Genomic DNA, 113,912 nt, shown 5'->3' on the forward strand with positions numbered 1-113,912 from the left:
GAAGCGCTGCGGGCTCATCTGGGCGCACTGGGGCCAGATGCCTTTCTGGAGATAGAAAACGTCACCTTACTTGATAGCAAGCGCCTGGATGACAACCACATCCAGGTGGCTCTGGCTTATCAGGTGCGCTTTACCGAAAACTTTCCCGACGCTGCTCGCGCCCTCGCTACGGGGCAACCAGACATGTTCGCCCGCTTTGGTTCAAGCCTTGGGGCCATGGCACTGAAGATGGAGTTTGGGGTGTTTCGAAAAGGAGACCTTCTGGAGCGCCAGGACAGTCTGCAACTGGTGCGAAACGACAAAGGCCAGTGGTTGTTGGCCTCGCCGGCATAAAAAAACCCGCCTCGGTGGCGGGTTTTTCTTAAAACGCCTATCAGAGGCGTTCTTTGATTGCAGCCGCAGTGGCGCTACCACCAAAACCATTGGCATCAGCCCAGGCGATAACGGTTTTACCGTCAGCCTCGGGAGCACCCAGGGTAGAGCCAGGCAACTGCTTGGCGATGAATTCACCGGCACCGTCGGCACCGGAGCTCATGGCAAAACGCAGCAGGCTCAAGCCGTTGCACTTAACACCGTCATAGATGTTACGCAGGCGGATGCCGGAATCGGACAGCTTAGAGCGCAGGCGGTTTTTGTCATTAGATGCCACGTAGTCACAAATACTGGCAACCAACTGCGCCGCGTCGGCCTTGGCGGGGGTGGGCTGATAGGTAAACGCCAACAAAAGCGCTACAGCACCCATTTTAACTGATTTCAACACGTCAACCACTCCTAACAGGCAAGCAAAGAAAAGCCCGCAAATGCTAACAATCTAGGCACTGCCCCTCAATCAGAAATAGGTCAAATGCCTGGTAATAAACGTTCAAAAGTGACAAAGGTCAAATTGTACTGATTATGTATATCGGCCAAAAAGTGGCTCTCCTGAACTTTTTTCCAGCAATTTTCTGCCTCCCAGTCGGGAAAACGGGTATCACCCTCGATGTCAGCATCAATAAAAGTCAGATAGAGCCGCTGCGCCACCGCCAAAGCTTGGCGATAGATCTGGCCACCGCCGATAACCATCACCTCATCTGCATCAGCGGCGGCTGCCAGGGCAGCGCCCAGGCTACTCACCACCTCCACACCCTGTGGGCTGAAATCGGCCTGGCGGCTTATCACCAAGTTACGGCGCCCAGGCAGGGGCCGGCCGATGCTCTCAAAGGTCTTGCGGCCCATGATCACCGGTTTACCCAGAGTCACTGCTTTAAAATGTTTGAGGTCGGCGGGCAGGTGCCAGGGCATGTCGTTGTCACGCCCAATCACGCGGTTGTTGGCCATGGCGGCCACCAGGGAGAGGATCATGGTGTTGCGCTCTTAAGCAAAAAAGCGAGCTTAACAAAAAGCCGTGCTATTAAGCACGGCTTCAAGGTTAACGTTCGTAGATGACTTCTACGTCGTAGTCGTCGTCATCCCAGTCGTCATCGTCCAGATCGTCGTCATCGTCATGCTGAGCCTCGGCGATGGCCTTCTCGTGGTAGTCGTCCCACTTGAAGTCGACGTTGACCTTGTCTTCCGGTTTTTCTTCTTCCGGCGGCAGGCTGTCGATAAAGGTCATCAGCTCGCGGGCCAGCTGTTCGGTACCCTCGCTGAGCACGGCGCAGATCTTGAAATGCGGCCCGTGGTAATCCAGGGCGTCGATGATTTCTTCGATACGCTCTTCCAGTTCGTCGGCTTCCAGCAAGTCGGTTTTGTTAAACACCAACCAGCGGGTCTTGGCCGCTACCTTGGGTGAGTACTTGTCCAGCTCGTCGATGATAACCAGCGCGTTTTCCACCGGATCGGAGCCGTCAAAGGGATTCACGTCGATAACGTGCAGCAAAATGCGGCAGCGTTCGAGGTGGCGCAGGAACTGAAAACCAAGGCCAGCACCGTCGGCAGCACCTTCGATAAGGCCGGGGATGTCGGCAATGACAAAGCTCTTACCAGGGAAGGGGCTGACCACCCCCAGGTTCGGCACTAGGGTGGTAAAGGGGTAATCGGCGACCTTGGGCTTGGCTTTGGACACCGAGCGAATGAGGCTCGATTTACCGGCATTGGGCAGCCCCAGCAGGCCCACATCGGCCAGCAGCAGCAATTCCAGCATCAGGTTACGCACTTCGCCCTTGGTACCGAGAGTACGTTGGCGTGGCGCCCGGTTGACCGAAGATTTAAAGCGGGTGTTACCCAGACCGTGGAAGCCGCCTTTGGCCACCATCAAACGCTGGCCATGTTTGGTGACTTCACCCACCACTTCGCCGGTGTCGTTGTCGCTGGCACGGGTACCCACTGGCACCTTGAGGACCAAATCCTTGCCACCTTTACCGGTACAGTTGGCCGCGCCACCGTTCTCGCCGCGTTCGGCTTTATGGAAGCGCTCGAAACGATAGTCGATCAAGGTATTGAGGTTGTCATCAGCCTCGATGTATACGTCACCGCCATCACCGCCATCGCCACCGTCAGGGCCGCCGTTGGGAATAAATTTCTCACGACGAAAACCGACAACGCCATTGCCGCCGTCTCCCGCCTCAACGCGGATCACGGCTTCATCTACGAATTTCATTGCGACTTTTCTCCTGCAGAGGCTTAAGCATAGGACGGCTCCAATAAAAAACCCCGCGCTGGGCGGGGCTTTCAAGTACAGCGGTCAGCTTATTCAGTGATGATGCTGACGTACTTGCGGTTTTTAGGACCTTTCACTTCGAATTTCACTTTGCCTTCGGCAGTAGCGAACAGAGTGTGGTCTTTACCGATGCCCACGTTGGTGCCAGCGTGGAATTTGGTGCCGCGTTGACGAACGATGATGTTGCCTGCCAGGACAGACTCACCGCCGTAGCGCTTTACACCCAGGCGTTTGCTTTCGGAATCACGACCGTTACGGGTAGAACCGGCTGCTTTTTTGTGTGCCATGGTAAGGTCTCCTTATTAGGCGCTGATGCCAGTGATTTTAATTTCAGTGAACCACTGACGGTGGCCCATCTGCTTGCGGTGGTGCTTACGACGACGGAACTTGACGATTTTGACTTTCTCGCCACGGCCGTGAGCAACCACTTCGGCAACCACTTTGCCACCGTCAACGTAGGGAGCACCTACTTTGACGTCGTCGCCGTTGGCGACCATCAGCACCTTGTCGAATTCGACAGTGGCGCCAGCTTCCAGATCCAGCTTCTCCAGACGAATCACTTCGCCTTCAGCTACACGGTGTTGCTTGCCACCGCTTTGGATAACCGCGTACATGGTTTTTCTCCGTTATTCTTCGCATCGGCCTGCAAGCGGATGCGCTATAAACCTGACAATAGGGCGCGTATTCTAAAGAAAAGCGTCCGATACAGCAACCCGATCATCCGTAAAAAAGTAGAAAAATTGCTCAACAGATTGAACCCGAACTGACTATGTCATGCGTCCGGGCTTTTAGTGTAAGATCACCGCATCTGACACACAATATAAGGGCCTGGCGGCCATCGTCTTTTTATATGGATCTCGCCCAAATTCGCCAACTCTGCGCCACTGATATGGACTCGGTCAACGAGACCATTCAACAACAGCTCAGTTCTGACGTGGCCCTCATCAACCAGCTCGGCTTTTACATCATCAATGCCGGAGGCAAGCGCCTTCGCCCCATGCTGACCGTCCTGGCAGCCAGGGCCTTGGGCTACGATGGCGACAAGCACGTGCGCCTGGCCACGCTGGTTGAGTTCATTCACACCTCTACTCTCTTGCATGACGACGTGGTGGATGAGTCCACCCTGCGCCGTGGCCGGGAAACGGCCAACGCCCTTTTTGGCAACCAGGCTTCGGTGCTGGTCGGCGACTTCCTCTATACCCGCGCCTTCCAGTTGATGGTGGCACTGGATTCGATGAAGGTGATGCAGGTACTGGCCGACGCCACCAATGTCATCGCCGAAGGGGAAGTGATGCAGCTGATGAACTGCAACGACCCTGAGACCACCGAAGCGCGCTACATGAAGGTCATCTACTCCAAGACCGCCAAGCTCTTCGAGGCAGCCACCGGTCTCTCTGCCGTGATAAGCGGCCAGCCAGAGCTCGAAGACGCCATGAGCGACTACGGCAAGTACCTGGGGACCGCCTTCCAGCTGATTGACGACCTGCTCGATTACGAAGCGGACGCCGACGAACTGGGTAAAAACCTGGGGGATGACCTGGCCGAGGGTAAGCCCACCCTGCCGCTGCTCCATGCCATGCATAACGGTAACGCCGAAGAGTCCGCCATGATCCGCCAAGCCATTGAGCAAGGCGATGGCCGCGACAAACTCGAACTGGTGCAAGGCTGCATGCGCCGTCTGGGCTCCCTCGACTACACCTACCAGCGCGCCCTGGAAGAATCGGACAAGGCGATCAGCGCCCTGGCCGCCATTCCCGACAGCCCCTACAAGGAAGCGCTGATTGGCCTGGCCAAGGTGGCGGTAGAACGCAAAAGCTAAATAGCTGCTAGAGAAAAAAGGCCCTTCGGGGCCTTTTTTTGTGGTTTGACGGCATTAAAAAAGGGAGCCAATGGCTCCCTTTTTTTGAATTCGTGCGGCTTATTTGCCGGTAACGAATTCTTCACCCAGGGTGATGTCACCTTTAAGGGTAGCCAGAGCGCTATCCAGAGCGCCTTGCTCGAAAGCAGACAGCTCACCGTAGCCCAGCACTTCTTCTACACCGTTTTTGCCCAGACGAACCGGCTGAGCGAAGAAACGGGCGTGCTCGGAGCCGCCTTCTACATAGGCGCACTCAACTACGTTGGCTTCGCCTTGCAGACCACGGATCAGCGACAGGCCAAAACGGGCAGCCGCTTGGCCCATAGACAGGGTAGCGGAGCCGCCACCGGCCTTGGCTTCAACCACTTCGGTACCGGCGTTTTGAATACGCTTGGTCATGGCAGCGGTTTCGTCAGCAGACAGTTCCAGGCCTTCTACTTGAGACAGCAGCGGCAGGATGGTCACGCCGGAGTGGCCACCAATGACATTGATGTGCACGTCGGCAGGGTTTTTACCCAGTTTTTCACCGATAAAGGTCTCGGCGCGGATAACGTCCAGGGTAGTCACACCGAACAGGCGCTTGGCATCGTAAACGCCTTTGGCTTTGAGCACTTCGGCAGCGATGGCAACAGTGGTGTTAACCGGGTTGGTGATGATACCAACCAACGCTTTGGGGCAGTTGTCGGCAATGGCTTCTACCAGAGCGCGAACGATGCCAGCGTTAACGTTGAAAAGATCGGAGCGGTCCATGCCAGGCTTACGAGGTACGCCGGCGGGGATCAGAACGACATCGGCGCCAGTCAGGGCGTCGGCCAGTTTTTCCTGCCCAAAGCCTTCGACCTTAACGGCGGTCGGAATGTGGCTCAGATCAACGGCAACACCGGGAACAACCGGGGCTACGTCATACAGTGCCAGTTCGGAACCGGCGGGCAGTTGGGTCTTGAGCAGCAAAGACAGGGCCTGACCGATACCACCGGCGGCGCCAAGTACGGCTACTTTCATCGCATTATCTCCCTTGTGTCTGACCTGTTCAGGTGTGGGCAGCACCTTAGCTCAACAAGGGTTAAAAAACAATTATGCCAAGCCAGTGGTTACGGCGCCAAAGAGGTCTGGGGCGGTAAACGTCAGTGAACTTGCAGGTAATGGGAAAGAATGTGATCGAGGGATTTATCTTCGCGCAACTTGGCAAGGGCCTTGTTGATGGCATCGAGCAAGGCATCGCTGCGCTCGCCCCGCGAAAGAGCAATACCCATGCCCCTGCCGAAGTAGCGAAGATCGCGGATAGGGCTACCCATTAAACGTAAGTCTTTGTTTGCAGGGTCAGAAAGCCAGGCATTGGCCACAGCCGCATCAACAAAAATGGCCGAGATCCGCCCTGCCCTCAGCTCGTTCAAGGCGCCATTGAGGTCGTCATAACTGGTCAGCTGCCACTGGCGCTGGTCAATCAGGTATTGCTGATGGCTGGAGCCATTTTGCACCCCGATATACCCCGACTTGGCGTAACGATCTGTTGCGTCTTTCAGGGTCACATAGACGGCGCTGTTACGGTAGTAGGGGTCTGAAAAGCGGATGCTATTGTCGTAGCGGGAGGAGATATCCAGGGCGGCGATCACCGCGTCCAGTTCGCCGTCTTCCAGTTCGTCCAGAAGGCTGTCGAAGGGGTGCTCAATAATGATGCAGGGACGCTGCAGCAACTCACATACGGCATGAGCAACATCAATATCGATACCTACCAACTGGCTGGCATCGTCCCTGTATTCGAAGGGTGGATAGGTTGCCTCGGTACCGAATACCAGCGGTCTGCCGGCGCCGGAAACCTCATCGGCTGCGGCCAGGCCCCAGGTGCAACAGTACAACAGGCCAAGCCAAACCGCCTTGCGCATCACCTTAAACAACCGCTCCCTACCTCAATATTGCCACCAAGACTGACAGCGAACGCCCATGTATGCAAGCTGCCAAAGCAGGCATCCCATGCTACCATGTCGTTTGTGCATGATTATGCAGACAAGCCAATGACTCAAAGCAACCAAGAAGCGCTGGTCAAATCCTTTAAACAACTTCTCAAGGAAGAACGTTGCGGCTCTCAAAGCGAGATTGTCTCTGCTTTGCAGGCTCAGGGATTCGACAACATCAGCCAATCCAAAGTATCCCGCATGTTGACCAAATTCGGCGCGGTGCGTACCCGCAATGCCCGCCAGGAAATGGTCTATTGCCTGCCCGCCGAGTTGGGGGTTCCCACCGCCAGCAGCCAGCTGAAAAACCTGGTTGTCGATATCGACCACAACGAGTCGATGATCGTTATCCAGACCAGCCCCGGCTCGGCCCAGCTGATCGCCAGGCTGTTGGACTCGTTCACCAAGGCCGACGGCATCATGGGCACCATAGCGGGCGATGACACCATCATGGTGATCCCCACCCGTATCAGCCATATTCGGGATACCCTGAAAATGATCAACGACCTGTTCAGGTAACCCTGACAGGTCGTAAGAAAAGGGCGCTCAGGCGCCCTTTTTGCTTATTTACTGATCTTGAACTCGGGGTAGGCTTCCATACCGCATTCGGCCATGTCCACACCCTCGTACTCTTCCTCTTCGCTGACCCGCAGGCCAATGATTTTCTTGAGGACGAACCAGACGATAAAGGATGTAACGAATACCCACAGGAAGATGCTCGCCGCACCGATCAGCTGCACCTTGAAGGTGGCTTCGGCGTTGCTCAGCGGCACCGCCAGCACACCCCAAATGCCCACGGTACCGTGCACGGAGATGGCACCCACCGGGTCGTCGACGCGCAGCTTGTCCAGGCCGATAACGGAGAACACCACCAGCACACCACCAATCACACCGATAACGGTAGCCAGCAGCGGGCTCGGGGCCAGAGGCTCGGCAGTAATGGCAACCAGGCCAGCCAAGGCACCGTTGATGGCCATGGTCAGATCCGCTTTACCGAACAGCAGCTTGGCAGTGATAAGCGCGGCCAGAAGGCCACCGGCAGCGGCCATATTGGTGTTTACGAATACCTTGGCCACAGCGTTGGCTTCTTCGACGTTGGAGACTTTCAGCTCCGAGCCACCGTTAAAGCCGAACCAGCCCAGCCACAGGATAAACATACCCAGGGTGGCCAGCGGCAGGTTGGAACCGGGAATGGCGTTAATCTCGCCGTTCTTGCCGTATTTGCCTTTACGGGCACCCAGCAGCAGCACACCAGCCAGGGCGGCAGAAGCGCCGGTCAAGTGCACCACGCCGGAACCGGCGAAGTCGGCAAAGCCCATGGCATCGAGGAAGCCGCCGCCCCACTTCCAGAAACCTTCAATGGGGTAGATAAAGCCGGTCAGCACCACGGAAAAAGCCAGGAACACCCACAGCTTCATCCGTTCGGCCACGGCGCCGGATACCACCGACATGGCGGTAGCCACAAACACCACCTGGAAGAAGAAGTCGGCCATGTGGGAGTAAACCGGGGCATCGTCGCCGCCCTTGAGTACCAGCTCCGCACTGTGGTCGCCACCGATAAGGAAGCTGATACCAGGCCAGAAGCTGTTAACCGCTTCGCCCGGATACATGATGTTGTAACCGCAGATCATGTACATCACGCAGGCAACAGCAAACAGCACGGCGTTTTTGGTCAGGATCTCGGTGGTATTTTTGGCGCGCACCAGCCCCGCTTCGAGCATGGCGAAACCGGCTGCCATCCACATCACGAAAGCGCCCGATACCAACAGGTAAAAGGTGTCGAGCGCGTAGGCTATTTGTACTGATGGTTGATCCATTATCCTCTCCTAAAAATTATTCTCGTTTGGGGGACGAGCTTAGATGGCGTCTTCGTCACGCTCTTCTGTGCGGATACGAACCACGGTTTCCAGGTCTTGCACCCAGATCTTACCGTCGCCCACCTTGCCGGTTTGGGCCGCCTTGAGGATGGCATCAATCACCAGATCGACCTGACTGGCCGTCACTAGGATGTCCAACTGCACCTTAGGCAGGAAATCAATACGGTATTCGGCGCCCCGGTACAGCTCGGTATGGCCGCGTTGGCGGCCGAAGCCGCGCACTTCGCTCACGGTGAGACCATGAACCCCGGCTTCAGTCAGGGCTTCACGGACGTCATCGAGTTTGAAGGGCTTGATAATGGCGGTGACCTTTTTCATCGCCTTTCCTCCTTGTTGACTTTGCTGGACTACTTCAAAGCCCGTGCCAACAGGAAAAGCGATTCAAGATCAATTAATTAGGAAAAAACGTACGGTGAGGGAGGAAATTAACGCACCAGCAGGGAACGCTAATGCACTAAAGTGGTGCAACAAAATCCAACCAAGCCTGTAACAACAGCAAGCCATCTTCCAGGCCGCAATGGCTGCTGGCATCGGCGTCATCCAGGGCCAAGTCAGGGTCTAGGTCCACTTCGTTGTGGTCCAGGCGGTGATGCAGCACGCTCAGCTCGCCCTGCTCGACAACCAACGCCCACTCATGCCCCTCAAAACGCAGATCCCGGCCTTGCTGAAGGCGGGCGATAAGAGTGCTGATCTTGGCCTTGTCAGTGCCCAGCTCGTCTTCAATAAAGCGGCCCATGGCCTCGAAGCCGTATTCCATTTGAATTTGATGGCGGCCATCAAAAGGGTTGAGTCTGAACTGGTATTCCATGGCGGCTCCCCGAATAAAGGAGGCACATTGTATTAGGCGCTCTGGCAGGCGCCAAGGATAATGCCGCTGGCGGCGTCCATCAGTACCTGATGGGTTTGCTCGGCATGGTCGCGGATATGCAGCCGATAATGGTAGTCATCCTCTACCTGCAGCAATTCTGCCGCTTTGATGCGAGCACCAGGAAAAGCGGCCAGCAGGTTGTCGTGCAATTCATCGAAGGGTTTGATGGTGCCGCTTGCCATAACGTCGAGTACATCTTCCGGTTGCATCTCGCGGGCAAAGAGGCTGGCCGAGGCCAAAATAAAGAGGGCGGGTAAGCTTTTGTACAGCTTCATTCAATCTCCTTTTTCTTACTAACGGTGTGTATTCTATCGTATTTCCCTATAAAAGTCCCGCCCCGCTTCTGAAACGGCCCGTTTCCGTTAAGCAAACAGTGGCGCCTGGCCATAAAAAAGCCCCGCTTGAGCGGGGCTTTTTATCATCACCGGCGCTTAGACAGCGGCTTGGATGATCACTTCGTCAGCCTTCTTGGTGTATTGCGCCAATTGGTCGAAGTTCAGGTAGCGGTAAGTGTCGGCCGCGGTGGCGTCCAGCTCACGGGCATACTGCAGGTATTCGGCCGGCGTCGGCAGTTTACCCAGGATGGCGGCAACAGCAGCCAGCTCGGCAGAGGCCAGGAACACATTGGCCCCTTTACCCAGACGGTTCGGGAAGTTCCGGGTAGAGGTGGACACCACAGTAGTGTTATCGCCTACCCGGGCCTGGTTACCCATACACAGGGAGCAACCGGGGATCTCGATGCGGGCACCGGAGCGGCCGAAGATGCTGTAGTAGCCTTCTTCGGTCAGCTGGTCGCGGTCCATTTTGGTGGGCGGCGCGATCCACAGGCGAGTTTCCAGTTGGCCGCTGAAGTTGTTCAGCAGTTTACCGGCGGCACGGAAGTGGCCGATGTTGGTCATACAGGAACCGATGAACACCTCGTCGATGCTCTCACCGGCAACGGTAGACAACAGACGGGCATCGTCCGGGTCGTTCGGCGCGCAGAGGATAGGCTCTTTGATGTCGGCCAGATCGATTTCGATGATCTCGGCGTATTCGGCGTCGGCATCGGCTTCCATCAGCTCGGGGTTGGCGATCCACTCTTCCATGGCGGTGATGCGGCGCTCGATGGTGCGGCGGTCACCGTAACCTTCGCTGATCATCCACTTGAGCATGACGATGTTGGAGTTCAGGTACTCGATGATCGGCTCTTTATCCAGCTTGATGGTACAGCCGGCAGCAGAACGCTCGGCGGTGGCATCAGCCAGTTCGAAGGCTTGTTCAACCTTCAGGGTCGGCAGACCTTCGATCTCCAGTACGCGGCCGGAGAAGGCGTTTTTCTTGCCTTGCTTCTCAACGGTCAGCAGGCCCTTCTGGATGGCGGCGTAAGGGATGGCATGCACCAAGTCGCGCAGGGTGATGCCAGGCTGCATTTCGCCTTTGAAGCGCACCAGCACAGACTCAGGCATATCCAGGGGCATAACGCCGGTAGCCGCGGCAAAAGCCACCAGGCCGGAGCCGGCCGGGAAGGAAATGCCGATGGGGAAACGGGTGTGGGAGTCACCGCCGGTGCCGACGGTGTCGGGCAGCAGCATGCGGTTCAGCCAGGAGTGGATAACACCGTCACCGGGGCGCAGGGACACGCCGCCACGGTTCATGATGAAGTCGGGCAGAGTGTGGTGGGTCTCGACGTCAACCGGCTTGGGATAAGCAGCGGTGTGGCAGAAGGACTGCATGGTGAGATCGGCACTAAAGCCCAGGCAGGCCAGGTCTTTGAGTTCGTCACGGGTCATGGGACCGGTGGTGTCCTGGGAGCCAACGGTGGTCATCTTCGGCTCGCAGTACTGACCGGGGCGCACGCCCTTAACGCCACAGGCTTTACCGACCATTTTCTGGGCCAGGGTGTAACCCTTGTTGGACTCTTGCACGGCAGCAGCGCGGCGGAATTCGGTGGAGTGACCCAGACCCAGGGCTTCGCGGGCCTTGTCGGTCAGGCCACGGCCGATGATCAGCGGAATACGGCCGCCGGCGCGCACTTCGTCCAGCAACACGTCGGTTTTCAGTTCGAACTGGGCCAGCACTTCGCCGCTGTCGTGGCGAACGATTTTGCCTTCATAGGGCAGGATGTCGATGACATCGCCCATCTCCAGTTTGGAGACGTCCACTTCGATGGGCAGAGCGCCGGCATCTTCCATGGTGTTGAAGAAGATCGGGGCAATCTTGCCGCCCAGGCAGACACCGCCAGCGCGCTTGTTGGGCACGTTGGGGATGTCGTCGCCCATGAACCACAGCACGGAGTTGGTGGCGGATTTACGGGAAGAACCGGTACCCACAACGTCACCCACGTAGGCCAGCGGGAAGCCTTTTTCTTTGAGCTTGTCGATGGTGGTGATGGGGCCGATTTCGCCGTCTTTATCCGGGTCGATGCCGGGACGCGCCATTTTCAGCATGGCCAGGGCGTGCAGCGGGATGTCGGGGCGTGACCAGGCGTCCTGGGCAGGAGACAGGTCGTCGGTGTTGGTTTCGCCAGGTACCTTGAATACGGTAACGGTGATCTTCTCGGCAACGCCGTTGCGGGCTTTGAACCACTCGGCTTCGGCCCAGGACTCAACCACTTTCTTGGCAACTGCGTTGCCGGCTTTCATTTTCTCAACCACATCGTGGAAGGCGTCGAACATCAGCAGGGTGTGGGACAGGGCCTCACCGGCGATGGCAGCCAGGGCGCTGTCGTCCAACAGGGCGATCAGCGGCTCGATGTTGTAGCCGCCCTGCATGGTGCCCAGCAGTTGGGTGGCTTTTTCTTTGGAGACAATAGGAGACTGAGCCTGGCCCTGGGCCACGGCAGCCAGGAAACCGGCTTTAACATAGGCGGCTTCGTCAACGCCTGGGGGAATGCGGTTTTCCAGCAGGTCCAGCAGGAAGGCTTCTTCGCCAGCTGGGGGATTTTTCAGGAGATCAACCAGTTGCGCGGTTTGCTCGGCGGAAAGGGGCTTGGGTACAACGCCTTGAGCGGCGCGTTCTTCAACATGCTTACGATAGGCTTCTAGCACGACTCGATCCTCTTGTGTAGCAGGCCAGACGAGGCCTACCGGTTTGTCTTTCGGGCCAGGCCCGTGGAGGTGCGGCGATTATAGCGATTTTGTGACCAGAATTGAATTTGCGAAAAATAAAAAACGCTGCCATTTGGCAGCGTTTTTCCACAACAAACTGTTGTGATCACTTCAAGTTCTGTTGCATCAGATTGTAGATGCGCTGGTACTCGTCCAGCCAGCTGGAAGGCTGACGGAAGCCGTGGTGCTCCACCGGATAGGGCGCCACGCTGAAATGATTGGTCTTATGCAGCTCAATCAGATGCTGAACCATTCGTACCGAATCCTGGAAGAACACGTTGTCATCAAGGATGCCGGACATGATCAGCAGTTGGCTCTGAAGGTTCTTGGCAAAGTAAATGGGCGAGCTGCGGTGATAGGCAATGGGGTCATTGCCGGGCAGGTTGAGGATATTGGCGGTGTAGGGCGCATTGTAGTTGGCCCAATCCGCCACCGGGCGCAGCGCCGCACCGGCCTTAAACAAATCAGGCGCGGTATAGAGGCTCATAAAGGTCAAAAAGCCGCCATAGGAGCCGCCGTAGGTGCCTACCCGGCTCTTGTCCACGCCGTACTTGCTGGCCATGTAGTTGACGCCGTCCTTGAGATCCTGCACCTCGGGGGTACCCATCTGGCGATAGATGGCGGTACGCCAGTCGCGGCCGTAGCCCTCGGAGGCGCGGTAATCCATGTCCATCACCACATAGCCCTGGCTGGCCAGCATGCTGTTGAACATGAACTCGCGGAAGTAATCGCTCCAGCCCATGTCCACTTCTTGCAGGTAGCCGGCGCCGTGGTTAAACACTACCGCCGGGTAATGCTTGGCAGGGTCGAAGTTCTTGGGCAGGTAAATCTTGGCGTAGATAGGCTGCTGAGTGTGGCTGGAAGGAATGGCCACAATCTTGGGCGCTATCCAGGGGCTGTCCTCAAAGGCCTTGCTGACGGTGTGGGTCAGCTGCTTGGGGGTACCGCCGCTGGTATTGAGGCTGTAAAGCTCCGGCGGGCTCAGCACCTTGGAGTGGGTCAGCACCAGCTCCTTGTTGTCCGGGCTTAGCACGAAATCGGTCATGCCGTTGAGGTCGGTCAGCGCGGTCTGGGTGTCGCTGGCCAAATCCAGCTTATACACCTCGTAGATGCCGGGGTGCTTGACGTTACCCTTGAAGTAGATGCTTTGCTCATCTGCGCTCAGCACCGGGTCATGCACTTCCCAGGCGCCGTGAGTCAGCTGCTTGGCTTTGCCGCCCCAGGGTTTGAGGTAGAGGTGGCTGTAACCAGACTCTTCAGACTGATACCAGAGGCTGTCGTTTTTCAGCCAGCCAAAATCGTTGAACTGATAGTTGACCCAGGCATCGTCGTGCAAGTGGTGCTGGGTGGTAAGGCCGCCGGTTTTCAGGTCGGCTGTGACCAGCCAGCGGTCTTTGTTGTCTTCGGCTTCCAACATCAACGCCAGTTTGCCGTCGTCGCTCCACTGGATGGGCAGTTGGTGGCCGCTCCAGTCTTCAATCAGGTGCACGGCGCGGGGGCCCTTGAAGGGCTCGACCTGGTAACCGGCCTTGCGGTTTTCTTCACGCACCTTGGCCAGGGGATCTTTGTCGATGCCGGGCAGATCGCTAAGGGCCAAATCTTTTTTGGCACGGGTTTTGAGGTCGATAACGGTGAATACCTGCGGGTTCGGCTTCCACTCGGCCACCCGCTGGCGCACCTGGCGTACTTCAATTTCACCGCTGCGGCCCAGGTAGTTGGGCATGATGTCCTTGTCGGCGCGCTCCGGGGTGTCGTTCTCGGTCACCACCACCAATTTGCTGCCGTCCTTGGACAGGCTCAACTCCACCAGACGGCGGCCTTCACCCAGGTAAAAGGGCTCGGGGTTGGCGGTGGGGTCGGCGGCTTGCAGCTTGTCTTCTTCCGCCAGCTGCGCTTTGGGATCTTGGTAGTACTTCTTGTCTACCCATTGCAGCAGTTTCTTCTGCTCGGTCTCCAGGTAGCCTTTGGCTTCCTTGAGTTTTTCCGGCTGTTTTTTCAGCTCGACGCTGGCCAGCATCCGCACCAGGCCGGAGGCCGGGTCGACAGTGTAGATGGCATTGCCGCGCTGAAAAGCGATGCGCCCGTCACTCAAAAACTGGGGATCGCTGTCGCTGTCACTGGTGCCGGTCAGCTGGCGTACCTGGCCCTGTTGCTGCAGGTAAAGGTTGCCTTGGTAGCTGTAGGCGTGGCGACCGTTTTGCCAGACACCACCATCGACGTGCTGGTAGCGGTCCTGGTCGGCAACCTTTGCCACCTTGCCGGCTTTGACCGTCATCAGATCATAGAGCTCGCTGCTTTCACGCTGCTGCCAGAAATACACCTGGCCGTCGGCGCCAACAAAGGGCTGCTGAGGGCTGCGAGCGATCCACTGGGGGTCGCTCATGATCTGTTCCAGGGTCGGGTGGCCGCTGGCATCACGCATGGTGGCCGGCGTCTGTACCTGGTAATCGGGCTTGGCCGCCGCGGCGGGGGTCTGGGTGCTGCTTTGGGTCGTAGCGCAGGCGCTCAGCACCACGGATAGCGCCAGGGGGATCAGGGCTTTTTTCATTTTTTACTCCCGGGAATGACAAGCAAACAGCCTCCCGAAGGAGGCTGTTTAACTTCAGCTGAAGGTACTTTGTACCACTTCTGCTTACCAGATCTTCACACGTTTATCGGGTGCGATGTACATCTTGTCGCCTTCTTTGACGTCAAACGCCTGGTAGAAGGCCGGCAGGTTGGCCACGGTACCGTTGGCGCGGTACTGGCTTGGGCTGTGGGGGTCGGTATTGAGACGCTTGCGCAGCTCCGCTTCGCGGTAGTTGCGGCGCCACACCTGGGCCCAACCGATAAAGAAGCGTTGGTCGCCGGTGAAGCCGTCCATCACCGGGGCTTCTTTGCCGTCCAGGCTCATGTGATAAGCCTTGTAGGCCATGGTCAGGCCACCCAGGTCACCGATGTTTTCACCCAGGGTGAAGCTGCCGTTAACGTGGGCATCGGGGTACGGGTAGTAGCTGGAGTACTGCGCAGCCAGCTGGCCGGTACGCTCTTTGAACTGCTTGAGATCTTCGGTAGTCCACCAGTTGCGCAGGTTGCCGTCGCCGTCGAAGTTGGCGCCGGAGTCGTCGAAGCCGTGGCCGATTTCGTGGCCGATAACGGCACCGATACCACCGTAGTTAACGGCGTCGTCGGCGTTCATATCGAAGAACGGCGGCTGCAGGATGGCGGCCGGGAACACGATTTCGTTGGCAACCGGGTTGTAGTAGGCGTTAACGGTTTGCGGCGTCATGCCCCACTCGCTGCGGTCAACCGGCTTGCTGAGTTTATCCAGCATGTCTTTGTATTCAAAGGCAGCATAACGGCGGTAGTTGCCGATCAGCTCGTCAGCCTTAATTTCCAGACCGTTGTAGGACTTCCACTTGTCGGGGTAGCCGATTTTGGGCGTGAACTTGGACAGTTTGACCAAAGCGGCCTTTTTGGTGTCTTCGCTCATCCAGTCCAGGTGCTTGATGGAGTCGCCATAGGCGGCCAGGATGTTGTTGACCAGCTTCTCCATGCGCACTTTGGCTTCAGGCTTGAAGTTGCGAGCCACGTACTCCTTGCCCACCATCATGCCCAGTACGTTGTCGGTGGCGTCTACCGCTTGCTTCCAACGGGGGGATTGCTCTTCGGTACCGGACAGCAGTTTGCCGTGGAAATCGAAGTGGCGGTCGGCAATTTTCTTGGGCAGCAGGTTGCCGTAGTTGTCGACCAGATGGAAGGCCATGTAGGACTTCCAAGTATCAACCGGTACCTTGCCAAACAGCTTGCCGAAATCTTCAAAGTAGGAAGGCTGGCCAACGATGAGGTCATGGGCAGCATCCAGGCCGGAGGCCTCGGCATACTGGTCGAAGTAGAAGGTTTTCAAGGTTTTGGCCAGGGTAGCGGCCGCTTCCTTGTTGTAGGTGGCGTTCGGGTCGCGGTTTTTCACCTTGTCCCACTGGGCCTTGGCCAGTTGGGTTTCCAGGGCCAGTACCGCCTTGGCACGCTGCTCGGTGTTGTCAAAACCGGCGTTGGCCAGTTGATCAGACACGTACTGCACGTAGGCGTCACGGATCTTCTGGTACTTGTCGGATTTATCCAGGTAGTAGTCGCGGTTGGGCAGGCCCAGGCCGGATTGGTCGACGTACGCGGCGTTTTTCAACGAATCCTTGGCGTCGGCATAGACATAAAAGCCAAATGGCAGGGTTACGCCTTGCAGAGCCAGAACACCCATTTCCTTGGACACGCCGGCGTGGCTGTCGAGATCGCGAATGGTGTTCAGATCGCCCTGAATGGGGCTAAGGCCCAGCTGCTCAATCAGATCGGTATTCATGTAGGACTTGTAGAAGTCGCCGATCTTCTGGTCGTTGGAGTCTTTGGCCGCGTTGGTTTTGGCCGCCGCTTCCTCGATGATGGTTTTCAGCGCCTGCTGGCTGTCGTCGTACAGTTTGGAGAAGGCGCCGTAGTTGGACTTGTCGGCAGGGATGGGGGTGTTTTTCAGCCAGGTGCCGTCGACGTAGTGGTAGAAGTCATCCTTAGGGGAAATACTTTTGTCGAAGTTGGCCAGCTCAATGCCGGAACTCAGGGCTTTTTGTTCTTTTACGGCAGGTGCCGGGGTAGCTGCAGTGTCGGTGGTCTGCTGGGCACAGGCAACCAGGCCCATGCCGAGGGCCACGGCCAGGGCCAGATGGCTCAGTTTGGTCATGTTCTAGTCCTTGTTTATTTTATTGACAACGGGCCATGTTACAAAGTGAAGACAGGTCCGCAAAGCCTCTCTTCTTTAGCAAATGTTTCAGCCCGCTTGCCGCTTGTTCCAGTCCAATAGCCAACGCTTCAGGTCAGACAGCTCCATGGGCTTGGCGTAGTAATAACCCTGTACCCTATAACAGCCCAGGGCCAGGCACAGATCCAACTGCTCTTCGGTTTCCACCCCCTCGGCCACCACTTTAAGGCCAAGGTTGCGGGCCAAATCCACCACCGAGCGGACGATAGCGGCGTCAGCTTCGCTTTCGGTAAGGTCGCGCACAAAGGACTTATCGACCTTAAGCTCGTTCACCGCAAACTGTTTGAGATAGGCCAGGGAAGAATAGCCGGTACCGAAGTCGTCCACCGCCACCGACACCCCCAAGGCCCGCAGAGCCGAGAGGTGCTCGCGGGCAGTACCCACTTCGCGCATCAGGGTAGACTCGGTGATCTCCAGGCACAAAAGATGCGGGGCAAGACCGGTTTCAGCCAGCATCAGCCTTACCTGGTCAACAAAGTCGGGCTGGCGAAAATGCGCCGCCGAGATGTTGGTATTGAGGGTCAGCGGCTTTTTCAGGCTGGTGTTGAGCTGGCTTATCCCCTGCAGGGCTTTTCTCAGCACCTGCTCGTCTAGGGCGGCAATCAAACCGCAGCTTTCGGCTACCTTGATGAAGGTGTCGGGGTTGACCAGCCCTTCTCGGGGGTGATGCCAGCGCACCAAGGCTTCCACCGCTACCACCAACTCCCCTTCCAGCACGTCCACCTGGGGCTGGTAGACCACAAAGAACTCGTCCCGCTCCAGGGCCAGGCGCAGATCGGACTCGAGCTGGATAAGCCGCATCGCCTCGATGTTGCGGGCATGGCTGTAGAACTGCATGTTGTTCCGGCCTTCGTCCTTGGCGTGGTACATGGCCATGTCGGCATTACGCAGCAGCGCCTCGGGCTGGTTGCCGTCGTCGGGAAACAGGCTGACCCCAATGCTGGTGGACAGGAAGAACTGACGACCATAAATATTAAACGGCATGGCCAGGGCTTCGAGCAACGACTCGCAAAGCGGCACTATCTGCTCTGGGCCGCTGATGTCTTGGATGATCACCACGAATTCATCGCCGCCCAGGCGTGCCACCGTGTCCTTCTCCCCCACCACTTCTTGCAGGCGGCTGGCAGCCTCAATCAGCAGGCCGTCCCCTACCCTGTGGCCGTAGGTGTCGTTGACCATTTTGAAACGGTCCAGATCCATAAACAGCAATGCTAGGCTGGACTCGTTGCCCTGGGCTTTTTCCAAGGCCTGGGTCAGGCGCTTCATAAAAAGGCCCCGGTTAGGGAGGCCGGTCAGCACGTCGTAATTGGCCAGGCGCCGCAGCTCAAACTCGGCGGACTTACGCTCGGTCATATCGGAGAACACCACCACAAAGTGGCTACTGGAGGAGGCGCTGTCATCCATGTGGGAGATGTTGAGCCAAAGGGCACAAAGGCTGCCGTCACGGCGGCGCAGGCTGCACTCGCCGGTCCAAGCGCCTTTTGCCAGCACCGCCTGCCACAGATCGGTGTCTAAAAATTCCTCGGACAACAACACACCCAGATCCCGGTCTTGCAACTGGGCTCTGTCAAAGCCGGAGATACGTTCCACCGCCGGATTAACCGACAATATGGCCTTGTCGCTGCTGAGAATGAGCACCCCTTCGGCCGTGTTCTCAAAGGCCCTGGCGTAGAGGTTTATCTCCCCTTCCAATTGCTTACGCTCAGTCACATCCTGGTAGATACCGGAAACCCGCAGCGCCCGGCCACGGCTGTCGATATCCACCACCCGGCCAACAGCGTGGATCCAGCGCCAGTGCTCGCCCAGCTTGAGCCGATGCTCGACGTCATAACGCAGGCTCTTGCCTTCAAGGTGTTCTTGCCAAAGCTTAGTGATGTGCTCCCAGTCGTCGATGTGAATGGGCATTTTGTCGAAGGGCACCACTAGCACGCCGGTTTCGGTTTCCGGCCGGGAGACTGTAAAGGCGTCTGCCGCCGCATCCCAAGTCCAGGTATTGACGTTGGCTCCCAGCATCGCCAGGCGCAGCTGATGCTCGGACTCGGCCACCAGGTTATAGGCCTTTTGCAGGTGTAAACGCTGGCGCCGACGCTGCTGGCCAAAAGCCAGGGCCAGCAAGATAACCAGCGCCGCCAGCAGGGCAAAAAAGCCATAGCTGCGGTACCAGGGCGTGGCCACTTCCAGGGTTAGCACTTCCGGGTCGTCACGCCAGCGCCCTTGCTCGGCATGCCAGATGCTGAGCTGATGCACGCCGTATTCAAGATTACCCAGCACAATGGGGGACTCGGAGGTGAGGTCAATAGCCCGGCTTTGCCCCGAAACCTGGTAGCGAAAATGTGGCAAGCGCTTGGAGGCATAGTTTTGCGAGCCAAGCTGAATGCTGAGCAAGCTTAAATCTGCCGGTAATTGCAGGGTTTTGACGGTATTCCACAGCAAAGTGGAATTGCCAGCTACTGTGCTGGCTTCCATGTACACCACACCGCTACGGGCATCATTTTGCCGATGCTTGAGGCTGTCCTTGGCAAAGGCAGCCACGCCGGAGGCGCTGCCAACCCAGAGGGTGCCGTCGTCGGTGATAAAACCGCCGCCTTCATTAAGTTCATCGTCCGGCAAGCCATCTTCTTCAAAAAAGGCGTCCACCTGCTGAGGCTGGGTATCGAGTTTTACCCGGGCCACCATATTCTGCAGCCCCACGTAAAGTCGGTTGTTGTGATGCACCAAGAAGTACACCGCTTGATTTGGCAGTTCCCAAAGGGTGTTCATTTGGGTCCACTTAGGTGCGGCTTGCTGCCACTCGTAACGCCAAACACCTTCCTTGCCGAACCCCACCAACAAGGAACCGTCATCCATGGCGTCAAGGGCATTGACCCGCCGCCCCGGCAGGTCGTCCACCGGCTGCCACTGGCCGTCTTTTTCATATAACAAGCCAGCGGCACCACCGGCCCAAGTCCGAGTCCCTTGACGGGCAAAGACCTTAACCGAGTCCAGGGGTTTGCCTTCAGCATTGCGGTTCCAGCCCTGCACCTTGCCGTCTTGAACGCTGAGTAGGCTGTCGGCACCGCCGATCAATAAACGGTTGTTTTCGGCACTCATCCCCAGGCAGGCTTGACCGTCCCAAAGGGTGCCTTGCAACGGCGAGGAAAACTGCGCGCTGGCCGGGTCAAACAAAAAAGTGCCGCCCAGGCCACACACGGCTATCTGCCCCTGGTAACCAATCACGTCATAAAAGCCGTCATTGGCCCCCATATTCTGAGGGTGAAATAGCTGATGTTGTTGGTCGATGCGCTCAAGGCCAGCATCGGTAGCCAACCAGAGTACCCCGTCCGGTTGACGATAGATGCTCCAGACAATATCCGAAGCCAATGCCGGCTCGGTCCGGCGACTGTATTGCTCAACTGGCTTGGTGGCTTTGGGAATAAGGGCCAAGACCCCTTCGCCCAACGCACCAGCCCAGACCAGGCCGTTGTGGTCGACAAGGATATGGTCCAAGCCTTCAACAGCCGCCTGATTGTGAATAACGTCGGAGAAATCGACCCGTTGCTCGCCTTGCCCAGACCAACGCTGAATACCGTAACGGCCGGTGAGGTAATAACTGCCCTGGCCGTCTTCGGCTATCTTGCGCACAAAGCCACTGAGCTTAGGCTGCAACTGCCAGCCGTTATCTCCCAACGTAGCAGTGAACAGGCCTTTGTCAGAGCTAAGCCACAACTGCCCTTGGCGATCGACATAGAGCGACTTGGGAGTGCCATAACGGCTTTTGGCAAGAGAAATAGCGCTAGTTGTGCCGCTTTGCGGGTCAAACGCCACCAGTTGGCGCACCGACAGCAGGTAAATAAAGCGGTTGTCACTGGCTAAAGAGCGCCAGCGATCACGCAGGGTAAAGCGGGGTTCAAGATGAATATCCCCCTGCTGCAAATAGGCCAGTTTGTCTGAGCCCAGTTGCATCCATAGGCGCTGCTGGCTTCGAGTAAAGGCATTGATACCACCGGGGTTGAGGAGCGGCTCTTCCTTGATACGGGCAAGGGTAGTCAGGCCCGCCGTCTCGGACCAATGCACCAGGGCATTGCTGGTACCGATATAGAAGCCGTCTTGATCCCTTATCAGGCTGTTGACCACTTGGTCGACGCCATCGGGCATGGGGATCAGCAGCGCCTTGGTCTGGGTCAGCCGAAACAAGCCATCCGAGGTGCCAGCCCACATGTCGCCCTGAGCATCTTCCAGCAACCCATTAACCCAGGCGTTGGGTAACCCTTCCTGAGCCGTCCATTGGCGGATCAATACATCATTGGCCGCAGCGGCAGCAACGCTACCACTGCATACCAAGAGCAATCCGAACAGCCATCGCCACATATCAAGGCCTGTTGAGGGCAAAAACACGCCGAAAGTTTACCACCGATTGTTAATGTACAGCAGAGACCAGTTAACACTGTGGCGCCGCCAAGCTCACAAAAAGGACATCAAAAATCGGTGCCCAAAGACAGGTAAAAACTGGACTCGTCCTCCGAGTTTTGCCCATAGGCAAGGAACAGCGGCCCCAGGGGGCTGTCGACCCCGGCGTAAATGCTGCCGGCCTTGATGAGGGCGTTGCCACGGAAGCTGACATCTTGCTTTTGCTCCCAGACATTTCCCGCTTCCAGGGTCATGCCAAGGTAAACCGGGCTTTTGAAAAAGCCGAAGTTGTTCTCGAAGACCCGATAGCTGTAATCCACCGAGGCAAAGCGCAGGTACTTGCCCGACACCGCCAGCCGCCCAAAACCCGACAGGTTGCGAAAGCCCCCCAGCTCAAAGGTGGTAAGGGGCTGGGTTTTGTCGTTTAAATAAGAGCCGGTACGAAGGTCAAAAGCCAGCGCATGGTTGCCGCTGGAAAAGGCCGGGTGCCAGCGCACCAGATAATAAGAGTTGGTGCTGCTATCCCCCAGCACGCGGTCTTCGGTGCGGCGCAGCTCTACCCTCCAGCGCTGGCCATGGCGTGGAAAATTACGGCTGTCGAGGGTGTCGTGCTCCCAAAGAAGAAAAGGTCCATGCTGCTGAAAATGCAGGTTGTTGGCGCCCAGTAGCGGCTGTAAGTAAAGCCCCAAATCATCTTCGATACTGCCGTCCACATAGCGCCAACCCAGTTGCAGGCGCGACCAGCGGCTGAAGTTGCTGCCAAGGGCCGCCTTGTAGGTGGTGGTGGTACGGTCAAATTCCAGCAGGTAGTTGATGTCTCCGTTTGCCAAATATTCGCGCAGCGGCATGCGTTGGTATTCGATATTGCCTTGGGCAAAAAAGTGCTGCTCGGCGTCAAATGGCCAATAAAGCTCGGTCATGGCACGCTGGGACTGGCCAATTTCCAACTCGTTATGCCACTCGGCACCAAAGCGTGACAGTTTGGTGCGGGTATAGGACATGCCCAGTTGGTAATCAGAGGCGTCGGTGAAATTATCCTCCAGCGCCAGCTTGAAGTTTAAGTAACCCGGCCCCCAGGAACGCTCATGGGTGCGCACGTGCAGCACCCTTTTACCGGCCTCGCTCTGAAGCTCAAAATCAATGCGCTCAAACAGTTCGGTGGCATAAAGGCGATTGATGCCCTTTTCGATGCGCTGCTCGTCGTAGCGCTGGCCGGCCCCAACGCCGAGTTGCTCCAGCAGCCAGCGCGAATCCAGATCGCTGGCCCCTTCAATCACCACCGCGTCAATAACCGGGTTTTGTGGCCCTTGTTGCAGGTCTTGCCGCCATTGCTTATATGCCGTTGGCGTTAAGGCATAAACGGAGACGTTGTCCAAGGCACTGGCCGCCGCTTTTTCGCCTTGTTCCATGGCCTTGCCCACCCCTTGAAAATCGAGCATGGAAATAGCGTCAAGGTCGGGTTTTATCAGCAGATCCCGGCCGCTTAGCAGCGCTTTTTGCCGGTCCATGTTGTCGCGTACCAAGAACCGCGACAGCTGGTCGAGAATGGCCAGAGCGGAATTGAGTTCGCCCCGGCCATGGAAGGGGGAGTTCACATCCACGGCGATAACGATATCGGCGCCCATGGCCTTGGCCACATCGACGGGCATGTTGTTGACCACACCGCCGTCCACCAGCATCAAACCGTCAATTTCTACCGGCTGCACTATGCCGGGCACCGCCATCGACGCCTGCATGGCCTGAGCCAGATTGCCGCGCTCAAGCACCACCACCTCTTTGGTCTCGATATTGGTGGCCACGCAGCGAAAAGGAATGGGCAGTGAGTCAAAACTTGCCAGGTCCGGCATGCCGCCAAGGCTCTGGCGGATAAGCCCCATCATGCCCTGGCCCTGCAGGAATCCTTTGGGGACCTTTATTTGGCCATTGTCACTGAGCCCCAGATTGAGGCCCAGCTGAAAGCGGTCGCGTTGCTCTTTTTTACGAAGGCTCTGGGCACTACGGGGAGGATCTTCCTGGTAGCCTTGGTTCCAGTCGAGGTTTTGCATTATTGCCGCTATCTCATCAGCGCTTTTCCCCGACGCATAAAGACCCCCAACAAAAGCCCCCATGGAGGTACCGGTGATGATATCCACCGGGATATGCCGCTCTTCGAGCGCTTTGAGTACCCCCACATGGGCCGCGCCCCTGGCGCCGCCGCCCGCCAATACCAGGGCGATGCGCGGCCGCGTTACGGGCGGCTCAGGATCATCATCCGGCAGGTCTGCGGTGGCAAAAAGCGGCACTAAGGCGAGAAGGAAAAGCAGGCGCTGCATTAAAAAATCCTTTTATTACCAGCGCCTAAGATTAGCCCTCGCGATGTAAAGTGCCAAGTCGCGCCACATCGCTAAGCCCCTGCGTCAGCTCAACGGCCAGCGCATCCAGCCATTGATAACGCTGGCGATACTGGCTGCGCTTTTTGCTGGCCACTTCTTCCAAGGGTTTGCGGGGCAAGGACACCGGCAAGGCCCAAAGGTTGGCGTCTATCGCTTCACCGCCACACTCGGCCCACAGCGCGTCGTAATCGGTCTTGACCTTACTTTTACGCTGGTAGCGGCGGCTGGAAAAAATGTGCCCCTGATTGGACACCGCCTGGATAAAGCGGCAGTGCCAGGCCTCAGCCACCATGCCCAACAAGGCCAATGCAAGCACCTTGGGGCGCACACCAAAGCAGTGACGGGTCAAAGCACGAATGTCGTCTTCATTAAAGGGGCTGTCTTTGCCCGGCCCTTGCAAACAACCGATAAAGAGCCCGGTTTGGCCTTGCTCGTTTTGAGTCAACGAGAAGGTCACCGAATAAAAACGCTCACCGTCCATGCGCATGACCAGGGTCAGCTCCCCTTCCCGCTGGAACTGGGGAATGTACTCAAGGCGCACTTCCACGCATCGCCCATCGGCACCGTCAAAGCGGCACAAGGTCAGGCCCCGTTCCAGATACAGTGCCAAGGCGGGCCGCGACCACAGTTGCATCAACAGCCAATAATGACGGGCCAACATGGTGTGGCGCTGCTGGGGGCTGAACTTGGCCATCAGGTAGGGCTTGAAGATCTTCTCCACCGCCCGGGCATGGCGGTGCAGCACCAATTGCAGGCCTGGAGGGCTAAACAGCGCCAAGGTGCGCTGATACAAGGTGCTGTAAAAGAGACTGCGGCCCATGAACAGCAAACGTTTTTTAAGTTGGTGGGCTGAACGGCCAGGGTAGATCTGCGCCGCCATAGACTGGCGACTGGGGAAATAAGGTGTGTACGGCATCACTCACACTCGCACTTAACTACGATTTTATCGTAATTTTAATTCGCCATGGATTTACCTTAGCTAAACGAATACACCGCTGATCGGATGATCCCGAGCCGGGCCCATCTCAGGGGAGCACTCTTGGCCTTCTGCGGGTATAATGCCGGCCCGCAACCGTTTTCCATGGCTAAAAACTGCTGGAGATCCTATGAAAGTCGCTATCGTGATGGGCTCACGCTCTGATTGGGAAACCATGAGAGGCGCCTCAGAAATGCTGGACCGCCTGGGTGTGCCCCACCATGTTGAAGTGGTATCTGCCCACCGCACCCCGGAAAAACTGGTTGATTTCGCGAAAGGCGCCCAAGACAAAGGCTTTCATGTGATCATCGGTGGCGCCGGTGGCGCTGCCCACCTGCCGGGTATGATTGCCTCCATGACCCCGCTGCCGGTACTGGGCGTACCGGTGCAAAGCAAGGCCTTATCCGGCCTCGACAGCCTGCTTTCTATCGTACAGATGCCCAAAGGCATCGCCGTTGGCACCTTGGCCATCGGTACCGCAGGTGCCGCCAACGCCGGGCTCTTGGCCGCGCAGATCGTCGCCCTGCACGACGCCAAAGTGGCGGCGCACCTGGATGATTTTCGTAAAGAACAAACCGAGGCGGTGCTGGCCAATCCAGACCCGAGGAAACCGGCATGAAAGGCCTGGTGATCGGCGCCGGCCAGCTTGGCGCCATGATGGGGGAAGTAGCCTGGCGCCTGGGCATTGAGCTGTGGCGCTACTGCCCTGACACCCACCGCTATTTCTTCGGCACCGAGATGGACGCCCGTGGCGATACCGGCCCCGTGGATTTTGACTGGGTGACCGCCGAGCGCGAGCTGCTGCCGCAGACCCCCTTTCACGGTGTGCTGCTGAATCTTGCCACCTACCAGTTGGTGAGCGACCGCCTGCCTCAGAAAAAGCTCTACGACCAGTTGGGCTTGCCCACCGCCCCTTGGGGCGAACTCAAAACCGGTGAGTCTGCCGACGCCTTGCTGGCCAAGCTGGGGACTCGCCTGGTGGTCAAAGCCCGCCAGGGCGGCTACGACGGCAAGGGCCAGTGGCGGGTCAGCGAGCCGGGTTTTGTATCCGAGGCTGATTGCATCGGTGAAGCCATGATCCCCTTTAGTCGGGAAGTGTCTATCGTCGGCGTGCGGGGCGCGGATGGCCGCAAACTGTTCTACCCGGTGGTAGAAAACGTCCACCAGGACGGCATCCTGGTTGAGACCCTGGCCCCGGCCCCCGAGGCAGGCAAATGGCAAGCAGAGGCAGAGCGTATTCTCGGCACCTTGATGGACCACCTGCAATACGTGGGCGTGATGGCGGTTGAGCTCTTTGATTGTGGCGACAAGCTGCTTATCAACGAGATGGCGCCCCGGGTACACAACTCCGGCCACTGGAGCCAGGACGGTGCCAACGTCTGCCAGTTCGAGCTGCATCTGCGCGCCGTGGCCGGCCTGCCGCTTCCTGAAAAACTGAGCTGGGTTCCCACCCGCATGGATAACCTGATTGGGGTGGCGCTGGACTACCAGTGGCTGGCCGGCAACGGCAAGGTCCATTGGTACAACAAGGAACCGAGGCCGGGCCGTAAGGTCGGCCATATCAACACCTTGCTTTGATAGAACGGCTGAGCCTCTTTTAGGCGCAAAAAGCCCCGGCGCGGTTCACCTGCCGGGGCTTTTTGTTAAGGGCGTCCCGGCCAGCTATTAATGCCTAGGCCCAGCCAATAAAAAAGCCGCCCATCGGGCGGCTTTTTCGCATCAACAAGAGGCTTATTTTTTCTTCTTGGCCTTGGGGTTCGGCAGGTCGGTGATGGACCCTTCGTACACTTCGGCAGCCAGACCCACAGACTCGTGCAGAGTCGGGTGAGCGTGGATGGTCAGCGCGATGTCTTCGGCGTCGCAGCCCATCTCGATGGCCAGGCCAATTTCGCCCAGCAGTTCGCCGGCGTTGCTACCGATAGTAGCGCCGCCGATGATGCGGTGGGTGTTCTTGTCGAAAATCAGCTTGGTCATGCCGTCAGAGGTATCAGAGGCGATGGCACGGCCGCTGGCGGCCCAGGGGAAGTTGGACACTTCGTACTCGATGCCTTTCTCTTTGGCTTCTTTCTCGGTCAGGCCAACCCAGGCCAGTTCCGGATCGGTATAGGCGATGGACGGAATGACTTTCGGGTCAAAGTAGTGCTTGAGGCCGGAGGCCACTTCGGCCGCTACGTGACCTTCGTGCACGGCTTTGTGGGCCAGCATCGGCTGACCAACGATGTCGCCGATGGCGAAGATGTTGGACACGTTGGTGCGCATTTGCTTGTCGACCGCGATAAAGCCGCGCTCATCAACGTTGACGCCAGCTTTGTCGGCGTCAATCAGCTTGCCGTTGGGGGTACGGCCGATAGCCACCAGCACGGCGTCGTAACGTACCGGTTCAGCCGGGGCGTTCTTGCCTTCCATGGTGACGTAGATGCCGTCTTCTTTGGCTTCTACGGCAGTCACCTTGGTTTCCAGCATCAGGTTCATTTTTTTGCTGATGCGCTTGGTGAAGATCTTGATGACGTCTTTGTCGGCAGCCGGTACCAGCTGGTCGAACATTTCAACCACGTCGATTTCAGAGCCCAGTGCTTTGTAGACGGTGCCCATTTCCAGGCCGATGATACCGCCGCCCATCACCAGCATTTTCTTGGGGATGAAGCGCAGTTCGAGGGCGCCGGTGCTGTCCCAGATCCGCTCGTCCTGCGGAATGAACGGCAGGTTGATGGGACGGGAACCGGCAGCAATGATGGCCTGCTCGAAGTTGATGGTGGTCTTGCCGCCTTCACCTTCGACTTCCAGGGTGTTGGCACCGGTGAATTTACCGAAGCCCTGCACCACTTTGACCTTACGCATTTTGGCCATGCCAGCCAGGCCGCCGGTCAGTTGGCCCAGCACCTTGTTCTTGTGCTCACGCAGCTTGTCCAGATCCACCTCGGGCTTGCCGAAGGTGACACCGTGGCTTTCCATGGTGCCCGCTTCGTCAATAACCTTGGCAACGTGCAGCAGGGCTTTGGAAGGAATACAGCCCACATTCAGACAGACACCGCCCAGGGTGCTGTAACGCTCAACGATGACGGTGTCCAGACCGAGATCGGCAGCACGGAAGGCCGCGGAGTAACCCCCCGGACCAGAACCCAGCACAACGACTTGTGCTTTGATTTCGTTGCTCATTGTTTACCTCGTTATTCTTTGCGCGGTGCCACTCCTGTAGGGCATCGCAAGTGTAACGCTATAAAAACGAGGGGGCAAAGCCCCCTCGTTGTTTACAGAATGATTTGACGCAGATCGCCAAGCAGACCAGACAGAGTGGTAATGAAGCGCGCACCGTCGGCGCCATCGATCACCCTGTGGTCATAAGACATGGCCAGCGGCGTCATCAGGCGAGGTTCGAATTCCTTACCGTTCCACTTGGGTTTGAAGTCGGCTTTGGACACACCCAGGATGGCCACATCCGGCGCGTTGACGATAGGCGTGAACTGGGTTCCGCCGATACCGCCGAGGCTGGAGATGGTGAAGCTGGAGCCCTGCATGTCGGCCGCGGTCAGTTTACCGGCGCGGGCCTTGGCAGAGATCTCACCCAGCTCTTTGGCCAGGTCGTAGATGCCCTTCTTGTTGACATCACGGACCACAGGCACCACCAGGCCATTGGGGGTGTCGACAGCGATACCGATGTGGACGAATTTCTTCATCACCAGGGTTTCGCCGTCATCACCGATGGAGCAGTTGAACTTGGGATGCAGCTCCAGGGCCTTGGCCACCGCTTTCATGATGAAAATAAGCGGCGAGATCTTGAAGCTTTCTTTCTGCTTGGCCAACAGGTCGTTCTGGCTCTTGCGGAAGGCTTCCAGTTCGGTGGTGTCGGCTTCGTCAAACTGGGTAACGTGGGGAATTTGTACCCAGTTACGGTGCAGGTTGGGGCCGGAGATCTTCTGGATGCGGCTCATCTTGACCACTTCCACTTCCCCGAACTTGCTCCAATCAACCTTGGGCCAATCGATCACCGACACATTGCCGCCACCGCTGCTGGCAGAGCCGCTGGCCTTGGGCCGGGCCAGCTCCGCTTTCACGAAGTTCTGCACGTCTTCTTTGAGAATACGGCTCTTGCGACCGGTGCCCTTTACCAGGGTCAGGTCGACACCGAATTCACGGGCCAAGCGGCGCACCGACGGGCTGGCATGCACCAGGCCGGAGGGCTCTTTGGCACCGGCAGAAGGATGATGCGGTACCGGCGGCGGCTTGGCAGCCTGAGCCGGGGCAGCGCTGGGTGCAGCAGCGGCAGGGGCAGCAGCTGCAGGAGCCGCGGCCGGGGCTGCGCCCTGGGTTTCAACGCGGACAATCAAGCTGCCTTCGTTGATGGCGTCACCGGTTTTCACCAAGACTTCTTTGACCACGCCGGCAAAGGGCGCCGGGACTTCCATGGCGGCTTTGTCGCCTTCCACGGAAATCAGGCCTTGCTCGGCTTCGACGCTGTCGCCAACCGCCACCAGCACTTCAACGACCTGCACTTCACCGCCGGCATCCGGCAGGGCAACGTCTTTGACTTCCTTGGCAGCAGGGGCCGCCGCCGGAGCGGGGGCCGCAGTCTGCTCGGCAGCAGGTGCCGCACTGGCAGCTGGTGCCGCAGCGCCGGTTTCAATGATGGCGACCAGAGCGCCTTCAGAGATCTTGTCGCCGGTTTTCACCTTCACTTCGACAATCTTGCCAGCCAGCGGGCTGGGCACTTCCATGGCGGCTTTGTCGCCTTCCACAGAGGCCAGGCCCTGGTCTACTTCCACCACGTCGCCCACAGCAACCAGCACTTCCACCACTTCCACTTCACCGCCAGCATCGGGCAGGTGAATTTCCTGGCGCTCGGTGGCACCGGAGGCAGCCGCAGGGGCGGCGGCCGGAGCAGGCGCTTGCGCCTTGGGCGCTTCTTGGGCAGCAGGGGCGGCTTCTTCTTTGGCAGGCGCAGCAGCGGCTGCGCCTACTTCGATGGTGCCGATTTTGTCACCGGTAGAGACCTTGTCGCCTTCTTTGACGGTCAGGCTCTTGATGGTGCCGGCAAAAGGCGCCGGCACGTCCATGGCAGCCTTGTCCCCTTCAACGGAGATAAGACCTTGTTCTTCTTCAACGCTGTCGCCCACGCTCACCAGGAGCTCGGTGACGTCCACCGCGTCGCTGCCGATGTCGGGCACGATCAGATCACGAGTCTCTGCCATTGCTCTTTTCCTTATGCGTACAGCGGGTTGACTTTGTCGGCATCGATACCGAAGCGCTTGATGGCTTCTGCCACCACTTTCTTCTCGACCTTACCGGCTTTGGCCAGTTCGTACAGGGCAGCAACCACCACGTAGTGGGCGTTGACCTCGAAGTGGCGGCGCAGGTTATCGCGGCTGTCGGAGCGGCCGAAACCGTCGGTGCCCAGCACCCGATAAGGGGCGGGTACAAAACCGCGGATCTGGTCGGCGTACAGCTTGACGTAGTCAGTGGCGGCAACAACCGGCACGTCCTTGGTCAGCACCGAGGCCACAAAGGGCACCTGCTCTTCGGCATCGGGATGCAGCATGTTGTGGCGCTCGGCGGCCAGGCCGTCACGGGCCAGCTCGTTGAAGCTGGTAACGGAGAACACGTCGGCGTCGACACCGTAGTCATTGGCCAGAATTTGGGCCGCTTCGCGAACCTGCAGCAGGATGGTGCCGGAGCCCATCAGCTGGATTTGCGCCTTGCCGCTGCCTTTGACGGTTTCGAGCTTGTAGATACCCTTGCGGATACCTTCCTCGGCACCTTGTGGCATGGCCGGCTGGTGATAGTTCTCGTTCATCACCGTCAGGTAGTAGAAGACGTTTTCCTGGTCGTTACCGTACATGCGGCGGATACCGTCTTGCACGATCACTGCCACTTCGTAGCCGTAGGTCGGGTCGTAAGTTACGCAGTTGGGAATAACGCCAGCCTGGATATGGCTGTGGCCGTCTTCGTGCTGCAGGCCTTCACCGTTCAGGGTGGTACGGCCGGCGGTGCCGCCAATCAGGAAGCCACGGGCTTGCTGGTCGCCAGCGGCCCAGGCCATGTCGCCCACGCGCTGGAAGCCGAACATGGAGTAGTAGACGTAGAAGGGGATCATCGGCTCGCCATTGGTGCTGTAGCTGGTGGCAGCAGCAACCCAGTCGGACATGGCGCCCAGTTCGTTGATCCCTTCCTGCAGTACCTGGCCTTTTTTGTCTTCTTTGTAGAAGGCAACCTGGTCGGCGTCCTGGGGAGTGTATTTCTGGCCTTCGCGGCTGTAGATACCCACCTGGCGGAACAGGCCTTCCATACCGAAGGTACGGGCCTCGTCAGGGATGATAGGCACGACACGGCTACCGATTTGCTTGTCTTTGAGCAAGGCGGTCAGCACACGAACAAAGGCCATGGTGGTGGAGATCTCGCGATCGCCACTGCCCTTGGTCACGGACTCAAAGGCATCGAGGCTCGGCACATCCATCTCGCCGTTGAAACGCACCTGACGCTTGGGCATAAAGCCATGCAGCTTGGCGCGGCGTTCCTTGAGGTATTTGACCTCGTCGGATTCTTCGCCCGGATGGTAGTAAGGCATCTCGGCCAGCTTGTCGTCGCTGATCGGAATATTGAAACGGTCACGGAAGTACTTGATGGCTTCCACGTCCATTTTCTTAACCTGGTGGGCAATGTTTTTGCCTTCACCGGCGTCACCCATGCCGTAACCTTTAACGGTTTTGGCGAGGATAACGGTGGGGCGGCCCTTGGTGTTTACGGCGCGATGGTAAGCGGCGTACACCTTGTAGGGGTCGTGGCCACCACGGTTGAGGCGCCAGATGTCGTCGTCAGACATGTTGGCCACCATTTCTTTGGTCTCTTCGTATTTGCCAAAGAAATTGTCGCGGGTGTACTTGCCACCTTTGGCCTTGCAGTTCTGGTATTCGCCGTCGACGGTTTCTTCCATCAGCTGCAGCAGCTTGCCGGAGGTATCACGGGCCAGCAAAGGATCCCAGTAACGGCCCCAGATCACCTTCAGCACTTCCCAGCCGGCGCCACGGAAGGTGCCTTCGAGTTCCTGAATGATCTTGGAGTTACCGCGAACCGGGCCGTCCAGGCGCTGCAGGTTGCAGTTGATGATGAAGGTCAGGTTGTCCAGCTTCTCACGGGCGGCCATGCCGATGGCGCCCAGGGCTTCCGGCTCGTCACACTCGCCGTCACCCAGGAAGCAGTAAACCCGCTGCTCGGAGCAATCTTTGATGCCACGGTCGGTCAGGTATTTAAGGAAACGTGCCTGGTAAATGGCGGCGATGGGGCCCAGACCCATGGAAACGGTGGGGAACTGCCAGTAATCCGGCATCAGTTTCGGGTGCGGGTAAGACGGCAGACCCTTGCCTTCCACTTCTTGGCGGAAGTTGTCCAGTTGCTCTTCGGTCAGGCGCCCTTCCAGGAAGGAGCGGGAATAGATACCGGGAGAGATGTGGCCCTGGAAGTAAATCAGGTCGCCGCCGTCTTTGTCATTGGGCGCACGGAAGAAGTGGTTGAAACCCACATCGTACAAGGTGGCGCTGGAGGCGAAAGAGGAAATGTGGCCGCCCAGTTCCAGGTTTTTCTTGGAGCCGCGCAGCACCATGGCCAGGGCGTTCCAGCGGATGATGGAGCGGATACGGCGTTCCATGCCCTGGTCACCCGGCATTTCCGGTTCCTGGCCAGCAGGAATGGTGTTGACGTAAGCGGTGGTGGCTTCGAAAGGCAGATGCGCGCCATTACGACGAGCCTGATCGGTCAGGGATTCCAGCAGGTAATGGGCGCGTTCAGCACCTTCTTCATCCATGACTGCCTGGAGCGCGTCCAGCCATTCACGGGTTTCCTGCGGGTCCACGTCATGCATAACCTTCTCTGACATGGCTTATTCCTTATCTTGCTCTGATTGTGATTAGAAAGTCGTCTGCGCTTAAAAACATAGACTAGCTTTTGCTGCGCGACGGTTTGCTTTGTAGTCGCCGAAGAGAGCGCTGCAAACGGCTCTGCTCCCGGCGGATGTCCAACAGGGTTTCTTCCAGGTAAGCCAGGTGCTGCTCACAGGCAACCCGGGCATCCTGGGGTTTGCCGGAGACAATACACTCCAGCAAATGCTTGCGATGCTGCCCTACCCGCTCCGGAGCGCTGGAGCGCTGATACAGCATTTCCAGGTTCAGTTGCACGTTTTGAATAAGCAGCGGCTTCATGACGCGGAACAGGTGCAGGATCACCACATTGTGGCTGGCCTGGGCGACCAGTTCGTGAAATCGGGTAATGGCTTTGGCTTCCAAGGGTACGTCGTCGGTGGCGTGGGCCTTTTCCACGTCGACGTAAGCGGCGCTGATTTCGGCAAAGTCGGTATCGGTACCGCGCAGCGCCGCGTAATAGGCCGCCATGGCTTCCAGGGCGTAACGGAACTCCAACAGATCCAGTTGCCCTTCGGGGTGGTGGGTCAGCATGTCAAACAGCGGATTGGCCATCTCGCCGTAAATATCCTGGCTGACATAGGTACCGCCACCCTGGCGACGCAACAGCAGGCCTTTGACTTCCAGTTTCTGGATAGCCTCACGCACCGAAGGACGGGATACATCGAACTGCACCGCCAGTTCGCGCTCCGGCGGCAGCTTCTGCCCAGGCGCCAGGGTGCCCTCGAGGATCAAGGTCTCCAGTTGTTCCTGTATGACGTCCGCAATGCGCGGTTGTCTAATCCGTTGGTAACCAGCCATGGTGTAAATTGGTATTACCAATAGCGCAATAAGTGCCCACACCTTAGCAGATGGAAATAACCCTGTCCATTAGACCGCAGTCGAAGCCAGCTTGGCTGAGTTGTTCAGTAAAGATGCCGGCTTAAATTGGTCAGACCAAAAATCCCAACAAGATAAGGGCCGCCACCACGCACAGGAAAAACAGCAGGTTGCGCTTGGCCAGGGCCACCATGTTCAGCACTGGCTTGTCACTGCAAGGTTCGGAGCAATCCACCTCTTCGGCAGCCAGGGCAACCTGGCCGAGGTAGTCTTCGTTGTCATTAGGGTGCTTGAGCAGCCCTTCTAGCCAACGGGGCATGGCCCGGGAGTAATGGCCGACAAAGGCAAATCCCAGAGCGGTAAAGCGTACCGGCAGCCAGTCCACTAATTTGATCAGGCGGCGCGCCTCGGGTTGCTCCTGGTTATGCCAGTAACGCAACAAACCGTAAGCCAGCACGGCGCCGGTACCGGCCAGCACATAAAAGAACAGCACGGCGCAATAATGGCGATAGTTGGCCCACAGCAGCGCCATCAAGGTGCGCTCCCGGCCGCTATAGGTGGCGGAGGTCAGAGGCTGTTCGATGCCTTGAGAGTAAAGGTCGGCCGCTTGCAAGTCGCCCCGGGAAAAGGCGTTGAGCATTTGCCGGTATTGTTGGCGAAGCTGGGTGCTGTTGAGCGCCGCCCACAGCAGCAATACCGTTAACGGCCAAGAGAGTACCCAGGGCAGCAGGTACAAGGCGCAATCCACTGCTATCGTGGCCAGTACCAGCCCCACCAGCAGCAAAGGCCATGGCAGGGACGGCGCCCTAGCGGCAGCCGGTAGTTTTGCCAGCCAGGTATCGAGCTGCCAGGCAGCGGGTAGCATCAACACCCTGTCCAGGGCCAGGATCAGCAACAGGGTTATCAGCATCATGCCGTCAGCTCCATCAAACGGTAGTAAGTCAGCCAATCAAACAGCGGACCCGGATCGGTTTTTCTAATAGGGGCTATGGTTTCATGGCCGGTGACCCGGTGAGGTCCGATGTCGGTATGGGTAAACAGCCAAGCGCTAAGGCGTGCCAGGGCCTGATATTGAGCCAAGGTAAAAGGCAGATGGTCAGCCCCTTCAAGCTCCACACCGACGCTGCTGTCGTTAAGGCGCTCACGGCCGGCAAACTGCGAAAGGCCAGCATGCCAGGCGCGCTGGCTTATGGCCACCAGTTGCCAGAGTGTGCCGTCTCGCTCGATAAAAAAGTGCGCCGATACCCTCACCCCTTCTAGCCGCGCCAGCCAGGGGTGAGCGCGGCAATCAAGGCTACCGTCAAAAAACGCCGGCACCAGGCCTTGGCCAAAGTGCTGGGGCGGCAGGCTGATATTGTGGATCACCAGCAGATCAGGCCTGAGGTTATCGGGCCTGTCATCACAATGGGGGCTGGGGTGGCGCTTGGCGCCGGGGTACCAATCGGTCACGAACAGCGGCTCCGTAAGAGTGTTGAAGCCACTGTAGCACAAGGATTTAACCGTTTGAAAAACAGGCTTTATTCGTAGTCGTCAGACTCGGAGGGAGCATCTTCTTCGGCTGGAATGGCACGCTCGCCAGAGGCCCACTCGCCCAAATCAATCAACTGACAACGTTTGGAGCAGAAGGGGCGAAAAGGGCTTTGCTCTGACCACTCGACATCTTTATTACAAATAGGACAACTGACAACCAACACTTATCTCCTACTGCCAGCTGCAATGACATAGCGTCATGGGCACATCTTCTGCAACCGGCGTTGCTTCACCATCATTTCCCAGGCTCATCAGCCGCACCGTGTAGCGGCCTCGGTGCCCGGACACACTAGGGTAAAGATCCGCTGGCAGGTCGGCAAGGTGCAGCAACACCAGGTTTTCGCAACTGGCTTGGAAAAAGCCATTACGGGCCACCACCGGCTCGGGGCGCCCCCCTTCCCTGACCAATTTCAGTAATAAAGAAAGGCCCCTGGCAAAAGGCTCCACCTTGTCGAGCCAGGCGGCCACATCGGCCTGGCGCACCACAGCGCTGCGTTGCTGCCAGCAAGCCAGCTGCGGCAAATCGAAGGGGGCGTCACCGCCGGCTACGGTGAACCGGGCACGAAGGGCCATCAGCAGAGGGTCGTCCCGCCAGCCGGGCGGTAGGCGCTGCTGGGTCAGCAGCCATTGCCTGTGGGTTTGCAACTCACGGCCCAGCTCGTTGAGCTGCTGGGCATCCACGCCGGGCATCTGCTCCCAGCGCTGCAGTTGCTCGATAGCCCGTTCCAGATCCTTGATGAGTTCGGCCTTCACGTCCCCTCTGTCCATCACGTCCAGCAAGTCGAACAGGGCAGTGAAAAATGGCCAATCGGCATTGTCCGCCGACTTAAACAAGCGGCGAAGCAAATAGTCGAGCCTCAGGTAGGCGCGGAATTTTTCTGAGAGGGGAAATTCGAACTGACAGTCCATGGCCCAAGCGTTGTTGATTTGTCCGCCTCAATCATAGCCTTTTTTGCGCGGCCTCCGACAGGTAGCGGCGATGTAAAAGCTGAACCTGGGCTTTCACTTGCTCAACATCGCCGCTGTTGTCGACAATATGGTCGGCATATTTCAGCCGTTCATCGCGCGGCATTTGCCGGGCCATGATGGCGTCGGCATCGGCGCGGCTGTCCCTGGCCAGCACCCGGCTACGCTGCTGATGCTCATGGGCATCCACCACCAGCACCCGGTCGCACTGGCGGTAGAGGTCGTTTTCAATCAGCAGCGGCACTACCCAGAGCACATAAGGGCTTTGAGCGGCAGCCAACTGCTGCGCCATTTTGCTGCGAATGAGCGGATGAAGGAGATCGTTTACCCATTGGCGAGCCTGCTCGGCGCCGAAGATCCGGCTGCGAAGGGCTGCTCTGTCGAGGCTGCCGTCAGCACTCAGAATATCGGCACCAAAATGCGCCACAAGGGCGGTAAGGCCGGGAGTGCCGGGCTCTACCACTTGCCGGGCGACGATATCGGCGTCCACCAAGGCGATGCCCTGCTCGGCAAAAAGGTCGGCAACGGTGCTTTTGCCTGAGCCGATACCGCCGGTAAGCCCAACCACGAACATCAGCTCAAATACCCCAAATACCAGCGATTAATGGCAGGCCCCCACATCAGAGCCACCCAACCAGCTGCCGCCAAAAAGGGGCCAAAAGGCATGGGCTGGCTGCCTTTTTTGCTGCGAAGGGCGCCATAAATACCCCAAAACAGGCCAAAGACCGAAGACAGCAAAATGATTTGCGGCAGCATCCAGGGGCCAAGCCAGGCGCCGAGGGCTGCGAGCAGTTTGAAGTCGCCATAGCCCATGCCTTCCTTGCCGGTCAGCAACTTAAAGACCCAATACACTGACCAAAGCGACAAATAACCCAGGGCAGCGCCGATGATGGCTTGCTCTGGGCTCACCAGGCCCCCCAAAAGGCTCACCAACAACCCGCCCCACATCAGCGGCAGGGTCAGGTTGTCAGGCAGCAACATGGTGTCGGCATCAATAAAGGTGAGGGTGAGCAGTATCCAGGTGAAAAGCAGCGCCGCCAGCATCAACACCGTGGCTCCGAAATGCCAGGCAACAGCGGCCGACATCAGCCCGGCAACCAACTCTACCAACGGATAACGCGCCGCAATGCTCACCTTGCAGTGCCGGCAGCGGCCGCGGAGCAGCAGCCAGCTAAAGAGCGGGATATTGTCGTACCAAGCAACAGGGGAGTGGCACTTGGGGCAGTGGCTACGGGGGACCATCAGGTTGAACGGCTGGCTATCATGGCTGTGGTCAAGGCCAAGTAGCTCGCGGCTTTCTTTTTTCCAGCGCCGCTCCAGCATCACCGGCAGCCGGTAAATCACCACGTTAAGAAAGCTGCCAACCAGCAGCCCGAAGATAAAAACAAAGACCGCCAGCCATAACGGCTCGCGGCCTAACAGATCAATCAACTGCATCAGGGATCAGCCCACTACTTGTCCCAACTGGAATATAGGCAGGTACATTGCCACGACCAGGCCGCCGATAATAGGGCCAAGGACGATCATAATGGCAGGTTCCAAGAGACTCATCAGGCCATCTACGGCGTCGTCCACTTCCCGCTCATAAACCTGAGCGACTTTAGACATCATCTCGTCGATAGAGCCGGACTCTTCACCGATCAGCACCATCTGGATGATCATCTCTGGAAACACCTGGGTGGTACGCATCGCCACGTTCATCTGCATGCCGGTTTCTACCTCGCGGCGCACCTTGAGCACCGCGTCGCGGTAAAGCGCATTACCCGAGGCGCCGGCGCTGGAGGCCAGACCATCAATCAGCGGCACACCAGCAGCGAAAGTAGTCGCCAGGGTACGGGCAAAACGGGCCAAAGCGGCCTTGTGCAAAATAGAACCAACGATAGGCAAGCGCAGGATAAATCTATCGGTTTTATCCCTGACGCTTTGCGACTTTCGATGGGCACTTCTAAAGCTGAATCCAGCAATAATCAACACGCCAACAATGATGTACCAGGAACTTTGTAAAGCATGAGAGATGGAGATCCACAGCCGGGTAAAGGCGGGCAGCTCGGCACCAAAGGAGTGGAAGATGTCTTCAAATTGCGGCACCACAAAAATCAGCAGTATCGCTGTAACCACAATAGCCACAAAAACGATGGCTGAAGGATAGAACAGCGCCTTTTTGATCTTGGCCTTCAGTTCTTCCTGTTTCTCTTTGTAGGTGGCGATACGGTCGAACATGGTTTCCATGGCGCCAGAGTGCTCACCGGCAGCCACCAGGTCGCGATATAGCGAATCAAAAAGCGTGGGGTACTTGGCCAAGGCTTCAGAGAGCAAGGTTCCCCCTTGCACGTCGCCGGAGATCTTGACCATCATCTCCCGCACCGCGTCTTTCTTGTAACCCTTGGCAATGATATCCAGAGACTGCACCAGAGGGACACCGGAGGCGAGCATGGTGGCCAGCTGACGGGTCACCGCAGCAATATCGGCGGCTTCGACCTTTTGGCCAAAAGAGAACAGGGACTTGGGTTTGCGTTTAACTTCTTTGGGGGTAATACCTTGGGCCCGCAGCTGGGCTTTGATTTCGTTAATCCTGGCCCCGGTCATCTCCCCTTGGACTTTCTCTCCACGACGGTTAAGGCCCTTCCAGGAAAAAATCTCCAGCTTCTGGGTTTCTACTTTTCTTTTGGTTGCCGTTGCTATTGCCATGGCGATTCCTTAGTAGCTGGTAACCCGGTTGACTTCGGCCAGGGAGGTGACTCCCTGCCTGGCTTTTTCCAGCCCGGATTGGCGCAAGTTTTTTATCCCCTCTCGCTGAGCCTGGGCGGCAATATCCAGCGAGTTCCCACCTTCCATAATGATTTTAGCCAGTGCCTCTGTCATGGGCATGGTCTCGTACACCCCAACCCGGCCCTTGTAACCACCGGTGCATTCGCTGCACCCTACCGGCCGATATAAGGTAAAGCCTTCTTCTATTTGCCGTGGTGAAAAGCCTTGGCGCAATAGCTCGTCTTTGGGCAGGTGCTCGGGTTGCTTGCACACAGGGCATAGGCGTCGGCCGAGCCGCTGGGCAATAACCAAGGTGACGCTGGAGGCAATGTTATAAGGCGGCACCCCCATATTGACCAGACGGGTCAGGGTTTCCGATGCCGAGTTGGTGTGCAGGGTAGAAAGCACCAAGTGGCCGGTCTGGGCCGCTTTGATGGAGATCTCTGCTGTTTCCAGGTCACGGATCTCCCCCACCATGATGATATCCGGGTCTTGGCGCAAAAAGGCCCGTAGCGCCGAGGCAAAGGTCATACCGGCTTTGGTATGGATTTGCACCTGGTTAACACCAGGCAGGTTAATTTCCACCGGGTCTTCGGCCGTCGAGATATTGCGCTCTTCGGTATTAAGAATATGAAGGCCAGTATAAAGCGACACGGTTTTACCCGAGCCTGTCGGCCCGGTAACCAAAATCATGCCCTGGGGTTTATGTAGTGCTTCAAGATAAAGGCGTTTTTGCTCAGGCTCGTATCCCAGCATATCGATACCCAGCTGCGTGGAGCTGGAATCGAGGATACGCATTACGATTTTCTCGCCCCATAGGGTTGGCAGGGTTGAGACCCGAAAATCGATGGCCTTTTTACGGGAAAGGCGCAACTTGATGCGGCCATCCTGGGGAATGCGGCGCTCGGCAATATCCAGCTTGGACATCACCTTAATACGGGCTGCCAATCGGTTGGCCACCGACACCGGCGGCGCGGCTACTTCATGGAGGATACCGTCTATGCGAAACCGCACCCGGTAGCTTTTCTCGTAAGGCTCAAAGTGCAGGTCTGACGCGCCTTTACGAATGGCATCCATCAACAACTTGTTGATGTAGATAACAATAGGGGCGTCGTCTTCCTTGCCAGTACCGATATCCTGGTCCCGGTCGCTTTCGTCATCTACCGCAAGGTCGGCCAGCTCTGCATCGTTAACGTCGCCAATATCCAGGGCCGAGCCGGTCTTCTCCAGCAGTTTATCAATAGCCTTGGCCAGCTCATCGGCATTAACCAGCACCGGCTCGGTAGGCAGGCGCAAGTTAAAGCGAAAATCTTCCAACGCCGACTGGTTGCTGGGGTCGGCGGTAGCAATAAAGATACGGTTCTGGCGCTTGAAAAGCGGCAATACAGCATGCTTTTGAATAAGCTGCTCATTCAAAAGGGTGCTGGGAATGGTGTCGAGGTCAAACTTGGTGAGGTCGAAAATCGGCAGGCCAAACTGCTCAGACAAGAACTTGGCAAAAGCTTCGGCGCTAAGCTCGGATTTTTTTAAAACATCAAATAGCGGTATCAGCCCAGAATGGTTCTCTTTGAGAAGTTCTTCGACTGTGGATTGGGTAATTTTGCCTCGTCTAAGCAGAAGAGCGAGGGTGCCTTTGGCAACAGGAAGGAATCCGGACATTAACAGTACTGATCAATTTAAGGGGCTGAGATACTGATCTCGAACCCCTTGTGAGATGGTTATCAGCAAAGAGAAGTGTCGCTGCAAGTTCCAGACCAATCAACTTTACCGTTGTTGTAGGTACCACTTAGGGTATAGGTCTCACCATTCAAGCCATTGGTAGTTACTGCCTTAGCTTGGATAGTAATCGGAGAACCAGCAGTTGTTGTGACAGTGTCTACATACTTAGTACCGTTACCACTGGTGATATCAGCAGGAATGCCACTTGTACCTGCAGCGCAACTAGCTGTACCGCCTTGCGTCTGGGCACAAATTTCGACTGCAGTTTTCACTGCACCAGTGGCAGCAACAACCTCAGAGAACTTGGCTTTTTTGGTATAGGTCTGATAGGCAGGCAGGGCGATAGCAGCCAGGATACCTACGATCGCCACCACGATCATCAGTTCGATCAAGGTAAAACCTTGTTGTTTCTTCATGGTAAATCCCCTCTTTTACATCTGTAATTTGTCACAAGCCCGCAAGCTGGGCTGAATCCATTATTAACGCGAGCAGGTCAAAACGCCAAGACGCATGTCAAAAAAATGTTGCACATGCGTGGCCAAGAACGCCGCAATTTCGGCACTTTTGTACAGGGGTCAGTATATTAGCAGCCAGGGCATTAGAAAAATCTGTAAGCAACAAAATGCTAAAGAGTCTTAACAGATGATGACACCGCCCCACACCTGTTCCTTGCAAGCGGCTTTTGCCAGCGCCTGGCAAGGGGTAGAATGGCCGCCACCCTGCCCTATTGCGCTAAAGTTTTTAACATGACATTTGCTCAGGATATTGCTCGCCAGGTACAAGCTGCTCTGGCTGAAGACTTAGGGGGCGAGGTTGTCGCCTCTGGTGACATTACCGCCCTGTTGGTACCGGCCGATGAGCAAAAATCGGCCAGGGTGATCACCCGCGAGGACATGGTGTTTTGCGGCAAAGCCTGGGTGCTGGAGACCTTCAAGGCGCTGGGCGGCGCGGTCACCATTACCTTTGAGGTGGAAGACGGCCAACAAGTGAGCGCCGGCAGCACCCTCTTCACTTTGCAAGGCCCGGCAAGAGCGCTGTTGACCGGCGAGCGTACCGCCCTTAATTTTGTGCAGCTGCTCTCCGCTACCGCCACCACCACCCATTTTTATGCCCAGAAGCTGGCTGGCAGCCACACCCAGTTGCTGGATACCCGCAAAACCATACCAGGGCTGCGGCTGGCACAAAAATACGCGGTAAAATGCGGCGGCGGGCAAAACCACCGCATCGGCCTTTTTGATGCCTTCCTTATCAAGGAAAACCATATCCTGGCGGCAGGCTCCATCGCCAACGCCATTGCCCAGGCGCATCAGATTGCCCCCGGCAAACCGGTGGAAGTGGAAGTGGAAAGTCTGACCGAACTGGACGAGGCGCTGGCGGCTGGGGCCGATATCGTGATGCTGGATAACTTCAGCTTCGAGCAGATGGCGGCAGCCGTCGCCAAGCGCAACAGCGAGCGCCCTGCCACCAAGCTGGAAGTGTCGGGTAACGTTACCGACGAGGCGCTAAGCCAAATCGCCGCCACCGGGGTGGATTTTGTTTCCAGCGGCGCTCTCACCAAACACGTACAGGCCATCGACCTGTCGATGCGTTTTATCTAACGCGATTTAAGGGGCAGTAAAAAGGCGACCAATGGGCCGCCTTTTTTCATCGCAGGATAAGCACCGGCACCTGGCAGCTTTGCAGCATGGTGGTGGTGGTTGAGCCCAGCAGAAACTGGCGAATGCGGCTGTGGCCATAAGCCCCCATCACCAACAAGCCAATGCCGTGCTGCTGCTGATAGGCGCAAAGCGCCTTGTCTACCTCGCCTTGCAGGATTTGCCCCTGGCACTGGTGGCCGGTTGCCTGCAGCTGCGCGCTGGCCCAGGCCAACTGGCTGCGGTTTGGCTCGTTGTCCTCGGCCACCATCACCAGGTGGCAAGGCAAACCGGCAAAGATAGGGCTTTGGGCTATCACTTCCACCATTTTGCGGCCGGTTGCAGAGCCGTCAAAAGCAATGAGCACAGCATCAGGCGCTACGAATTGCTCAGCCACTAAAAGCACTGGCTGGTGCAGCGCCCGCACTATGGCTTCAACATGAGCGCCCAGCAGATGCTCGCCCTTATCCTTGCCGCCTTTCTTGCCCAGCACCCAAACCCGGGTTTGCGCTTCCAGCTCTTTGAGACTTTGCACCACTTCACCGTGGCGCTGGCGGCTTTGGGCGCCCTCAAAGCCTTGTTCGGCCAGGCGCTTAACCTGCGCTTCGAGCATCAAGGCGCCCTGCTCCATGGCGAGCTTTGAGCGCTGCTCGTCAAGCTTGGCCATTTCGGTTATCAGCGCTTCCTGGGCACCAAGGCCGATGGCACCGCTGAAATCGCCACTGTGCAGGCCGTGGTGATGGTCAAGCACATGCAGCAGGGTCAGTGGCGCATCGAGGCGGTTTGCCAGCCAGGCGCCGCAATCAGCAACGGTAGTGGCATGTTGGGCGCCGTCAATACAGGCCATGATAGTGTTGGTCATGCTATTCATCCTTAGTGCCCCATCAGCTGTTCTACATCCTCAGCTTTATCATGTACGCCGAATTTGTCTACCAAAGTGGCACTGGCCTGGTTAAGGCCCACCACTTCGACACTGGCGCCGTCGCGGCGCAGCTTGAGTACCACTTTGTCGAGGGCGCCAACGGCGGTTTGATCCCAAAAATGGGCGCGGCTGACATCGATACGCACCTTGGCTACCGCTTCTTTGAAGTCAAAACGGCCAACAAAGCGATTAGCGGAAGCAAAAAACACCTGCCCTGTCACTTGGTACTCGGTAACGCCGTCTTCGGTGCGTACCCCCACATGCAGCACTCTTGCCACCTTGTTGGCAAAGAACAGGGCCGACAACAACACCCCCAGCAGCACCCCAACAGACAAGTCGCGGGTGAGCACCACCGCCACCACGGTGGCGATCATCACGATATTGGTGGTAAGCGGGGTTTTACGCATATCGCGGATAGAACCCCAGCTGAAGGTACCGATGGAGACCATGATCATCACCGCCACCAGCGCCGCCATGGGGATCTGGGCCACCCATTTATTGAGAAACACCACCAGGATCAGCAAAAACACGCCGGCCACCAGGGTAGAGAGGCGGTTGCGGCCACCGGATTTCACGTTGATCACCGACTGGCCAATCATGGCGCAGCCCGCCATGCCGCCAAAAAAGCCCGCCACGATATTGGCGATGCCCTGGCCACGGCACTCCATGTTCTTGTTGGAGTCGGTATCGGTGAAATCGTCCACTATGGTGGCGGTCATCATCGATTCCAGCAGGCCAACCACCGCCAGGCCCAGGGAATAAGGCGCGATAATGGCAAGGGTGTCGAGATTAAAGGGGATGTCCGGCAGCATGAATACCGGCAGGCTGTCGGGCAGTTCACCCATGTCGCCCACGGTATGAATATCAAGGCCCAGGTACATCGACACGGCGGTGAGCACCAGAATGCACACCAGCGGCGATGGAATGGCCTTGGTGACATAAGGGAACAGATAGATGATGCCAAGGCCGGCGGCGGTCATCACATACACCGGCCAGGTAACGTGGGTAAGCTCCGGCAGCTGGGCCATGAAGATAAGAATGGCCAGCGCGTTGACAAAGCCGGTCACCACCGCCCGTGACACAAAACGCATCAGTTCCCCCAGGCGCAGCCAACCGGCAATGATTTGAAAGACGCCGGTCAGTAAGGTGGCCGCCAGCAGGTATTGCAGGCCGTGGTCTTTTACCAGATCGGTCATCAACAGCGCCATAGCGCCGGTGGCCGCCGAGATCATGGCCGGCCGGCCACCTAAAAAGGCAATGACGGTGGCGATACAAAAAGACGCGTACAGGCCGACTTTAGGATCGACACCGGCGATGATGGAAAAGGCAATGGCCTCGGGAATGAGGGCTAAAGCCACCACCGAGCCGGAAAGAATGTCTTTGACGGGTTGCGAGAACCACTGCTGGCGCCAGCTCATGAGCAAGCTTCCTCTACTAAAACGGGAAGCGCGGCATTGTACAGATTTTGTCAGGCGGCGCCCACCGCCGCATGCCCCATTGGCGCCTTAAGCGAGCTGCTGCGCCAGCCAGGCTTTCAGTTGCCCCGCCGGCAGGGCGCCGCTGATACGCCCCTTCTCTTGGCCGCCAACGAACAGGATAAGGGTAGGAATGGAGCGGATGGCAAAACTGCCGCTGGCAGCGGGCGCTTGCATGGTATCAACCTTGGCAAAGCTCACCTTGCCGGCCAGCTCACGGGCGGTATCGGCAAACACCGGCGCCATCATCTTGCAGGGGCCGCACCAGTCGGCCCAAAAATCCACCAGTAGCGGCAGGCCATGGCGGGCAATACTTTGGCGCAGGTTGCCGTCGTCCAGAGTCAACAGGCTGCCATCAAGCAAAGCGCCCTTGCAGGCGCCGCATTTGGGGCCGTCCTTTAGGCGCGTATCATCAATACGGTTAAGGCGCAGGCAATGGGGGCAGACCAGTTCCATCAAGGTTCTCCAGTGTTATTGCAGGGCTTTCACGGCCTCGACTATGGGGCCGTTAGCATCGGGGAACTCCAGGGTGTCTAGATCTTTGATGGCCACCCATTGCCCTTCCTGGCCTTCAAGGCCGCGGGGCTGGCCCACGAAACCTCGCACCAGCCATACGTCCAGTTTCACAGCTTTGTCGCCGTAGTCGTGCTCCACCAGCAGCAACGGCTCGGCAGCCACCACGTTAATGCCAATCTCTTCGCTAAGCTCCCGGTCCAGGGCGTGCAGCAGGGTCTCACCCTCCTCCACCTTGCCACCGGGGAACTCCCACTTGCCGCCTTGGTGCTGGTGGCCCAGGCGCTTGGTTACAAAAATCTCGCCACGGCCGTTTTCAATGACACCTACGGCAACATGTACCTGTTTTTTCATTACATTGTCCTTAAAACCAAAGTGGCCCCGAAGGGCCACTTTTCTATTACACCAGCTTGCCGTGGCATTGCTTGAATTTTTTACCCGAGCCGCAGGGGCAAGGGTCGTTACGCCCGACCTTGGGGCCGTCACGCAGCACGGTGCTTGGCTCGCCGCTTTCGTCGGCTTCCTCAGCCAGGGCGCCGCTTTCGGCGTGCTGGTACTGGTGCGGTACGGCTTCGGCGCGGCGGCGCTGCTCTTCAACCGCTTCCACGTCTTCTTCGGCCTGCACCCGTACCTTGCAAAGAATGCTCACCACGTCGTGCTTGAGGCTTTCCAACATCTCGGTGAACAGCTCAAAGGCTTCGCGCTTGTATTCCTGCTTGGGGTTTTTCTGGGCGTAGCCGCGCAGATGAATACCCTGGCGCAGGTGGTCCATGGCGGCCAGGTGTTCTTTCCAGAGGCCGTCCAGGGTTTGCAGCATCACCGCCTTTTCAAAGTGGCGGATCACTTCCGGGCCAACGGCTTCTTCCTTGGCCTGGTAGGTGGCTTCTACCGCTTCATGGATGCGCTGGGTCAGGCCTTCTTCATCCAGTTTGTCGTCTTCGTCCAGCCACTGTTGCAGCGGCAGAGCAACCAGGAAGTCGCCACGCAGGCGCTCTTCGAGGCCGGAAACATCCCACATTTCCTCGAGGGACTGGGGCGGAATGTAGCTGCTGATGGTCTTGTCGATAACATCGCTGCGAATGGCGTCGATGGTGTCTTTGATGGAGTCGCTGTCCATGATCTCGTTGCGCTGCTCGTAGATCACGCGGCGCTGGTCGTTGGCTACGTCATCGTATTCCAGCAATTGCTTACGAATATCGAAGTTACGGCCTTCCACCTTGCGCTGGGCGTTCTCGATAGCGCGGTTGACCCAGGGGTGCTCGATGGCTTCGCCATGTTGCATCCCCAGACGTTTCATCATGTTGGTGACCCGGTCAGAGGCGAAGATGCGCATCAGGGCATCTTCCATGGACAGGTAGAAACGGCTGGAGCCCGGATCGCCCTGACGGCCTGAGCGGCCACGGAGCTGGTTGTCGATACGGCGCGACTCGTGACGCTCGGTACCGATGATGTGCAGGCCGCCGGCGTCCAGCACTTCTTGGTGGCGCAGCTTCCATTGGGCCTTGATATCGTCAATCTGGGCCTGGGTCGGCTCTTCAAGCTTGTCAATTTCAGACTGCCAGTTACCGCCGAGGATGATGTCGGTACCACGGCCGGCCATGTTGGTGGCGATGGTCACAGCGCCCGGCTGGCCAGCCTGCGCAACGATATCGGCTTCCATGGCGTGGAACTTGGCGTTCAGCACCTGGTGGGCAATACCGTCTTTTTTCAGAAGGCGCGACAAAAGCTCAGACGATTCGATAGAAATGGTGCCCACCAAAGTGGGGCGGCCTTTCTCGCGCTGGCTCTTGATGTCGTTGATGATGGCTTCGTATTTCTCTTCGGCAGACAAATACACCTGGTCGGGCATATCGTCACGCACCATTGGCCTGTTGGTGGGGATAACCACGGTTTCCAGGCGGTAGATGTGGTTGAATTCGAAGGCTTCGGTGTCGGCGGTACCGGTCATGCCGGACAGCTTGTCGTAAAGACGGAAGTAGTTCTGGAAGGTGATGGAAGCCAGAGTCTGGTTTTCGTTCTGGATGTTCACCCCTTCCTTGGCTTCCATGGCCTGGTGCAGGCCTTCGGACCAGCGGCGCCCCGGCATGGTACGGCCGGTGTGCTCGTCAACGATGACAATCTCGCCGTCGGCCACGATGTAATCCACGTCTTTATGGAACAGGTGATGGGCGCGCAGGGCAGCGTTGACGTGGTGCAGCAGGCTAATGGAGCCAGCGCCGAACAGGCTGTCTTCTTCGGCCAGCAGGCCCTTTTCTTTGAGGATATCTTCGATGTGCACCTGGCCGTGTTCGGTCAGATACAGCTGCTTGGCTTTTTCGTCGATGGTGAAGTCGCCGTCACCCATCTCGCCTTCTTTGTCTTCCTCGGCTTGGCGCTCAAGCTGCGGCACGATGGCGTTGATTTGGCGATACAGCTCGGAAGAGTCTTCGGCAGGGCCGGAGATAATAAGCGGAGTACGGGCCTCATCGATGAGGATGGAGTCCACCTCATCCACCACCGCAAAATACAGCTTGCGCTGTACCCGCTCGGCCGGACTGAACGCCATGTTGTCACGCAGGTAGTCAAAGCCGAATTCGTTGTTGGTGCCGTAAAGAATGTCCGCTTCATACGCGGTCTTCTTCTCCATGGCGCCAAGGCCGGGCACGTTGACACCGACGGTCAGGCCCAGAAATTCAAACAGCGGGGCGTTGGTGGCGGCGTCACGCTTGGCCAGGTAATCGTTGACGGTCACCACGTGCACGGGGCCTGCCAGGGCATTGAGATAAGCTGGCAGGGTCGCGGTCAGGGTCTTACCTTCACCGGTGCGCATCTCGGCAATCTTGCCGCTGTGCAGCACCATGCCGCCAATCATCTGTACGTCGAAGTGACGCATGCCAAACACCCGCTTGGAGGCTTCGCGCACGGTGGCAAAGGCTTCGGGCAGGATATCGTCCAGGGTGTCGCCCTTTTCCAGGCGACCGCGGAATTCTGCGGTTTTGGCGCCAAGGGCGGCGTCGTCCAGGGCCTCGAATTGAGGCTCAAGGGCATTGATTTGGGCCACGATCTTGCTGAGGCGTTTGATAGTGCGATCGTTGCGACTACCGATAATTTTGGTGAGCAGTTGTGTGAACATAATCCTGTCTTTTCTTGTACGTGGCCCGGTTAGGGTGCCGGCTATTATTCCTCAAAGCCCGTCCGGGCGATACACAAAATGCGCAGGGCAAAAAACGCGCAAGTGCCTCAATTTTCTGAGGCTGCCCAGAGCAAGCCGCATCCAGCCGGGGCACGCAGGGGAGCCATAACAAGGTCGCACCCAATGAACATGCTTATCTGCTCATATGGTGACAACAACCGGGACTTTCAAGGTGCATTGCGAAACCCTGGGGCACGGCGCCATTGCCGTCAGCACCCCCAGGCACCGATAATGAAGATCAACGTCCAGGCGAAGGCCTTAGTTATGTCCGACCACCCAAGCTCTCTTGAAAACCTGCTAAACCAGAGTCTGTCTGGTCTTGCCGAGCTGTCGAGAAAGGCATCTAAGCTCAGTGCACTGCAGCAAAGCTATCAGCAGCAGGTACCGGCTCACCTGGCCAATCACAGCCGGGTAGCCAACCTGCGCCAAGGTGTGCTGGTGATCGAAGTTGCCAGTGCAGCCTGGCTGAGCCAGCTGCGCATGCAAAGGTCTGCCTTATTAAGCCAGATGCGGCAAATTGACCCAAGCCTAACCAGCCTTGATCTGCGGATCAACCCAGGACTGGTGAAAGCTGTGGTAAATCCGCAGGTTCAAAGACCCAACAAACGGGAGATCAGTTCCCGCACCGCCGAACAATTGCGGGCATTGGCGGAAACCACAGACGGGAAATTGAGTGAGAGCCTGAAAAAACTGGCGGCGCTCAGTGAGCGCCGCCAGAACAACAAATAAAGACTGGAATCATCAGGCCAGGCTGAGGCCCGGCGACAGGTAGGAGATGGGAGAGGCGTCACCTTCGTCTTCGAAGGTCACCATGTCCCATGCCTGTTGATGGGCCAGGATCTCCCGCACCATCATGTTGTTAAGGGCGTGACCGGACTTATAGGAACGGAACTCGCCAATGATGGAATGGCCCGCCAGGTACAAATCCCCTACCGCATCCAGCAGCTTGTGCTTGACGAATTCGTCTTCGTAGCGCAGGCCTTCGGAGTTGAGAATTTTGTACTCGTCCAGTACCACGGCGTTTTCCATGGAGCCGCCCAATGCCAGGTTGTTGGCACGCAGGGTCTCGATGTCTTTCATAAAGCCGAAGGTACGGGCACGGCTGACTTCCTTGACGAAAGAGGTGCTGGAAAAATCCATCACCAGGCGCTGGTTGCGCCCTTCCATCGCCGGATGGTTGAAGTCGATGGCTACATCCATCTTGAATCCCTGATAGGGACGGAACTCGGCCCACTTGTCGCCCATTTCTACCCGGATCACGTCCTTGATACGGATAAATTTCTTGGCGGCATTCTGCTCCTCCACACCGGCAGATTGCAGGAGGAACACGAAAGGACTGGAGCTACCGTCCATGATCGGGATCTCAGGGGCATCGATTTCCACATAGAGGTTATCGATACCCAGTCCCGCCAGGGCGGCGCACAGATGCTCGATGGTCGCTACCTTGACGCCCTCTTCACCGTGCAAACAGGTGCAGAGCATGGTGTCTTGAACCAAACGGCCGTCGGCCGGGATCTCCACCACCGGGTCAAGGTCGACACGACGGAAGACGATACCCGTATTGACCGGCGCAGGCCGCAGGCATAGCGATACTTTATTACCGCTATGCAAGCCAACACCGATGGCGCGAATCGCGCTTTTCAAGGTACGTTGCCGAATCATCTGTGGCTAACCTCGCAAAGTCGGGCAGTCCCCCAAAGGGCCTACCTGGGTCAAAAGGGCCAATAATATATCACTATAACGCCCAAGTTATCAAAAACGGAACACCTAAAGCCCGGTAAACCATGCAAAAAGTATGGAATTTACCCTGGTTTTACAAACGCTTGGTGTCAGCGTCTTAATCAGCCTGGCGACGCAGGAAGGCCGGGATATCCAGATAATCCAGATCCGCCTGGCTCTTGCGCTTGGGCTGGGCTACTGCCGGCTCCTCGGCCTTGCGCAGCTCCGGTTGGGGCGCTACGGCAGGCTGGGCAGCAGGCATGCGGCCATGGGTACCGTCGCCACTGGGCTGCTGGTAAGTCGGGCGCGGCGGCTCAACCTGGGTTTTCTGCACCAGGGTGATCTCCGGCTTGCGCTCGCTGCCACCGATACCGGTCGCCACCACGGTAACCCGGATATCGTTTTCCATCTCGGGGTCGATGGTGGTACCCACCACCACAGTGGCGTGCTCGGAAGCAAAGCCCTGGACGGCGTTACCGACAGTCTCGAACTCTTCGATGGTCAGGTTCATGCCGGCAGTGATGTTAACCAGGATGCCGCGGGCACCGGCCAGGTCGACGTCTTCCAGAAGCGGGCTGGAAATGGCCAGCTCGGCCGCTTCCTGGGCACGGTCTTCGCCGCTGGCGATGCCACTGCCCATCATGGCTTTACCCATTTCGCTCATTACGGTGCGCACGTCGGCGAAGTCGACGTTGATCATGCCGGGGTGAGTAATGAGTTCGGCAATGCCTTTTACGGCGCCCAGCAGCACGTCGTTGGCGGATTTAAACGCCGCCAGCAGGCTAGTGGACTTGCCCAGCACTTTGAGCAGCTTCTCGTTGGGGATGGTGATCAACGAGTCAACGTGCTGCTCAAGCTGGTTAATACCCTCTTGGGCATAAGCCATGCGCTTTTTGCCTTCGAAGGGGAACGGCTTGGTGACCACGGCCACGGTCAGGATACCCAGCTCCTTGGCCACTTCTGCCACCACAGGGGCAGCGCCGGTACCAGTGCCGCCACCCATGCCAGCGGCGATAAAGACCATGTCGGCCCCTTCCAGCACTTCGCGGATCTGCTCGCGGTCTTCTTCAGCGCTCTGGCGGCCAACCTGGGGGTTGGCACCGGCACCCAGACCCTTGGTCACGTTGGCACCCAGTTGGATGGTGACGTGGGCGTTGGAGTTTTTCAGCGCCTGAGCGTCAGTGTTGGCGGCGATGAACTCGACGCCTTCTATGGTTTGTTCGACCATGTGCTGTACGGCGTTACCGCCGCCACCGCCCACGCCTATGACTTTAATTACGGCCTCGTCACTATGGCCATCGACAAATTCAAACATGATTCAGTCTCCAGTCTTCTGCCTGTATGTCCTTAAAAATGTCCCTTGAACCAGCTTTGCAGCTTGCTCCAAAGGCTACTGACCCCTTCCCCGACGGAAATCCGCTCCACCCGGCGCCCGGCACTGTCATCCTTGCCGTAGTGCAACAGGCCCATGGCGGTGGCGAAACGGGGATCGGCCACGTAGTCGTTTAGCCCTTTGACCGGCAGCGGCACACCGAGCCGCACCGGCATCTGGAAGATCTCTTCAGCGAACTGAATGGCGCCTTCCATCTGGGCCGTACCACCGGTCAACACGATACCGGCGGCAATTTGTTCTTCCAGGCCGCTCTTTCTGAGTTCTTCCTGAACCAGCTCAAAGAGCTCCTGATAACGGGGTTCCACCACTTCCGCCAGGGTATGGCGGCTCATGGTGCGTGAAGGCCGGCCACCCACGGACGGCACTTCGATATTCTCTTCTTTGCTCACCAAGTTTTTGATGGCGCAGGCATACCGGGTTTTGATCTCCTCGGCATGGCTAAGGGGGGTGCGGAAAATCTTGGCGATATCCGAGGTCACCTGGTTACCGGCCGCCGGAATGACGGCGGTGTGGCGAATGGCGCCGTTGGTGTAGACCGCCATGTCCATGGTGCCGGCGCCCATGTCCACTACGCACACCCCCAGTTCTTTTTCGTCGTCGGTGAGCACCGCGTAGCTCGACGCCAACGCCGAGAAGATCAATTGGTCAGCGCGCAGGTCGCAGCGCTCGACGCACTTGATGATGTTGCGGGCCATGTCGTTGGCGCAGGTCACCAGATGCACGCTGGAGGTCAGCCGTACACCGCTCATGCCGATAGGGCTCTTGATGCCCTCTTGGTAGTCGATGCCAAATTCCTGGGGCAGCACATGGAGAATGCGGCGCCCTTCGGGGATCTGCACCGACTTGGCGGTGTGAATAACGGCGTCCACGTCGTCCTGGGATACTTCGGCGTCGTTGATGGGCACCATGCCCGACTCGTTCTGGCAACGCACATGGCGGCCGGAAATCGCCAGGTAAACGGCGCTGACCTGGCAGTCGGCCATGACTTCGGCTTCGTCAACGGCGCGCTGCACCGATTGGGCCACGGAATCGAGATCGTTGACGCCACCCTTGTCCATGCCGCGAGAAGCGTGGTTGCCCACCCCCAGCACGTTGATGTCGCCGTCGGGCAATACTTCCCCAACCACGGCCACTATCTTGGAGGTGCCGATGTCGAGCCCAACGATGAGTTTTCTGTCCAGTGACTTGGTCATGGCGTCTCTTTCTTTTCCTCTTCCTTCCAGCCCACGGCAAAGCCGATGTCGTACCGCATGTCCAGGTAGGCTGGCTGCTTGTCGCTTCCCTGCAAGTAGGGGAAGCAATCGATAAAGCGTTGCACCCTTCGAAGGGTGTCTTCTCGGCCCAAGATGATCTTCAAACCACCCTTGAGCTGTAATTCCCAGCTGTTGCGGTCTGAAAGCCAGGCCGCCGTCAGCTGATAACCGTTGCCGCCGAGCAGGGTTTCCAGGCCCTTAAAGCCTTCCAGCTCGTCGACGCTGTTGCCGTCCTCGCCGTACAGCCGAGGCAGGCCGTTTTCTTTGTCTGTGGGCGCAGCGTTAAACACCTGGCCTTGGTCGTTCAGCAGGCCTCTGTCGTTCCACACCGCCACCGGCTTTTGCTCCACCAGGTACACCTGCAGCTTGCGAGGCCAGGCCTTGCGCACCGCCGCCTGATACACCCAGGGCATGGCTTCGAGACGCTTCTGTACATCGTTGACATCAACGGTAAAGAAGCTGCCCAGGGGCCGGGCCTTGAGCACCGCTCTGATGTCGTCGGCCGGGATGTGGGGGTGCGCCCCTTTCACCTCGATCTCCACGACCGGCAGCTGCCCCTCGTCTTTCATGGTTCCCCACAGGGCAAAACCGGCCCAGGTGAAACCCGCCATTACCAGGGCGAAAAACACCACCCCCAGCCAAAACCCCCAACCTCGCACCACCGGCCCTCGTTACCGGGCCGATGCCAGGATGCGGCACACCAGGGTAGAAAAATCCATACCGGTGGCCTTGGCTGCCTTGGGTACCAGGCTCTTTTCGGTCATGCCCGGCACTGTGTTCACTTCCAGCAATTGAAAATGGCCATGCTCGTCGAGCATGGCGTCCACCCGCCCCCAGCCCTCAGCGCCCACGGCGTGGAAGGCTTTCATGGACAAAACCTTAAGCGCATCCTCCTGCTCGGCCGGCAGGCCACAGGGGATGAGGTACTGGGTGGTGTTGGACTGGTATTTGGCTTGGTAGTCGTAAAAGCCATTGGGCGTTTTCATCTGAATAACCGGCAACGGCTGGTTATCGAGAATGCCCACGGTGAATTCGGGACCGTTGATCCAGCGCTCGACCAATACCACGTCGTCCAGCGCAACAGCCTCTGCGACAGCGTCCTTCAACTCGGCTACGGTGCTGGCTTTTTTCATGCCAAGACTGGAGCCTTCCCGAGACGGCTTGACCATCACCGGGCCGGTCATAATATCAGCGGCCAGGGTGTCATCCAACAGGCCTTTTTCAAGGATCCAAAAGTCGGCGGTAGGCAGCCCCAGGCTTTGCCAGATCTGCTTGGTGCGCACCTTGTCCATGGCCAGGGCCGAGCCCAGCACCCGGCTGCCGGTGTAGGGGATACCCAGCCATTCCAGGGCCCCTTGCACTGTGCCGTCTTCGCCGCCACGGCCATGCAGGGCGATAAAGACCTTGTCGAAACCTTCGCGGTGCAAATCTTCCAACGGGCGCTCGGCCGGGTCGAAAGCATGGGCGTCGATGCCGCCAGCAATCAAACCGCGCAGCACCGCTTCGCCGGACAACAACGAGATGGGGCGCTCGGCGGAGTTGCCGCCCAGCAGTACGGCGACCTTGCTCATGGCTGCACCTCCAGGCCAGCTTGGGCCAGGCCTCGGGCCAGGGAGCCGACGTTGCCGGCGCCTTGGGTTATCACCAAATCCCCTTCGTTCATCAGCTCATACAGGGCCTTGGGTACGTCGTCGAGGCTGGACACAAACACCGGTTCGAGCTGCGAGCGAGAGCGGATGGTGCGGCACAAGGAGCGGCTGTCGGCACCAGTGATAGGGGTTTCCCCGGCGCTGTAGACATCCAGCATCACCAGCACATCGACTTGGCTCAGCACTTCGGCAAAGTCTTCGTACAAGTCGCGGGTGCGGGTATAGCGGTGCGGCTGGAACACCATCACCAGGCGCTTGTCGGGCCAACCGGCACGGGCGGCCTTGATGGTGACATCCACTTCCGAAGGGTGGTGGCCGTAATCGTCCACCAGCATCACCTTGCCCTTGCTGGTCACAAACTCGCCGTAATGCTGGAAGCGCCGGCCGATACCCTGGAATTTCGCGAGGGCGGCCTGGATGGCGGCGTCGCTGATGCCAAGATCGGTAGCGATGGCAATGGCGGCCAGGGCGTTTTGGGCATTGTGGCGCCCAGGCAGGTTGAGGGTAACCTGCAGCGGCGCGTGGCCCTTGCGTTCGGCCACAAAGCGGCTTTGGTTGGCGCTTTGGGAAAAGTCGTGGCCACGCACATCGGCGTCGTCACTGAAACCGTAAGTGAGGTATTGGCGGCCAAGCTCAGGGGCGGCCAGATCCCGCACCACCGGGTCGTCGATACACAGCACCGCCAGGCCGTAGAACGGCAGGTTGTGCAGGAAGTCGACAAAGGTGGCCTTGAGCTTTTCAAAGTCGCCACCGTAGGTGTCCATGTGGTCTGGCTCGATGTTGGTCACTACAGACATCAAAGGCTGCAGGTGCAAAAACGAGGCGTCGGATTCGTCCGCTTCCGCCACCAGGTAGGAGCCGGTGCCCAGTTTGGCATTGGTGCCGTGGGAGTTGAGCAGGCCGCCAATCACGAAGGTCGGGTCCAGGCCGCCTTCAAACAGCAGGCTGGACACCAGACTGGTGGTGGTGGTTTTGCCGTGGGTACCGGCCACGGCAATGCCCTGGCGAAAACGCATCAGCTCGGCCAGCATTTCGGCGCGGCGCACCACCGGGATACGCCGGGCTCGGGCTTCCAGCACTTCCGGGTTGTCGCCCTTGATGGCGGTTGACACCACCACCACCGAGGCGCCGTCCACGTTACTGGCCTGATGCTGGGTCCAGATGGTGGCGCCCAAGCTCGCCAGACGCTCGGTCACGGCGTTGCGGCTCAAGTCTGAGCCGGTGATTTGATACCCTTCGCCCAGCAGGACTTCGGCGATCCCCCCCATGCCGGCACCACCGATGCCGACAAAGTGGATCCGCTCAACGCGGCGCATAGGGCCAGTTCTGGTCATAATCTGTCACTCTTTTCAAGGCCGGCCAGTTGCCGGCACACCGAAGCCACAGCTTCGGTTGCATCAGGTTTTGCCTGGCGGTGGGCAGCGGTGCCCATCTCCAGCAGTTGTTCCGGGTCGTGGTGCCATTCCTTGAGCAAGGAGCCAATGCGCTCGGCGTTGAACTCGCTTTGTGGCAATAAGATGGCGCCATGGTGTTCAGTCAGAAAACGGGCGTTCTGGGTCTGGTGGTCGTCCACCGCGCTTGGCAGCGGCACCAGAATGGACGGCAGGCCGACGGCGGCCAGCTCCGAGACCGTCAGCGCGCCGGCCCGGCACACCATCACATCGGCCCAGCCATAGGCAGAGGCCATGTCGTCAACAAAATCGGCCACCTGGGCCTCAAAGCCCAGTTGCTCATAGCGGGCCTGCACCTCGCTGCTGCGGCCCTTGCCGGTCTGGTGGAAGACATCCAACGGCACTCCGGCCTTGGCAAAGGCTTCGGGCAACACCTCGTTAAAGACCTGCGCCCCCAGGCTGCCGCCAATCACCAACACCCGCATCGGCCCTTGGTGGGCTTCACGCTTGATATGAAAGAGCCGCTCGCGAATGGGGTTCCCCACCACCTCGGCTCCGGCAAAGGCGCCGGGGAAAGCCTGCATTACTTTGCTGGCCACCTTGGCCAGATACCGGTTGGTAACACCGCTCACCGCGTTTTGTTCATGGAGCACCAGCGGAATGCCGCGCAGCTTGGCGGCAATGCCGCCGGGGCCGGAGGCAAAGCCGCCCATGCCCAGCACCACATCGGGCTGTAAACGGCCGAACAGCCGCCAGGCGTCAAACACCGCCTTGACCAGCTTGAAGGGGGTGACCAACAGCCGCTTCAGGCCGTTGCCCCGCACCCCTTGGATATTCACGAAATGCAGCGGAATGTCGTACTTGGGCACGATATCCGCTTCCATCCGGGTGGGGGTGCCCAGCCAGTCAATCAACCAGCCTTCCTTTTGCAGGTGCTGGGCAACCGCCAGGGCCGGGAAGATATGGCCGCCGGTACCGCCGGCCATCACCATCAAACGTTTCATGAGCGGCCTCCCCTGGCGTGGGTTTGGGCCAGCCGGCTTTCGTGGTCGATACGCACCAGCACCATCAGCGCGATGGTCATGATCCAAAGGCTGGAGCCGCCATAGGAAATAAGCGGCATGGTCAGTCCCTTGGTGGGGAAGGCGCCAGCCGCCACCCCGAGGTTAACGGCGGTTTGAAAGGCCACCCAGATGGCAATCGAATACGCGAAAAAGCCCTCGAAGAAGCGCTCGTTGGCCATGGCGTGGCGGCCAATCTTAAGGGCCCGCAGCACTATCCAGAAAATCACCGCCATCACCGCCAGCACCGCCACAAAGCCCAGCTCCTCGGCGACGATGGCCATGATGAAGTCGGTATGGGCTTCGGGCAGGTATTCCATCTTGAGGATGGAATTGCCCAGGCCCTGGCCGGTGAGGCCGCCGCGGCCAAAGGCCATCAGCGACTGGGTCAATTGGTAACCGGTGCCGAAGGGGTCGGCCCAGGGGTCGAGGAAGCCGGTGACCCGCTTCATCCGGTAGGGCTCGGTAATAACCAGCAGCACCAGCGCCGCCACCCCCATGACGATCATGGCGATAAACTGCCAGACCCGGGCGCCGGCCAAAAACAACAGGCCCAAGGTGGTGACCAACATCACCACCACGGTGCCAAGGTCGGGCTGGGCCAGCAGCATCAGCGCCATCAGGAAGAACACGCCCAGCGGTTTAACAAAACCGACAAAGTTCTCCCGCACTTCCTGGTGGCGGCGTACCAGATAGCCGGAGAGGTAGGCAAAGAGGAACAGCTTGGCTGGCTCTGCCGCCTGCACGTTGATGGGGCCAAGGCGGAACCAGCGGGTGGCGCCGTTGACGTTGTGGCCCACCACCAGCACCGCCAGCAGCAGGAACAAGGCCGCCAGCAGCAGGTAGCCGTTAAAACGGGCCCACACCGCAATCGGGGTCTGCAAGGTAATGATGGCAAGCACAACCGCCCCCACCACGAAGGTGCTTTCCTTGTAGATGATGTAGAACGGGTCGCCGGTGAGGCGGTTAGCTTCGGGCATGGACGCCGAGGCAATCATCACCCAACCGAAGGCCAGCAAGCCGAGGATCACCGCGATCAGGGGACGATCGTAGAGGGCAGTATCGGCCTCTTTGGTGAAGAAACGCTCACGCAGGCTGGCAAGGGCGATCATAAGGCCTCCACCAGTTCGCGAAAGCGCGCGCCCCGCGCTTCGAAGTTGGTAAATTGGTCGAGGCTGGCGCAGGCCGGCGACAACAACACCAGATCGCCGGGCTTGGCGAGGCTCGCAGCCAGCGGCAGGGCCTCATCCAGGGTTTCAACCCGGTGCGCGCCGGCTTTGAGGGCGGCAACCTTGTCACCGTCTTGGCCAAAGCAGATAAGGGCGCTCACCTTGCCCATCCTCGCCGCGAGGGGGCTGAGATCGGCGCCTTTGGCGTCGCCACCGGCCAGCAGGATGATGTTGCCGTCGATATCGGCAAAGCCGTCCAGGGCCGCTTCGAGGGAGCCAAGGTTGGTGGCTTTGGAGTCGTTGACGAACAGCACCCCGTCCTTCTCGGCCACCACTTCGCAGCGATGGGGCAGGCCCCGAAAACTCTTCAGGCTTTTGATCATGGCGCCAAGGGGAATGCCGGCCGCTTCGCCAAGAGCCAGGGCCGCCAGGGCGTTCATATGGTTGTGGCGGCCGATGATGCGCACCTCGGCGGTGGCCATCAGCGGCTCTTCGCCGCGCATCAGCATGCCACCGGCCAGGTGATAAAGCCCCTGGCTGCCAAAGCTCACCCCGCCCTGGGGCGGTGTGGTGGCGGCATCGTCGCTGTTGTAAATGCAGTGGCTGGCGCCCTGGTAGATGCGCTGCTTGGCGGCGCCATACTCGGCCATGGTGCGGTAGCGGTCGAGGTGGTCTGGGCTGAGGTTAAGAATGGTAGCGGCCACCGGCTTGAGGCTGGTGGTGGTTTCCAGCTGGAAGCTCGAGAGCTCCAGCACATAAAGCCTGGCGTCCACCGGCAGCGCCAGCACCGGCACGCCGATGTTGCCGCCCACCGCCACCCGCATACCGGCCTTGCTGGCCATGTCGCCGACCAGGCTGGTGACGGTGCTCTTGCCGTTGGAGCCGGTAATGGCCACCACCGGCGCTTTACAGTTGCGGGCAAAAAGCTCTACATCGCCGATGATCTCAAGGCCGCTTTTCACCAGCGCCGGGTGGTCTTTGGCAATACCGGGGCTTACCACCAGATACAGGCACTGAGCCAGCTCCAGCGGGTCCAGCGGCCCCAGGTGCACTTCCACTTCGTCGGGCAGCTCGGCCAAAATTGGCGGCGCCGGGCGGGTGTCAAAGGCGCGCACGGCAACGCCGCGCTCCATCAACCAGTTGATGGTAGCCAGACCGCTGATGCCAAGACCGACGACGCCAATCATTACCGCACCTTCAAGGTTGCAAGGCCGATGAGGACCAGAATGAGGGAGATTATCCAGAAGCGGACAATCACTCTCGGCTCAGGCCAGCCTTTGAGTTCGTAGTGGTGGTGGATGGGCGCCATGCGAAAGATCCGCCGGCCCCGCAGCTTGTAAGAGCCCACCTGCAAAATCACCGACAACGTCTCCATCACGAACACGCCGCCCATGATCACCAGCAAAATTTCCTGGCGCACCAGCACCGCGATGATGCCAAGGGTGCCGCCCAGCGCCAAAGAGCCCACATCGCCCATGAACACCTGGGCCGGGTAGGTGTTGAACCACAAAAAGCCAAGGCCCGCGCCCACCAGGGCGGTGCAGAGGATCACCAGCTCCGAGGCGTGGCGCACATAGGGAATGTGCAGGTACTCGGCGAATTTCACGTTGCCGGTGAGGTAGGCAATGAGCGCAAAGGCCGCCGCCACCATCACGGTAGGCATGATAGCCAGGCCATCGAGGCCGTCGGTAAGGTTGACCGCGTTGGAGGTGCCTACCATCACGAAGTAGGTCAGGATGATGTAAAAGAGCCCCAGCTGCGGCATCACATCCTTAAGGAAGGGCAGCACCAGTTGGGTTTCTTCGGGTTTGGCCTGCCAGTACAGGAACACTGCCACACCGATGGCCACCACCGATTGCCAGAAGTACTTCCAGCGGGCGATAAGGCCTTTAGGGTCCTTGCGCACCACCTTGCGGTAATCGTCCACAAAGCCGATGGCGCCGTAGGACAGCAGCACAAACAGCACCACCCACACGTAGGGGTTGGCGAGGTTTGCCCACAGCAGCCCGGATACCGACACCGACAGCAAAATCATCAGGCCGCCCATGGTGGGGGTACCGGATTTGGACAGGTGGCTTTGCGGGCCGTCGTCACGCACGGTTTGGCCCACTTGCAGCCGCACCAGCGCTTTGATCATCCGGGGGCCTATGTAGACCGACAGAATAAGTGCCGTCAGGGCGCTTAAAATGGCCCTGAAGGTCAGGTAAGAGAAAACGTTGAACCCGTTGATGTACTGGGTCAGGTACTCGGCCAGCCAGACTAGCATGCGGCCCCCTGTGGGGCAGCCAGTGGGCTTGCCGCAATCAATTGCACTACCAATTCCATACGCGAGCTACGCGCTCCCTTCACCAGAATGCTGACCTCGGCCGATTCGTCGGCCAATGCCAGAACGAGGCTGTTTACCAGCCCTTCTTTGTTATCAAAATGCCGGGCACCGAGACCGAAGGCGTCGGTGGCGGCCTGGCTGAGCACACCCAGGGTAAAGAGATTGTCCACCCCGGCGGCCTTGGCATAACGGCCAAGCTCGGCGTGGTAGTAACCGGCCTTTTCCCCCAGTTCGCCCAGATCCCCCAGCACCAGCACCCGGCGGCCGTCAAAGCCCACCAGGGTGTTGATGGCTGCTTTGACGGCGCCCACCGAGGCGTTGTAGGTGTCGTCAATCAACCGGCCACGCTGGCCGAGGGACTTGAAGATAAGGCGACCCGGTACCGGCTGGACCTGAGCCAGACCATCAGCAATCACCTCAAGCTCCACTCCCAGCGCCAAAGCACAGGCGGCGGCGGCCATGGCATTGGCCACGTTGTGGCGGCCAGGCAGCGGCATGGTAACGCTCAGGCGCTTTGGCCCCACACCAAGGGTGAAGCGGCTGCCGGCCTCAAGCTGGTCTTGAATGTCGGTGGCGGTAATGTCGGCGCCCTCGGCATAACCGAAGGTCAGCACTTTTTGGTCTTTGAGCTGAGCCAGCCATTGGGGGGCAAAATCATCGTCGAGGTTCACCACCGCCGTGCCGCCAGCCTTGATGCCGCCGTAAATCTCGCCCTTGGCCCGGGCAATGCCTTCGAGGGTGCCAAAACCGGCCAGGTGGGTCGGCGCCACGTTGTTGATCAGGGCTACGTCTGGCTCCACCAGGGAGACGGTGTAGGCAATTTCGCCCTGGTGATTGGCGCCCAGCTCGAAGACGCCATAGTCTTCGTCGCCGCGAAGGCGCAGCAGGGTCAGGGGCACACCGATGTCGTTGTTGAAATTGCCCTGGGTCGCCAGCACCCGGCCTTTATGAGCCAGGATGGCGGCCAGCATTTCCTTGACGGTGGTTTTACCGCAAGAGCCGGTCAGCGCTGCCGACAGCGGCGCCACCCTGGCTTTGAGGTAATGGCCCAGTTGGCCAAGGGCCAGGCGGGTGTCTTTGACCAGCAGCTGCGGCTGGTCGCTCTCGACCTGGCGGCTTACCAGCAATGCCGCCGCCTTGCTGGCGTTGGCGATAAAATCATGGGCATCAAAACGTTCGCCGATAAGGGCCACAAACAGCTCGCCGCCCTGCAACTGGCGGGTATCGGTACTAACCGCCTCAACGCTGATATCCTCGCCAAGCAATTGGGCATCAATGGCCTTGGCAATGTCGGATAACGTCATTTTCAGCATGAAGGCTCCTCGTCCAGCGCCCGCTGGACCTCTTCAATGTCGCTAAAGTGCAGGCGCTCGCCGTTGATCTCCTGGTAATCCTCATGGCCTTTGCCGGCGATGAGCACCACATCCAGGGGCGAGGCCTGAAAGATGGCATGGCGAATGGCTTCCCGACGGTCAGCCACCACCTGCATGGCGTCACCATAAGAGTTGCCTGCCAACATCTGCTGAATAATGTCCATTACCTTTTCACTGCGGGGGTTATCCGCGGTGATAACGCCAATATCGGCGCATTTTTCTACCGCTTGGGTCATCAAGGGGCGTTTGCCGGGGTCGCGGTCGCCGCCGCAACCAAAGACGCACCAGAGCTTGCCCTTGGTGTGGGGGCGAAGGGCGGTAAGCGCCGCTTCCAATGCATCGGGGGTGTGGGCGTAATCCACTACCACCTGCGGCCGGCCAGCCCGCTCGAAGGCCTGCATCCTGCCCAGCACCGGTTGAACACTGGTGGCGGCTGCGCACAGGGCTTTTAGGTCAAAGCCCAGGGCCAGGCCGCCGGCAATGGCGGCCAGCAAATTGGAGAGGTTGAAGATCCCCAGCAGCGGCGAGGCCAGCTCCGCTTCACCAAAGCTGCCTTTGACCTTGGCCCTGACGCCGCCAAGGTGCGGACGCACGTCGGTGACAAAGAGCACCTGGCTGGCCATGGCCGGGTCGATGGGCTCAAGGCTATAAGCGATGGTGTGCTGGCGGCCCTTGCGCTCGCGAAGCCAAGACTCGCCGATGGGGTCGTCGGCGTTGATCACCGAGGCGGTTAAAGTCGGCCAGTCAAACAGCTGAGCCTTGGCGGCGGCATAAGCCCCTAGCGTGCCGTGATAATCGAGATGGTCACGGCTCAAATTGGTAAAGATGGCCACTTTATAAGGCACAGCACTGACCCGCCCCTGGCTCAAGGCGTGGCTAGACACCTCCATGGCCGCCAGCTCGCAGCCACTGGCTTTGAGCCCGGCCAAGGTGCGGGCCACAGCGATGGCATCGGGGGTGGTGTTAAGGGCCGGAACCAGCTCGCCAAAACGTCCGGCGCCCAAGGTGCCAACAATACCGGCGTTGCTGCCCAGTTTGTCGCAAAGCTGCGCCAAGAGTTGGGAGGTGGTGGTTTTGCCGTTGGTGCCGGTAATGCCCACCGGCACGATTTGCGGCTCGCCGTAAAAGCGCCAAGCCAGGGCCGACAGGCTGCGCCTCAAGGCCGGGAAGGACACCACCGGCACGGCGCCGCGCATCTCGACGGCAAAATCGTCCGCCTCTTGCAGCACGGCGCTGGCGCCCTGCTCTAAGGCGTCGTCGATAAAGTGGCGGCCATCGACCTTATGGCCGGGAATGGCCACAAACAGGGTGCCGGCGCGCACCGCGCGTGAATCTAAGCACAGGGTGTCGACGGCGGCGTCAACAGGGGTATCGAACCAGGGCGCCAACAGGGCTTTTAGCTGCCAGTTAACCACGAGGCACCTCCTTGTCTACGGCTGCCACGCGCATATCGGGAGTGATGGCGTCGGGCATGACATTGAGCAGCGACAGGGCACCGCCCATCACCGCCGAAAACACCGGCGCGGCCACGTCGCCGCCGTAATACTGGTCGCCCTGGGGCTCGTTGATCATCACCACCACCGCCAGGCGCGGGTGGCTGGCCGGGGCAACGCCGGCAAAACTGGCCACATACTCGTTGCCGTAACCACCAGCCACCGCCTTACGGGCGGTACCGGTTTTACCGGCCACCTTGTAACCGGGCACTTGCGCTTTGGTAGCGGTGCCGCCGGGCTCCACCACCGACTCGAGCATGTGCAGCACGGCGCGGGCATTCTGGGGTTTCACTATTTGCTCGGGCGGCAGGTGCGGCAGGCCCTTGATGATGGTCAGCGGGTTACGCAGGCCGTAATTGCCCAAGGTGGCGTAAGCCCGGGCCAACTGGGCCGGGGTAACACTGATGGAGTAACCAAAGGCGAGGGTCGCCAGCTCAAACTCGGACCAACGGGGCCGGTCGTACTGGAAGAGACCGCTGGACTCGCCCACCAAATCGATACCGGTTTGCGAGCCGAAGCCAAATTTGGTGTAGGTACCCAGCAACTGCTCTTTGGAAATAGACAGCGCCAGCTTGGCGATGCCCATGTTTGAGGATTTTTGCAAGATGGTGTCGAGGCTTATTACCCCGAGGTTGCTGTGGTCCTGCACTCGCCGGCCCCCCAGGCGCATCCAGCCGGGGTTGGTGTCTACCTTGTCGTTGGGTTTGACGATACCGGCTTCCAGCGCCGCCATCATCGCTATGGGTTTGGCGGTAGAGCCCGGCTCAAAGACATCGGTGATGGACCTGTTACGCAGCTGGTAGGGTTTGACGTTGCTGCGGTTGTTAGGGTTGTAGGACGGCGCGTTAGCCATGGCCAGCACCTCGCCGGTGGCCACGTCAACCACCACCACCGAGCCGCTGGTGGCGTCGAAATAGTTAACCGCCTTTTTCAGCTCACGATAAGCCAGCGACTGAATACGCTGGTCTATGGTCAGCTGAATATTCTGGGGCTTCTCCGCCACCTGCAAGGTGCCGAGGGATTCCACCACCCGGCCCAGGCCGTCTTTACGCACCTTGCGCTTGCCGGGCTGGCCGGTCAGCAGATCGTCATAGGTGCGCTCGATACCCTCGAGGCCGTGGTCGTCGATATTGGTAAAGCCGATGATGTGAGCGTCCACTTCCCCGGTGGGGTAGTAACGCTTGGACTCGCGCTTAAGGCCGATGCCGGGGATCTTCAGCTCTTTAACGTAATGGGCCATGGCCGGGGTTACCTGGCGCTGCAGGTAGACAAAGCGGCGTTGGGGGTCGGAGCTTATCTTATCCATCAGCTCGGTGGCGTTGCTGCCCAGCACTTCGGCCAGGGCCTGCCAGCGGCGTTTGTCCTGCAGGCCGCCCTTTTCCAGCACTACCTTGGGGTCGGCGTAGATGGCGTCCACCGGCACCGACACCGCCAGCTCTTCGCCGTTACGGTCGGTGATAAGGCCACGAGGCACCTGGGTGGAGGTCACCCGCAGGGAGCGCATGTCACCCTGCTGGCGCAGGCGGTCCGGGGAGATCACCTGGATATAGGCAGCACGCACCACCAACGCCGCAAAAACGGCGCCCATCAGGCCGATGGCAAACAAGTGGCGCCAGTTAATGACGCCAGGCTTGATGCGGTTGCGAGCGTGTCTGCTCATTTGAGTTCAATCACCTTCTCGTCTTCGCGGGAAACCCGCTTCATGTTCAGGTCTTTTCGGGCAATGCGGTCAATACGGCTGTCTTCGCCGAGGGTGCCTTCTTCCAGGTTGAGGTGGCGCCACTCCACGTCGAGGTTCTCGCGTTCCACCATCAGCTTTTCCTTATTGGCCGTCAGCAGGCGGTTGCTCTGGGCCAGATAAACCACGGCAAAAGCCGAACCTATGACCAACAAAAAGAGCAAAAGCAGCCACTTGGACTGCCATAGTTCAGCGCCGATGATCCCAGCCAGCCGGGGCTGCCGCTCAGCCATAACTGGCCTCGGTACGCTCGGCTATGCGCAGCACCGAGCTGCGTGCCCTGGGGTTATGCTCGGTCTCGGCCTCGCTTGGGAAGACCGGCTTGCCAAGGGCCTTGAGCTTCATATGGTGCTTGAGCTGATCCTGGGTAACCGGCAGGCCGGGGGGCAGCTCCGGGCCTTTCTCCTGGGCGCGGATAAACTGTTTGACCAACCGGTCTTCGAGGCTGTGAAAGCTGATCACCGCCAGCCGGCCTTTAGGCGCCAGCACCTTGATGGCGCCGTCCAGGGCTTGTTTGACCTCATCCAGCTCGCTGTTGATGTAAATGCGAATGGCCTGGAAAGAGCGAGTGGCCGGGTGCTTGTGCTTTTCCTTGACCGGGGCGGCCTTGGCGATAAGGTCGGCCAGCTCGCTGGTGCGGCTAAGGGGCGCCACAGCACGGCGCTCGACGATGGCGCGGGCGATGCGCTTGGCAAAGCGCTCCTCACCGAAGGTTTTGAGCACAAAGGCAATGTCGTCGGCGCCAGCGCGGTTAAGCCAATCGGCAGCGCTTTCACCGGAGCTGGGGTCCATGCGCATGTCCAGCGGGCCGTCACGCATAAAGCTGAAACCGCGCTCGGCATCGTCCAGCTGTGGTGACGACACCCCTAAATCCAGCAAAAGACCATCGACCTTGCCGCTCAGGCCCAACTCGTCCAGGTAAGAGGCCAGCCCGGAGAAGGGCCCCTGCACTATGGCAAAGCGCGGGTCAGTAATGGTTTTAGCCTCGGCGATGGCGGCAGGGTCGCGATCGATAGACACCAGGCGACCATTGGCCCCCAGTTTTGCCAAAATAGCGCGCGAGTGGCCGCCACGGCCAAAGGTACCGTCCACGTACAGGCCGTCCGGCTTGATGGCCAGAGCCTCGATACTTTCGTTTAGCAGTACGCTGACGTGTTCGGTCACAGAGAAAAATCCTTCAAGGCGTCAGTCAGTTCCAACTCCTGGCTTACCGTCTCCATGTCGACGGCGATTTGGGTTTGCCAGGCGATATCCGACCAGATTTCAAATTTATTGAACTGCCCAACCAGCATGATTTTGCCTTCAAGGCCGGCATGGTTGCGCAATGGCCCGGTGAGCAACACCCGGCCCTGGTTATCCAGTTCCAATTCGGTAGCGTGGCCCAGCAACATCCGCTGGATACGACGCTCGGCAGGCTTCATGGAAGAAAGGCGGCTGAGTTTGCGCTCAATCACTTCCCATTCGGCCAGGGGATAGAGCAAGAGGCAGGGTTGGTGGATATCGATGGTGCAAACCAGCTGGCCATCACAGTCAGCAATAAGCTGATCGCGATACCGCTTGGGTATCGCGAGCCGCCCCTTGCTGTCTAGGCTGACTTCGCTTGCGCCACGAAACATCGTTCTTATTCCCTTGGGTTAGCAAATTAACCACAAATTCCCACAAATCCCCACGATGCCAAGTCTAGGGGGTCCCGTTCAACCTTGTCAAGGAAGCTAAAAGCCAGTTGTGACGCGGCCTGCAGCCAAATGAAAACAGCCCCCATGGCAGGGATTTAAAGGGCTGGAAAGGAATACTCTACCTGCCTGAAAAGACAGGGGAAAATGAACAAATCTCCAACATGGTGGCAAAAAGTGGGGGCGAACCACGAAGCCGAAGCACAGCTTCGGCGCTGGTTCGCGCGAGCCCCCAGGATGGGCGAGCCGGGCAGACCGCCAAGGATGGCAATCACACCAAGACCAATGGCACCCCCTTTAAACGACCCCATAAGCGGCCTTGGGGCGGCTGAGCGCCGGTACACAGGATGTACCGGCCGGGTGCCTCGCCAGGGATGGCTTCCAACCGATGGTTAAAGCCGATGACGCCCCAACAGGCAGCAGCGAAGTAAAGAAGACGCGCCTCAATGCTCAAACCCGAAAACCGAGCACGGCTTCACTCACCGCACCAAAACAAAAAAGCCGCCAAAATGGCGGCTTTTTTGCTCAAGAATCAAGTCCGCAGAGCCAGCCTGTAAGCCGGGTTCTGTCTTGAACGGTCATTCGTCTAGGCCAGCAATCGCTCACTGGCTCAAGCAACCTACCCGCCCCCTGCGCGGGCCACACTTAACGGGGGCCTATTTGGTCTTGCTCCGGGTGGAGTTTACCGTGCCACGAACTGTTGCCAGACGCGCGGTGCGCTCTTACCGCACCCTTTCACCCTTACCTGTGCACCGCTTTAACACGGGCCATCGGCGGTCTACTCTCTGCTGCACTTGTCGTCGGCTTGCGCCGCCCAGGCGTTACCTGGCACCCTGCCCTATGGAGCCCGGACTTTCCTCCCCCCACGATGTGGGCGGCAACCGTCCGGCCGACTCTGCGGACGCGCAGTATACCTGCACCGGGCTCAGCCCTCCAGCCCCAGGTTGTAAAGGGCATTCTTCTTTAGCTCAAATGCCTCGGCCACCAAGCTGGCCGCTTTCTTACGGGGCAGCTCTTCGGCCAGGGCCAAAAAAAGTTTTACCGCCGCCTTGGGCAGCTCTTCTTGCTTGGGCGCAGGCGCCACCATCAGTACCATTTCACCTTTTTGGCGGTTGCTGTCTTCGTTGAGCCAGGCCTGCAGCTCGGCAACGGGCGCGCCATGAATGGTTTCAAAGGTTTTAGTCAGCTCTTTGGCCAATACCACCTGGCGCTCGGGGCCGAACACCGTTTCCATGTCAGCCAGGGTATCGAGGATGCGCCGCGGCGCCTCATAAAACACCAGGGTGCGGGGCTCGTCGCTAAGGGCTTCGAGCTGGGTGAGCCGCGCGCTTTGTTTGGCCGGCAGAAAACCTTCAAAGGCAAACCGGTCGGTAGGCAGGCCTGAGGCCGACAACGCAGCAATAGCGGCGCAGGGGCCGGGCAGCGGTACCACCTTGATGCCCGCTGCCCGGCAAAGGCTTACCAGGGTATATCCCGGGTCGGAGATAAGGGGCGTACCGGCGTCAGACACCAGAGCAATGTCGCTGCCCGCTTCCAGTTTGCCAAGAATAAAGGCCGCTTTTTGCTTTTCGTTGTGGTCGTGCAGCGACTGGCTGGGAGTGCGAATGGAAAAGTGATGCAGCAACTGGCCGGTGTGGCGGGTATCTTCAGCGCAAATCAATGAAACATCAGCCAAAACGTTCAGTGCACGTTGGCTGATATCCCCCAGATTACCCAAGGGGGTCGGAACGATATACAAGGTGCCTTTGGCTTCATTCATGGGAGTGGGCCCTCTGTTTGTGTCGCTATGGCCCCTCGCATACACTAGGCACAGTTTCAGCGAGGACTTGACGGTAAATGACCAGGATTCTATCACGGAGCGCAGGACTGCTGTGTCTGGCGTTGCTCATGACCAGCTGCGCCACCACGTCGCAGCAGGATAATTGGACACAACGCCTGACCGGCCCGGTTTACCTCAAGGCCAGCGATTATCTCGACAAGGCCCGCCAGGCCGATGGCGATGCCAAACTGCTGTGGCAACTGCAAGCTGGCCGCGCCTACGCCCAAGCCTCCGATTGGGCCCGCACCGAGGATGTGCTAAAAGCCCTGCGTGGCCGTTTGGCCTCTCCTGAAGGCCAGGCCGCCTACCAATTGCTGGCCGCCGAGTCAGCCATGGCTCAGGAAAGCTACGATCAGGCCGGTGCCTTGCTAAAAGCGCCCCTGCCCGGGGATTTTGAAATTCAAAGGCTGCGTCTGTCCTCCAAGCTCGCCGAGCTGACCGGCGACACCACCGCCCAGCTCCAGGCCCTGGCCAAACTGGCCGCCACCACCAACGACACAGTGCTCAAAGCCCGTAGCGCCGACCGTATCTGGACATTGCTGCCCCAAGCCGACACCAACAAGCTGGGCGCCGACTGGGCACCCTGGCTGACCCTTCAAGAATTGGCCCGCGACAAACGCGGCCCGGCCCTTAAAAGCGCACTGGATGACTGGCGCCAGCTCTACGCCGGCTCCCTGCCCGCCCAGTACCTGCCAAAATCCATCGAGCAGTTGACCCAGGTCACCGATTACCAGCCCACCAAGGTGGCGCTGCTGCTGCCCCTGACCGGCAACTTTGCCGCCCAGGGCCAGGCCATTCGTGACGGCTTTGTCTCGGCCTGGGTAGAGAGCGGCCAAAGCGCCCAGTTGGTGGTGATTGACAGCGCCCAAAATGCCGTGGCCGCCTGGCAACAAGCCCAGGCCCAGGGCGCCGATATGCTGGTGGGCCCACTGCTGCGCCCACAGGTTGAAGCGTTGCAACAATCCGGCACCGTTAAAGTGCCCTGGCTGGCGCTAAACCGGGTGTATCGCCCCGGCTTTGCCGACGATTACTATTTTGCCCTCGCCCCCGAAGACGAAGCGGCCCAGGCCGCCGAAGAAGCGGTGGCCAGAAACGCCCGCCACCCGATGCTGCTGGGGCTCGACACCAGCACCAACAGCCGCCAGGCTCAGGCCTTTATCGACCGCTGGCGCCAGTACGGCCATAACGAGCCGGTGGACATGCGGCTGTTCTCCAATCGCCAGCAGCTGGAAGCCGGGATCCGCGACATGCTGCAAATAGACGACTCCAAAGCCCGCATTCGCCAGGTGGAGTCGGTACTGGGCCGCAGTGTGGTGGCCGAAGCCCGCTCCCGCCGCGACGTGGACTTCCTTTATCTTTTGGGTGACCGCGAAGAAGTAGGCCTGATGAAGGCTTTTATCGATGTCACCATCAGCCCCTTTGCCGACCCCATCGCCGCCTATACCTCTTCACGGGGCCACCCCGACCTGGAGAGCCCGGCCGGCCTTCGCGATTTTAATGGTCTGAGCTTTACTGAGATGCCCTACTTCGTGGCCCAGCAGGGCCCGGCCCTTGCCATGCGCGAGCTTCTCGGGCAACTGCGCCCGCAGTGGCCTTCGGCCTTGGAACGGCTGTTTGCCATGGGCTATGATGCCGCCCGGCTGCTGCCGCGCATGGCGGTGCTGCGGGTTGCAGGCACTGAGCCGGTGCAAGGCATTTCCGGCAGCATCGGTATCGACAGCAATGGCGTGATTTACCGCCGCCTCAAGTGGGTCAACATTAAAAACGGCACCACCCAGGTACAGGATCATGTTATTCCGCCTCTTCCCGAGCAAGACAGCCAAGGGCAGACATTTTGAGCAGGACGCCGAACGCTGGCTGATAAAACAAGGTCTTAGCGCCGTCGCCCGTAACGTGCGTTACCGCGGCGGCGAGCTGGATTTAGTGATGCGCGACGGCCCGCTCTGGGTGTTCGTGGAAGTAAAATACCGACAACAACAAGGGTTTGGCGGGGCGCACCATGCCATCAGCCAAGCCCAGCAACAGCGTCTTTGGCAAAGCGCCCGGCGCTACCTGGCACAGCAAGGCCTCAATGAATGGGACTGCCAGTGCCGATTTGACGTAATGATTTATCAAGGCAACCAGGCCCCGCTATGGATCAAAGGGGCCTTTGACGCCTAGCGGAGTCGTAATGCTGGACAGGATCAAAGACAGCTTCACCGAAAGCATCCAAACCAAAATCGTGGCCAGCGAGGCCTTACCCGAGGCCCTGGCGCAAGGTGCCATGATGCTGGTCAACTGCCTGTTGGCAGGCAACAAGATCCTCGCCTGCGGTAACGGCGGCAGCGCCCTGCAGGCCCAGCACTTCGTTAACCTGCTTATTCATCGCTTCGAAACCGAACGCCCCAGCCTGCCGGCTTTGGCCCTGGGCGCCGGCGCCGGCATGCTCACCGCCATCAGCAACGATGACAGTTTCGGTGAGGTGTTCAGCAAAGAAGTACGCGCCCTCGGCCAACCGGGGGATGTGCTGCTGGTCATCTCTACGTCAGGCAATTCCCGTAATCTCATAAAGACCATGGAAGCGGCCTTGTCCCGCGACATGACCATTCTCGCCCTGACCGGTATGGACGGCGGCGAGATGGCTGGACTGCTGGGACCAGGTGACGTGGAAGTGCGGGTACCCGGCTACCGCCCGGCCCGTACTCACGAGGTGCATCTGCTGGTGCTGCATGCCCTCTGTGACGCTATCGACTCCACCCTTTTTAGCCAGGAAGACTGAGCATGAAACCGACATTCGCAATCGCCAGCCTGATGGCCACCGTTCTGCTGCTGCAAGGCTGCGCCGCCGTCGTGGTGGCCGGCGCCGCCGGCACGGCTTCCGTTGCCAACGACAGACGCACCGTTGGCGCCTATATCGATGACGAGAGCATCGAGCTGAAGATAAGCGGCATCATCAGCACCGACGAAGAGCTTCGCAACCAGACCCACGTTAGCGCCGTGTCCATCAACGGCGACGTGCTGCTGGTTGGCCAAGTGCCAGGGGAAGCCATGCGCTCGCGCCTTATCGACGAAGTGCAGAAGATCCCCGGAGTACGTAAGGTCAATAACCAACTACGGTTGATGACCCCAACCCGCCTCTCCACCCGCACCCACGACACTTGGCTGACCTCGGTGGTCAAAGGCAAGCTAATTGCCTCCGACGTTGACGCCTCGGCCATCAAGGTGATCACCGAGAACTCCGAAGTGTTCCTGATGGGCCTCGTCAGCCACCAGGAAGGCGACACCGCCGCCGGTGTGGCCAGCAACGTCTCCGGGGTGACCCGGGTGGTCAAGGTGTTCCAATACCGCTAACGCGAACACCCCATAAAAAAACCGGCCCAAGGGCCGGTTTTTTATTTCACCACTTTCAAGAACGGGGCCTTGCGGCCCGGCTTGGGTGGCTCGGGGTCGTCCTCCGGGCCACTTTCTTCCAGGGCGATTTTGCCTTCACGAAGGGCTTCGTAATAAGGCTCGTCCTCAAAGACGGTGCCGGCACCGTTTTCACGGGCATAGATGGCCACCAACGCGGCCATGGGCGCAACGATGCGGCGCGGCACGCCACCAAAGCGGGCGCTGAACACCACATCGTCCTTGCCCAGGTTCAGGTTGCCGACGGCGCTGGGGCCGATGTTCAGCACGATCTGGCCATCACGGACATGCTCCTGGGGCACTTCCACACCGTCCTGGGTGGCATCTACCACCAGGTGCGGGGTGAGATCGTTTTCCAGCAACCACTCATAAAAGGCCCGCAGCAGGTGGGGCCGGTGAGGAGTCAGCAGGCGCTCAGGCGCCATGGCTGTATTCCCGCTCGGCGTCGGACAGGGACGCCTGGAAGGATTCACGCTCGAAAATACGCGCCATATAGGTGCGGATCTCTTTAGCGCCACGGCCACTGAGCTCGATACCCAGGTGGTTGAGGCGCCACAGTAGCGGGGCCAGTACGCAATCGACCAGGCCGAACTCTTCACTCAGGAAGTAAGGGGTGTCGGCAAAGAGCGGCGCCAGGGCCAGCAGGCCTTCGCGCAGTTCCTGGCGGGCTTCTGCGACCTTTTCACCTTTTTCGATACGGTCAGCCAGCACATACCAGTCACGCTGAATGCGGTACATGGTTTGGCGGGCGTTGCCACGCATCACAGGATAAACAGGCATCAGCGGCGGATGCGGGAAACGCTCGTCCAGATACTCGTTGATGATGTCGGCACGGTACAGGGTGACTTCACGGTCAACCAGTGTCGGCACGCTCACGTAGGGATTGAGCTCGACCAGATCTTCGGGTGGGTTGCTCAGGTCCACTTCAACGATGTCGTAAGTTACGCCTTTCTCGGCCAGTACGATACGGACCTGGTGGCTGTACATGTCAGAACCGCCACCGAAAAGAGTCATCACAGAGCGTTTGTTGGCTGCCAAAGCCATCTTAAGCCTCCAGAAAAAAACGCAAAAACAACAATGGAGGCCCCGGCCCCCATTGCTGTGGGAAAGTCCTTAGTGGACGTCACGCCAATACTCTTTCTTCAAGAGGTACGCGAGCACGAAGAAGATGGCCAGGAACACCAACACCTTCCAGCCGAGCTGTTCGGCCTGAGGTCGCATCGGTTCCCCGGTGTAAACGAGGAAGTTCACCAGGTCCAACACGGCCTTGTCGTACGCTTCTTCGCTCAATTCACCGGTACCGTCGGCCTTGATGCCGACGTATACCTGCTTTTCTTCACCGTCCACCAGACGGGTTTCGTAGGTCTTGCGTGGCACACCCTGCAAGGGTTGCAGGACATGTGGCATACCTACATCTTTGAACACCTCGTTGTTGACCCCAAAGGGACGGCTCTCGTCCTCATAGAAGGAGCGCAGGTAGGTGTAGATCCAATCTGCACCGCGCACCCGGGCTTCCAGGGTCAAATCGGGGGGTATTTTACCAAACCAGGCCGCCGCTTGCTCGACTGGCATCGCATTGCGTATATGATCGCCGATCTTGGCCCCGGTGAAAACGAGATTTTTCTCCATGAGGTCGTGGGGAATGCCTAAGTCGTCGGCGGTGCGCAGGTAACGCTGATACTGCATCTGGTGGCACCCCAGGCAGTAATTCATGTAAAGCCTTGCGCCCCGTTGCAAGGACGCCTTATCGCTCAAATCATACCTGGCCTTGTCTAAATGAACGCTGTGGCCGTCGGCGGCATGGCAGAGGCCTGGCAGGGTCCAGGCCAGTATCAGCAGCAATGTCCTTATCATGATGTGACCCTCTCGGGTACCGCCTTGGTTCGCTCGCTGCCGCTGTACAGCAGCAGCGCCAGGAAATAACCGAAGTACATCAGGCCGCACAGGCGGGCAAGGTAGGTGTAGAGGTCCGTTGCTGGCTGGGTGCCCAAGAACAGCAAGATACAGAAGGCCAGGGCGAACTGGCCCAGGTTCAATTTGTGCAGGGTGCTGCGGTAACGCACCGAGCGCACCTTGCAGCGGTCAAGCCAGGGCAACAAGAACAGGCAGGCAATGGCGCTGAACATGGCCAGCACCCCGAAGAGCTTGCTTGGGACAGCCCGCAAGATGGCGTAGAAAGGCGCGAAATACCACACCGGCGCGATGTGCTCGGGGGTTTGCAGCGGGTCAGCCGGCTGAAAGTTGGGAGGCTCTAGGAAGAAACCGCCCCCTTCAGGCATGAAGAACACCACGTAGGCAAAGATAAACAGGAACACTGCCACTCCCATCAGATCCTTGACGGTGTAGTAAGGATGAAAAGGGATGGCGTCCTTGGGCCAGCCGTTCTCGTCCTTGTGCTTTTTAATCTCGATGCCGTCAGGGTTGTTGGAACCCACTTCATGGAGGGCAACGATGTGCAGGAACACCAGCACCACCAGCACCAGCGGCAGAGCGATGACATGCAGCGCAAAAAAGCGGTTCAAGGTGGCGCCGCTCACCACGTAGTCGCCACGCAGCCACAGGGTGATGTCGTCTCCGACAAAGGGGATGGCCCCGAACAGCGAGATGATCACCTGGGCACCCCAGTAGGACATCTGCCCCCAGGGCAGTAGGTAGCCCATAAAAGCTTCGGCCATCAGCACCAGGAAAATGAGCATGCCAAACAGCCAGACCAGCTCCCGCGGCTTTTGGTAAGAGCCGTACAAGAGCCCCCGGAACATATGCAGGTAAATGACGATAAAAAAGGCCGAGGCACCGGTGGAGTGCATGTATTGCAGCAGCCAGCCGTAATCTACATCGCGGCGAATGTATTCCAGAGAGGCAAAGGCGCCTTCGGCGCTGGGGTTGTAATGCATGGTCAGCCAGATGCCGGTCAGCAACTGATTGACCAGTACCAGCAGGGCCAAAGAGCCGAAGAAGTACCAGATGTTGAAGTTTTTCGGTGCGGGATACCTGCCGACGTGTTTGTCCCAGGTCTTACTCAGGGGGATGCGTTCATCAAACCAGGCCAGTAGTCGGTTCATGCCTCGGCCTCCCCTTGGTTGAGCCCCACCAGGATGGTGCTGTCGTCCACATAATAATGAGGGGGCACCACCAGGTTCAGCGGCGCCGGGACGTTTTTAAAGACCCGCCCTGCCATGTCGTATTTGGAGCCGTGGCAGGGGCAGAAGAAGCCGTAATCGACGCCGGGCGCATGTTCAGCAAAATTGCCTTTGAGGTAGGTTGGCGAGCAACCAAGATGGGTGCAGATCCCCACCGTGACCAGCACTTGCGGCTTGATGGAGCGGTTGATGTTCTTGGCGTAACCGGGTTGCTGAGGCTCAATAGAGTCAGGGTCTTGCAGCTCGTCGTTAAGGCTTGGCAACTGCGCCAGCACCACGTCGCTGCGCTTGACCACCCAGACCGGCTTGCCGCGCCACTTCACCAACAGCAGCTGCCCGGTCTCGAGCTTGCCGATATCCACCGTGACCGGCGCCCCGGCGATGCGGGCTTTGGCACTGGGATTCCACGATGCCACGAAAGGGACGGCGGTAAACCCGGCCCCGACAGCACCCACCACAGCCGTGGTCCATGTCAGGAACCGCCGACGCCCTGTATCAACAGGCGCATTGCTCATCCATTCTTCTCCCCGTTCTGGAACCGGCCGCATTTGTTGTCATGGCTGCGGCTTATCTTGGCTCACAGATCCCCTGGCAGAAGCTACAGCATTTCTTGGCTCGGGCGACCTGGAAAAACGTTCAAGGTGCCCCAAAGCATAAAAAGAACCCCTAGAAAAAACAAGGACAAGGGTCGCAAGCTACTGGCGGCTGGGCATAAAAAAGCCCGGCATAAGCCGGGCTTTTGCATCTTGCCGATGAGGCCAGATTAACGCTTGGAGAACTGAGGACGACGGCGTGCTTTACGCAGACCGACTTTCTTACGTTCAACCTGACGAGCGTCACGGGTCACGAAGCCGGCTTTACGCAGGTTCGGACGCAGGGACTCATCGTACTCCATCAGAGCGCGGGTGATACCGTGGCGGATGGCGCCAGCTTGACCGGAGATACCACCGCCAGAAACGGTGATGTACAGGTCCAGCTTCTCGGACATCTCAACCAGCTCCAGCGGCTGACGAACTACCATGCGGGCAGTTTCGCGGCCGAAGTACTCTTCCAGAGTGCGCTTGTTGATGGTGATGGTGCCAGTGCCTTGCTTGATGAAGACACGAGCAGTGGAGCTTTTGCGACGGCCAGTGCCGTAGTATTGATTGTCTGCCATTTCTTCAATTCCGTATTAGATGTCGAGGACCTGAGGCTGTTGTGCAGTGTGCTTGTGTTCAGCACCGGCATAAACCTTCAGCTTACGGAACATGGCGCGACCAAGGGGACCACGCGGAAGCATGCCTTTAACAGCAGCTTCAATGATCATTTCCGGCTTCTTGGCTTGCAGCTTTTCGAAGCTGATGGACTTCAGACCACCCGGAAAACCGGAGTGAGCGTGATACATCTTGTCCTTAGATTTGGCACCAGTCACAACCACTTTCTCAGCGTTGATAACAACGATGTAATCACCGGTGTCAACGTGAGGAGTGTATTCAGGCTTGTGCTTGCCGCGCAGACGCGTGGCGATTTCAGTGGCGATGCGGCCCAAGGTTTTGCCTTCGGCGTCAACCACGTACCAGTCACGTTTTACGGTTTCTGGCTTAGCTACGAAAGTTTTCATCAAATCAACCCAAAATCGAATTGTTACATACCCGTGCGGGCTTTGTTGCCCGCACAATGTGCAAAAACCGGCCATGGTATCCCTTCGAATACTGGCTGGTGACATATGCGCTGCCCCTGTTGGGCAGGTTGTAACGTGGGGCTGCGCGGATTATACGCATGTCGCCCCACAAGGTCACGCCCAATTTTCGCCCATTTTTACGGTTTATGTGGCCGGGCGAGGTATTCCTTAGATTGCATTTCCTGCAGGCGAGACAGGCAACGCTGGAATTCAAAGGTCAGCCGTTCACCGGCGTAGAGGCTGAACATGTCTACTTCCGCCAGGATGATGAGCTTGACGCCGCGCTCGTAGAACTCGTCCACCATGGCGATAAAGCGCCGCGCCACGTCTTCCTGGTTGGCACTCATCTGAAACACGTCGCTCACCAGCACCGAGTGAAAAAGACGTGCCAGTTCCATGTAATCGGCCTGGCTGCGGGGACCATCACACAGAGCTTTGAAATCAATCAGCAACACCCCTTCAGCCTCAGCTAGCACGCAGATGGCCCGTCCTTCAATGGTGAGCTCGCGGGTTTGTTCATGGGGCTCGGTGGCCAGTTGCTTGAAATACTCACGAAGTTGGCTTCGGCCGGCATCGTCAGCTGGGTAATGGAACAGCCTGGCTTGCTCCAGGGTGCGAAGGCGGTAGTCGATACCAGAGTCGACGTTGACCACTTCGCAGTTTTCCTTGATGTGGGCAATGGCGGGCAAAAAGCGCGCCCGCTGCAGGCCGTTACGGTACAGCTCATCGGGCACGATATTGGAGGTGGCCACCAGCACGATCCCGCGCTTAAACAGGGCATCAAACAAGGTGCCCAGCAACATGGCGTCGGTGATATCGGAGACAAAAAACTCGTCAAAACAGATGATGTCGGTTTCGCCGGCGATCTTATCGGCCACCTTTTCTAACGGGTCGCTGACGCCCTTAAAGAGTTTTAGCTCCTGATGAACCCGGTGCATAAAGCGGTGAAAGTGCGCCCGCATCTTGCGTTCAGTGGGCAGGCATTCAAAAAAGGTATCCACCAAGTAGGTTTTACCGCGGCCCACCCCACCCCAGAAATACAGGCCTTTCACCGCCGCCTTGGCGCTAGCACTGCTCAATTTCTGGAAAAACTTTTTCAACCCTTTGGCCTGATCTTTGTCCCGGGCGCAGAAATCGTCATACAGGCGCTGCAGGTGCCGCACGGCATTTTCCTGCGCCTTGTCATGCATGAATTCAGGGCGGGCCAAATCCGCCTGATAGCGCTGCCAGGGAGTCATCGGATCAGGGTCTCATCAGGGTAAATTGAAGGCGGGCATGGTACCACGGACCCCAGCGAGCAGGTATATTGATCGCCAACAACATAAGGACAGGAGTGGCAGCGTCCATGATCATTAGTATCGCAATTGGTTTGGTTGTAGGCATCGTGATTGGCTTGATTATTGGCAGGCTGCGCGGCACTACCCCGGTAGGCGAAGACAAACTGCGCCAGCAACTGGAGCAAGCCCAGCTCGAACTGGAGCAGTACAAGGAAGAAGTGAAGGATTACTTCGAGGAAAGTGCCGAGATGATGAAACAGCTGGCCAAGGACTACGATCGCCTGGCCCGCCATGTCAGCAGTGGCGCCAGCAATCTGCTGAGCCTGGATGCCGACGTGATCTCCCTCAAATACACCGACGAAGAAGACGCCGATACCGCTCAAACTGAGCTTTTTGCCGAGCCGCCACGGGACTACTCCCATGAGCGCCATGGCCTCATCAAAAAATAATTCTGGAACTTTTTAACATTTCCCCGGGTCAGTGATTGAGCCAAGACTGAAACAGCCTTTGTATTTTTAGGAGATTCAGCACCAATGAAGTCACTCTCAATCCTTGTATCTGCTGCACTGCTGGGTTCAGCAAGCCTTGTCAGTCTTCCTGCCAGCGCCGCGCTGCCCAGCAGCGTCGCTGGAGAGGAAATGCCCAGCCTGGCTCCCATGCTGGAAAAGGTGACCCCTGCCGTGGTCAGCATCAACGTTGCCGGTACCCATATTTCCCGGCAGCGTATTCCCGATGCCTTCCGCTTTTTCTTCGGGCCCAATGCACCGCAGGAACAGACCCGCGAGCAGCCCTTTGAAGGGCTGGGCTCAGGGGTCATCATCGATGCCAAAAAAGGCTATGTGGTTACCAACAACCACGTCGTCGATGAGGCAGACAAGATTGAAGTTACCCTGACCGACGGGCGTACCTTCAAGGCCAAGAAGATTGGTGTCGACAAAGATGTAGACATCGCGCTGCTGCAAATCGATGCCAAGAACCTGACCCAAATCCAACTGGCCGACTCTGACAACCTGCGGGTGGGCGACTTCGCCGTTGCCATCGGGAACCCCCTGGGTCTGGGTCAAACCGTGACCTCCGGTATTGTCTCGGCCCTTGGTCGCAGCGACCTACAAGTGGAGAAGCTGGAAAACTTCATCCAGACCGACGCCGCCATCAACCGCGGTAACTCCGGTGGCGCCCTGGTTAACCTCAAAGGCCAGCTGATCGGTATCAACACCGCCATCATTGGCCCCAACGGCGGCAACATCGGCATCGGCTTTGCCATTCCGGTGAACATGATGAAAAACCTGGTCAACCAGATCATTGACCACGGTGAAGTTCGCCGCGGCTACCTGGGTATCATGGGTGGCGAGCTGACTAGCGAGCTGGCACAGGCCATGGGTTACCACTCCGGCCAGGGTGCCTTTGTGTCTCAGGTGCTGGAGAAATCCGCAGCCGATAAAGCTGGTATCAAAGCCGGTGACATCGTCACCAGCCTCAACGGCAAACCGGTTAAAAGCTTCGGTGAACTGCGCGCCAAGGTCGGAACCCTGGGCCAAGGCACCAAGATCACCCTGGGCATTATTCGCGACGGTAAAGAGAAAACCGTTACCGTAACTCTGCAGGGTCAAAGCGAAGCCAAGGAAACCACTGGTGAAGCGCTGATGCCACGTCTGGAAGGCGCTGATTTTGAAAACAGCAGCGACGGCGTCAAAGTCAGCAAGGTGGCAGACCGCTCGCCGGCAGCCTATACCGGTCTGCAAGAAGGCGACATCATCGTTGGCGTGAACCGCCAGCAGGTGAAAACCGTTAAGGACCTTAAAAAGATTGTTGAGGACAACAAAGATGGCGTGCTGGCGATCAATATCGTCCGCGGCCATTCCACACTGTTCTTGGTGATCCGCTGATAACCGCGTATAGCAGTGTAAAGGGGCCCGAGGGCCCCTTTTTGCTGTCTTTGAAAACCTGTTATGCTCAACCCTTTATTAACCACCTTCAAGGCAGCGGCAATGGCACGCCTTTTCAAAGATTTGGCTAGAGCCATCGTCCTGGGCCTGGTGTTGGCCTCAGTGGTACTGACCTTTTTCCCGCAGCTGCGAAAAGGCACAGAAGAAAACCAGAGCCTGTTCCGCAAGGAAGACAACTTCCCTCCGATACTGTCCTTCTCCACAGCCGTGCGCCGCGCCGCGCCAGCGGTGGTTAATATCTATTCGGTCAGTAACGTTGGCACCAACCTCGATGAGCAACGCGGCACCGTCAAAGGCTTGGGCTCGGGGGTGATCATGAGCCCCAAGGGCTACATCCTCACCAACGTGCACGTTATTGATAACGCAGACCAAATCGTGGTGGCCCTGCAGGACGGGCGCATCTCCTATGCCGAGTTGGTGGGCACAGATCCGTTGACCGACCTTGCCGTATTGCAGGTCGATTTGGACAACCTGCCGGTCATTCCCCAAGACACCCACAACCAGGCCCAGGTGGGCGACGTGGTGCTGGCTATCGGCAACCCCTACAACATCGGCCAGACCATCACCCAGGGTATTATCTCCGCCACCGGCCGCTCCGGCATGAGCTCCACCGGCTACCAGGACTTTTTGCAAACCGATGCCGCCATCAATGCCGGTAACTCTGGCGGCGCCTTGGTCAACAGCAACGGCGTGTTGGTGGGCATCAACACCGCCCTGTTCCACCTCTCTCAACGTATGGACGTCCCCGGTATCAGCTTTGCCATTCCCTATACCTTGGCGGCTAAGATAATGAAGGAGCTGGTGGAAAGCGGCCGGGTGATCCGCGGCTATTTTGGCGTTGTTTATCAGCAACCGAGAGTGCCCATCATGTCCCAGCCGCCACTGATCACTGCCGTCGATAAAGATTCGCCAGCCGATAAAGGCGGCATTCGTGCCGGCGACCTGATTGTCGGCATCAACGGCAAACCGGTTCGCAACGGCCTGGAAGCCAAAGACGTGGTGGCAGAAACCAAACCCGGCACCGAGATTGAAGTGACCGTGATGCGCCAACAAAAGCAGCTTAAGCTCAAGGTTACCGTTGGCGAGCGCCCTCCCGAGCCATCCTACTAAGGCAATAAAAAACCACCTCGCGTGAGGTGGTTTTAGGCACAAAAAAGGCACCTCGCGGTGCCTTTTGTTATTTGACGCGGCGGATATTGGCGCCCAGCATCGAGAACTTGTCTTCGATACATTCGTAGCCACGGTCAATGTGGTAAATGCGGTCCACCAAGGTTTCGCCCCCGGCCACCAGGCCGGCGATCACCAAGCTGGCAGAAGCGCGCAGATCCGTTGCCATGACCTCGGCGCCAGACAGGGTCTCTACGCCCCGCACCAGGGCGTTATTGCCGTCCAGGCTGATATCGGCGCCCATGCGGCTCAGTTCCGGCACATGCATAAAGCGGTTTTCAAAGATGGTTTCTTTAATCCGCGCGGCGCCCTGAGCCACGGCGTTAAGCACCGTAAACTGGGCCTGCATATCGGTGGGGAACGCCGGGTAAGGCGCGGTGGTTACATCCACAGCCTTGGGGCGGCGGCCCTGCATGTCGAGCTTGATCCAGTCCTCACCGGTTTCAACAACGGCGCCGGCTTCCTCCAATTTGACCAACACCGCTTCCAGAAGCGAAGGGTCGGTATGGGTACAGGTGACGCTGCCACGGGTCACGGCGGCAGCCACCAAGAAGGTACCGGTTTCGATACGGTCCGGCTGGACCCGGTAATTAACGCCGCTCAGGCGCTCGACGCCGTCAATCACCAGTTTGGAAGTACCCACGCCCTGGATCTTGGCGCCCATGGCGATAAGGCAGTTGGCCAAGTCCACCACTTCCGGTTCGCGGGCCGCGTTCTCAATCACGGTCCGCCCATCTGCCAGGGTAGCGGCCATCAGCAGGTTTTCGGTGCCGGTCACCGACACCGTATCCATCAGGATATGAGCGCCCTTGAGGCGGCCACCGGGCACGTCGGCCTTGATGTAACCGTGCTCCACGACGATGTCGGCGCCCATCAGCTCCAGGCCGTGGATGTGCAAGTTGACTGGGCGCGCGCCGATGGCGCAGCCGCCGGGCAGCGACACCTGCCCCTTGCCATGCTTGGCCACCAATGGCCCCAGGGCCAGGATGGAGGCGCGCATGGTGCGCACCAGCTCATAAGGCGCCACATGCTCGTTTACCGAGCGCGGATCCACCTCAACGGTCATGTTGTCACCCAAGGTGATATCGGCCCCCAGGCGCCCCAGCAGAGCGATGGTGGTGGTGACGTCGTTGAGATGAGGAATATTGGTCAGGGTGACGATATCGTCGGCCAGCAGGGTAGAGAACAGAATCGGCAAAGCCGCGTTCTTGGCGCCACTGATGGCAACGTTACCGGACAGCGCCTGGCCGCCGGTAATAAGCAGTTTATCCATGGGTAGCTTCTTACTGGCCCAGCATGAGCAGCTTTTTGTCGCGTGCCCAGTCGGCTGGTGTGTAGGTTTTAATGGAAACAGCGTGAACCACGTTGCTGGCGATAGCCTCGGTCAGGGGCCCGTAAACCAGCTGTTGGCGCTTCACCGGCCGCAAGCCTTCAAAGCAACTGCCTACGGCGATGATGTTGAAATGACTGCCTTCGCTTTTGACGATCACTTCGTCAAGGGACAGGCTGTCACGGAGTAATTGTTCGATCTCTTGATTGGTCATGCTTGCTCAATAGGCAGTATGGCGTCCAGATCGCCCAATTCTGCCAGCTTTTTGAGCCTTTCAGAAGCCCCACGGACCTGGGCAGCAGGATAACGTTCAGTTAGGGCCAGCAAAATGGCCAGCCCGGCGGTATCAACTTTATCCAGCGCTTCAACGCTAATGGTCTTAAGGCCGTCCCAGCTGCCCCGGCGCTTCCAAAGCGCCGGCACCGTGTTGCGATCCAAGGTGCCGGCCAGGGTCAGTACCGGCTGTTGCCATTGGATATCCAGGCTCATGCTGCCTTGTTCTCTTTCTTGGTCGTAATGTCGAGGCTGGACTTTTCCTTGAGTTCATCGGTCACGTAATCGATGCCCTTTTGGCGGATAAGCCCTTCCAGCTCGGCTTGTTTGGAGGCCAACAGGCTGATGCCTTCCGCCACCATGTCATAAACACCCCATTCGCCGGTTTTGTTGTTAAAACGCACTTTGAAGGTGATGTTGATATCGGGGCGGCCCGGTGCATAGATGCGGGCTTTCACCGAGGCGATTTTAGAGCTGTGGCTGTCGCCACCGTCACGCAAAAACTCTACCTGCTGGTTGTCGTACTGGGTAAAGGCCTGGGCGTAAGTCGTCACCAGATAGTTTTTGAACGCCGACACGAAACGGTCACGTTGATCCGAAGAGGTCTTGGGCAGGTTACGGCCAATCACCTTGTAAGAGGCATAGCGGTAATCCACGTAGGGCAGCAGATCTTCGCGAACAATATCCTTGAGCATGTTCGGGTTCTTTTGGATCTGCGCCTGTTGGGCCTTGAAATGGTTAAAGGCGATGGTCGCAGCCTGCTCGACCATGTTGTAGGGGTCCGTGCGGTCCACCTCCTGTGCCTGGGCAACGTTGGTAAGGCCCAGTATTACCACGGCTGCGGCAATGAAACGTTTAAACATGGAGGTCTCCTTAATCTTCATGGGACTTGCCAAACAGGAACTGGCCAATCAGTTCTTCAAGCACCAGGGCAGACTTGGTGTCTTCGATATAATCGCCGTTCTTCATCATCTCGACGCTGTCGTCCTTAAACCCAGGATGCAAGCCAATGTATTGCTCCCCCAATAAACCGGAGGTGAGAATGGCAGCAGAACTGGTTTCGGGAAATTTGTCGGTATATTCGCTGTCGATGGCCATGGTCACTACCGGAGTGAAGTCGGAAGCATCCAGCTTGATACCCTCGACCCGCCCCACCACAACGCCACCGACCTTGACCGGCGAGCGCGGCTTGAGGCCGCCGACGTTATCAAACTTGGCATACAGAGTGTAAGTCTTGCCGTTACCGGCCACGCCGCCATTGGCGACTTTCAGGGCCAGCACCAGCACGGCAGCGATGCCCAGCAGGATAAAAAAGCCAACCAACAATTCAATTTTGCGATTGTTCTGCATAATTAGTTTCCAAACATCAATGCCGTCAAAATAAAGTCCAGCCCCAGCACCGCCAGCGATGAGTGCACCACGGTTTGGGTGGTGGCCTTGCTGATCCCTTCCGAGTTGGGGGTCGCGTCATAACCGTTGAACACGGCGATCCAAGTCACCACCAGGGCAAACACCAGACTCTTGATAAAGCCGTTGAGGATGTCGTCAGAGATATCCACCGCCGACTGCATCACCGACCAATAGGTGCCGGCGTCTAGCCCCAGCCAGTTGACCCCGACAATCTTGCCGCCCCAGATACCGACGGTGCAGAAGATCGCCGAAAGTAGCGGCATGGCGATAACCCCGGCCCAGAACCGCGGCGCTATCACCCGTTTAAGCGGGTCAACGGCCATCATTTCCAGGCTGGAGAGCTGTTCGGTTGCCTTCATCAGGCCAATTTCGGCAGTCAGCGCCGAACCGGCTCGGCCGGCAAATAGCAGCGCGGTTACCACCGGGCCCAGCTCCCGCAAAATACTCAGCGCCACCATGGGCCCAAGGGAGGCTTCGGCGCCGTAATCCACCAGGATGGTGTAGCCCTGCAGGCCAAGCACCATACCGATAAAAAGACCGGAAACAATGATAATGAGCAGGGATTGCACCCCCACCACGTAAAGCTGTTTGACCAACAGGCCAAGGCTTTTCAGCCGTGGCCAGCAGGCCACGGCCGAGAGGATCATCAGCAGGGCGCGGCCCATGCCGGAGGTAAACGCCAGCCCGATACGGCCCAGGTTGGCAATGGCATCAAACATCGACAGCCTCTCCTTTCAAATCCTGCTGATAGTCAGGCGCCGGATAATGAAAACGCACCGGGCCGTCTGGCTCGCCGCGCAGAAATTGTTTGAGCTGGGGCGAATCGCTTTGGCGAAGCTGCTCGGGGGTGCCCTGGCCAATCACCTTGCGGTCTGCCACCACGTAGACGTAATCGGCGATGGACAACACCTCGTCCACATCGTGGGACACCACCACCGAGGTCAGCCCCAGGGCGTCATTGAGGCGGCGGATAAGGTTGACGATAACCCCCATGGAGATAGGGTCTTGGCCAGCAAAGGGCTCGTCGTACATGATCATGTCCGGGTCCAGAGCGATGGCCCGGGCCAGCGCGGCGCGGCGCGCCATACCGCCGGAAAGCTCCCCTGGCATCAAGCTGTGAGCACCGCGCAGCCCCACCGCTTCGAGCTTCATCAGCACCACTTTGCGGATCAGCGATTCGGGCAGCTCGGTGTGCTCGCGCAGCGGAAACGCAACGTTGTCGAACACCGTCATGTCGGTAAAAAGGGCGCCGCTCTGAAACAGCATGCTCATGCGTTTACGCAGATGAAACAGCTGGTTACGTGACAGGCTATGCACGTTCTGGCTATCAAAGAGGATTTGCCCCTGGTCAGGGCGCAGTTGCCCACCAATCAGGCGCAGCAAAGTGGTTTTACCGATACCGCTGGGCCCCATGATGGCCGTGACCTTGCCTACCGGAATGGTCAGGCTGATATCGTCGTAGATGACCCTGTCACCACGACGAAAGGTCATGTTTTTGATGTCCACAAGGGGGCGGTTGACGCTCATCAATGATGTCCTGAAATCCGTAGCGTGGGCATTTTAACAAGGGGTGAGGACGGCAAAGCAATGCCAATAAATGCAACAAAACGTTCTAAAAGAATAATGAGCAACAACTGAATTGCCAGTGAACCTCCCGTGGAATAAGGGCTGGAGGCCATTTCCACAGCACTGAATGCACGTTCATTTTTTTGTTGTGCCCTTAATCATGATGCCATTTGTTTGTCACAATCCGTCTTGGTGGGTTGCTTTTATCGCTATCGGCGGCCGCCTTTTTTATAATCGCGCCACCCAGCATCAAGGAGTGCCCCTGTGAAACCCGATTTTTCCCGCTTTGGCCGCCATGTTCTCGAAATCGAAAAAGAGGCGATCGAAGGGCTCTACCAGCACTTGGGCGACGACTTTGATCGGGCCTGCCAGCAATTATTCGACTGCAAAGGCAAGGTAATAGTGACAGGAATGGGGAAATCCGGTCACATCGGCAAAAAAATGGCCGCCACCCTGGCATCCACCGGCACCCCGGCCTTTTTTGTTCACCCAGGTGAAGCCTCCCATGGCGATCTGGGCATGATCACCGAGCAAGACGTGGTGGTGGCGCTATCCAATTCCGGGGAAACCCAAGAGGTCACCACCTTGCTGCCGGTACTTAAACGTATGGGTGTGCCGCTGATTGCCATGACCGGCAAACCCGGCTCCACCCTGGCGCGCCTGGCGGATGTGCACCTGAACGTGGCGGTAGCAAAGGAAGCCTGCCCCCTGAACCTGGCTCCTACCGCCTCAACTACCGCCGCTCTGGCCATGGGCGACGCAGTCGCGGTGGCGCTGCTTAACGCTCGTGGCTTTACCGCCGATGATTTCGCCCTGTCCCACCCTGGCGGTAGCCTGGGGAAACGCCTGCTGCTGCGCATAGAAGATGTGATGCACAGCGGCGACGAGGTGCCGATGGTTACCGAAGACTATCTGCTCAAGGACGCCTTGCTGGAGATGACCCAAAAGGGCCTGGGCATGACTGCCGTGGTGGACAAAGATGGCAAGTTGGCCGGGCTCTTTACCGACGGCGACCTGCGCCGGGTGCTGGATGCCGGCAAGGACGTGCGCACCGCCGTTATCAGCGAGGTGATGACCCGCGGCGGCATTACCGTCAACCCGCAGATGCTGGCCGCCGAGGCGCTGCACCTGATGGAAGAGCGTAAAATCAACGGCCTCTTTGTGGTGGACGGGAACCACAAGCCGGTAGGCGCACTCAATACTCAAGATCTCATGCGCGCAGGGGTACTCTGACCGATGCACAATACGCTTTACGGGCCTGTTGCCCCCGAAATCTGGGCCAGATTTGCGGCCGTCAAACTGCTGGTCTGCGATATTGACGGTGTTTTTTCCGACGGCCGCATCTACATGGGCAACAATGGAGAGGAGCTGAAAACCTTTCATACCCGTGACGGCTTCGGGATCAAGGCCCTACGTAGCGCCGGTATCGAAGTGGCGGTTATTACCGGCCGCAATAGCCGCATCGTCGAGAACAGGTTCAAGGCCCTTGGCGTACCGCACATCTACCAAGGGCAGGAGGATAAACGCATCGCCTTTAATGAGCTGCTGCAACAGCTGGCTTTAACCCCTGCCGAAGTCGCCTATATCGGTGACGACATTCCCGATTTGGCCCTTATCGAAGCCTGCGGCCTGGGCGTTGCCGTGGCCGATGCCCACCCCTTGGTGGCCGAAGCGGCAAATTATGTCACCCGCATCAAGGGTGGCGAAGGCGCGGTCCGCGAGCTTTGCGACCTGCTGCTGCAAAGCCAAGGCCACAGCTTGACGCCCAAGGGGGCCAGCCTGTGAGCCGCGCCTTTGTGTTTATCCTGCTGCTGTTTGCCGCCACCCTGGCGCTGGTGTTCTGGCCCGACGGCAAAGTGGAACAGACCACAGATAATCAAGCACTTAGAGCCGACCAGCCCGACGGCATCGCCGAAGATCTGCAGGTGCGCCAGTTTAATGAGAAGGGCCAGCTCAGCATGCAGGTCAACGCTCAATCCATGGCCCACTACGGCCTTCGCCAGGAGACCTGGCTGACCGAGCCGAAGTTCGAACTTTACGACCAGGACAAGCGCAGTCCCTGGCGGATCACCGCCGATAAGGCAAAAGTGACCGCTCAGCGGCTGGTTGACCTGCAAAACAATGTTATTATCCAGAGCATTATCAAAGATGCGCCGATAACGCGGGTAGATACGGATAATCTGGAACTGGATCTTGATTCCAAAACCATGAATACCGATGCCCCGGTGGTCATTGTCGGACCGGGATACACAACCAAAGGTGTGGGTCTGGATGCCATGCTGGACGGGCAGCAAGTCCGCCTCAAAAGTCAGGTTAGTACCGAATATGAACAGCTCAAAGATCATCAGTAGCGTCCTGCTCGCCCTGCTTCTGCCGTTGCAGGCCATGGCCTCGGACGGCGATTTCGGTGAGAAAATCGCCATTAGTTCCAGTAAGAACTATGCCGACGGCCTGAAGAAAATCATCGTCTATGAGCACGATGTAAAGATCACCCAAGGCTCCCTGACCATCACAGCCGATCGCTTAGAGGTAAATGCCTCCGGGCCTGAGCGTATCTTTACCGCCACCGGCAACCCGGTCACTTTCCGCCAGAAGCTCAACGATGGCACTTGGGTCAAGGCTCAGGCTAAAGAGATCCGCTACTACGACAACAAGCGGCTAGTGGTGATGACCGGCGCTGCGCAAATCGAGCAGAACGGCAGCCTGGCCAAGGGCGACACCATCAAGTACGACCTGGCCAACCAACGCCTGATGGCCACCGCCGACGATGAGCAAGGCCGAGTCACCACCATTTTCGAGCCCAGTAAAAACGCTGCGACGAACAACGAGCCCGATGCTATCCCGGCAATCCCCACCGAGCCTGAGCAGCAAGAAGACCCCAGCGAGCACAATAATGCCCAGGAGGGTCATTAATGGCGGTACTGAAGGCCGAGCACCTGGCCAAGAGTTATAAACGCCGCCAGGTGGTCAAGGACGTCAGCCTGACCGTCAACACCGGCCAAATCGTTGGCCTGTTGGGCCCCAACGGCGCCGGCAAGACCACCACCTTCTACATGGTGGTGGGCTTGGTACTGGCCGATAAGGGCCGCATCACCATAGACCAGCGCGACCTCTCCCTCGAGCCCATGCACGTTAGGGCTCGCGCCGGTATCGGCTACCTGCCCCAGGAAGCCAGTATCTTCAGAAAGCTCAGCGTGCACGACAACATCATGGCGGTGCTGGAGCGGCGCCAAGATCTCAACAAGATTGGCCGCGAAGACGCCCTGGAAGCACTGCTGGACGAGTTCCACATCAGCCACCTGCGCGACAGCCTGGGTGCCAGCCTCTCCGGTGGCGAGCGGCGCCGGGTGGAAATCGCCCGCGCCCTGGCGGCCGACCCGGCCTTTATCCTACTGGACGAGCCCTTTGCCGGGGTGGACCCCATTTCCGTTATCGACATCAAAAAGATCATCGAACACCTACGCGACCGCGGTCTTGGAGTGCTTATCACCGACCACAACGTGCGGGAAACCTTGTCGGTTTGTGAACATGCCTATATCGTCAGCCATGGAGAGCTGATCGCCAGTGGCTCACCCAAGGAGGTCCTGGCCAACAAGCAGGTCCGGGACGTCTATCTGGGCGAACAGTTCCAACTATAGTGACTACAGAGGTGGCGCCAGGTACGTCACCCGGAGGAATATCGCACCCGTGTTGAAGCCGAGCCTGCAATTACGCATAGGACAGCAACTGACCATGACGCCGCAGTTGCAACAGGCCATCCGCCTGCTGCAATTGTCGTCTTTGGAACTCCAGCAGGAAATTCAGGCCGCTCTGGATGCCAACCCTTTGCTCGAAGAAGGCCTCGATGACGATTTCGACGAGGCCCCCGGCCAATCGGCCGACGAACCGGCCGAAGAGCACGAGGCCGCCAGCCAAGACGATTTTGACGAGCCCCAGGGCGAGCCTGATACCTCTGATGTCATGGAAGAGCGCAAGCTCGACGAAGAGCTGCCTATGGACGCCAGTTGGGACGAGGTGTATTCCGCCAGCACCGGCGCCAGCAGCGGCGCGGTCAGCGTCGATGACGACAGCCTCTACCAGGGTGAAACCGTCGACGATATCCAGCAGCACCTGCTGTGGCAGATGCGTCTCACCCCTTTTAGCGATACCGACCAGGCCATTGCCGTTGCCATCATCGATGCCATCGACCCTGACGGTTACCTGCGCCAAAGCTGCGAGGAGATCCTTGAGAGCCTTGCCATCGAGGATTTGGAGTTGGACGAAGTGCAAGCGGTGCTAAAACGCATCCAGCATTTCGACCCTATCGGTGTTGCCGCCCGCGATCTCAAAGAATGCCTGCTTATCCAACTGGCCCAATTTGCCGCTCAGACCCCCTGGCTGACCGAGGCGCGTATTCTTATCACCGAACATATCGACTTGCTCGGCAACCGCGATTACCGCACCCTGATGCGGGTCACCAAGCTCAAGGAAGACGAACTGCGCGAAGCGCTGCGCCTTATCCAGGGATTGAACCCAAGGCCAGGCTCGGTGGTCTCAAGTGAAGAGCCCCAGTATGTGATCCCGGATCTGTCGGTGAACAAAAAAAGCGGCCGTTGGGTGGTAGAACTCAATCCCGACGCCATGCCGAGGGTGAAGATAAACCAGCAGTACGCGGCCATGAGCCGCCATGCCCGCAACCCGTCGGACAGCCAGTTTATTCGCTCCCACCTCCAGGAAGCCAAATGGTTCCTGAAGAGCCTGGAGTCACGGAACGAGACCCTGTTGAAAGTGGCCCGCTGCATAGTACAGTTTCAACAAGGGTTCTTTGAATATGGCGAGGAGTACATGAAACCCATGGTACTCAACGACATCGCCGAAGCCGTGGATATGCACGAGTCCACCATATCCCGGGTCACCACCCAGAAGTACTTGCACACGCCAAGAGGGATTTTCGAGCTCAAGTATTTCTTCTCCAGCCACGTCGCCACAGACGATGGCGGGGAATGTTCTTCCACCGCGATCCGCGCTTTTATCAAGAAGCTGGTTGCAGAGGAAAGCACCGTGAAGCCATTGAGCGACAGCAAAATGGTGGAGCTGTTGGCCGAGCAGGGCATACAGGTTGCCAGGCGCACCATCGCCAAATACCGCGAAGCGCTGAACATACCGCCCTCGAATCAACGCAAAAGCCTGTTATAGGGCTGGCATATAAGGATGAGACTATGCAAATCAATCTCACTGGCCACCATATCGAGATCACCGAACCGCTGCGCAACTATGTCTCCGACAAGTTCGCCAAGCTGGAGAGGCACTTTGACCACATCAGCAATGTCCATGTGGTGCTGAATGTGGAGAAAATTCGGCAGATAGCCGAAGCCAAATTACACGTCAGTGGTGGCGAGGTTCACGCCTCCAGCGAGCATGAAAACATGTATGCCGCCATTGATGGCTTGATCGACAAGCTCGATCGGCAGATCATTAAGCACAAAGAAAAGCTCAACCAACACTAAATGGATCTGAATAATCTGCTTCGCCCGGACGCCGTGGTCACCCTGGCTCCGGGCTTGTCTAAAAAAAGGGTACTGGAAGTGATTGGCGAAATCGCTGCTCGCCAGTGCCCCCAGATCAACGCCCATGCGGCCTTTGATGCCATGTTGGCCCGGGAACGCTTGGGCTCAACCGGCATTGGCAATGGTATTGCCCTGCCCCATGGCCGCATGCAGGACACCGACACCGTGGTAGCAGTGGTGGCCAGGCTCAGCCAGCCCATCGACTTTGACGCCATCGACAACCAGCCGGTCGACCTGCTGTTTGCGCTGTTGGTGCCGAGCGACCAGTGCCAAGCCCACCTGTCTACCCTGGCCGCCATCGCCAAGAGGCTCTCCGACAAGGACACCCTCAAACGGCTGCGCACCGCCAGCGACGACAGCGAGGTTTACCACATCCTTACCGGCACCGACGGCGCGGCCGCATGAACCTGGTTATCGTCAGCGGCACCTCGGGTGCAGGCAAGTCCGTTGCCCTCAAGGTACTTGAAGACCTGGGCTATTACTGCGTCGACAACCTGCCGCTGAACCTGCTGCCGGCCTTGCTGGAAACATTGAAAGAAGATGTGCGCAAGGTGGCGGTGAGCATTGATATCCGCAACCTGCCCGAGGCCGAAGAGGCACTGGCCCAGGAGCTGGACTGGCTACCGGACAACATCAACCGCACCGTGCTCTATCTCGATGCCGACCAGCAGGTGCTGCTGCGCCGCTTCTCCGAGACCCGCCGCCTGCATCCGTTGTCTCGCCACCAAAACCGCAGCCTGGAAGATGCCCTGGAGCTGGAACGCCGCCGCCTGATGCCGCTGGCAGACATTGCCGACCTTCGCATCGACACCTCGGATATTTCCATCCACCAGTTGGCCGACTTGGTGCGCGAGCGCATTTTGGGTAAAAAAGAAGGCCCCTTGATGCTGGTGTTCGAGTCCTTCGGCTTCAAACACGGCCTGCCCAAGGATGCCGACTACGTCTTTGACGTGCGCTTTTTACCCAATCCCCATTGGATCCCCGAGCTCAAGCCCCTGACCGGCAAAGACCAACCGGTGAAGGACTTCTTTGCCAGCGAAGTGGAAGTGGCGCGGGTGGTGATGCAGCTCGACAACCTCCTCGAAAGCTGGCTGCCGCAGCTGGAGCGCAACAACCGCGCTTATGTCACTGTGGCGGTGGGCTGCACCGGCGGCCAGCACCGCTCGGTGTTTATCGCCGAGCAGCTGGCGGAGCGCTTTGAAAGCCGGGGCCGGGACGTACAGCGCAAGCACCGGGACATGAAAGGCTGATGAGCCGCTTAAGCCGCACCCTTATCCTTAAAAACAAGCTGGGGCTTCATGCCCGAGCTGCCACCCAGCTGGTCAAACTCAGCCAGCAATTTGATGCCAGCATCCTCTTGGAAGCCAAGGGCCGCGAAGCCAACGCCGACTCAGTGCTGGGCCTGCTGCTGCTGGAAGGCCACCAGGGCCAACCGGTGACCCTGCACTGTGAAGGCCCCGATGCCGAGGCCGCCCTCAATGCCGCCAGCGCCCTTATCGACGCCGGTTTCGATGAAGAGCAATAACAGCTAAGCACTTCATTCTCATAAATAATTCACTTCAACTGAGTTACACTGTTTAGCAAGTCCCGCCTGGCAGATGGAACCCTATGGCCGAAGATAAGTCCCCGCCCGCCTTTGAACAGATCAGTACCCTGCTGGCCAGGGGAAAGTTCGTGCGCGCCCGGGAACTGCTTCACGCCATGGACCCGGCCGACGTCGCCCACCTTTTGGAATCCAGCCCCTCCAAGGCCCGTTTGTCGCTGTGGCAGCTGGTAGACCCGGATCAGGAAGGGGACATCCTCGACGAGCTGTCTGAAGACGTGCAGCGCGGCATCCTCAAATTGATGGATGCCGACAAGGTGGCTGCCGCCACCGAGGGCATGGAAACCGACGATCTGGCCTACGTGCTGCGCGGCCTGCCCGACGAGGTGTACCGCAAGGTACTTAAGGCCATGGACGCCCAAGACCGCTCCCGCTTAGAGCAGGTGCTGTCCTACGCCGACGACACCGCCGGCGCTATCATGAACACCGACACCATCACCCTGCGCCCAGATGTCACAGTCGACGTGGTGATGCGTTACCTGCGCCGCAAAGGCGAGCTGCCCAAGGGCACCGACAGCCTTTATGTGGTGAACAAGGCCGACAAACTGGTGGGCGAAGTGCCGCTGTCGGTGCTGGTTACCGCCAGCCCCACCGACAAGGTCAAAGAAGTGATGGACCACGAGCCGGAGCCGGTGCATTACAACATGCCCGAGACCGAGGTGGCCCAGCTCTTTGCCCGTTACGACTGGTACTCGGCGCCGGTGGTGGACGACGAAGGCCATCTTTTGGGCCGGATCACCGTCGATGACGTGGTAGACATCATCCGCGAAGACGCCAGCCACTCGATGATGAGCATGGCCGGTCTCGATGACGAAGAAGACACCTTCGCGCCGGTGCTCAAATCCACCCAAAAGCGCACCATCTGGCTGGGTATCAACCTGCTCACCGCCCTGGCAGCGGCGGCGGTATCCAACCTCTTTGAAGACACCCTGGCCAAGCTCGCCACCCTGGCGGTGCTGATGACCATAGTGCCGTCCATGGGTGGCATTGCTGGTTCGCAAACCCTGACTCTGGTTATTCGCGGCATGGCCCTTGGCCATATCGGCACCCAGAACTCGCGGTTCCTGTTTACCAAGGAAATGGCCATCGGGCTTTTGAACGGCCTTATTTGGGCAGGCCTTATCGCCCTTATTGTCGGGCTGTGGAAGCAGGATTGGGAGCTGTCGGGGATCATCGCCTTTGCCATGGGCATCAACCTCATTGCCGCCGCCGCAGCCGGGGTTACGGTGCCGCTGGTGATGAAGAAATTCAGTATCGACCCGGCCCTTGCCGGTGGCGTGGTGCTGACCACCGTCACCGATGTGGTGGGGCTCTTTGCCTTTCTGGGCTCGGCGACCCTGCTGATGACATAAAAAAGCCCGGCAATCGCCGGGCTTTTTTAATCGCCTGCCACCGTCATCCGGTCAATCAGCACCGAGCCGGTGTAAATGCCGCCCCGGCGCTCGGTGTCCGAACCGATGGCCTGCATCCCCATGAACATGTCCTTGAGGTTGCCGGCGATGGTGATTTCGGAGACGGGATACTGAATTTCGCCGTTCTCCACCCAAAAGCCACCGGCGCCACGGGAATAATCGCCGGTCACCATGTTGATGCCCTGGCCCATAAGCTCGGTGACGATAAGGCCGCGGCCCAAGCGTTTGACCATGGCGTCAAAATCGTCGCCGTTGCCTTTCACATACCAGTTGTGAATACCGCCGGCGTGGCCGGTGGTCTGCATGCCCAGACGCCGGCCCGAGTAGCTGGTCAGCAGGTAGGTCTGCAAGACCCCACTTTCGATGATGTTGCGCTTGACGGTGCGCACCCCTTCGCTGTCAAAGGGGGTGGAAGCGAGCGCCCCTTTGACGTGGGGATCTTCCAAAATTTCAACAAAATCAGGCAGGACTTGGTTGCCAAGGCTATCTAGCAAGAAGCTTGAGCGCCGGTACAAGCTGCCGCCGCTGATGGCAGACACCAAATGCCCCCACAGGCCGGTTGCTACATCGGCCTGGAACAATACTGGCACCTGCATGGTGCCAAGCTTCTTGGCGCCAAGGCGCGCCAGGGTGTTTTTGGCGGCGTTGCGGCCCACTTGGGCGGCGTCGTCCAGCTCGCCCAGGCGGCGAGCGATGGCGTAGTCGTAATCGCGCTCCATCTGCTCGCCTTCTTTGGCGATCACCACGCAAGAGAGACTATGGCGGCTAGACGGGTAGCTGCCAATCATGCCGTGGGTGTTGCCGTAGACCTTAAAGCCGGCGTGACTGGCAAAGCTGGCGCCATCGGAATTGACGATACGCGGGTCGCTGTCCAGGGCCGCTCTTTCGCAGCGCTGGGCCAGGGCAATGGCCTGTTCGGGGTCGATGTCTTGTGGGTGGTAGAGGTCGAGGTCGGGGTAGTCAAAGGCCAGGGTGTCGGCATCGGCCATGCCGTTGGCGTCGTCCTCGGAGGTGAGCTTGGCGATACGGTCGGCCGCTTCCACTGCTTCACGGATGGCCTCCACCCGCAAGTCGGAGGTAGAGGCAGAGCCTTTGGCCTTGCCGCGGTATACCGTGACCCCCAGCGCGCCGTCCTTGTTGAACTCGATGTTCTCCACTTCCCCAAGACGGGTAGAGACACTGAGCCCGGCTTGGCGGCTGATGGCCATTTCGGCGCCGCTGACGCCGATTTTCCTGGCATGTTCCAGGCCCTGGGCCACCAGGGCTTCGACCGCTTTCATATCCTGGATAATGTTGCTCACCGCAACCTCTACTGTTATCGGCTAATGCTGCCGAGCATAACACAGACAGGTAGCTACGGAGGCGCCGTGCAAACTGCTATCATAGGGGAAATTTGCCAATGCGCTTTATTCATGCAACCCAAAGACGACGACGAAGAAATCATTTACATCAGCAAGTCCGAGCTCAAACGCGAAGCCAACGAGGCCGCGGATCTGGGCAAGGAGCTGATGGAGCTCGCCCCCGCCCAACTGGACAAAATCCCCCTGGACGATGACCTGCGCGCCGCCATCACCCTGGCCAACAAAATACGCAACAAGCACGAAGGCTTTCGCCGCCAGCGCCAGTTTGTGGCCAAGCTGGTGCGCCAAGCCGACCCGGAGCCTATTATCGAGGCTCTGAATAAAATCAAGAACCTGCACGCCCAGGAGACGGTAAAGCTGCATCTGGCCGAGCAATGGCGCGAGCGCTTCATGAGCCAGGGTAACGACGCGGTACAGGCTTTTATCGACCAGTACCCTGGGATAGACATCCAGCGTCTTCGCCAGACGCTACGGCTGGCATTAAAAGAAAAGGCCGCCAACAAGCCGCCCAAGTACTACCGTGAGCTGTTCCAGATAGTCAAAGAACAAATCACCGACCAATAAGCCCCGCCAGCGGGGCTTTTTTATGGGGCCAGGTTGGCAATCTCGATGAGGTTCTGGTCTGGGTCGCGGATATAAACCGAGAGAATGGGGCCGGTGGCGCCGGTGCGGGGCACCGGGCCTTCTGCAATGGCAACGCCCTTGGCATTAAGCTCGGCCACCACCTCAGCAATCGAAGTGGTGGCGATAAAACACAGATCGCCGGCACCGGCAGTAGGGTTAAGGGCCTTGGGCTCGAACTCGCGGCCCACCTGGTGCAGGTTTATCTTCTGGTTGCCAAAAGCCAGCGCCTTTCGCCCCTGGCCAAAGGTCACCACCTCAAAGCCGAGAATGTCCTGATAAAAGGCGCAGCTGGCGTCGATGTCGGCCACGGTCAGTACTAGGTGGTCAAGATGGTCTATGTTCATGGCGTTGTCCTTACCATGTTGTGTCAATGGCGCCGCCATTTCGCCGCAAGGGCGGCGCGCTGGCAAGGCGATACTCTGTTACGCCGCCCCTGCTGTGCCTGCGGGGCGCAGTAAGATATAACAACAGGTTACCAAGACAGCCCCCCAAGCGGGGCCTTTTATCGGCCGCTTTCCAAGGAGGCAGTATGCGAAAAGCCGTTTTTTTATGGGCCAGTTTGGCCCTTGCCGCGCCGCTGGCCCAGGCCTGCAACCAAAACGTGGCGCCCGGCCAATCCATCCAGGCCGCCATTGATGCCCTGCCTAAGGACAACTCCCCCCAGACCCTGTGCTTACAAGCCGGCACCTACAACATCGACGGCCTGCTGCACATCGACCGCAGCAATATCACCCTGAGTGGCGCCGGCGACGCCAGCCATATATTGATGCGCGATGACGTAGAGCAGCCGGTACTGGTGATTGGTGACTACCAGCACCCCGAGCCCCAGGCCGCCATCCGCAATGTGGTGATTGAGAACCTCAAGCTGACCGGCAACCACAGCGCCAAGGAATTCATGCCGGCCCTGCCCTATTTGAGCAACAGCGTGGTGATTGTGCGCCGCGGCGAGCAAATCGTGTTTCGAAACCTCACCCTGGACCGCTGCCGCAGCGCCTGTTTGCTGACCGAGCGCCAAAGTAGCAATGTGCGCATCGAGCAAAACCGCATCACCGGCGCGATGTGGGACGGGGTATCCTTTAACAGCACTCGCTTTGTGGTGATGCGCGGCAATAGTGTCAGCCACAACGTGGCCGCCGCCATCACCGCCGAAAACTTAGAAGACAGCTACATCAGCAACAACCAACTAGTGGATAACGGCTCCCACGGCGCCTACCTGTCCAACTCCTATCGCAATGTCTTTGAAGACAACACCATCAACAACAACAAGCAGGCCGGCATTTACCTGACCTGTGCCATCCGCACCCGCAGCCCACTGATCTGCTGGGACAACTCCATGAGCGCGGACAACACCTTCAAAGACAACACCCTAAACGACAATACCTTCGGCTACGCCGTGGGGGTGGACAGCGCCGCCAATTGCGCCAAACCGGGCTTTAAAATCAACGTCTGGAAGGACAACCACAGCAACGGCCCCAACCAGCAATACCCGGCCCTTTTTGGCCGCTGCACCACCGCCGACCCAGAAAGTTAACCCCATGAAAAAGCCCGGCATCAGCCGGGCTTTTTTACAGCAGTTCTCTTATCGGCCTTTTTAATGAGCGCCGCAGCGCCCAAAGGCAACAAAAGGCCAGTACCGCCAGCAGTAGCACCAAGGTCAGCGCTACCACGTCCAGGCTGGCAAGGTCGGCGTTAAGGCTCAGGGCCAAACGGTCATTGAGGCGCCACACCAGGGCCGCCACTACCACAAAGGCCGCCATCGCTACCGCCAGCAATTCCAGGCTTAGCAGCCCCAGCAAATGGTGGAACCGGGCACCTACCGCCAACATCACCCCAAACTTGCGTTTACGCATCCGAAGCTGCGCTTCAAGCTGGTTATAGAGGCTTGAAATGCTCAGCAGGCTGACCAGCCCTCCTAGCACCATGGCCAGCAGCACCATGTTGTCCATAGCGACGTTGAGTTTGGCCAGCGCCTCTTTGACGCTGCCGGTGGGGGTCAGGGTCCACAGCTCACCGTTATCCTGGTTAAAGCGCTTGAGCTGCTGCACCAAAGCCGGCTCAACCTCCCGCTGCACGATAAAGCTCAGCGCGTCGGCCTTGTCGAGGTTATCGAGCAAGCCGTAGATCATCGGCTGGTGTTTATTGAGCACACCCAAATGCGGCAAGTCATCGATGATGCCATCAACATGAATCGCCTGGTTTTTCTCAAAACCCAGGGTGTCGCCCTTTTCCATGAAAAGGGTCTTGCCGATGCTGCTTTCATCCAAGGGCAAGCCCAGGATCTGCGCCGCCGAGGCGTTCAGCACCACGCCCTGACGATTAGGCTCGCCACCGGCCAGCATCTTGGCCTTGATAACGGAAAAGAAACTGCCCGACACCGCCAGGGTGTTGATGTTGGGGCTGTCCTTTTTAAAATCCGCTGCCGCGACGGCGGTTTTGGACGGAAAACTGATGGGCGACACAAAGCCGCCTTTGGTGATGGCAACGTCACCGCGCTCGGCCATCACCAGCAGCGACGGCACATTCAAGGGGTGAGCGGCATCGTTGCCGTCACTGGCGTCAAGCTTAAAGGTATCGAGCCCCACCCCGAACTGCTCTTGCTGGTGTACTTGCCACTGGGTATGGAGCATGGCAAAGGCCAGCAGCAGAGACAGTCCGGCAAAGCACAGCTGCGCCCCCAGGTTAAGGCGGCTCAGCTGGCGCTGGGCCGGGCTGGCATCCTGACTTTTACTGCGGCTGAACTGGCTTTTTCGCAATAGGGCCAGCAACGGCAGGCTGGTACTGATGGCAACGGCCGTGGCCGCCACCAAGGTGGCGACCACCAGCGCCAGCACCGTGGCACCAAAGCTCACCGGCAGCGGCCACAGTGCATGGGCATTGCTATAAAGCGCCAGGCCCGCCGCCGCTAGCCAGCCCAGCAGCAAGGCTGGCACCAACAGCGGCAACTGCTCTAAAAACACTTGCCGAGCCAGTTGCTGGGCGTTGGCGCCCACCGCAATGCGGGTAGCAAACTCCCCTTGGCGCCGCAAAAACTGGTTAATGCCGTGGCTTAACAGGTTCAGCACGTTGATAAGGCCGAACATCAGGCTCAGTACCAGGATCACCCACCACTGCTTGCGCATCTGGCTTTGCTCGCCAGGAGCAAAGTTCACCCCAGGCAGCACGTATTTCTTCATGTTGTCGAGGTTGGAGGAGAAGCTGACGTCTCCTTCCTGCTTTTGCGCGTCTTCATCATTAAGAAGACGCTGCAAATCGGCCGGCTCAAACCCGCTCTTTACCACCGCCACCCCGTAGTAGAACGGCACCTTGGCAACCAGCTGCTTTTTAATCAGAGCGATTTGCTCAGCCGGTAAGGTTGGAGGCAACCCTATCTCGAAAAACGCGGCCAGGTTATTGGCCGACACCCAGACCGCGCCACCGATTTTTTTATCGGCGGCGATGGCATCGGGAATGTAACCGGCAATGTGCAGCCCCTTGCCCGACGCTTTAGCGATAAGGGTTTTGCCCAGCAGGCTACCCTGCCCCCACTGGCGCTCAAAGGCGCGGCTGACATAAGCCTGGTTATCAAAGTCTGCCGCTTTTACGTCAATGCCTTGGATGCCAAGGGTGCTAAAGAAATCGGCGTCAACAAAGCCGATATCTTCTTTAAAACTCTTATCGTCGATGCGAAAAGCGCCGGGAGTCTGCCCGACTTTGACCATGTTGAGGATCCCCGGCGCCTTGGCTGCCTGGTCCAGCACTTCGCTGCCGACCCCCAGCAGGGTGTCCTTGGGGCTCTGAAGGCCGATGGTCACATACTGCGAACTGGTATTGGTCACCCACTGGGGCACGGCACTAAACAGTGACGGTGCGGTGGCCAGGTTGATACTGAGCAGCATGGCAAAAAGAGTAAAACCCACTAAGAGCAGCAGGTACTGGGCAAGGTGGGCTTTCCACTGGCGAAAGCCATAAGCGATTGCAAAAAACATGGCCGCTCCCTCAGTGCTCGGTGACTAATTCGCCGTCCTGAATGTGCAGGACCCGGGCGCATTTGTCCGCCAGCTTCTGGGAGTGGGTGACCAACAGAATGGTAACGCCTTCGCCGTTAAGCTGCTCGAAGAGGTTGAAGATGGCTTCTTCCGAGGCCGAGTCCAGGTTGCCGGTAGGCTCGTCGGCCAGCAGGATATCGGGTTTGGTGACCAGAGCCCTGGCAATGGCCACCCGTTGCTGCTGGCCACCGGAGAGCTGCTCGGGGTAGCTGTCGATTTTATCGCGTAGGCCAACCTGCTCAAGCACCTGTTGAGCCAGCACACGGTATTGGGATTTGGCCACCGCCTTGTTGTAACGCAGCGGCAGCACGATGTTCTCCATCACCGTCATGTCGTTGACCAAGTTGAAGTTTTGAAACACCCAACCGATGTTGCGGTTACGAAGGGCGGCCTTTTGAAAGGCAGAGAGCTGCCGGATCGGCTGGCCACAGAGGTGGTAGTCGCCATCGCTGGCTTCATCAAGCAGCCCCAAAATAGAAAGTAAGGTCGATTTACCACAGCCGGACTTACCGGTAATGGCCACAAACTCCCCTTCGTTGATGGCAAACGACAGCCCCTTGAGGGCTTGCACCGGCACCTTGTCGGCGTTGAATACCTTGCTAAGTCCCTTTACCGCCAGTAATGCTTCACTCATCTTTTGTCCTTAAGGTTGCCAGTCTTTGGGGTTGTTCATGACGACCTTGTCACCCACTGCAAACCCCTTGCTCACACTCAAAAAATCTCGCGATGCCCGGTTTACCGGCACTCTCGCCAATACCCACTCTCCCGAGGGCTTTTGTTTGTAGATGGCCAGCTCGTCGCCGTCCCGGTAATAAGGCGGGCGCGGCACCAGCAACTGGTCCTGCATCTTGTAAGTGGTAATAGTGCCGCGCACGTCCATATCGGAGCGGGCGCCCCCGGGCAGCGGCTCGTCAAAGCGCACATCCACCTGCACCTGGCCATTGCTGGCATTGGGGGCGACCCTAGTGACCAGAGCACTCACCTGGCTGCCATTGATATTGATAAGGGCGCTGTCGCCGGCCTTGACCTTGGCGGCGTCGCTGGTGCTGACCTGTAACTGGGCGATAAGGCTGTCCGGGTCGGCCACGATGCCAAGGCTGGTGCCCTGCTCTATCCAGGTGCCCAGCTCCACATTGGTGGCCAGGCTCTGAATACGGCCGTTAAGGCCAGGGCGAATAGCAAGGTAGGATTCGTTGAGTTTGGCGTTATCCAGCGCCTGCTGGGCCGATTGAGCCTTGATAGCGGCAGAGGCCAGCTTGGCCTGCTCGGCGGAAGCGGCAGCATCGAGGCGCTTTTTGGCCAGCTTCTCGGCCAGCACGGCTTTGTCGTAGGTGGCCTGGTATTGCATCAACTCCAGCTTGGAGATGATGTTGAGCTTGGCCAGTTTTTCCCTGGCCGTCAGCTGGGCCAACTGCGCCTTGGCATCGGACTGGTTAATCACATAGGTGTTTTGCAGCTCGAGGTGATTGTCGGCAATTTCCGCCTTGGTTTGTTGCAAGGCCGCCTCAGCATCTTTGAGGCTCAGTTCGGCTTTGCGCACTTCTTGATTGAGCTGCGGATTGGTAAGCACGACGATGACATCGTCTTTTTTGACCGGCTCACCGGCCAGCTTGATGATCTGGGTGACGGTGCCGGACACCTTGCTGACCACACTGCGGCGCACATCGGATTTTAACGTGCCATAAGCCGGGACTTGTTCGACAAAGTCCCCCCGCACCACGGTTTTAAAAACCAGGGCATTGTTTTTTTCGTGGAAGATGGCTCCGAAAGACGAGCGCAGGGATACAACAACGACAGCCAGCACCAACACGGCACCGATACCGCCAAGCAAAGTCCATTTTCTAAGAGAGGGGGCATCCTTGGGTATTTCCATTACACTTCATAACCCACTGTTATTACTAAAATTCACGTTAATACCTATACATTTTCATTACAAGGCGCCGTTTTTTGAAACACCTCGCATCCTCTGGATAATGCCTTGCCGCCGGGGCTGATAAATAGCTGTCCCTTTCAACAGCGGTCAATGGATGGGGTGGTGCACCTGTCAGTGATGGGCGCCATGCAGGCCGCATTCTTCATAGCGGTTCGGTCAGGTCGTTGAACAAGACATCAAAAAGAAAAAGCCCGGCATCAGCCGGGCTTTTTCGTTGAGAGGGCCTATTACTCGGTGCCGCCGACGGTGATGCCGTCGATCTTCAGGGTCGGTTGGCCAACCCCTACCGGCACCGACTGGCCGTCCTTGCCGCAGACGCCGACGCCGGGGTCGAGTTTGGCGTCGTTACCTATCATGGAGATCTTCTGCATCACGTCCGGACCCATGCCAATCAGGGTAGCGCCGCGGATGGGTCGGGTGACCTTGCCGTTCTCAATCAGATACGCCTCGGAGGCGGAGAACACGAATTTGCCGGAGGTGATATCCACCTGGCCGCCACCGAAGTTGGGGGCGTAGATGCCCTTCTCTACCGAGGCGATGATCTCCCCCGGCTCATGCTGGCCGCCCAGCATGTAGGTGTTGGTCATGCGCGGCATCGGCAGGTGGGCAAAGGACTCACGGCGGCCGTTGCCGGTGGGGGCAACCCCCATCAGGCGGGCGTTGTGCTTGTCTTGCATGTAGCCCTTGAGGATGCCGTCCTCGATAAGGATGTTTTCCTGGGTCGGGGTGCCTTCGTCGTCGATGGTCAAAGAGCCGCGGCGGTCCTTGATGGCGCCGTTGTCCACCACAGTCACGCCCTTGGCCGCCACCTGCTGGCCGATTCGGCCACTAAAGGCGGAGCTGCCCTTGCGGTTAAAGTCCCCTTCCAGGCCGTGGCCAACCGCTTCGTGCAACAATACGCCGGGCCAGCCGTTACCCAGCACCACCGTCATTTGGCCGGCTGGCGCCGGGGTAGCGTCGAGGTTGGTGAGCGCCATGCGCACCGCTTCGCGGGCATAACCCAGGGCGCGTTTTTCGCCGCCGTCGTTTTGCAGGAAGTAGTCGTAACCGAAGCGGCCACCGCCGCCACTGCCGCCCCGTTCGCGGCGGCCGTCTTTTTCCACCAGCACCGACACGTTAAAACGCACCAGCGGGCGGATATCGGCGGCCAGGGTGCCGTCAGAACCTGCCACCAGAATTTCTTCATAAACCCCGGCCATGGACACGATCACCTGAGTAACATGGCTGTCGAGCTTGCGGGCGAACAGATCCACTTCCCGCAGCAGCGCCAGCTTGTCCAACTGGCTGATGCTGTCCAGCGGGTTAAAGGCGCCGTACAGGCCCTTGGCCTGCACCGGGGTGGCAATCTTGATTTGCTGGTTGCCGCCACTGGCGGCAATGGAGCGGGCGGCGGTAGCGGCGTCTTTCAACGAGCCCAGCTCGATATCCTCGGCGTAGGCAAAACCGGTTTTCTCGCCGCTGATGGCCCGCACCCCGACACCGCGCTCGATGTTAAAGCTGCCGTCTTTGACGATGCCGTCTTCCAGCACCCAGGACTCATGGGCCGAGCCTTGGAAGTACAAGTCGGCATAATCCACCTGATGCTGGTGAATAAGCCCCAGGGTTTGTTCAAGGCGGGCCTGGTCGAGGCCAGCCGGCTCCAGCAGGCTGCCGGCAACAGTAGAGAAAAGGCTCATCACGACTCCTTGGGCGCTACGATGGCAAAGCGGCGATGCGTATCCAGTGGCATCCGCTCCCGTACCGCCTCGGTTAATTTGTGGTCAAGGCTGGCACTGATGCTGCCTTCCCCGAGTCCCAGCTCTTCCAATACCTGGCCCCAGGGGTCGACGATCATCGAGTGACCCCAGGTCTCGCGGCCATTGGCATGGACGCCGCCCTGGTTGGCGGCCACCAAGTAGCACTGGCCTTCAATGGCGCGGGCCCGACACAGCACTTCCCAGTGGGCTTCGCCGGTGCGGGCGGTAAAGGCGGCCGGCAGCACCAGTACATTCACTTGCTGCTGGCGATACCAGGCAAAGAGCTCGGCAAAGCGCACATCATAACAGACCGCCACCCCAACCCGGCCAAAGGGGGTGTCGATAACGGCAGGACCGGGGCCGCCAACAGTGGTGGCTGATTCTAAATAGGTGCCGGTGGCGTCGGCCACCTGCACGTCAAACATGTGCATCTTGTCGTAACGGGCCCGCACCTGGCCTTGGTCGTCAATCACCAGGCAGGCGGCGCCGAAGCGCTCCGGGTTACCACTGAGGATGGGGAAGGTACCGGTCACCATCCACACCCCGTATTTTTTACACAATGCCTTGAGGGCATCTTGGATGGGGCCGCTGCCAAAGGTCTCGGCTACTCCCAGTTGCTCCCGGTCCTTGCCGCCGAAATAGGCAAAGCATTCTGGCAACACCACCAGCCGGGTGGTGCGGGCCAGGTCGGCCAGCTGGCGCTCAACCATGGCCAGGTTGTCGGCGACATTGGGCACAGACACCATCTGCAGGGCGGTAACAATACTCATGAACGGGGCTCCTGGGGAGGATTGGGATTGCTGTTGACGAGGGTAGCAGGCTTTTCGCCGCTGCCGGCAGCGGCACTGCCTGCCGCCGGCGGCTGACCGCCTTCGGGCTCGCCATTGTTGCCATCGTCCGGGGGCTTGGGCAAGGGCACTGAGCCTTTGGAGCGGGACACCTCTTCGAGATGGGGGTTGTCGATAGTGCCAGTCAGGTTAAAGCGGATTTCGGTGACCACGTCGATCACCGGGCCAAAAATCTTGGTCAGGGCATACACCGCCACCCCGGTTACCGGGGTGACCGCAAAGGCGGCCAGCACCGGCAGATTGCCGGTGACATTGGGCTTGAAGCTGATGTCGTAGGCAAGATTGCGGTTAACCAGATCGGTCCAGCCGGTGGCGTTCATGTCCCCTACTACGCCGTCCATCTTGATCTGGTTGGAGCGCAGCACGCCTTTTTTGAGCTCGCCGGAGGCGGTGATGTTGTCAAAATAGAGGCCCTTGTCAAAAAGGTCCCGAAAATCCAGGGCCAGCTTTCGGCGCAGCGAGTCAAAGCTGAACACGGTGAGCAGCCGGGCGCCTTTGTCAGACACATCGGCCACGTAGCCCTGGCCCAGCTTGGCACTGACCTTGCCATCGACATTACCCAGCTCAAAATCCTGGGGGCCGCCCGGCCAGCTCATCTGCACCTCGCCTTTGGCCGGAGCGTCGCGCAGGCTTGATGCCATGCCCATGCTGTCGAGGTACTTGCCGATGTCGTCCACATCCAGTTGCAGATCCAAGTCGGTGTAGTTGCCCTTGGCCAGCCAAGTGCCGGAGCCGGAAATACTGCCGCCCGCGCTTTGCTGCTTAATCACGGGCAGCAGCAGGTCGTCGCCCTGGCCGCGCCCTTCTGCCGTCAGCTCGCCCAGTTTCACCCCTTGGATGGTGCAGCTGGTGCAATGGAACTTAAAGGGCGGAATGTCGGCGGGGCTGAGGCTGCTTGGCGCCTTTCGCTCTTGCCCGGCTTCCGGGGCAAGGGAGGCCAAGTCGACCCGGTCGAGGTTAATCAGCAGCGGGTCTATGCCCCAGCGGCTTGGCAGCCACAACGAGCCGTCCAGTTCCTTGCTGTTGATGCTGAGCTTCCAGGCATCGGTTTGGCGCTTAGCAAGGGCCGAGACGCTGTTCAGGGTATGGCCAAAACTCAGCACCTTCTGGGCGTTGAGCTGCACCTGGGTCAGCGGCGGCAGCAGGCCCTCGCCTTCACCGCCTTGGATGCGGGTCAGCACCTTCATCCAATCCTGCTGGTCGATAGCCGAAACCCCAACCCCAATGCGGCCCTGGCCGGGCGCCGGGTCCGGCAGCGGCGCGTAGCCCACCCCCAGTTCCCAGTTTTGCACCTTGCCGCGGGCAAAGAGGCTGCGGGCAATGGCCCTTTTACCCAGCGCCAGGTTGATCACCACACCGCTGTCGCCGCCGCTGGCATTGACCGTCAACGGCCAGGCCTCGTCGGCGGCCTTGTTGGCCGGGAAGGGATAAGGGCTGGCAATGCCTTTAAGATCGCTCTTGGCATTGATTTTCAAGTCAAAATCATTGGCTTTTATCAGCAAGTCCAGGCGCCCGGCCCAGCTGCTTTGGCCGGTCAGTTGCCACCAGGGTGCGGCAACTTTGGTGGTGTCAAAGCGGCCACCCAGATCCAGCCCCACCTTGTAGCCAAGCTTGTCGTCGCCCCCCTTGAGGGTGAGGCTCAGCGGCTGCTCATAAAGCTTGGCCTGCAGGCCGGTGGCGGCAATCTTGTCGTTGTCAAAACTGAGCTGGCCCTTGACGCCGGTGAGATTGAAGGCGTCCAGCACCCGCACTGTGTTGTCGGCAAAGTTCACCTGGCCCTTGGCTTCTACCTGCTCGGCGTCATCGAGGGGAATGGCGAGGCTCAGGTTGCCGGCCAGGGCACCACTGACCTCAAGCTTTCCAAGGGCGGCGCCCACCGAGTCGGCCAGCGGCGAGGCGTTCATCAAGGCCGCCACATCGGGGCCCTGGGTGTGGGTGTCGGCGTGGATGCCAAGCAGCGGCTGATGGCCGAGGTTGGGGATGTCGGCACTGAGATTGGTTACCGGCACCGCCAACAGCTGGCCCTTGTCGGCATAGATGTTCATGGCGGCATCGTTAAAACGGGCCGTGATATCGGGGCTATGGAGGGCCGGCCAGTGGCTGTCGAACAGCAAGTCGAGGTCGTGGATGCGGGCTTCGGCCAGGAAGGTGCCGCTGTTGTCGCCATAGGGGAAGTGGCCAAAGGCACCTTGCCACAGCACCACACCCTGGGCCTTGCCGCCTTTAAGGGCGCCATTTAAGTAGTCGGCCACCTGATGGGGCATGGCGGTGAGCGGCAGGTAATCCCCCACCTTGGCCACGTTAAGCTTGCTGACCTCGGCGGCCAGGGCCATGCCGGGCTCGGCCCCCAAATCCACTTTGCCCCGGGCAGTGACCGCCAGGTCTTCGGTGCCCAGCGCCAGGGCGCCGGTGCGAAGCTGCCAGCCGCCCTCATCTTTAAGGAGCCACAGGTCGCCCTTTAACTCACTCAAGGCAAAGGGCGCACGAAAATGCGGGCCAGGGTCAATCTCGACCTGACTGTCGTTAAAACGGGCCAGGCCCTTGTCACCCGCCCAGGACAGCTTGAGTTTGAGGTCTTTCACCCCAGGCAGCTCGTCCTTGGCGTCCCAGTTTAAATCGACACTGGCATCGCCGGAGAGCACGTAATCTTGGTTAGCCGCCAGATAGAGGTCACGGATATTGCCATTGGGCCTGGCCACCGCCAGCCAGTGCTTGAGCGGCGGCGGCAGGCCGCGCCAGAGGTTCAGCAGCGGCGTCAGCGGCGCCAGGTTCAGCTGCCGGGCGTAAAGGAGATGGTCGTGGCCCTGCTGGCGAAACTGCATGGGGCCTAAATCCCAGGGTTTGCCGTCGGTGCTGACATCAGCCTGGCGGCTGTCCAGTTGCCAGCCGCCCTGGGTGGCGTTGAAGGTCAGCACCCAGCTATCGACTTTGATGTCGTGGCGGTCAAAGCGCAGGCTGCTGTCGCGCAGCAGCATCTGGCCACCCACCACCCGGCCTTTTTCGAAATCCAGCCACAGCCGGGAGTTGACGGTGCCCCGCTGCACGGTGAGGTAATCGCCAAGGAAGGTGTTGACCCAAGGGTCCAGGTGCAGGTCCTGGGCGTCCACAAAAAGGCGCGCGTCGAGATCTTCGAGCCGCGACTCAAGGCCGTAAAGGTCGAGGATAAAGCGCACCTGCTGCTCGCCGTATTCGCGGATGCTGGCATAGCCCACCGCCTGGTGGCGATAACGCCCCCCGAACCACGACACCTTGCTTATCTCGACAGTCCTCGGGCCATAGCGCGACGGCAGTTCCAGTTGCGAGTGGGTGAGGCTGGCCTGGGTCAGTTGCTTGAGAAACAGCGCTTCAAGCTGGTGGCGGTTGATGGCGCTCTGGCTGGCATCATCATTCTTGGGCCAGCGCTTGAGTTTGAGGTTCAGGCCGTCGGCGTTCAAAAACGCCAGTTTTGGCTCCATGGTAAAGAGGCTTGCCCAAAAGCGCAGCCCCACCGACAGGGTCTTCACCTTGAGGTCGAGGTCGCCGCTGTCGTCGGTCAGGGTCAGGTCATTGAAGGTAAAGCTGGGGCCCAGGCCCTGCCAGTCGCCTTTGGCTTCGCCAATGGCCAGATGCAGGCCCATGCGGCTGTTGGCTTGTTCCACCAGCCAGGGGCGCACGTCGTCCAGGCGGTGCACCAGCAGCCGGGCGCCGGATACAAGCAGGGCCGCCACCAGCAACAATATTGCCAGCAACAACCACAACTTGCGGGCCAGCCAGCCCAACACCGCCTGCACTGCGGCCACTACATCATCACCACGTCGAACTGATCCTGGTTATACAACGGCTCGCCCTGGATTTTCACCTGCTTGCCCATAAAGACTTCCAGCTCGGCCAGGGCGTGGGATTCGTCGTCGGTGAGGGCTTCGGCCACCTGGGGCGAGGCATAGACCACGAACTTGTCGGCATCATAAGCCCGGTGCACCCGCAGGATCTCCCGAAGGATCTCGAAACAGACCGTCTCCACCGTCTTCACCCGGCCACGGCCATGGCAGGCCGGGCACTCGCCGCAGAGGATGTGCTCGAGGCTCTCGCGGGTGCGTTTGCGGGTCATCTCCACCAAGCCCAGGGCCGAAAAACCGTTGACCGAGGTCTTGGCGCGGTCTTTGAGCAGGGCGTGCTCCAGGCTTTGCAGCACCCGGCGGCGGTGGTCTTCATCGAGCATGTCGATAAAGTCGATGATGATGATGCCGCCGAGATTACGCAGCCGCAGCTGGCGGGCGATGGCCTGGGTTGCCTCAACGTTGGTGTTGAAGATGGTCTCTTCCAGGTTGCGCCGGCCCACAAAGGCACCGGTGTTGATGTCGATGGTGGTCATGGCCTCGGTCTGGTCGATGATGAGGTAGCCACCGGATTTGAGCTCTACCTTGCGGTCCAGCGCCCGCTGCACTTCGTTTTCCACATCGAACAAATCGAAGATGGGCCGCTCCCCAGAGTAATACTCCAAAACTTTGCAAAGTTCGGGGACAAATTCCTCGCAGAAGGTCATCAGGCTCTCGAAGGTGAGCTTGGAGTCGACCCGGATGCGGTCCAAATCGGTACCGACAAAGTCGCGCAAAATGCGGTGGGCCAGGCTCAGCTCTTCATAGAGCATGCTGCGGGTGGTGTGGCGGGCGCGGCGCTCCTCGATTTTCTTCCAGAGGCGGCGCAAAAAGGCGGCGTCTTCTTTAAATTCCCGCTCCCCTACCCCTTCGGCGGCGGTGCGGACGATAAAGCCGCCAGCGCCCTCACAAAACGGCTCCACCAGATCTTTAAGGCGGGCCCGCTCTTCTTCGTTCTCGATGCGCTGGGACACCCCCACATGGGTGGCGCCAGGCATAAACACCAGATAGCGGGACGGCAAGGTGATGTCGGTGGTAAGGCGCGCCCCTTTGGTGCCAAGGGGGTCTTTGACCACCTGCACCACGATGTCCTGGCCCTCGTGTACCAGCCGGGCGATATCGCCGGTCTGAAAGGGGCGCAGGTCTTCTTCGTCCAGGCCGCTGCCGGGAGGGATGATGTCGGAGGCGTGCAGGAAGGCGGCTTTATCCAGGCCAATGTCCACAAAGGCGGCCTGCATGCCCGGCAATACCCGGCTAACCCGGCCCTTGTAGATGTTGCCCACCAGGCCGCGTTTGGCCGCCCGTTCGATATGCAGTTCCTGCAAAATGCCCGTTTCCACCAGGGCCACCCGGGTTTCGGAGGGCGTAGTGTTGATCAGCAGCTCGGCACTCATTTGGTCTCCTTGCCCAGAAACTGGTTGAGCAGTCGCTCTGTCTCCATTAGCGGTAAGCCTACCACGGCAAAATAACTGCCAGACAAATGGCTGACAAAACGCCCACCCCGGCCTTGGATGCCATAACCACCGGCCTTGTCGGCCGGCTCGCCGCTTTGCCAGTAGGCGGCGATTTCTGGGTCGCTAAGGGGCTTGAAGGTCACGGCGCTGGTCACCACGTGGGAGAGGGTGCGGCGGCCGTCAGAAAAGGCGATGGCGGTGTGGATAAAATGGCTGCGCCCCGACATGGCCCGCATCATGCGCGCCGCGTCTTGCTCGTCTACAGGCTTGACCAGCAATTGTCCGTCCAGTTCCCCAACCGTGTCGGAGCCCAGTACCGGCAAAAGCTGAGGCGCCAGCGCCGCGCCGGCTTCGGCCTTGGCCCGGGCCAGCCGTTCCACCAGCGCCAGGGGCGACTCGCCGGGCATCGCCGACTCATCCACATCCACCGCCAGCACCTCGAAGGGCAGATCCAGCAAAGCCAGCAGCTGGCGCCGCCGCGGCGACGACGAGGCCAGGTAAAGCGCCGGGGCCGCCATGGTCAGCGGATCCTGAAGCGGCGACGCAGACGGCGCAGCAGCGGGAACAACCAGAACCACATGGCGGCGCTGGTCAGGGCCGGCCAGAAGTAGCGGCCGGTGATCACCACGTCGTTGGTGAGGTGCTCAACCCAGAACACCAGCAGCAGCTTGGCTGCCACCAGAATCACCACCACCCCGGCCTGTTGCCAGACCGGAAAATTGCGCACCCGCTGAAAGTTCATGGTGGCCACGTAGGTCACCAGGGTCAGGGCCAGAGCATGTACTCCAAGGGTGGAGCCGAGCATGATGTCGATCATCATGCCGCACAGCCAGGCGATACCCACGCTCACCCGGTGGGGCAGCGCCAGGGTCCAGTAAAAAATCACCAGCAGCACCCAGTCGGGGCGAAAGGCGTCGATACCCAGCGGCAGCGGCAAGATGGCCATCACCATGGCCACCAGCAACGACAAGGCAATCACCAGACTGCTCATGGCTGGTCTCCCTCAGGCTTGGCGGCATCGGCAACCGGAGCGCTTGGCGGCGCCGCAACCGGCGCCGGCTCTGCCTGGCCGGGCCAAATCAGCAGCAGGTAGCGAATGCGGTCAAGCTGGGCCAGGGGCTGGGCCAGCACCCGGGCAAAGGGTTTGCCTTCGTCCGAGAACACCGAGGTGACCTTGGCCACCGGGTAGCCTTCGGGGAAGCGGCCGCCAAGGCCGGAAGAGAGCAGCAAGTCGCCCACTTTGATGTCGGAGCGGTGCGGCACATGGCTCAGGCTCAGCTCGTCCAACTGGCCGGTACCGGCGGCGATGGCGCGAATACCGTTGCGGGCTACCCGCACCGGCACCGCGTGGGTGGCGTCGGTAATGAGCAGCACCCGGGCCGAGCTGGGCCCGACACTCACCACCTGGCCAATCAGGCCCTGGGCGTCCAAGACCGGCTGGCCTTCATAGACGCCGTCGCTGCGGCCACGGTTGATCATGATCTGCAGGCTGAAGGGGTCCGAGTCCACCGTCATTACCTCGGCCACCAGTTTGCGGGCGTCGGTGCGGGGCTGGGAGCCAAGCAAGGAGCGCAACTGGTTGTTCTCCTGCTCCAAAAAAGCCAGATGCTGCAGGCGCTCGGAGGTTTCCAGCAATTGTTCCTTGAGGGCGGCGTTTTCTTCCTTGAGGTGGCTGCGGCTGGTGAGCTCTTCAGAGCCCCAGCGCAGCAGCCGCGACGGGCCGTCCGCCAGGTACTGAACGGGGGTCACCAGCGAATTCAAGTAGAAACGGGCCGCATCGAAACGATGTTGCCAGTGGTCGAGAAAAATAATCACAAAGGACACCACCACCAACAGCAGCAACCGCCACTGCAGCGAAGGGCCTCTCGAAAAAATTGGCTTCATAAGCAAGAAGGGGCGCCCTTAGGCGCCCTGGTTCATTATTCTTCGCTGAAGATATCGCCGCCGTGGAGATCGATCATCTCCAAGGCCTTACCGCCACCGCGGGCCACACAGGTGAGCGGGTCGTCCGCGACCACCACCGGAATGCCGGTTTCTTCCATCAGTAGGCGATCCAAGTCTTTCAACAGTGCGCCACCGCCGGTGAGCACCATGCCGCGCTCGGAAATGTCAGAGGCCAGCTCCGGCGGGCACTGCTCCAGCGCCACCATCACCGCGCTGACAATGCCGGTCAGCGGCTCTTGCAGGGCTTCGAGGATCTCGTTGGTGTTGAGGGTAAAGCTGCGCGGTACCCCTTCGGCCAAGTTGCGGCCACGCACTTCGATTTCCACCATTTCGTCGCCCGGATAGGCCGCGCCAATCTCGTGCTTGATGCGCTCGGCGGTAGCTTCACCAATCAGCGAGCCGTAGTTGCGGCGCACGTAGTTGATGATGGCTTCGTCGAAACGGTCACCACCGATACGCACGGAAGAGCTGTACACCACGCCATTCAGGGAGATAACCGCCACTTCGGTGGTACCGCCACCGATGTCTACCACCATGGAGCCGGTGGCTTCGCTGACCGGCAGGCCGGCGCCGATGGCGGCAGCCATGGGCTCTTCAATCAAAAAGACTTCGCGGGCACCGGCGCTCATGGCCGATTCGCGGATGGCGCGGCGTTCCACCTGGGTGGCCCCTACCGGCACACAGACCAGCACCCGAGGGCTGGGCTTTAAGAAATTGTTCTCGTGCACCTGTTTGATGAAGTGCTGCAGCATCTTCTCGGTGACGTAGAAATCGGCGATCACGCCGTCTTTCATGGGGCGAATAGCCTTGATGTTACCCGGTGTACGGCCCAGCATTTGCTTGGCGGCATGACCCACTGCGGCAACAGACTTGGGGCCACCGGCGCGCTCCTGGCGAATGGCGACCACGGAGGGCTCGTTGAGGACAATGCCTTTGTCACGAACGTAAATCAGAGTGTTGGCGGTACCGAGATCGATGGAAAGATCGTTGGAAAAGAGACCACGGAGTTTTTTGAACATGAGGAAGGCCGATCCTGTCTTTGCGCAAACGGATGCTTTGTTAATCGGCTAACTTTACCAACCGCCTTGTTTATCCACAAGCAAGGCGGCGCCACCGTCAGCCGGTGATTCAGTTTTATTTGTTTTATTCAGATATCCAGGGGTTACTGCCTGTTATTCAGGCGGATTATTGCCCCAGATCTCCTGCCAGTAAATTTGCCGGTCATTACCATGGAAACGACCAAAATAGGCCGTTGCCTGAGGATTGCCGTTGCTGCTGCCATCCCAGGTGAATTTAAGCCAATCGGCAACCGCCGCTTCAATGCTGACCTGGCCGGCACTGCCGGGGGCGCTAAGCGCCAGCATCCCATAGGGACTGGTGCCCGCAGCTAAAGTTCCATTGCCGCCCATGGCGCTGGTCCCAAGGCCATGGGTGCCGGTGGGAAAACCCAGGTCGCCAAACGCGGTGGCGGTGCAGCTATCGTCGCTGTTGGCCACAAAATAGTTGCCGTTCCAGTACTGGGTGTGCAGCGAAATGGGCAGGTTTTCGTTCTCGGGACCACTAGCATCGTCCAGAACCGCCCGGCCATAACGCAGGGAGGCAATAGTACCCCACAGCGTGCCGCCGGTCAGGGCCATGTTTTGTGACGCCATTCGTGTTTGTCGGCCCCCGATGCGGTTAGCGGCGCTTTCCCCGTCGTTAAAGACCGCTCCCACCTGCACATCAGTAAAGGGGCCTTCGGGGGCGTTGCGGGCAAACCGGATGTCACTGTTGCTGAAATTGGCGGCCTGGCCCTGGTTCCAAAGGGGCGCCGGGCCGTTATCCACCAGCCTTGCCGATTGGTCGGCACTGGCAAACTCGCTCACATACCCCAGGCGACCCAAGGCAAAGGCGCCGCTGTAGTTGTAAGTGCGCTGGCCCTGCACGTTTTGGGCGGTCAAGGTGCCACTTAAGGTGAAAGGCTGGCCGATATAGGTGTAGGGATTGGCCGCGGCGCAGCTGCCGGTCAGCACCTGGCTGCTGAGCAGCACGGTGGCCGGTACAAACTTGCCGATGGGCTGGCTGCGAGAGCTGTTGATGCTGGTGCCAAAATAGCTGGGCGGCGCCGCGCTAAAAGAAAACACCCCCACTTCGCTGACCGACTGGCTGACCTCGGCCA

The 113,912-nt window shown here is 58.8% G+C and carries 108 protein-coding genes and 1 other RNA gene (2 of these 109 running past the window's edge); 27 read left to right on the forward strand and 82 right to left on the reverse strand.

The annotated features are described in order from the left end of the window. Positions 1-333, forward strand: partial view of a hypothetical protein gene (locus EDC28_RS02075; RefSeq protein WP_123420496.1) — the 3' portion only. It extends 78 nt beyond the left edge of the window; 333 of the gene's 411 nt are visible here — the last part of the coding sequence; its start codon lies off the left edge, out of view; its stop codon occupies positions 331-333. A 40-nt stretch (positions 334-373) separates the two neighbouring features. Here EDC28_RS02075 and EDC28_RS02080 read toward each other — a convergent pair whose 3' ends face one another. From EDC28_RS02080 to rplU, 5 genes are all read right to left on the reverse strand, one after another. Beyond that, the gene (locus EDC28_RS02080; protein ID WP_123420497.1) at positions 374-760 is read right to left on the reverse strand and encodes a DUF3718 domain-containing protein; all 387 of its coding nucleotides are present in this window, start codon (positions 758-760) and stop codon (positions 374-376) included. An 80-nt stretch (positions 761-840) separates the two neighbouring features. Beyond that, entirely contained in the window at positions 841-1,341 is a 501-nt protein-coding gene (folA, locus tag EDC28_RS02085) for a type 3 dihydrofolate reductase (RefSeq protein ID WP_170163999.1), read from the reverse strand. 67 nt (positions 1,342-1,408) lie between these two features. Continuing rightward, positions 1,409-2,578: an Obg family GTPase CgtA gene (gene cgtA / locus EDC28_RS02090; protein ID WP_123420498.1), complete on the reverse strand. Its 1,170-nt coding sequence runs from the start codon at positions 2,576-2,578 to the stop codon at positions 1,409-1,411. An 89-nt stretch (positions 2,579-2,667) separates the two neighbouring features. Next, positions 2,668-2,925, reverse strand: a complete 258-nt coding sequence (rpmA, locus tag EDC28_RS02095; RefSeq protein WP_050659142.1) for a 50S ribosomal protein L27 — start codon at positions 2,923-2,925, stop codon at positions 2,668-2,670. Between the two features lie 15 nt (positions 2,926-2,940). Continuing rightward, on the reverse strand, positions 2,941-3,252 hold the full coding sequence (gene rplU / locus EDC28_RS02100; protein WP_050659141.1) for a 50S ribosomal protein L21: 312 nt from the start codon (positions 3,250-3,252) through the stop codon (positions 2,941-2,943). A 236-nt stretch (positions 3,253-3,488) separates the two neighbouring features. On the opposite strand from rplU, the gene ispB reads away from it, so the two are divergent. After that, on the forward strand, positions 3,489-4,457 hold the full coding sequence (gene ispB, locus EDC28_RS02105; RefSeq protein WP_050659140.1) for an octaprenyl diphosphate synthase: 969 nt from the start codon (positions 3,489-3,491) through the stop codon (positions 4,455-4,457). A gap of 99 nt (positions 4,458-4,556) precedes the next feature. On the opposite strand, the gene mdh is transcribed toward ispB, so the two are convergent. Next, positions 4,557-5,498 (reverse strand): malate dehydrogenase, encoded by a 942-nt coding sequence (gene mdh / locus EDC28_RS02110; RefSeq protein WP_050659139.1) that lies wholly within the window; start codon positions 5,496-5,498, stop codon positions 4,557-4,559. Between the two features lie 122 nt (positions 5,499-5,620). Further along, complete coding sequence (locus tag EDC28_RS02115) at positions 5,621-6,379, reverse strand: transporter substrate-binding domain-containing protein (RefSeq protein WP_148049782.1); 759 nt, start codon at positions 6,377-6,379, stop codon at positions 5,621-5,623. A 129-nt stretch (positions 6,380-6,508) separates the two neighbouring features. Between EDC28_RS02115 and argR the strand changes: the two genes are divergently transcribed. After that, a complete protein-coding gene (gene argR / locus EDC28_RS02120; protein ID WP_050659181.1) occupies positions 6,509-6,967 on the forward strand; it encodes a transcriptional regulator ArgR in 459 nt (152 codons plus the stop codon). Between the two features lie 44 nt (positions 6,968-7,011). Here the strand turns inward: argR and EDC28_RS02125 are convergent, their stop codons facing one another. From EDC28_RS02125 to EDC28_RS02170, 10 genes are all read right to left on the reverse strand, one after another. After that, on the reverse strand, positions 7,012-8,265 hold the full coding sequence (locus EDC28_RS02125) for an ammonium transporter (protein ID WP_050659137.1): 1,254 nt from the start codon (positions 8,263-8,265) through the stop codon (positions 7,012-7,014). 39 nt (positions 8,266-8,304) lie between these two features. After that, positions 8,305-8,643, reverse strand: a complete 339-nt coding sequence (locus tag EDC28_RS02130; protein ID WP_050659136.1) for a P-II family nitrogen regulator — start codon at positions 8,641-8,643, stop codon at positions 8,305-8,307. A 136-nt stretch (positions 8,644-8,779) separates the two neighbouring features. After that, positions 8,780-9,133, reverse strand: coding sequence for a YacL family protein (locus EDC28_RS02135; RefSeq protein ID WP_123420500.1), 354 nt, complete (start codon positions 9,131-9,133; stop codon positions 8,780-8,782). Between the two features lie 32 nt (positions 9,134-9,165). Then, positions 9,166-9,468 (reverse strand): hypothetical protein, encoded by a 303-nt coding sequence (locus EDC28_RS02140; protein WP_050659134.1) that lies wholly within the window; start codon positions 9,466-9,468, stop codon positions 9,166-9,168. 156 nt (positions 9,469-9,624) lie between these two features. Then, positions 9,625-12,222, reverse strand: a complete 2,598-nt coding sequence (acnB, locus tag EDC28_RS02145) for a bifunctional aconitate hydratase 2/2-methylisocitrate dehydratase (protein WP_123420501.1) — start codon at positions 12,220-12,222, stop codon at positions 9,625-9,627. Between the two features lie 166 nt (positions 12,223-12,388). Further along, positions 12,389-14,830: a S9 family peptidase gene (locus EDC28_RS02150; RefSeq protein WP_123420502.1), complete on the reverse strand. Its 2,442-nt coding sequence runs from the start codon at positions 14,828-14,830 to the stop codon at positions 12,389-12,391. A gap of 84 nt (positions 14,831-14,914) precedes the next feature. Next, positions 14,915-16,987, reverse strand: a complete 2,073-nt coding sequence (locus EDC28_RS02155) for a M13 family metallopeptidase (protein ID WP_123420503.1) — start codon at positions 16,985-16,987, stop codon at positions 14,915-14,917. Positions 16,988-17,074: 87 nt separating this feature from the next. Beyond that, positions 17,075-21,412, reverse strand: coding sequence for an EAL domain-containing protein (locus EDC28_RS02160; protein WP_123420504.1), 4,338 nt, complete (start codon positions 21,410-21,412; stop codon positions 17,075-17,077). Positions 21,413-21,519: 107 nt separating this feature from the next. Beyond that, positions 21,520-23,763 (reverse strand): patatin-like phospholipase family protein, encoded by a 2,244-nt coding sequence (locus EDC28_RS02165; RefSeq protein ID WP_123420505.1) that lies wholly within the window; start codon positions 23,761-23,763, stop codon positions 21,520-21,522. A gap of 31 nt (positions 23,764-23,794) precedes the next feature. Next, positions 23,795-24,739, reverse strand: coding sequence for a VirK/YbjX family protein (locus EDC28_RS02170; RefSeq protein WP_123420506.1), 945 nt, complete (start codon positions 24,737-24,739; stop codon positions 23,795-23,797). Positions 24,740-24,881: 142 nt separating this feature from the next. On the opposite strand from EDC28_RS02170, the gene purE reads away from it, so the two are divergent. Continuing rightward, positions 24,882-25,418: a 5-(carboxyamino)imidazole ribonucleotide mutase gene (gene purE, locus EDC28_RS02175; protein WP_336391480.1), complete on the forward strand. Its 537-nt coding sequence runs from the start codon at positions 24,882-24,884 to the stop codon at positions 25,416-25,418. Further along, a complete protein-coding gene (locus EDC28_RS02180) occupies positions 25,415-26,377 on the forward strand; it encodes an ATP-grasp domain-containing protein (protein WP_123420508.1) in 963 nt (320 codons plus the stop codon). The genes purE and EDC28_RS02180 overlap by 4 nt, the downstream gene beginning before the upstream one ends. Before the next feature lie 153 nt (positions 26,378-26,530). Here EDC28_RS02180 and lpdA read toward each other — a convergent pair whose 3' ends face one another. The 13 genes from lpdA to EDC28_RS02245 all read right to left on the reverse strand — a co-directional run bounded on the left by lpdA (position 26,531) and on the right by EDC28_RS02245 (position 40,901). Further along, entirely contained in the window at positions 26,531-27,955 is a 1,425-nt protein-coding gene (gene lpdA / locus EDC28_RS02185) for a dihydrolipoyl dehydrogenase (RefSeq protein WP_123420509.1), read from the reverse strand. A 92-nt stretch (positions 27,956-28,047) separates the two neighbouring features. Continuing rightward, complete coding sequence (aceF, locus tag EDC28_RS02190) at positions 28,048-29,985, reverse strand: pyruvate dehydrogenase complex dihydrolipoyllysine-residue acetyltransferase (RefSeq protein ID WP_123420510.1); 1,938 nt, start codon at positions 29,983-29,985, stop codon at positions 28,048-28,050. 11 nt (positions 29,986-29,996) lie between these two features. Continuing rightward, a complete protein-coding gene (aceE, locus tag EDC28_RS02195) occupies positions 29,997-32,663 on the reverse strand; it encodes a pyruvate dehydrogenase (acetyl-transferring), homodimeric type (RefSeq protein WP_050659123.1) in 2,667 nt (888 codons plus the stop codon). A 61-nt stretch (positions 32,664-32,724) separates the two neighbouring features. Continuing rightward, entirely contained in the window at positions 32,725-33,504 is a 780-nt protein-coding gene (pdhR, locus tag EDC28_RS02200) for a pyruvate dehydrogenase complex transcriptional repressor PdhR (RefSeq protein ID WP_050659122.1), read from the reverse strand. Positions 33,505-33,634: 130 nt separating this feature from the next. Continuing rightward, the gene (gene ampE / locus EDC28_RS02205; RefSeq protein ID WP_123420511.1) at positions 33,635-34,435 is read right to left on the reverse strand and encodes a regulatory signaling modulator protein AmpE; all 801 of its coding nucleotides are present in this window, start codon (positions 34,433-34,435) and stop codon (positions 33,635-33,637) included. Then, a complete protein-coding gene (gene ampD, locus EDC28_RS02210; RefSeq protein WP_244946525.1) occupies positions 34,432-34,971 on the reverse strand; it encodes a 1,6-anhydro-N-acetylmuramyl-L-alanine amidase AmpD in 540 nt (179 codons plus the stop codon). Before ampD ends, ampE begins: the two co-directional genes overlap by 4 nt. Before the next feature lie 68 nt (positions 34,972-35,039). Then, positions 35,040-35,216 carry a DNA gyrase inhibitor YacG gene (yacG, locus tag EDC28_RS02215; RefSeq protein ID WP_244946526.1) on the reverse strand — a complete coding sequence of 59 codons (177 nt, stop codon included), beginning with the start codon at positions 35,214-35,216 and terminating at the stop codon, positions 35,040-35,042. A gap of 7 nt (positions 35,217-35,223) precedes the next feature. Further along, positions 35,224-35,961, reverse strand: coding sequence for a cell division protein ZapD (gene zapD, locus EDC28_RS02220; protein WP_123420512.1), 738 nt, complete (start codon positions 35,959-35,961; stop codon positions 35,224-35,226). Between the two features lie 31 nt (positions 35,962-35,992). Continuing rightward, positions 35,993-36,595, reverse strand: a complete 603-nt coding sequence (coaE, locus tag EDC28_RS02225; protein WP_123420513.1) for a dephospho-CoA kinase — start codon at positions 36,593-36,595, stop codon at positions 35,993-35,995. After that, complete coding sequence (locus EDC28_RS02230; protein WP_123420514.1) at positions 36,592-37,455, reverse strand: prepilin peptidase; 864 nt, start codon at positions 37,453-37,455, stop codon at positions 36,592-36,594. Before EDC28_RS02230 ends, coaE begins: the two co-directional genes overlap by 4 nt. Positions 37,456-37,461: 6 nt before the next feature. Next, positions 37,462-38,706, reverse strand: a complete 1,245-nt coding sequence (locus EDC28_RS02235) for a type II secretion system F family protein (protein ID WP_123420515.1) — start codon at positions 38,704-38,706, stop codon at positions 37,462-37,464. Between the two features lie 9 nt (positions 38,707-38,715). Next, the gene (gene pilB, locus EDC28_RS02240; RefSeq protein WP_123420516.1) at positions 38,716-40,425 is read right to left on the reverse strand and encodes a type IV-A pilus assembly ATPase PilB; all 1,710 of its coding nucleotides are present in this window, start codon (positions 40,423-40,425) and stop codon (positions 38,716-38,718) included. Positions 40,426-40,487: 62 nt separating this feature from the next. Further along, entirely contained in the window at positions 40,488-40,901 is a 414-nt protein-coding gene (locus EDC28_RS02245) for a pilin (protein ID WP_123420517.1), read from the reverse strand. A 330-nt stretch (positions 40,902-41,231) separates the two neighbouring features. Here EDC28_RS02245 and nadC point away from each other — a divergent pair, with 330 nt between their 5' ends. Continuing rightward, entirely contained in the window at positions 41,232-42,083 is an 852-nt protein-coding gene (gene nadC / locus EDC28_RS02250) for a carboxylating nicotinate-nucleotide diphosphorylase (RefSeq protein ID WP_123420590.1), read from the forward strand. 46 nt (positions 42,084-42,129) lie between these two features. Here nadC and EDC28_RS02255 read toward each other — a convergent pair whose 3' ends face one another. From EDC28_RS02255 to secA, 5 genes are all read right to left on the reverse strand, one after another. After that, complete coding sequence (locus EDC28_RS02255) at positions 42,130-42,981, reverse strand: universal stress protein (protein ID WP_050659115.1); 852 nt, start codon at positions 42,979-42,981, stop codon at positions 42,130-42,132. An 11-nt stretch (positions 42,982-42,992) separates the two neighbouring features. Next, a complete protein-coding gene (locus EDC28_RS02260) occupies positions 42,993-44,459 on the reverse strand; it encodes a SulP family inorganic anion transporter (RefSeq protein ID WP_123420518.1) in 1,467 nt (488 codons plus the stop codon). A gap of 87 nt (positions 44,460-44,546) precedes the next feature. After that, complete coding sequence (gene trxC, locus EDC28_RS02265; protein WP_050659113.1) at positions 44,547-44,972, reverse strand: thioredoxin TrxC; 426 nt, start codon at positions 44,970-44,972, stop codon at positions 44,547-44,549. A 15-nt stretch (positions 44,973-44,987) separates the two neighbouring features. Next, on the reverse strand, positions 44,988-45,383 hold the full coding sequence (gene mutT, locus EDC28_RS02270) for an 8-oxo-dGTP diphosphatase MutT (RefSeq protein WP_050659112.1): 396 nt from the start codon (positions 45,381-45,383) through the stop codon (positions 44,988-44,990). Positions 45,384-45,429: 46 nt separating this feature from the next. After that, positions 45,430-48,141 carry a preprotein translocase subunit SecA gene (gene secA, locus EDC28_RS02275; RefSeq protein WP_123420519.1) on the reverse strand — a complete coding sequence of 904 codons (2,712 nt, stop codon included), beginning with the start codon at positions 48,139-48,141 and terminating at the stop codon, positions 45,430-45,432. A 183-nt stretch (positions 48,142-48,324) separates the two neighbouring features. On the opposite strand from secA, the gene EDC28_RS02280 reads away from it, so the two are divergent. Beyond that, positions 48,325-48,930: a DUF721 domain-containing protein gene (locus EDC28_RS02280; RefSeq protein WP_170164000.1), complete on the forward strand. Its 606-nt coding sequence runs from the start codon at positions 48,325-48,327 to the stop codon at positions 48,928-48,930. Positions 48,931-48,942: 12 nt separating this feature from the next. On the opposite strand, the gene lpxC is transcribed toward EDC28_RS02280, so the two are convergent. The 18 genes from lpxC to rsmI form a co-directional block, all read right to left on the reverse strand. Then, positions 48,943-49,863, reverse strand: a complete 921-nt coding sequence (gene lpxC, locus EDC28_RS02285) for a UDP-3-O-acyl-N-acetylglucosamine deacetylase (RefSeq protein WP_123420521.1) — start codon at positions 49,861-49,863, stop codon at positions 48,943-48,945. 175 nt (positions 49,864-50,038) lie between these two features. After that, on the reverse strand, positions 50,039-51,235 hold the full coding sequence (gene ftsZ / locus EDC28_RS02290; protein ID WP_050659108.1) for a cell division protein FtsZ: 1,197 nt from the start codon (positions 51,233-51,235) through the stop codon (positions 50,039-50,041). Between the two features lie 32 nt (positions 51,236-51,267). Next, entirely contained in the window at positions 51,268-52,506 is a 1,239-nt protein-coding gene (ftsA, locus tag EDC28_RS02295) for a cell division protein FtsA (protein WP_050659107.1), read from the reverse strand. Beyond that, positions 52,503-53,228: a cell division protein FtsQ/DivIB gene (locus EDC28_RS02300; RefSeq protein ID WP_123420522.1), complete on the reverse strand. Its 726-nt coding sequence runs from the start codon at positions 53,226-53,228 to the stop codon at positions 52,503-52,505. Before EDC28_RS02300 ends, ftsA begins: the two co-directional genes overlap by 4 nt. A gap of 9 nt (positions 53,229-53,237) precedes the next feature. Beyond that, positions 53,238-54,137, reverse strand: a complete 900-nt coding sequence (locus EDC28_RS02305; RefSeq protein ID WP_123420523.1) for a D-alanine--D-alanine ligase — start codon at positions 54,135-54,137, stop codon at positions 53,238-53,240. Next, the gene (gene murC / locus EDC28_RS02310) at positions 54,134-55,549 is read right to left on the reverse strand and encodes a UDP-N-acetylmuramate--L-alanine ligase (RefSeq protein WP_170164001.1); all 1,416 of its coding nucleotides are present in this window, start codon (positions 55,547-55,549) and stop codon (positions 54,134-54,136) included. Before murC ends, EDC28_RS02305 begins: the two co-directional genes overlap by 4 nt. Continuing rightward, positions 55,546-56,610, reverse strand: a complete 1,065-nt coding sequence (murG, locus tag EDC28_RS02315) for an undecaprenyldiphospho-muramoylpentapeptide beta-N-acetylglucosaminyltransferase (protein WP_050659103.1) — start codon at positions 56,608-56,610, stop codon at positions 55,546-55,548. The genes murC and murG overlap by 4 nt, the downstream gene beginning before the upstream one ends. Beyond that, the gene (gene ftsW / locus EDC28_RS02320; RefSeq protein ID WP_123420525.1) at positions 56,607-57,779 is read right to left on the reverse strand and encodes a cell division protein FtsW; all 1,173 of its coding nucleotides are present in this window, start codon (positions 57,777-57,779) and stop codon (positions 56,607-56,609) included. Before ftsW ends, murG begins: the two co-directional genes overlap by 4 nt. Then, complete coding sequence (gene murD, locus EDC28_RS02325; RefSeq protein WP_050659101.1) at positions 57,776-59,023, reverse strand: UDP-N-acetylmuramoyl-L-alanine--D-glutamate ligase; 1,248 nt, start codon at positions 59,021-59,023, stop codon at positions 57,776-57,778. The genes ftsW and murD overlap by 4 nt, the downstream gene beginning before the upstream one ends. Continuing rightward, positions 59,023-60,102, reverse strand: a complete 1,080-nt coding sequence (mraY, locus tag EDC28_RS02330; protein WP_123420526.1) for a phospho-N-acetylmuramoyl-pentapeptide-transferase — start codon at positions 60,100-60,102, stop codon at positions 59,023-59,025. The genes murD and mraY overlap by 1 nt, the downstream gene beginning before the upstream one ends. Further along, positions 60,096-61,475 carry a UDP-N-acetylmuramoyl-tripeptide--D-alanyl-D-alanine ligase gene (locus tag EDC28_RS02335; protein ID WP_123420527.1) on the reverse strand — a complete coding sequence of 460 codons (1,380 nt, stop codon included), beginning with the start codon at positions 61,473-61,475 and terminating at the stop codon, positions 60,096-60,098. Before EDC28_RS02335 ends, mraY begins: the two co-directional genes overlap by 7 nt. Then, on the reverse strand, positions 61,469-62,950 hold the full coding sequence (gene murE / locus EDC28_RS02340) for a UDP-N-acetylmuramoyl-L-alanyl-D-glutamate--2,6-diaminopimelate ligase (protein ID WP_123420528.1): 1,482 nt from the start codon (positions 62,948-62,950) through the stop codon (positions 61,469-61,471). Before murE ends, EDC28_RS02335 begins: the two co-directional genes overlap by 7 nt. Continuing rightward, on the reverse strand, positions 62,943-64,688 hold the full coding sequence (locus EDC28_RS02345; protein ID WP_050659098.1) for a penicillin-binding transpeptidase domain-containing protein: 1,746 nt from the start codon (positions 64,686-64,688) through the stop codon (positions 62,943-62,945). Before EDC28_RS02345 ends, murE begins: the two co-directional genes overlap by 8 nt. Next, complete coding sequence (gene ftsL / locus EDC28_RS02350) at positions 64,685-64,999, reverse strand: cell division protein FtsL (RefSeq protein WP_050659097.1); 315 nt, start codon at positions 64,997-64,999, stop codon at positions 64,685-64,687. The genes EDC28_RS02345 and ftsL overlap by 4 nt, the downstream gene beginning before the upstream one ends. Further along, positions 64,992-65,930, reverse strand: coding sequence for a 16S rRNA (cytosine(1402)-N(4))-methyltransferase RsmH (gene rsmH / locus EDC28_RS02355; RefSeq protein WP_123420529.1), 939 nt, complete (start codon positions 65,928-65,930; stop codon positions 64,992-64,994). The genes ftsL and rsmH overlap by 8 nt, the downstream gene beginning before the upstream one ends. Continuing rightward, positions 65,927-66,382, reverse strand: coding sequence for a division/cell wall cluster transcriptional repressor MraZ (gene mraZ, locus EDC28_RS02360; RefSeq protein WP_050659095.1), 456 nt, complete (start codon positions 66,380-66,382; stop codon positions 65,927-65,929). The genes rsmH and mraZ overlap by 4 nt, the downstream gene beginning before the upstream one ends. A gap of 595 nt (positions 66,383-66,977) precedes the next feature. Further along, positions 66,978-67,336, reverse strand: an RNA gene (gene rnpB, locus EDC28_RS02365) — RNase P RNA component class A. A 28-nt stretch (positions 67,337-67,364) separates the two neighbouring features. Further along, the gene (rsmI, locus tag EDC28_RS02370) at positions 67,365-68,198 is read right to left on the reverse strand and encodes a 16S rRNA (cytidine(1402)-2'-O)-methyltransferase (RefSeq protein WP_050659094.1); all 834 of its coding nucleotides are present in this window, start codon (positions 68,196-68,198) and stop codon (positions 67,365-67,367) included. A gap of 128 nt (positions 68,199-68,326) precedes the next feature. Between rsmI and EDC28_RS02375 the strand changes: the two genes are divergently transcribed. The 4 genes from EDC28_RS02375 to dolP are packed head-to-tail and all read left to right on the forward strand — an operon-like array spanning position 68,327 to position 71,588. After that, the gene (locus tag EDC28_RS02375; protein ID WP_170164002.1) at positions 68,327-70,096 is read left to right on the forward strand and encodes a penicillin-binding protein activator; all 1,770 of its coding nucleotides are present in this window, start codon (positions 68,327-68,329) and stop codon (positions 70,094-70,096) included. Further along, positions 70,047-70,418: a YraN family protein gene (locus EDC28_RS02380; RefSeq protein ID WP_050659092.1), complete on the forward strand. Its 372-nt coding sequence runs from the start codon at positions 70,047-70,049 to the stop codon at positions 70,416-70,418. Before EDC28_RS02375 ends, EDC28_RS02380 begins: the two co-directional genes overlap by 50 nt. Before the next feature lie 10 nt (positions 70,419-70,428). Continuing rightward, the gene (locus tag EDC28_RS02385; RefSeq protein WP_050659091.1) at positions 70,429-71,016 is read left to right on the forward strand and encodes a D-sedoheptulose-7-phosphate isomerase; all 588 of its coding nucleotides are present in this window, start codon (positions 70,429-70,431) and stop codon (positions 71,014-71,016) included. A 2-nt stretch (positions 71,017-71,018) separates the two neighbouring features. Continuing rightward, positions 71,019-71,588: a division/outer membrane stress-associated lipid-binding lipoprotein gene (gene dolP / locus EDC28_RS02390; protein ID WP_050659090.1), complete on the forward strand. Its 570-nt coding sequence runs from the start codon at positions 71,019-71,021 to the stop codon at positions 71,586-71,588. 41 nt (positions 71,589-71,629) lie between these two features. Here dolP and EDC28_RS02395 read toward each other — a convergent pair whose 3' ends face one another. The 8 genes from EDC28_RS02395 to zapE all read right to left on the reverse strand — a co-directional run bounded on the left by EDC28_RS02395 (position 71,630) and on the right by zapE (position 77,683). After that, positions 71,630-72,070 (reverse strand): ClpXP protease specificity-enhancing factor, encoded by a 441-nt coding sequence (locus EDC28_RS02395; RefSeq protein ID WP_050659089.1) that lies wholly within the window; start codon positions 72,068-72,070, stop codon positions 71,630-71,632. Beyond that, positions 72,060-72,689: a stringent starvation protein SspA gene (sspA, locus tag EDC28_RS02400; RefSeq protein ID WP_050659088.1), complete on the reverse strand. Its 630-nt coding sequence runs from the start codon at positions 72,687-72,689 to the stop codon at positions 72,060-72,062. The genes EDC28_RS02395 and sspA overlap by 11 nt, the downstream gene beginning before the upstream one ends. 69 nt (positions 72,690-72,758) lie before the next feature. Next, complete coding sequence (locus tag EDC28_RS02405) at positions 72,759-73,499, reverse strand: cytochrome c1 (RefSeq protein WP_336391483.1); 741 nt, start codon at positions 73,497-73,499, stop codon at positions 72,759-72,761. Next, the gene (locus EDC28_RS02410; protein ID WP_123420531.1) at positions 73,496-74,707 is read right to left on the reverse strand and encodes a cytochrome b; all 1,212 of its coding nucleotides are present in this window, start codon (positions 74,705-74,707) and stop codon (positions 73,496-73,498) included. Before EDC28_RS02410 ends, EDC28_RS02405 begins: the two co-directional genes overlap by 4 nt. Continuing rightward, positions 74,704-75,333, reverse strand: coding sequence for a ubiquinol-cytochrome c reductase iron-sulfur subunit (petA, locus tag EDC28_RS02415; RefSeq protein WP_336391484.1), 630 nt, complete (start codon positions 75,331-75,333; stop codon positions 74,704-74,706). The genes EDC28_RS02410 and petA overlap by 4 nt, the downstream gene beginning before the upstream one ends. A gap of 215 nt (positions 75,334-75,548) precedes the next feature. Beyond that, positions 75,549-75,941: a 30S ribosomal protein S9 gene (rpsI, locus tag EDC28_RS02420; protein WP_050659085.1), complete on the reverse strand. Its 393-nt coding sequence runs from the start codon at positions 75,939-75,941 to the stop codon at positions 75,549-75,551. A gap of 15 nt (positions 75,942-75,956) precedes the next feature. Beyond that, positions 75,957-76,385: a 50S ribosomal protein L13 gene (rplM, locus tag EDC28_RS02425; RefSeq protein ID WP_050659176.1), complete on the reverse strand. Its 429-nt coding sequence runs from the start codon at positions 76,383-76,385 to the stop codon at positions 75,957-75,959. A gap of 197 nt (positions 76,386-76,582) precedes the next feature. Next, positions 76,583-77,683 carry a cell division protein ZapE gene (zapE, locus tag EDC28_RS02430; RefSeq protein WP_123420533.1) on the reverse strand — a complete coding sequence of 367 codons (1,101 nt, stop codon included), beginning with the start codon at positions 77,681-77,683 and terminating at the stop codon, positions 76,583-76,585. Positions 77,684-77,790: 107 nt separating this feature from the next. On the opposite strand from zapE, the gene EDC28_RS02435 reads away from it, so the two are divergent. From EDC28_RS02435 to degS, 3 genes are all read left to right on the forward strand, one after another. Continuing rightward, entirely contained in the window at positions 77,791-78,171 is a 381-nt protein-coding gene (locus tag EDC28_RS02435; protein ID WP_050659083.1) for a Z-ring associated ZapG family protein, read from the forward strand. Between the two features lie 84 nt (positions 78,172-78,255). Continuing rightward, the gene (locus EDC28_RS02440) at positions 78,256-79,608 is read left to right on the forward strand and encodes a Do family serine endopeptidase (protein WP_050659082.1); all 1,353 of its coding nucleotides are present in this window, start codon (positions 78,256-78,258) and stop codon (positions 79,606-79,608) included. Between the two features lie 102 nt (positions 79,609-79,710). Next, positions 79,711-80,778 (forward strand): outer membrane-stress sensor serine endopeptidase DegS, encoded by a 1,068-nt coding sequence (gene degS / locus EDC28_RS02445; RefSeq protein ID WP_050659081.1) that lies wholly within the window; start codon positions 79,711-79,713, stop codon positions 80,776-80,778. 67 nt (positions 80,779-80,845) lie between these two features. Here degS and murA read toward each other — a convergent pair whose 3' ends face one another. The 7 genes from murA to mlaF are packed head-to-tail and all read right to left on the reverse strand — an operon-like array spanning position 80,846 to position 85,375. Further along, the gene (gene murA / locus EDC28_RS02450; RefSeq protein ID WP_050659080.1) at positions 80,846-82,108 is read right to left on the reverse strand and encodes a UDP-N-acetylglucosamine 1-carboxyvinyltransferase; all 1,263 of its coding nucleotides are present in this window, start codon (positions 82,106-82,108) and stop codon (positions 80,846-80,848) included. A 10-nt stretch (positions 82,109-82,118) separates the two neighbouring features. Further along, positions 82,119-82,379 carry a BolA family protein gene (locus EDC28_RS02455; RefSeq protein ID WP_050659079.1) on the reverse strand — a complete coding sequence of 87 codons (261 nt, stop codon included), beginning with the start codon at positions 82,377-82,379 and terminating at the stop codon, positions 82,119-82,121. Continuing rightward, entirely contained in the window at positions 82,376-82,654 is a 279-nt protein-coding gene (locus EDC28_RS02460; RefSeq protein WP_050659078.1) for an STAS domain-containing protein, read from the reverse strand. The genes EDC28_RS02455 and EDC28_RS02460 overlap by 4 nt, the downstream gene beginning before the upstream one ends. Beyond that, on the reverse strand, positions 82,651-83,301 hold the full coding sequence (locus tag EDC28_RS02465; protein ID WP_123420534.1) for an MlaC/ttg2D family ABC transporter substrate-binding protein: 651 nt from the start codon (positions 83,299-83,301) through the stop codon (positions 82,651-82,653). The genes EDC28_RS02460 and EDC28_RS02465 overlap by 4 nt, the downstream gene beginning before the upstream one ends. 10 nt (positions 83,302-83,311) lie before the next feature. After that, complete coding sequence (mlaD, locus tag EDC28_RS02470; protein WP_050659076.1) at positions 83,312-83,788, reverse strand: outer membrane lipid asymmetry maintenance protein MlaD; 477 nt, start codon at positions 83,786-83,788, stop codon at positions 83,312-83,314. A gap of 2 nt (positions 83,789-83,790) precedes the next feature. After that, on the reverse strand, positions 83,791-84,567 hold the full coding sequence (gene mlaE, locus EDC28_RS02475) for a lipid asymmetry maintenance ABC transporter permease subunit MlaE (RefSeq protein ID WP_050659075.1): 777 nt from the start codon (positions 84,565-84,567) through the stop codon (positions 83,791-83,793). Continuing rightward, positions 84,560-85,375 carry a phospholipid ABC transporter ATP-binding protein MlaF gene (mlaF, locus tag EDC28_RS02480; protein WP_050659074.1) on the reverse strand — a complete coding sequence of 272 codons (816 nt, stop codon included), beginning with the start codon at positions 85,373-85,375 and terminating at the stop codon, positions 84,560-84,562. Before mlaF ends, mlaE begins: the two co-directional genes overlap by 8 nt. 303 nt (positions 85,376-85,678) lie before the next feature. On the opposite strand from mlaF, the gene EDC28_RS02485 reads away from it, so the two are divergent. The 11 genes from EDC28_RS02485 (at position 85,679) to mgtE (ending at position 93,915) form a co-directional block, all read left to right on the forward strand. Beyond that, on the forward strand, positions 85,679-86,647 hold the full coding sequence (locus EDC28_RS02485; RefSeq protein WP_123420535.1) for a KpsF/GutQ family sugar-phosphate isomerase: 969 nt from the start codon (positions 85,679-85,681) through the stop codon (positions 86,645-86,647). Between the two features lie 3 nt (positions 86,648-86,650). Continuing rightward, positions 86,651-87,199, forward strand: a complete 549-nt coding sequence (gene kdsC, locus EDC28_RS02490) for a 3-deoxy-manno-octulosonate-8-phosphatase KdsC (RefSeq protein ID WP_123420536.1) — start codon at positions 86,651-86,653, stop codon at positions 87,197-87,199. After that, the gene (gene lptC, locus EDC28_RS02495; RefSeq protein WP_170164003.1) at positions 87,196-87,765 is read left to right on the forward strand and encodes an LPS export ABC transporter periplasmic protein LptC; all 570 of its coding nucleotides are present in this window, start codon (positions 87,196-87,198) and stop codon (positions 87,763-87,765) included. The genes kdsC and lptC overlap by 4 nt, the downstream gene beginning before the upstream one ends. Beyond that, positions 87,740-88,327 carry a lipopolysaccharide transport periplasmic protein LptA gene (lptA, locus tag EDC28_RS02500; RefSeq protein ID WP_050659070.1) on the forward strand — a complete coding sequence of 196 codons (588 nt, stop codon included), beginning with the start codon at positions 87,740-87,742 and terminating at the stop codon, positions 88,325-88,327. The genes lptC and lptA overlap by 26 nt, the downstream gene beginning before the upstream one ends. Next, positions 88,327-89,052, forward strand: a complete 726-nt coding sequence (lptB, locus tag EDC28_RS02505) for an LPS export ABC transporter ATP-binding protein (RefSeq protein WP_050659069.1) — start codon at positions 88,327-88,329, stop codon at positions 89,050-89,052. Before lptA ends, lptB begins: the two co-directional genes overlap by 1 nt. A 52-nt stretch (positions 89,053-89,104) precedes the next feature. Continuing rightward, complete coding sequence (locus EDC28_RS02510; protein ID WP_123420592.1) at positions 89,105-90,589, forward strand: RNA polymerase factor sigma-54; 1,485 nt, start codon at positions 89,105-89,107, stop codon at positions 90,587-90,589. Positions 90,590-90,612: 23 nt separating this feature from the next. Beyond that, positions 90,613-90,900: a ribosome hibernation promoting factor gene (hpf, locus tag EDC28_RS02515; RefSeq protein WP_050659068.1), complete on the forward strand. Its 288-nt coding sequence runs from the start codon at positions 90,613-90,615 to the stop codon at positions 90,898-90,900. Beyond that, the gene (ptsN, locus tag EDC28_RS02520) at positions 90,901-91,365 is read left to right on the forward strand and encodes a PTS IIA-like nitrogen regulatory protein PtsN (RefSeq protein WP_050659067.1); all 465 of its coding nucleotides are present in this window, start codon (positions 90,901-90,903) and stop codon (positions 91,363-91,365) included. It abuts the gene before it with no gap. After that, positions 91,362-92,210 carry an RNase adapter RapZ gene (gene rapZ, locus EDC28_RS02525; RefSeq protein ID WP_050659066.1) on the forward strand — a complete coding sequence of 283 codons (849 nt, stop codon included), beginning with the start codon at positions 91,362-91,364 and terminating at the stop codon, positions 92,208-92,210. Before ptsN ends, rapZ begins: the two co-directional genes overlap by 4 nt. Next, on the forward strand, positions 92,210-92,485 hold the full coding sequence (locus EDC28_RS02530) for an HPr family phosphocarrier protein (RefSeq protein WP_050659065.1): 276 nt from the start codon (positions 92,210-92,212) through the stop codon (positions 92,483-92,485). Before rapZ ends, EDC28_RS02530 begins: the two co-directional genes overlap by 1 nt. Before the next feature lie 83 nt (positions 92,486-92,568). Then, complete coding sequence (gene mgtE, locus EDC28_RS02535) at positions 92,569-93,915, forward strand: magnesium transporter (protein ID WP_123420537.1); 1,347 nt, start codon at positions 92,569-92,571, stop codon at positions 93,913-93,915. A 26-nt stretch (positions 93,916-93,941) separates the two neighbouring features. On the opposite strand, the gene pmbA is transcribed toward mgtE, so the two are convergent. Further along, positions 93,942-95,276 (reverse strand): metalloprotease PmbA, encoded by a 1,335-nt coding sequence (gene pmbA, locus EDC28_RS02540; protein ID WP_123420538.1) that lies wholly within the window; start codon positions 95,274-95,276, stop codon positions 93,942-93,944. Between the two features lie 111 nt (positions 95,277-95,387). Here pmbA and yjgA point away from each other — a divergent pair, with 111 nt between their 5' ends. Beyond that, positions 95,388-95,900, forward strand: coding sequence for a ribosome biogenesis factor YjgA (yjgA, locus tag EDC28_RS02545; protein WP_050659063.1), 513 nt, complete (start codon positions 95,388-95,390; stop codon positions 95,898-95,900). Positions 95,901-95,920: 20 nt separating this feature from the next. Here yjgA and EDC28_RS02550 read toward each other — a convergent pair whose 3' ends face one another. After that, positions 95,921-96,304: a VOC family protein gene (locus tag EDC28_RS02550; RefSeq protein WP_050659062.1), complete on the reverse strand. Its 384-nt coding sequence runs from the start codon at positions 96,302-96,304 to the stop codon at positions 95,921-95,923. A 185-nt stretch (positions 96,305-96,489) separates the two neighbouring features. Here EDC28_RS02550 and EDC28_RS02555 point away from each other — a divergent pair, with 185 nt between their 5' ends. Further along, a complete protein-coding gene (locus tag EDC28_RS02555; protein ID WP_170164004.1) occupies positions 96,490-97,491 on the forward strand; it encodes a right-handed parallel beta-helix repeat-containing protein in 1,002 nt (333 codons plus the stop codon). A 34-nt stretch (positions 97,492-97,525) separates the two neighbouring features. On the opposite strand, the gene EDC28_RS02560 is transcribed toward EDC28_RS02555, so the two are convergent. The 12 genes from EDC28_RS02560 to EDC28_RS02620 form a co-directional block, all read right to left on the reverse strand. Continuing rightward, complete coding sequence (locus EDC28_RS02560; protein WP_123420540.1) at positions 97,526-99,925, reverse strand: ABC transporter permease; 2,400 nt, start codon at positions 99,923-99,925, stop codon at positions 97,526-97,528. A 10-nt stretch (positions 99,926-99,935) separates the two neighbouring features. Continuing rightward, complete coding sequence (locus tag EDC28_RS02565) at positions 99,936-100,619, reverse strand: ABC transporter ATP-binding protein (RefSeq protein WP_123420541.1); 684 nt, start codon at positions 100,617-100,619, stop codon at positions 99,936-99,938. Positions 100,620-100,628: 9 nt separating this feature from the next. Next, positions 100,629-101,858 carry an efflux RND transporter periplasmic adaptor subunit gene (locus tag EDC28_RS02570; protein ID WP_123420542.1) on the reverse strand — a complete coding sequence of 410 codons (1,230 nt, stop codon included), beginning with the start codon at positions 101,856-101,858 and terminating at the stop codon, positions 100,629-100,631. 287 nt (positions 101,859-102,145) lie between these two features. Further along, positions 102,146-103,594 carry a metalloprotease TldD gene (tldD, locus tag EDC28_RS02580; RefSeq protein WP_050659056.1) on the reverse strand — a complete coding sequence of 483 codons (1,449 nt, stop codon included), beginning with the start codon at positions 103,592-103,594 and terminating at the stop codon, positions 102,146-102,148. After that, on the reverse strand, positions 103,594-104,424 hold the full coding sequence (locus EDC28_RS02585) for a carbon-nitrogen hydrolase family protein (protein ID WP_123420543.1): 831 nt from the start codon (positions 104,422-104,424) through the stop codon (positions 103,594-103,596). Before EDC28_RS02585 ends, tldD begins: the two co-directional genes overlap by 1 nt. Further along, positions 104,421-108,281 carry a YhdP family protein gene (locus EDC28_RS02590; protein WP_123420544.1) on the reverse strand — a complete coding sequence of 1,287 codons (3,861 nt, stop codon included), beginning with the start codon at positions 108,279-108,281 and terminating at the stop codon, positions 104,421-104,423. The genes EDC28_RS02585 and EDC28_RS02590 overlap by 4 nt, the downstream gene beginning before the upstream one ends. Then, on the reverse strand, positions 108,281-109,750 hold the full coding sequence (gene rng / locus EDC28_RS02595) for a ribonuclease G (protein WP_050659053.1): 1,470 nt from the start codon (positions 109,748-109,750) through the stop codon (positions 108,281-108,283). Before rng ends, EDC28_RS02590 begins: the two co-directional genes overlap by 1 nt. Continuing rightward, complete coding sequence (locus EDC28_RS02600; RefSeq protein WP_123420545.1) at positions 109,747-110,328, reverse strand: Maf family protein; 582 nt, start codon at positions 110,326-110,328, stop codon at positions 109,747-109,749. Before EDC28_RS02600 ends, rng begins: the two co-directional genes overlap by 4 nt. Before the next feature lie 2 nt (positions 110,329-110,330). Then, positions 110,331-110,801: a rod shape-determining protein MreD gene (gene mreD, locus EDC28_RS02605; protein WP_050659051.1), complete on the reverse strand. Its 471-nt coding sequence runs from the start codon at positions 110,799-110,801 to the stop codon at positions 110,331-110,333. Further along, complete coding sequence (gene mreC, locus EDC28_RS02610) at positions 110,798-111,694, reverse strand: rod shape-determining protein MreC (protein WP_123420546.1); 897 nt, start codon at positions 111,692-111,694, stop codon at positions 110,798-110,800. The genes mreD and mreC overlap by 4 nt, the downstream gene beginning before the upstream one ends. 35 nt (positions 111,695-111,729) lie before the next feature. After that, entirely contained in the window at positions 111,730-112,773 is a 1,044-nt protein-coding gene (locus EDC28_RS02615) for a rod shape-determining protein (protein WP_050659049.1), read from the reverse strand. Between the two features lie 153 nt (positions 112,774-112,926). After that, positions 112,927-113,912, reverse strand: the end of a protein-coding gene (locus tag EDC28_RS02620) for a DUF6701 domain-containing protein (protein ID WP_148049784.1). Its footprint extends 3,391 nt past the window's final position; only the last 986 of its 4,377 coding nucleotides appear in the window; its start codon lies beyond the right edge, outside the window — the gene reads right to left on this strand; it ends in the stop codon at positions 112,927-112,929.

The organism is Gallaecimonas pentaromativorans, assembly GCF_003751625.1.
Lineage (GTDB): Bacteria > Pseudomonadota > Gammaproteobacteria > Enterobacterales > Gallaecimonadaceae > Gallaecimonas > Gallaecimonas pentaromativorans.

Excerpts from the sequence above, each read along its gene's own strand:
- rng (WP_050659053.1), bottom strand. The coding sequence starts at position 109,750 with ATGAGTGCCGAGCTGCTGATCAACACTACGCCCTCCGAAACCCGGGTG.
- EDC28_RS02615 (WP_050659049.1), bottom strand. The coding sequence starts at position 112,773 with ATGTTCAAAAAACTCCGTGGTCTCTTTTCCAACGATCTTTCCATCGAT.
- lpxC (WP_123420521.1), bottom strand. The coding sequence starts at position 49,863 with ATGATTCGGCAACGTACCTTGAAAAGCGCGATTCGCGCCATCGGTGTT.
- mraY (WP_123420526.1), bottom strand. The coding sequence starts at position 60,102 with ATGCTAGTCTGGCTGGCCGAGTACCTGACCCAGTACATCAACGGGTTC.
- mdh (WP_050659139.1), bottom strand. The coding sequence starts at position 5,498 with ATGAAAGTAGCCGTACTTGGCGCCGCCGGTGGTATCGGTCAGGCCCTG.
- tldD (WP_050659056.1), bottom strand. The coding sequence starts at position 103,594 with ATGAGCCTTTTCTCTACTGTTGCCGGCAGCCTGCTGGAGCCGGCTGGC.
- EDC28_RS02380 (WP_050659092.1), top strand. The coding sequence starts at position 70,047 with ATGTTATTCCGCCTCTTCCCGAGCAAGACAGCCAAGGGCAGACATTTT.
- degS (WP_050659081.1), top strand. The coding sequence starts at position 79,711 with ATGGCACGCCTTTTCAAAGATTTGGCTAGAGCCATCGTCCTGGGCCTG.
- mutT (WP_050659112.1), bottom strand. The coding sequence starts at position 45,383 with ATGAAAAAACAGGTACATGTTGCCGTAGGTGTCATTGAAAACGGCCGT.
- EDC28_RS02280 (WP_170164000.1), top strand. The coding sequence starts at position 48,325 with ATGAACATGCTTATCTGCTCATATGGTGACAACAACCGGGACTTTCAA.
- EDC28_RS02150 (WP_123420502.1), bottom strand. The coding sequence starts at position 14,830 with ATGAAAAAAGCCCTGATCCCCCTGGCGCTATCCGTGGTGCTGAGCGCC.
- trxC (WP_050659113.1), bottom strand. The coding sequence starts at position 44,972 with ATGGAACTGGTCTGCCCCCATTGCCTGCGCCTTAACCGTATTGATGAT.
- kdsC (WP_123420536.1), top strand. The coding sequence starts at position 86,651 with ATGCACAATACGCTTTACGGGCCTGTTGCCCCCGAAATCTGGGCCAGA.
- mlaF (WP_050659074.1), bottom strand. The coding sequence starts at position 85,375 with ATGAGCGTCAACCGCCCCCTTGTGGACATCAAAAACATGACCTTTCGT.
- hpf (WP_050659068.1), top strand. The coding sequence starts at position 90,613 with ATGCAAATCAATCTCACTGGCCACCATATCGAGATCACCGAACCGCTG.
- EDC28_RS02435 (WP_050659083.1), top strand. The coding sequence starts at position 77,791 with ATGATCATTAGTATCGCAATTGGTTTGGTTGTAGGCATCGTGATTGGC.
- cgtA (WP_123420498.1), bottom strand. The coding sequence starts at position 2,578 with ATGAAATTCGTAGATGAAGCCGTGATCCGCGTTGAGGCGGGAGACGGC.
- murA (WP_050659080.1), bottom strand. The coding sequence starts at position 82,108 with ATGGATAAACTGCTTATTACCGGCGGCCAGGCGCTGTCCGGTAACGTT.
- ftsL (WP_050659097.1), bottom strand. The coding sequence starts at position 64,999 with ATGGCTGAGCGGCAGCCCCGGCTGGCTGGGATCATCGGCGCTGAACTA.
- EDC28_RS02405 (WP_336391483.1), bottom strand. The coding sequence starts at position 73,499 with ATGATAAGGACATTGCTGCTGATACTGGCCTGGACCCTGCCAGGCCTC.
- EDC28_RS02245 (WP_123420517.1), bottom strand. The coding sequence starts at position 40,901 with ATGAAGAAACAACAAGGTTTTACCTTGATCGAACTGATGATCGTGGTG.
- mreC (WP_123420546.1), bottom strand. The coding sequence starts at position 111,694 with ATGAAGCCAATTTTTTCGAGAGGCCCTTCGCTGCAGTGGCGGTTGCTG.
- EDC28_RS02125 (WP_050659137.1), bottom strand. The coding sequence starts at position 8,265 with ATGGATCAACCATCAGTACAAATAGCCTACGCGCTCGACACCTTTTAC.
- EDC28_RS02230 (WP_123420514.1), bottom strand. The coding sequence starts at position 37,455 with ATGCAGTTGATTGATCTGTTAGGCCGCGAGCCGTTATGGCTGGCGGTC.
- EDC28_RS02305 (WP_123420523.1), bottom strand. The coding sequence starts at position 54,137 with ATGAGCAAGGTCGCCGTACTGCTGGGCGGCAACTCCGCCGAGCGCCCC.
- EDC28_RS02570 (WP_123420542.1), bottom strand. The coding sequence starts at position 101,858 with ATGGAAATACCCAAGGATGCCCCCTCTCTTAGAAAATGGACTTTGCTT.
- EDC28_RS02530 (WP_050659065.1), top strand. The coding sequence starts at position 92,210 with ATGAGCCGCTTAAGCCGCACCCTTATCCTTAAAAACAAGCTGGGGCTT.
- secA (WP_123420519.1), bottom strand. The coding sequence starts at position 48,141 with ATGTTCACACAACTGCTCACCAAAATTATCGGTAGTCGCAACGATCGC.
- folA (WP_170163999.1), bottom strand. The coding sequence starts at position 1,341 with ATGATCCTCTCCCTGGTGGCCGCCATGGCCAACAACCGCGTGATTGGG.
- rplM (WP_050659176.1), bottom strand. The coding sequence starts at position 76,385 with ATGAAAACTTTCGTAGCTAAGCCAGAAACCGTAAAACGTGACTGGTAC.
- EDC28_RS02180 (WP_123420508.1), top strand. The coding sequence starts at position 25,415 with ATGAAAGGCCTGGTGATCGGCGCCGGCCAGCTTGGCGCCATGATGGGG.
- EDC28_RS02550 (WP_050659062.1), bottom strand. The coding sequence starts at position 96,304 with ATGAACATAGACCATCTTGACCACCTAGTACTGACCGTGGCCGACATC.
- EDC28_RS02560 (WP_123420540.1), bottom strand. The coding sequence starts at position 99,925 with ATGTTTTTTGCAATCGCTTATGGCTTTCGCCAGTGGAAAGCCCACCTT.
- lptB (WP_050659069.1), top strand. The coding sequence starts at position 88,327 with ATGGCGGTACTGAAGGCCGAGCACCTGGCCAAGAGTTATAAACGCCGC.
- mlaE (WP_050659075.1), bottom strand. The coding sequence starts at position 84,567 with ATGTTTGATGCCATTGCCAACCTGGGCCGTATCGGGCTGGCGTTTACC.
- rsmI (WP_050659094.1), bottom strand. The coding sequence starts at position 68,198 with ATGAATGAAGCCAAAGGCACCTTGTATATCGTTCCGACCCCCTTGGGT.
- pdhR (WP_050659122.1), bottom strand. The coding sequence starts at position 33,504 with ATGGCTGGTTACCAACGGATTAGACAACCGCGCATTGCGGACGTCATA.
- EDC28_RS02165 (WP_123420505.1), bottom strand. The coding sequence starts at position 23,763 with ATGCAGCGCCTGCTTTTCCTTCTCGCCTTAGTGCCGCTTTTTGCCACC.
- nadC (WP_123420590.1), top strand. The coding sequence starts at position 41,232 with ATGACATTTGCTCAGGATATTGCTCGCCAGGTACAAGCTGCTCTGGCT.
- EDC28_RS02135 (WP_123420500.1), bottom strand. The coding sequence starts at position 9,133 with ATGGAATACCAGTTCAGACTCAACCCTTTTGATGGCCGCCATCAAATT.
- EDC28_RS02460 (WP_050659078.1), bottom strand. The coding sequence starts at position 82,654 with ATGAGCCTGGATATCCAATGGCAACAGCCGGTACTGACCCTGGCCGGC.
- EDC28_RS02140 (WP_050659134.1), bottom strand. The coding sequence starts at position 9,468 with ATGAAGCTGTACAAAAGCTTACCCGCCCTCTTTATTTTGGCCTCGGCC.
- mlaD (WP_050659076.1), bottom strand. The coding sequence starts at position 83,788 with ATGCAGAACAATCGCAAAATTGAATTGTTGGTTGGCTTTTTTATCCTG.
- aceE (WP_050659123.1), bottom strand. The coding sequence starts at position 32,663 with ATGTCAGAGAAGGTTATGCATGACGTGGACCCGCAGGAAACCCGTGAA.
- EDC28_RS02455 (WP_050659079.1), bottom strand. The coding sequence starts at position 82,379 with ATGACCAATCAAGAGATCGAACAATTACTCCGTGACAGCCTGTCCCTT.
- EDC28_RS02395 (WP_050659089.1), bottom strand. The coding sequence starts at position 72,070 with ATGGCGCCTGAGCGCCTGCTGACTCCTCACCGGCCCCACCTGCTGCGG.
- sspA (WP_050659088.1), bottom strand. The coding sequence starts at position 72,689 with ATGGCTTTGGCAGCCAACAAACGCTCTGTGATGACTCTTTTCGGTGGC.
- EDC28_RS02410 (WP_123420531.1), bottom strand. The coding sequence starts at position 74,707 with ATGAACCGACTACTGGCCTGGTTTGATGAACGCATCCCCCTGAGTAAG.
- ftsA (WP_050659107.1), bottom strand. The coding sequence starts at position 52,506 with ATGACCAAGTCACTGGACAGAAAACTCATCGTTGGGCTCGACATCGGC.
- EDC28_RS02115 (WP_148049782.1), bottom strand. The coding sequence starts at position 6,379 with ATGCGCAAGGCGGTTTGGCTTGGCCTGTTGTACTGTTGCACCTGGGGC.
- EDC28_RS02585 (WP_123420543.1), bottom strand. The coding sequence starts at position 104,424 with ATGAGTATTGTTACCGCCCTGCAGATGGTGTCTGTGCCCAATGTCGCC.
- rapZ (WP_050659066.1), top strand. The coding sequence starts at position 91,362 with ATGAACCTGGTTATCGTCAGCGGCACCTCGGGTGCAGGCAAGTCCGTT.
- EDC28_RS02335 (WP_123420527.1), bottom strand. The coding sequence starts at position 61,475 with ATGCTGAAAATGACGTTATCCGACATTGCCAAGGCCATTGATGCCCAA.
- rplU (WP_050659141.1), bottom strand. The coding sequence starts at position 3,252 with ATGTACGCGGTTATCCAAAGCGGTGGCAAGCAACACCGTGTAGCTGAA.
- ftsW (WP_123420525.1), bottom strand. The coding sequence starts at position 57,779 with ATGATCGCCCTTGCCAGCCTGCGTGAGCGTTTCTTCACCAAAGAGGCC.
- rpsI (WP_050659085.1), bottom strand. The coding sequence starts at position 75,941 with ATGGCAGACAATCAATACTACGGCACTGGCCGTCGCAAAAGCTCCACT.
- pilB (WP_123420516.1), bottom strand. The coding sequence starts at position 40,425 with ATGTCCGGATTCCTTCCTGTTGCCAAAGGCACCCTCGCTCTTCTGCTT.
- EDC28_RS02555 (WP_170164004.1), top strand. The coding sequence starts at position 96,490 with ATGCGAAAAGCCGTTTTTTTATGGGCCAGTTTGGCCCTTGCCGCGCCG.
- EDC28_RS02235 (WP_123420515.1), bottom strand. The coding sequence starts at position 38,706 with ATGGCAATAGCAACGGCAACCAAAAGAAAAGTAGAAACCCAGAAGCTG.
- aceF (WP_123420510.1), bottom strand. The coding sequence starts at position 29,985 with ATGGCAGAGACTCGTGATCTGATCGTGCCCGACATCGGCAGCGACGCG.
- purE (WP_336391480.1), top strand. The coding sequence starts at position 24,882 with ATGCCGGCCCGCAACCGTTTTCCATGGCTAAAAACTGCTGGAGATCCT.
- argR (WP_050659181.1), top strand. The coding sequence starts at position 6,509 with ATGACTCAAAGCAACCAAGAAGCGCTGGTCAAATCCTTTAAACAACTT.
- EDC28_RS02465 (WP_123420534.1), bottom strand. The coding sequence starts at position 83,301 with ATGTTTAAACGTTTCATTGCCGCAGCCGTGGTAATACTGGGCCTTACC.
- EDC28_RS02375 (WP_170164002.1), top strand. The coding sequence starts at position 68,327 with ATGACCAGCTGCGCCACCACGTCGCAGCAGGATAATTGGACACAACGC.
- EDC28_RS02170 (WP_123420506.1), bottom strand. The coding sequence starts at position 24,739 with ATGCCGTACACACCTTATTTCCCCAGTCGCCAGTCTATGGCGGCGCAG.
- yjgA (WP_050659063.1), top strand. The coding sequence starts at position 95,388 with ATGCAACCCAAAGACGACGACGAAGAAATCATTTACATCAGCAAGTCC.
- petA (WP_336391484.1), bottom strand. The coding sequence starts at position 75,333 with ATGCGGCCGGTTCCAGAACGGGGAGAAGAATGGATGAGCAATGCGCCT.
- murC (WP_170164001.1), bottom strand. The coding sequence starts at position 55,549 with ATGACCAGAACTGGCCCTATGCGCCGCGTTGAGCGGATCCACTTTGTC.
- EDC28_RS02260 (WP_123420518.1), bottom strand. The coding sequence starts at position 44,459 with ATGAGCTGGCGCCAGCAGTGGTTCTCGCAACCCGTCAAAGACATTCTT.
- EDC28_RS02155 (WP_123420503.1), bottom strand. The coding sequence starts at position 16,987 with ATGACCAAACTGAGCCATCTGGCCCTGGCCGTGGCCCTCGGCATGGGC.
- mgtE (WP_123420537.1), top strand. The coding sequence starts at position 92,569 with ATGGCCGAAGATAAGTCCCCGCCCGCCTTTGAACAGATCAGTACCCTG.
- EDC28_RS02255 (WP_050659115.1), bottom strand. The coding sequence starts at position 42,981 with ATGACCAACACTATCATGGCCTGTATTGACGGCGCCCAACATGCCACT.
- EDC28_RS02130 (WP_050659136.1), bottom strand. The coding sequence starts at position 8,643 with ATGAAAAAGGTCACCGCCATTATCAAGCCCTTCAAACTCGATGACGTC.
- zapE (WP_123420533.1), bottom strand. The coding sequence starts at position 77,683 with ATGACTCCCTGGCAGCGCTATCAGGCGGATTTGGCCCGCCCTGAATTC.
- lpdA (WP_123420509.1), bottom strand. The coding sequence starts at position 27,955 with ATGAGCAACGAAATCAAAGCACAAGTCGTTGTGCTGGGTTCTGGTCCG.
- EDC28_RS02385 (WP_050659091.1), top strand. The coding sequence starts at position 70,429 with ATGCTGGACAGGATCAAAGACAGCTTCACCGAAAGCATCCAAACCAAA.
- EDC28_RS02345 (WP_050659098.1), bottom strand. The coding sequence starts at position 64,688 with ATGAGCAGACACGCTCGCAACCGCATCAAGCCTGGCGTCATTAACTGG.
- dolP (WP_050659090.1), top strand. The coding sequence starts at position 71,019 with ATGAAACCGACATTCGCAATCGCCAGCCTGATGGCCACCGTTCTGCTG.
- ptsN (WP_050659067.1), top strand. The coding sequence starts at position 90,901 with ATGGATCTGAATAATCTGCTTCGCCCGGACGCCGTGGTCACCCTGGCT.
- EDC28_RS02600 (WP_123420545.1), bottom strand. The coding sequence starts at position 110,328 with ATGGCGGCCCCGGCGCTTTACCTGGCCTCGTCGTCGCCGCGGCGGCGC.
- murD (WP_050659101.1), bottom strand. The coding sequence starts at position 59,023 with ATGATTGGCGTCGTCGGTCTTGGCATCAGCGGTCTGGCTACCATCAAC.
- mraZ (WP_050659095.1), bottom strand. The coding sequence starts at position 66,382 with ATGTTTCGTGGCGCAAGCGAAGTCAGCCTAGACAGCAAGGGGCGGCTC.
- rpmA (WP_050659142.1), bottom strand. The coding sequence starts at position 2,925 with ATGGCACACAAAAAAGCAGCCGGTTCTACCCGTAACGGTCGTGATTCC.
- EDC28_RS02440 (WP_050659082.1), top strand. The coding sequence starts at position 78,256 with ATGAAGTCACTCTCAATCCTTGTATCTGCTGCACTGCTGGGTTCAGCA.
- EDC28_RS02565 (WP_123420541.1), bottom strand. The coding sequence starts at position 100,619 with ATGAGTGAAGCATTACTGGCGGTAAAGGGACTTAGCAAGGTATTCAAC.
- EDC28_RS02160 (WP_123420504.1), bottom strand. The coding sequence starts at position 21,412 with ATGTGGCGATGGCTGTTCGGATTGCTCTTGGTATGCAGTGGTAGCGTT.
- mreD (WP_050659051.1), bottom strand. The coding sequence starts at position 110,801 with ATGAGCAGTCTGGTGATTGCCTTGTCGTTGCTGGTGGCCATGGTGATG.
- ampE (WP_123420511.1), bottom strand. The coding sequence starts at position 34,435 with ATGATGCTGATAACCCTGTTGCTGATCCTGGCCCTGGACAGGGTGTTG.
- ftsZ (WP_050659108.1), bottom strand. The coding sequence starts at position 51,235 with ATGTTTGAATTTGTCGATGGCCATAGTGACGAGGCCGTAATTAAAGTC.
- murG (WP_050659103.1), bottom strand. The coding sequence starts at position 56,610 with ATGAAACGTTTGATGGTGATGGCCGGCGGTACCGGCGGCCATATCTTC.
- ispB (WP_050659140.1), top strand. The coding sequence starts at position 3,489 with ATGGATCTCGCCCAAATTCGCCAACTCTGCGCCACTGATATGGACTCG.
- lptA (WP_050659070.1), top strand. The coding sequence starts at position 87,740 with ATGAACAGCTCAAAGATCATCAGTAGCGTCCTGCTCGCCCTGCTTCTG.
- zapD (WP_123420512.1), bottom strand. The coding sequence starts at position 35,961 with ATGGACTGTCAGTTCGAATTTCCCCTCTCAGAAAAATTCCGCGCCTAC.